Raw genomic sequence first — 115343 nt, 5'->3', positions numbered from 1 at the left:
AGAGGGTAATGCCCTGTTCCATATCGTAAGCCAGCGTACGCAGTAGCGCCTGCCATTGACTGCTGGGATGCTGTTCAGCAAGCAGAGCTAGCCCTGTTGAGAGCGTTAACCCTGCTTTTAGCAACGTCGCCAACTGGTGTATGGTTTCGGCGCTTTTTTCACGACTCCAGTGCGAGGTTTTGACACGCATACGTTTAATGCGCAGCGGCGTAATCTGTTGTTCCTCAAGAGCCAGCATCAATGACGGTCGGGTATCGGCCCATAGCGTTCCTTCCCGCGATTTACCTTCGTTGTTAATGCCTTGCCAGCGCCAAAGCTGTTTAGCGGACATGTGGCATGCCCAGTACACGAATCAGCTCTTCAAATGTCGTTAATCCTTGCTCGACGGCCTGACAGCCATTCTCGAAAAGCGTTCTCATTCCTGATTGCTGGGCATCAGATTCCACTTCGTCTACGGATGTGCCACTGGCAATACTCTGACGTAATGCCGGAGTAACAGGGAGTACTTCAAACAATGCCGTACGGCCATAAAATCCGTGATAACAATGTTTGCAGCCAGGGGCCTGCCAATTCGGTAGTGGTGTAGGCCAGACCGTTTTCGGGAGCGTGATAGGCGTACTCTGACGTTGTCGGCAATGGGGGCACAACTTTCTGACCAACCGCTGTGCAATGACGAGCGTCAGCGCGGAGGCAATCATCCAGCGTGCGACCCCCATTTGTTGCAGGCGTACCAGCGTTTCACTGGTGGAATTGGTATGCAGCGTAGAAAGAACCAGATGACCGGTTTGTGCGGCTTTAAGGGCTATTTCTGCCGTTTCGCCATCGCGGATTTCACCCACCATGATAATGTCGGGATCCTGGCGCAACAGAGCACGTAAGACTCCCTGAAAAGTCAAACCGGCGCGTGGGTGAATTTGCGTCTGGTTGAGGCCTGCGATCGGGATCTCTACCGGATCTTCCACGCTACAAAGATTCACATCCGGGGTGTTTCGGGTTTGCAGCGCACTGTACAGCGTGACCGTTTTACCGCTTCCGGTAGGTCCGGTAACCAGAATTAGCCCCTGAGGCTGCTGCAAAGCTTGCGCAAATGCGGCCAGTTGCGCGTCTTGCATTCCCAGCGCGGCGATCTCCAGAGTTTGATCGACCTGATGCAGTAGTCGCAACACGACTTTTTCGCCGTAGCGACAAGGCAGGGTGGCGATGCGAAATGAGACAGGTTCTCCTGAAATCTCAACGGTAAATTGTCCGTCTTGTGGAAGCCGATGCTCGGCGATATCCAGGCTGCCTAATACTTTTAACCTTGCGGTGATGGCAATGCCCATCTCGGTCGTTACTTCCGGTAAAGCGTGGAGTACGCCATCCACGCGTAATCTGATCCGATAGTGATTTTCCGCTGGCTCAAAATGAATATCAGAAGCCCGCTGCGCCAGAGCGGAATGAAACGTCTGATTCAGCAAGTCTGCCGCGCTGGCGCTGCTTTTCGTGACTATAGCCGGGAGCATTTTCTGCGGTGTATGCGTGTGGCCTTCCATTTGCTGACGTGTCCAGCAGACAATGTCGATGCGCCGGGTGGTGGCAAAATGCAGTGCATCCAGCAGTTCGTGTGATGGAGCGTCTACGACGGCGATATGCACCACTTCATTGTCTGCATCCAGTAATATTCCCTGATAACGTTGGCATAGCGCCGTAAGCTGGGTGGTATTCATCTCTGTTCCTTAGTGGTTATCAAAGCGGAAAACGTCTTCACAGGCCTGTTGCAGTGCGCTGTCATTCTGGATGACGCAGTTACGGCTCCAACCGGTAATGCCGTTGGCATTGTCCCAGCCTGGCGTCATGGTGATGCTTAACCCGTTCAGGCTTTCCTGCCCACTAAGACTGACAACTCCGTTTTCAACGCTCATGGCTGAGACGTAACGGGTGGTCGTTGGAGAGGGAATACCATTCGTTCCAGCATCGCAGGTAGCTGTTCCGCCATGCTCCAGTGCACAGAGCTCAACCGCCGTACGATAGGGGACAAAGGTTTGCAGCATGTCTGTCAGCGCAGCTTTGCGCAGATAGTTTTGATAGGCCGGAATGCCGATGGCGCTAAGAATGGCAATAATGCCAATCACCACCATGAGTTCGATAAGCGTAAAGCCTCGTTGCTTGTTCATCGTTCGCTCCTTGAGTTTGCTGGCGCTACTTTGGCAAACCGACGGTGGGACGGCGAGTGACAAAAAACAAAACGGGAAAGCGGGTTCAGAGGATTTTTACGAGATTACAGAGTCAGACAATGTATTTGCGAAGGGGCTCGAAGAAACTGCTGGATGGCGGCGTAAATGCCGTATCCGGCTGGGGGGGGAGAGGCCCGATAAGCGAAGCGCCATCGGGCAATACAATCAGCAATTAGCGAAATCGCATGGAGAGATCGAGTGCGCGAACATGTTTGGTCAGCGCGCCAACGGAGATAAAGTCCACACCGGTTTCGGCAAATTCGCGCAGCGTTTCATAGGTGACGTTGCCCGACACTTCCAGACGCGCCTGGCCGTTGGTGCGATTTACCGCTTCACGCATTTGGTCAGTTTCGAAGTTATCGAGCATGATGATATCGGCTCCGGCTTTCAGCGCGTCGTCCAGCTCATCCAGGCTTTCAACTTCGACTTCAACCGGCACATCCGGGTGCAACCAGAAGGCTTTTTCGACGGCCTGACGTACCGAGCCGGAAGCAATAATGTGGTTTTCTTTAATCAGGAAAGCGTCGGACAGCCCCAGACGATGATTCGCGCCGCCGCCGCACAATACGGCGTATTTTAGCGCGGTACGCAGTCCCGGTAGGGTTTTGCGCGTATCCAGCAGTTGGGTATTGGTTCCCGCCAGCAGGTCGACGTATTTACGCACCTCGCTCGCCACGCCCGATAGTGTCTGCACAAAATTCAGCGCAGTACGTTCACCGGTCAGTAACACGCGGGAAGGGCCGTCCAGTTCAAACAGCGGCTGGTTGGCCTTAATGCTGTCGCCATCTTCGACATGCCAGGTGATGTTAACATCATCGCCAGCAAGCTGAATAAAGACCTCTTCCACCCAACGTTTTCCACAAAAAACGCCATCTTCGCGGGTGATTACGGTGGCATGGGAGCGCATGTCTTCGGGTAAAAGCTGTGCGGTGATATCGTTATTGGCATCAACTTCTCCGCCTAAATCTTCACGCAGCGCCTGAGCTACAGCGGCAGGGATATCCAGATTTATGCGTTCCAACAGCGCGTCACGTCGGTAGTCAGGGTTATAGCGGCGAGGCGGCATGATAAAACTCCAAATTGCTAACGAATCATAAGGTGGAAACATGCTACCCTGAACCCGATATGAGCACCACCAATAAGGAGATTCTGCATGTTGTTAGACGAGGGCTGGCTGGCAGAGGCGCGACGCGTTCCCTCTCCGCATTACGATTGCCGCCCGGATGACGAAAAACCTTCTCTGCTGGTGGTGCATAATATCAGCCTGCCGCCCGGCGAGTTTGGCGGCCCGTGGATAGACGCGCTGTTTACGGGCACGATTGATCCCAACGCCCATCCTTATTTTGCCGGGATCGCCCATCTGCGTGTTTCGGCCCATTGTTTGATTCGCCGTGACGGTGAAATCGTGCAATATGTGCCTTTTGATAAACGCGCCTGGCATGCGGGTGTGTCGAGCTATCAAGGGCGCGAACGCTGTAATGATTTTTCAATTGGTATTGAGTTGGAAGGGACGGATACGCTGGCCTATACCGATGCGCAGTATCAACAACTGGCTGCCGTGACGAATACCCTGATTACACGTTATCCGGCCATTGCTAACAACATGACAGGACATTGCAATATTGCGCCCGAGCGTAAGACCGAGCCCGGGCCGTCCTTTGACTGGGCAAGGTTCCGCGCCCTGGTCACCCCCTCGTCGCACAAGGAGATGACATGACGCTGTTTACAACATTATTGGTGTTGATTGTTGAACGCCTGTTTAAGTTGGGTGAGCACTGGCAGCTTGATCACCGTGTTGAAGCTTTTTTCCGCCGGATTAAGCATTTCTCGATGATGCGTACGGTAGGCATGACTCTTATTGCGATGGGAGTTACGTTTCTGCTACTGCGCGCACTTCATGGGCTGTTGTTTAACGTTCCGTTGCTGGTGGCGTGGATCTTAATTGGCTTGCTGTGCATCGGCGCAGGTAAGGCGCGCCTTCACTATCACGCTTACCTGAACGCGGCTGCTCGCGATGATGCTCACGCCCGTGATGCGATGGCCAGCGAGCTGACGCTTATCCATGGGGTTCCGCCGGACTGCGATGAGCGTGAATTTTTGCGCGAGCTGCAGAACGCGCTGTTATGGAACAACTTCCGCTTTTATCTGGCGCCGTTATTTTGGCTGATTATCGGTGGTCCGTGGGGGCCCGTAACGCTGGTAGGTTATGCTTTTTTACGCGCCTGGCAGTCCTGGCTGGCGCGCTATCAGACACCGCACCAGCGTCTGCAATCAGGTATTGATGCGATCCTGCATGTGCTGGATTGGATCCCGGTGCGTCTGGCGGGCGTGGTTTATGCGCTGCTGGGACACGGCGAGAAAGCGCTGCCGGCCTGGTTTGCCTCGCTTGCTGATCTGCACACGTCGCAATATCAGGTGCTTACGCGTCTGGCGCAGTTCTCGCTGGCGCGCGAACCGCACACCGATAAAGTCGAAACGCCAAAAGCCGCCGTTTCGCTGGCGAAGAAGACCTCGTTTGTGGTGGTGGTGGTCATTGCGCTGCTCACCATTTATGGGGCATTAGTGTAGCGTTGTGCCGGATGGCACTAACGCTTATCCGGCCTACAATGGAAAAACGTGTAGGCCCGGTAAGCGTTAGCGCCACCGGGCAGTACAACGGCCTAGTTTGTATCAGCAGGCGGCACGCCAAAATCAGGCATGCCGTTTTCGTCCCAGCGCACGAGCTTCAGACGAGTGTGGCGGTTTGGGTCGTACAGCGGATCGCCCTCGATTTCAGTGTAGTTTCTCGCGTGATACACCAGCACATCTTCACCTTCCGGCGTTTGTGTAAAGCTGTTGTGTCCTGGCCCAAACTGGCGGTTTTCATAACTGGTGGTAAAGACCGGGCGCGGTGATTTGTGCCAGTTCTGCGGGTTGAGCGGATCGGCGTTGAGGTCAATCCACAATAATCCCATACAGTAGTTCTCATCGGTGGCGCTGGCGGAATAGCTGATAAAAAGCTTGTCGCCGTGAACCATGACGGCAGGACCTTCGTTGACCCAAAAGCCCCGGCATTCCCAGTCATATTCAGGGTGGCTTAGCATGACCGGCTCGCCTTTAATCGTCCATGGATTTTCCAGCTCTGCGAGATAGATATTGGAGTTTCCGGCGATATCGGGCGACTTCTGCGCCCAGAGATACCACTGTTTTCCCTGATGGTTAAAGGTGGTGGCATCAAGCGCAAAAGTATCAAACTGCGTTTTAATCTGACCTTTCTCCGTCCACTTTCCGGTCAGCGGATCGGCGTCGGTACATTCGAGCGCAAACATGCGATGCTGGAACATCCCCAGCTTGTCGAGCGACTGTGTGTGGGTGGCGGCAAAATAGATGTACCACTTGCCTGCCAGATGATGGATTTCGGGCGCCCAGATGAGTTGGCTCATGGGGCCGCTTTCTGGTTTGCGCCAGATGACAACCGGGGCGGCGGTGCGCAACCCTTCCAGCGAGTCGGCCCGGCGAATCTCCAGCCGGTCATATTCAGGTACTGAAGCAATGAAATAGTAGTGGCTACCGTCACGTAAGATAAACGGGTCGGCACGCTGTTCAATAAAGGGATTTGGCCACTGATTCATTAGGCTTTCCTTACTGTTTCAGTCGTTTTTATATCGTGGTATTCATTCAGTTCACGGTAATTGGCGCGGCGCTTTTCTAAATCTGTCTGGATTTGCTGCATAAACTCGCGGTCAACTTTCAGCAGACGAACTACGCCAGCAGTAATCAGATAGCCTACGCCCGGTATGATGGTAAACAGCAGCATAATACCGTTAATGGCGGAGTCGCTTTGCGCTTTCGCCCCAGCGTCGTAGCCGTACCAGGAGAGCAGGAAGCCGACCATCGCTCCGGCAATCGCCAGGCCCAGTTTCAGGAAGAACAGGTTACCGGAGAAGCTGATTCCGGTGATGCGTTTACCGGTTTTCCACTCGCCATAGTCATCGACATCCGCCATCAGCGACCAGTGCAGCGGAGAAGGGATTTGGTGCAGGATGTTGAGCAGGAAGTAGAGCACCATAATCATCATGGTGGCTTTCGGATCGAAGAAATAAAACGCGGCAGAGAAAATCGCTAGGATAATATTGGTCCAGAAGAAGACTTTCAGTTTGCACCAACGATCGGTTAATACCTTCGCCAGCATACTGCCGATCATCATGCCGACCACACCAAGACTGATAAACAGCGTTGCGAACTGCGTGCTTTGCTGCATAACCCAGGTCACGTAGTACATGGTGGCAGCCATGCGAATAAAGCCCGGACAGACGTTGCACAGCGTTAACAGCAGAATTTTTACCCACTGATCGTTCTTCCACACGTCTTTCAGATCGGCTTTTAAATCGTCATTGGTCTGGACAGCTGGGCGTACGCGTTCACGGACCGTAGCGAAGCAAAACAGGAACATACACATGCCGATGAAGGCCAGAACCGCCATCGCCATCTGATACCCTTTGGCTTTGTCTTCCCCGCCGAACCAGTCAGCCATTGGCAGCAAGGTGAGGGACAGCAGCAGAGTTGCAATGCCTACCAACACAAATCGATATGACTGGCAGGCGACGCGTTCCTTCGGATCATTGGTGATGACGCTGCCGAGCGAGCAGTAGGGAATGTTGATCGCTGTATAGGTGATAGAGAGCAGGAAGTAGGTAACGAACGCATAGATAACTTTGCTGTTATAGGTCCACTCTGGGGTGGTAAACATAAGTACGCTGAATAATGCGTACGGGAAAGCCATCCACAAAAGCCATGGACGAAATCGACCATATTTACTACGGGTGCGGTCGGCCATCGCGCCCATTATAGGGTCGGTAACGGCATCGATAACGCGTACTGAGAGCAGTAATACGCCGACCAGGGCAGGCGCCAGACCAAAAATATCTGTATAAAAATAGTTAACAAACAACATGATGGCGCCAAAGATGATGTTGCATCCGGCGTCGCCCATTCCATAGCCGATCTTTTCTTTCACCGTGAGCTTACTGGTTTCCATCAACTGCACTCCATTAATGAGATATGGAGAGAATTATTGTCTGGCACCGGTGTTTTTGCGTTGCAGGATAACGCCGCTGATATGGACTAAACAGTCGTGAGTGGGAAAGTGTGAGGCAGGTAACAACCCCCACCTGGTGCAGGTGGGGGAGGGGGGATTAATGCGCTTTAACCGCGCCGGCCGTTTTCTGTTTGCACAGGTAGCCGATGCCAAGAATGGCAATCCATACAGGGATTAAGTACACCGAGATCGCCATGCCCGGCGTCATCAGCATAATCACCAGTACTGCAGCCATGAAAATCAGGCACACCCAGTTACCCAGCGGATAGAGCAGCGCCGGGAAGCGGGTGGTAACACCCTGCTGCTGTTTGGCTTTGCGGAATTTCATGTGCGCCAGGCTAATCATTGCCCAGTTGATCACCAGTGCGGAAACTACCAGCGCCATCAGCAGGCCAAAGGCGGATTCCGGTGCCAGGTAGTTGATCAGCACACACAGCGCCGTCACCAGTGCGGAAACCAGAATGGTGTTCACCGGCACGCCGCGTTTATCGACATTCATCAGCGCTTTTGGCGCGTTGCCCTGCTGTGCCAGACCGAACAGCATACGGCTGTTGCAGTACACGCAGCTGTTATAGACAGAAAGGGCGGCAGTCAGCACCACGATGTTCAGGGCATTAGCAACAAACGTGTCGCCCAGTTCGTGGAAAATAAGGACAAACGGGCTGGTATCCGCCGTAACGCGCGTCCACGGCATCAGGGAAAGCAGAACTGCCAGTGAACCCACATAGAAAATCAGGATACGGTAGATAACCTGGTTGGTCGCTTTGGGAATGCTTTGCTCCGGGTTATCCGCTTCTGCTGCGGTGATCCCGACCAGCTCCAGTCCACCGAAAGAGAACATGATAATAGCCATCATCATCACCAAACCGGTGAAGCCGTGCGGCAGGAAGCCACCCTGGTCCCACAGGTTACTGACGCTGGCCTGCGGGCCGCCGTTACCGCTAAACAGTAACCAGCCACCGAACAGGATCATCGCTACAACGGCAATGACTTTAATAATGGCAAACCAGAACTCCATCTCACCAAACACTTTCACGTTGGTCAGGTTGATGGCGTTGATCAGCACAAAGAAGGCAGCCGCAGACACCCATGTTGGGATCTCCGGATACCAGAACTGGATGTATTTACCCACGGCAGTTAGCTCAGCCATGGCAACCAGCACGTACAGCACCCAATAGTTCCAGCCGGAAGAGAACCCCGCAAAACCGCCCCAGTATTTATAGGCAAAGTGACTAAATGAGCCTGCAACGGGCTCTTCAACCACCATTTCACCTAACTGACGCATAATCAAAAAGGCGATAAAGCCGGCAATAGCGTAACCCAGAATAATACCCGGTCCTGCAGACTGGATAACGGATGCGCTACCGAGGAATAACCCGGTACCAATCGCGCCACCCAGTGCGATTAGCTGTATATGGCGGTTCTTAAGGCCGCGCTTGAGCTGATCGCCATGCTGTTGACTTTCCATCATGAAACCTCGTGTGTGGTTTTACTCTTCATATTTCGAGTGCTTATTTTTTGAACTACGCAGCAATGCGTGTGTAAGTTTGCAATTCCGTTTGTTGTATTAATTTGTTTACAGATGCTATTGATGAAATGTTGCCTTAATACTTTTGTCTTGATCAGAATAATGATATGCGAGCGCGAATGCACCTGCTTTATGCGGGGAAGATGACGAGTTGAATAAAAAGAAACCATTTGTAAATGCGAGTTTATCTACCACAAAATTTCCATTTTGAATTTCTATTCATTAATAGTGGTTTATATATCGATATATAAGCAGGTGAATCGGTTCAGATGAGATAATTTTTCGTTTCAATTCCGTTAAAACTACCCCGAGGTGGGTAAATTTAACATTTGTGCATAGTTACATGTTTGAAACGTTATTTCTGTAATGTTGTTAAAATATGCCTCCTTTACTGATTTCAATCAAAACCTGTATGGACAGAAGGTGAATACTTTGTTACTTTAGCGTCAAGAACATGAAATTGGTAAGACCAATTGACTCCGGGCAAATGGCTTAAGACAGGAAATCATGGCCTACAGCAAAATCCGCCAACCAAAACTCTCCGATGTGATTGAGCAGCAGCTGGAGTTTTTAATTCTTGAGGGGACACTTCGCCCCGGAGAAAAACTCCCACCGGAACGCGAGCTGGCAAAACAGTTCGACGTCTCCCGCCCCTCCTTACGCGAGGCGATCCAACGCCTTGAAGCGAAGGGGTTACTGCTTCGTCGTCAGGGCGGTGGCACTTTTGTTCAGAGCAGCCTGTGGCAGAGCTTTAGCGACCCACTGGTAGAGCTGCTCTCCGACCATCCTGAATCCCAGTTTGACCTGCTTGAGACGCGCCATGCGCTGGAAGGTATTGCAGCTTATTACGCTGCACTGCGCAGCACGGATGAAGACAAAACGCGTATCCGTGAACTCCACCATGCGATCGAGCTTGCTCAACAGTCCGGCGATCTTGACGGCGAATCTGATGCAGTACTCCAGTATCAAATTGCTGTCACCGAAGCGGCACACAATGTGGTGCTGCTCCATTTGCTAAGGTGTATGGAGCCGATGCTGGCCCAGAACGTTCGGCAAAACTTCGAATTGCTGTATGCGCGTCGTGAAATGCTGCCACTGGTTAGCAGTCACCGTACCCGTATTTTTGAAGCAATTATTGCCGGGAAGCCGGAAGAGGCGCGTGAAGCGTCCCACCGTCACCTGGCGTTTATCGAAGAGATTCTGCTGGACAGAAGCCGTGAGGAAAGCCGTCGTGAACGCGCCTTACGCCGTCTGGAGCAACGAAAGAATTAGTGATTTTTCTGGCAGAACGTTAACCAGAAGATGTTGTAAATCAAGCGCCATATAAAGTGCGCGGCAACTAAACGCAGAACCTGTCTTATTGCGTTCTCTGGCGAGAACGCAATGGGACAGGTTCCAGATAACTCAACGTATTAGATAGATAAGGAATACCCCCATGTCAGAACGTTTCCCAAATGACGTGGATCCGATCGAAACTCGCGACTGGCTACAGGCGATCGAATCGGTCATCCGTGAAGAAGGTGTTGAGCGCGCTCAGTATCTGATCGACCAACTGCTTTCAGAAGCCCGCAAAGGCGGCGTGAAAGTAGCGGCAGGTGCAGGGGCCAGCAATTATGTAAACACTATTGCCGTTGAAGATGAACCGGAATACCCGGGCAATCTGGAGCTGGAACGTCGTATTCGTTCTGCTATCCGTTGGAACGCCATCATGACCGTATTGCGCGCGTCTAAAAAGGACCTCGAGCTGGGTGGCCACATGGCATCCTTCCAGTCCTCCGCGACGGTATATGATGTTTGCTTCAACCACTTCTTCCGTGCACGCAATGAGCAAGATGGCGGCGATCTGGTGTACTTCCAGGGCCACATCTCTCCGGGCATCTACGCACGCGCATTCCTGGAAGGTCGTCTGACTGAAGAGCAGATGAACAACTTCCGTCAGGAAGTACATGGCAAAGGCCTGTCTTCCTACCCGCACCCGAAACTGATGCCAGAATTCTGGCAGTTCCCGACCGTATCTATGGGTCTGGGCCCAATCGGTGCTATCTACCAGGCTAAGTTCCTGAAATATCTGGAACACCGTGGTCTGAAAGATACCTCTAAACAAACCGTTTACGCCTTCCTGGGCGACGGCGAGATGGATGAGCCAGAATCAAAAGGTGCGATCACCATCGCGACCCGTGAAAAACTGGACAACCTGGTCTTTGTTATCAACTGTAACCTGCAGCGTCTTGACGGTCCGGTAACCGGTAACGGCAAGATTGTTAACGAACTGGAAGGCATCTTCGCGGGCGCTGGCTGGAACGTTATCAAAGTCATGTGGGGCGGTCGTTGGGATGAACTGCTGCGTAAAGATACCAGTGGTAAACTGATCCAGCTGATGAACGAAACCGTTGACGGCGACTACCAGACCTTCAAATCCAAAGATGGCGCATACGTACGTGAGCACTTCTTCGGTAAATACCCGGAAACCGCAGCCCTGGTTGCTGACTGGACTGACGAGCAGATTTGGGCTCTGAACCGTGGTGGTCACGATCCGAAGAAAGTCTACGCTGCACTGAAAAAAGCGCAGGAAACCAAAGGCAGAGCAACTGTAATCCTGGCCCATACCATCAAAGGTTACGGCATGGGTGACACCGCTGAAGGTAAAAACATCGCTCACCAGGTTAAGAAAATGAACATGGACGGCGTGCGTTATATCCGCGACCGTTTCAACGTTCCTGTGACCGATGAGCAGGTTGAAAACCTGTCTTACATCACCTTCCCGGAAGGTTCTGAAGAGCACACTTATCTGCACGCTCAGCGTCAGAAACTGCATGGCTACCTGCCAGCTCGTCAGCCGAACTTCACCGAGAAGCTGGAACTGCCAGCTCTGGAAGACTTCGGTGCGCTGCTGGAAGAGCAGAACAAAGAAATCTCCACCACTATCGCTTTCGTTCGTGCCCTGAACGTGATGCTGAAGAACAAGTCGATCAAAGATCGTCTGGTGCCGATCATCGCTGACGAAGCGCGTACTTTCGGTATGGAAGGTCTGTTCCGTCAGATCGGTATCTACAGCCCGAACGGTCAGCAGTACACCCCGCAGGACCGTGAGCAGGTTGCTTACTATAAAGAAGACGAAAAAGGTCAGATCCTGCAGGAAGGTATCAACGAACTGGGTGCTGGCGCATCCTGGCTGGCTGCTGCGACCTCTTACAGCACCAACGATCTGCCGATGATCCCGTTCTACATCTACTACTCAATGTTCGGGTTCCAGCGTATCGGTGACCTGTGCTGGCAGGCAGGCGACCAACAGGCTCGTGGCTTCCTGATTGGTGGTACTTCCGGTCGTACGACGCTGAACGGTGAAGGTCTGCAGCACGAAGATGGTCACAGCCATATTCAGTCTCTGACTATCCCGAACTGTATCTCTTACGATCCGTCTTACGCGTACGAAGTTGCGGTCATCATGCACGATGGTCTGGAGCGTATGTACGGTGAGAAACAAGAGAACGTTTACTACTACATCACTACGCTGAACGAAAACTACCACATGCCGGCAATGCCAGCAGGTGCCGAGGAAGGTATCCGTAAAGGTATCTACAAACTCGAAACCCTCGAAGGTAAGAAAGGTAAAGTTCAGCTGCTGGGCTCCGGTTCTATCCTGCGTCACGTGCGTGAAGCAGCACAGATCCTGGCGAACGACTACGGTGTAGGTTCTGACGTTTACAGCGTAACCTCCTTCACTGAACTGGCGCGTGATGGCCAGGATTGTGAGCGCTGGAACATGCTGCACCCGATGGAAACTCCGCGCGTTCCGTACATCGCTCAGGTGATGAACGACGCTCCGGCAGTAGCATCTACTGACTATATGAAACTGTTTGCCGAACAGGTTCGTACTTATGTACCGGCTGATGATTATCGCGTACTGGGTACTGACGGTTTCGGTCGCTCTGACAGCCGTGAAAACCTGCGTCACCACTTCGAAGTTGATGCTTCCTACGTGGTTGTAGCGGCCCTGGGCGAACTGGCTAAACGTGGCGAAATCGATAAGAAAGTGGTTGCAGACGCAATCATCAAATTCAACATCGATGCAGATAAAGTTAACCCGCGTCTGGCGTAAGAGGTAAAAGAATAATGGCTATCGAAATCAATGTACCGGACATCGGGGCTGATGAAGTTGAAATCACCGAGATCCTGGTCAAAGTGGGCGACAAAGTTGAAGCTGAACAGTCGCTGATCACCGTAGAAGGCGACAAAGCCTCTATGGAAGTTCCGTCTCCTCAGGCTGGTATCGTTAAAGAGATCAAAGTCTCTGTTGGCGACAAAACTGAGACCGGCAAACTGATCATGATTTTCGATTCCGCCGATGGTGCAGCAGCCGCTGCACCTGCTCCGGCAGAAGAGAAGAAAGAAGCGGCTCCGGCAGCAGCACCTGCTGCCTCTGCAGCGAAAGAAGTACACGTACCGGACATCGGTGGTGACGAAGTTGAAGTTACCGAGGTCATGGTTAAAGTGGGCGACACCGTTGCGGCTGAACAGTCTCTGATCACCGTTGAAGGTGACAAAGCCTCTATGGAAGTTCCGGCACCGTTCGCGGGTACCGTTAAAGAGATCAAAATCAACACGGGTGACAAAGTGTCTACCGGTTCCCTGATTATGGTCTTCGAAGTGGCGGGTGCAGCGCCTGCTGCTGCACCGGCTCAGGCGGCTGCTCCAGCAGCAGCGGCGGCTCCGGCAGCTTCTGGCTCGAAAGAAGTTAACGTACCGGATATCGGTGGTGACGAAGTTGAAGTCACTGAAGTGATGGTTAAAGTGGGCGATAAAATTGCCGCTGAACAGTCACTGATCACCGTTGAAGGCGATAAAGCGTCGATGGAAGTTCCGGCACCGTTCGCGGGTACCGTGAAAGAAATCAAAATCAGCACCGGCGACAAAGTTAAAACCGGTTCTCTGATTATGGTCTTCGAAGTCGAAGGCGCAGCACCTGCAGCCGCTCCTGCGCAAGCAGCTGCTCCGGCTCCGGCCGCTGCACCAGCACCTGCGCAAGCCGCAGCTCCGGCAGCGAAAGCGGAAGGCAAATCTGAGTTTGCTGAGAACGACGCTTACGTTCATGCAACGCCGCTGATTCGTCGCCTGGCGCGCGAATTCGGTGTGAACCTGGCGAAAGTGAAAGGTTCTGGCCGTAAAGGTCGTATCCTGCGTGAAGACGTTCAGGCTTACGTGAAAGACGCTATCAAGCGTGCTGAAGCGGCTCCGGCTGCTGCTGCAGGCGGCGGTATCCCGGGCATGCTGCCTTGGCCGAAAGTGGACTTCAGCAAGTTTGGTGAAATCGAAGAAGTGGAACTGGGCCGTATCCAGAAAATCTCTGGTGCTAACCTGAGCCGTAACTGGGTGATGATCCCGCACGTTACGCACTTCGATAAGACCGATATCACCGATCTGGAAGCGTTCCGTAAACAGCAGAACGCCGAAGCTGAAAAACGTAAACTGGACGTGAAATTCACCCCAGTAGTCTTCATCATGAAAGCCGTTGCCGCAGCTCTGGAACAGATGCCGCGCTTCAATAGCTCCCTGTCTGAAGACGGTCAGCGCCTGACCCTGAAGAAATACATCAACATCGGTGTAGCGGTTGATACTCCGAATGGTCTGGTTGTTCCGGTCTTCAAAGACGTGAACAAGAAGAGCATTACCGAGCTGTCTCGTGAACTGACCGTGATCTCCAAGAAAGCGCGTGATGGTAAGCTGACCGCTGGCGAAATGCAGGGCGGTTGCTTCACCATCTCCAGCATCGGTGGCCTGGGTACTACCCACTTCGCGCCGATTGTGAACGCGCCGGAAGTGGCTATCCTCGGTGTCTCCAAGTCCTCTATGGAGCCAGTGTGGAACGGTAAAGAGTTTGTGCCGCGTCTGATGATGCCGATTTCGCTCTCCTTCGACCACCGTGTAATTGACGGTGCGGATGGTGCGCGCTTTATCACCATCATCAACAACATGCTGTCTGACATTCGCCGCCTGGTGATGTAAGCGAAAAAGCCGGCCCGACGGCCGGCTTTTTTCTGGTAATCTCATGAAGTCAGTGAGGTTATTGTGCGAAAGACAAATCGGTTGCCGTTTGTTGTTTCAAAATTGTTAACAATTTTGTAAAATACGGGCGGATAGAACGACCCGCTGGACGACGGGTATAAATTAAGAGGTCATGATGAGCACTGAAATCAAAACTCAGGTCGTGGTACTTGGGGCAGGCCCTGCAGGTTACTCTGCTGCCTTCCGTTGCGCAGATTTAGGTCTGGAGACCGTCATCGTAGAACGTTACAGCACCCTTGGCGGTGTTTGTCTGAACGTCGGCTGTATCCCTTCTAAAGCGCTGCTGCACGTAGCAAAAGTTATCGAAGAAGCCAAAGCACTGGCTGAACACGGTATCGTTTTTGGCGAGCCGAAAACCGATATCGACAAGATTCGTACCTGGAAAGAAAAAGTTATCACTCAACTGACCGGCGGTCTGGCGGGTATGGCCAAAGGCCGTAAAGTGAAAGTGGTTAACGGTCTGGGTAAATTTACCGGGGCAAACACCCTGGAAGTTGAAGGCGAAAACGGCAAAACCGTAATCAACTTCGACAACGCAATCATCGCGGCGGGTTCCCGTCCGATCGAACTGCCGTTTATTCCGCATGAAGATCCGCGCGTGTGGGATTCCACCGATGCACTGGAACTGAAAACTGTTCCTAAGCGCCTGCTGGTAATGGGCGGCGGTATCATCGGTCTGGAAATGGGTACTGTGTACCATGCGCTGGGTTCAGAGATCGACGTGGTTGAAATGTTCGACCAGGTTATCCCGGCTGCCGATAAAGACGTGGTTAAAGTCTTCACCAAGCGCATCAGCAAGAAATTCAACCTGATGCTGGAAACCAAAGTGACCGCCGTTGAAGCGAAAGAAGACGGTATCTACGTTTCCATGGAAGGCAAAAAAGCCCCTGCCGAAGCTCAGCGTTACGATGCTGTGCTGGTCGCTATCGGTCGTGTACCGAACGGTAAAAACCTCGACGCGGGCAAAGCTGGCGTGGAAGTTGACGACCGTGGCTTCATCCGTGTCGACAAACAGCTGCGTACCAACGTGCCGCACATCTTTGCTATCGGCGATATCGTCGGTCAGCCGATGCTGGCACACAAAGGTGTTCATGAAGGTCACGTTGCCGCTGAAGTTATCGCCGGTAAGAAACACTACTTCGATCCGAAAGTTATCCCATCCATTGCATACACTGAACCAGAAGTTGCATGGGTTGGTCTGACCGAGAAAGAAGCGAAAGAAAAAGGCATCAGCTACGAAACCGCCACCTTCCCGTGGGCTGCTTCTGGCCGTGCTATCGCTTCCGATTGCGCGGACGGTATGACCAAACTGATTTTCGACAAAGAATCTCACCGTGTTATCGGTGGTGCGATTGTCGGTACCAACGGCGGCGAGCTGCTGGGCGAAATCGGTCTGGCAATCGAAATGGGTTGTGACGCTGAAGATATCGCGCTGACTATCCACGCGCACCCGACTCTGCACGAGTCAGTGGGCCTGGCGGCAGAAATCTTTGAAGGTAGCATTACCGACCTGCCAAACCCGAAAGCGAAGAAGAAGTAATCTTCTCCCTTTTGTGAAAACGCCTCTTCGGAGGCGTTTTTTTTGCCTGAAGCAACCCGTTATTTCAGGCAACATGCCGGGTGGCGCTAGCGCTAACCAGGCCTAAGGCTTAACCTCGCTTTACGGTGCTACGGGCTGCCAGATTTTATCCGGATGGAATGTGGTTAACGCCTGTGCTTTTTGCTGAGAATCAACGCCGAGATCGGCCTGGTAGACTTTATCTTCACCGTTAATCATAAAACTCATCACGCCGGTGTGATCGTAGCTAACAGGCCACGCTATCATGGCAAAACCGCTGGTTTTATCGGAAAGGATCCGGAAGCGATAGCCGTGATAGCCCGTGCCGGGTTCCTGTGGACTAAAGGCCGGGCCAAGCGGACTTGGCGCTTCGCCGGGTGAAACAGGCCAGTACAGACCGTCTTTTTTCCCTTCAGAACTGACAATCTTTTGCGCGTACTTTTGGTTCATCGCAAAATAGCTCTGCTGGGCATCAACATAAGCGTGTAACGCCTCGATAGCCGCGAGTTCGTTGCGTCCAATCTCACGGGTCAGGATCTCTTCGGCTGCTTCCTTGATATCAAATTGCCAGCCTGAAGCGTTTTTGACGACTGGGATTGGCAGTTGCCAGTCGCTGTCCCCGACCACCAGGTGCGCGATATTGCCGTCGACAACGGTGTTATGGCGAACCTTCCAGTCGCGCAGGAAGCGATCAACCGCATCAGGATCGACGCCTTCTGGCGGTAGAAAATCACGCCAGTTTTCCCCGAGCAGATTGCTCATTGCACTTTCATTTTGCTCACTGATAGCGTTTGCCAGCGCATCGGTCGCCTGGTCTGGTGTGCTGAAGGATTGCTGTGCCATCGCGGTAGCCGAAACCATGAACAACACCATTCCACTGAGTAGTTTATTTTTCATGTTGGTTCCCTTAACGATGACGGAATTCACGGTGTTCAGCACGCCCGCCAGAAGGCTGGCGCGATGGCTGATTACGGGCGACCTGTCGGCTCTGGGCCCCTCGCTGTTGCTGTGCCTGCCAGTTGGCGGAGCGACTGTCGTTACCGCTCAGCGCATTGGCGCGTGGCTGACTGGTCCGTTGTTGAAGATTACGCTGTTGCACATTGTGTTGTTGCGCTGGTTGCGTGACCCGTTTCTCCTGTCGCTGTGCGACTGCCTGACGATTCTCTCGTTGCTGTGTGCTTGTCCGTTTCGCGGTTTGCGGCTTGGTATCGTAACCGCGGTAGTTGTTACGCTGTGAAATTTGCTTCAGCTGTTGGCTGGACGCCTGACGCTGGGCGTCTTTCGTGCCAGTGCGTGCCGTCTGCGGGAATGTTTTCCCCGTTGATTTTTCCATTTGGCTCATCGCAGCCTGGCGTTGGCTATCACGGTTGACCGGTCTTTGCTGGGTTGAACTTAAGCCCGTAGCCGTGTTCGTGGAGTGGAAGCGGTTATTAAGCTGGTTATTAGGGTATGGCACACCCTCACGATAGGCCGGGTTGTGTTGCCAGGTACGGTTGGCATCTGTCAGCCGTTGCCCACTGATTTTATTGAAGTTATCAACGTTAATGTTGATGTTGTTATCACCATTACGGTTATAGCCGCCATGGTTATCCCAGTCATCATTATGATGGTGATCGTCGTCGTCATCCCAGTCGATGTTGCTGAAGATGGCATAAGTTGTGGCAACACCGAGGCTGAAGCCTAAACCGTTAACGAAGCTGTTGCCAAACTGCTCGCCGGGCGTAGGCGGCAGATAAGTTGGCGGATAAGCGGTATTCGGCCAGGTACCGTAAACCGTATTCGGGTTATAGGTAGGAATGTACACCACCTGCGGATCGGCGGATTCAATCTTGATAACCGTTGGGCTTGTTGAGGTGGTCGTGGCTGTTGTGGTCGCTGAACTGGTCGTCGACTCGCTGGTGACGGTTTTAGCTGGCGCCGCTTTGGTCACGGTAGTGACGGTCTGTTGCGGTGTTGATTGCAACGCACCGGTCTGTTGCGCCAGCGCGCGCAGACGTTGAACGGAATCCATGACATCTTTCGGTTGTGCGAGGAAAGCATCGCCCAGGCTTTGTACCCACGGCGGATTTTCACCCATCAGCGACATCAACTGAGGAAAGGCGACCAGCGATTTCACGCTGGGATCCCAGGGCTGGCTGGCAACGGCCTGAATGGCGGCATCGCCCTGCATTTTGGGATTGTCTTTTGACCACTGTGCGGCCTGGATAACGTTAGCCGGATAGGTTGAGGCCATCAAAATTTGCGACAGCAGCGAGTCTGGATAGAGCGCGATAGGCGCAACCCACTGATCTATTTGTGCTGCTGAGTACGTAGGTGCCACGGCGGGCGCTGTTTGGTCGGCCGGAGCAGGGGCCGCTACGGGAGCTGGAGCTGGTGCTGACGGTTGCTGTGCAACGGGAGCCGGAGCTGCAGGTTCCGTTGTGCGACTTTTAACGAACATCACGCCAGAGGCGGCAAACAGCCCGGCACTGCACAAAAGGACAAGCAGATGTGGCTTAAGGGGCAACTTCATAAAATGACTCCAACGAGACAAGCGCTGTGCCGTGAGGCGTTCCTGTTGCCGCGAGTATTATTCACCCGTGTTAGACAGTTTTGACTTTTATTGGGGATTCGCCCGGTAAGTCCGGAAAAAGAGTGTGAAGATTTATTACACAATTATATCTGATGGCGCGAAAATCGTTGGAATATTCAGCCGATCGCGCTTAAAAATCAACCGTTTCAGGGCGGTTTCAGGCAGCCTAAATTGCGTTGCGCCTTGTCGCTATACCATTCTTAACGATTCAGCCAATTTTTTATGTTGCTTTTTTGTAAACGGATTAACACTTAGTGAAAATCCTGTTATTGTGCCTTATGCGGTACCGGGCATTTACCCTACTAACTACTGTCTCACAGGAGCGTGAAGAGAATCGCCCATCTACAAAAGCGCCGCATTATGACAATGAGAGCGAGGAGATATCGTCGTGCTAGAAGAATACCGTAAGCACGTAGCTGAGCGTGCTGCCCAGGGGATTGTGCCAAAACCTTTAGACGCAACCCAAATGGCTGCACTTGTCGAGCTGCTGAAGACCCCGCCTGTGGGCGAAGAAGAATTCCTGTTAGACCTGTTGATCAACCGCGTTCCTCCTGGCGTAGATGAAGCCGCTTATGTTAAAGCTGGTTTTCTCGCCGCTGTCGCGAAAGGCGACACCACCTCCCCGCTGGTTACACCAGAAAAAGCCATTGAACTGCTGGGCACTATGCAGGGTGGTTACAACATTCATCCGCTGATCGACGCGCTGGACGACGCAAAACTGGCGCCAATTGCCGCTAAAGCGCTCTCTTCAACACTGCTGATGTTCGATAACTTCTACGACGTAGAAGAAAAAGCCAAAGCGGGCAACGAATATGCGAAGCAGGTAATGCAATCCTGGGCTGATGCCGAATGGTTCCTGAACCGTCCTGCCCTGGCTGAAAAAATCACCGTTACCGTCTTCAAAGTGACGGGTGAAACCAACACCGATGACCTTTCTCCGGCGCCGGATGCATGGTCTCGTCCGGATATCCCTCTGCACGCGCTGGCGATGCTGAAAAACGCCCGTGAAGGTATCGAACCGGATCAACCGGGCGTGGTTGGCCCGATCAAACAGATCGAAGAATTGCAGAAAAAAGGTTACCCGCTGGCTTATGTGGGTGATGTTGTTGGTACCGGTTCTTCGCGTAAATCCGCGACCAACTCCGTGCTGTGGTTTATGGGTGACGACATTCCTCATGTACCGAACAAGCGCGGCGGCGGGCTGTGCCTCGGCGGCAAAATTGCACCTATTTTCTTCAACACCATGGAAGATGCGGGCGCATTGCCGATTGAAGTGGACGTATCGAACATGAACATGGGCGACGTGATTGACGTTTACCCGTTCAAAGGCGAAGTACGCAACCACGAAACCGGCGAACTGCTGGCTAGCTTTGAGCTGAAAACCGAAGTCCTGATCGACGAAGTGCGCGCCGGTGGCCGTATTCCGCTGATCATCGGTCGTGGCCTGACCACCAAGGCGCGCGAAGCGCTGGGTCTGCCGCACTCAGACGTCTTCCGTCAGGCGAAAGACGTGGCGGAAAGCAGCCGTGGCTTCTCCCTGGCACAGAAAATGGTTGGCCGCGCATGCGGCGTGAAAGGTATCCGTCCGGGCGCGTACTGCGAACCGAAGATGACCTCCGTCGGTTCTCAGGATACCACCGGCCCAATGACCCGTGACGAACTGAAAGATCTGGCGTGCCTGGGCTTCTCTGCTGACCTGGTGATGCAGTCCTTCTGCCACACTGCGGCCTACCCGAAGCCGGTGGACGTCAATACGCATCATACGCTGCCAGACTTCATCATGAACCGTGGTGGTGTCTCCCTGCGTCCGGGTGATGGCGTTATTCACTCATGGCTGAACCGTATGCTGCTGCCGGATACCGTAGGTACCGGTGGTGACTCCCATACCCGTTTCCCTATCGGGATCTCCTTCCCGGCAGGTTCTGGCCTGGTAGCATTTGCTGCGGCGACAGGCGTGATGCCGCTGGATATGCCGGAATCCGTTCTGGTGCGTTTCAAAGGCAAAATGCAACCGGGTATCACCCTGCGCGATCTGGTACACGCCATCCCGCTGTACGCGATCAAACAGGGTCTGCTGACCGTTGAGAAGAAAGGTAAGAAGAACATCTTCTCTGGCCGCATTCTTGAAATCGAAGGTCTGCCGGATCTCAAAGTGGAGCAGGCGTTCGAACTGACCGATGCCTCCGCTGAACGTTCTGCTGCCGGTTGTACCATCAAGCTGAATAAAGAGCCGATCGTTGAGTACCTGAGCTCTAACATCGTTCTGCTGAAGTGGATGATCGCAGAAGGCTACGGCGATCGTCGTACGCTGGAACGTCGTGTGCAGGGCATGGAAAAATGGCTGGCGGATCCGCAGCTGCTGGAAGCTGACGCTGACGCAGAATACGCAGCGGTGATTGACATCGATCTGGCGGATATCAAAGAGCCAATCCTGTGTGCACCGAACGATCCGGACGATGCGCGTCTGCTGTCTGACGTACAGGGCGAGAAGATCGACGAAGTGTTCATCGGCTCCTGCATGACCAACATCGGCCACTTCCGTGCCGCTGGTAAGCTGCTGGATGCGCACAAAGGCCAACTGCCAACGCGTCTGTGGGTGGCTCCGCCAACCCGTATGGACGCCGCTCAGCTGACTGAAGAAGGCTACTACAGCGTATTCGGTAAGAGCGGTGCGCGTATCGAAATTCCAGGCTGCTCTCTGTGCATGGGTAACCAGGCGCGTGTGGCTGATGGCGCAACGGTGGTCTCGACCTCTACCCGTAACTTCCCGAACCGTTTAGGTACCGGGGCAAACGTCTACCTGGCTTCTGCGGAGCTGGCGGCGGTTGCGGCGCTGATCGGCAAACTGCCAACCGCGGAAGAGTACCAGACCTATGTGGCGCAGGTAGATAAAACGGCCGTAGATACTTACCGTTATCTGAACTTCGACCAGCTGTCTCAGTACACCGAGAAAGCCGATGGTGTGATTTTCCAGACCGCGGTGTAATGCGCTAAAGCATTTTGTGTAAAAACGCATCAATGCCCGGAGAAGTCTGCTTCTCCGGGCATTTTTATTTCTATTCCTTATACCCGCTACGCTTTTTTTCTGCCGCGCTGCTGCGATAATTACAGCAAGGCGCAATGCGGTATTGGCGCATTGCCGGGAGCAGAGGAAGACATTATGGATTACGAATTTCTGCGCGATATTACCGGAGTGGTAAAAGTGCGTATGTCCATGGGCCACGAGGTGGTGGGGCACTGGTTTAACGAAGAAGTGAAAGAAAACCTGGCCTTACTTGATGAAGTGGAACAGGCGGCGCGTGCGGTTAAGGGCAGTGAGCGCTCCTGGCAGAGAGCAGGGCATGAATACACGCTCTGGCTGGATGGCGAAGAAGTGATGGTTCGCGCTAATCAGCTGGAGTTCTCTGGAGATGAAATGGAAGAGGGGATGAGCTACTACGACGAAGAAAGTTTTTCGCTCTGTGGTGTAGAGGACTTTCTTCAGGTTGTGGCGGCATACCGCGAATTTGTGAATCAATCCTGAAATATTTCAGATATCAATGAAGCCGGGTGAGATTAACCCGGCTTTTTTTCACCTGAATGATTATTTGATTTTAATTAATCATTTTAAAACTGTGATCTGCCGCGTTTGCGATCTTGTTTTGATTGAATATAATCGTTATGATTTTTTTTAATCACAACATGACAACAGGCGGGAAGACCATGAACATCAAGAAGGCAATAGAACGCGTACCCGGCGGCATGATGGTTGTGCCGTTGGTTATCGGTGCCATTATCAACACTTTTGCCCCGCAGGCGTTGCAGATCGGTGGATTCACCACTGCTTTATTTAAAAATGGCGCGGCTCCCTTGATTGGCGCGTTCCTGCTCTGTATGGGCGCGGGAATTAGCGTAAAGGCGGCGCCGCAAGCTTTGCTACAAGGCGGCACGATTACGCTGACCAAGTTACTGGTCGCGATTGCGATTGGTCTCGGGGTTGAACACCTGTTTGGCGCGGAAGGCATCTTTGGCTTAAGTGGCGTCGCTATTATTGCGGCAATGAGTAACTCCAATGGCGGGCTTTACGCGGCGCTGGTTGGCGAGTTTGGCAATGAACGTGATGTCGGCGCGATCTCCATTTTGTCTCTGAATGACGGACCTTTCTTTACCATGATCGCGCTGGGCGCAGCGGGTATGGCAAACATTCCTGTCATGGCGCTGGTGGCGGTTCTGGTACCGTTAGCGGTTGGCATGATCCTCGGTAACCTTGATGCCAATATGCGTGACTTCCTGACCAAAGGCGGTCCACTGCTTATTCCTTTCTTTGCGTTCGCACTTGGAGCCGGTATTAACCTGGAAATGCTGCTACAAGGCGGTCTGGCGGGCATTCTGCTGGGCGTGCTGACCACCTTTGTGGGCGGCTTCTTTAACATTCGTGCCGATCGTCTGGTAGGCGGGAGTGGTATTGCTGGTGCTGCGGCATCCAGTACGGCGGGGAACGCCGTCGCGACGCCACTGGCTATAGCACAGGCCGATCCCTCGCTGGCAGAGGTTGCCGCTGCGGCAGCGCCGCTGATCGCTGCGTCAGTCATTACAACCGCCATTCTGACGCCAATTCTTACGTCGTGGGTCGCGAAAAGACAGGCTCGTCAGACCGTGCAGGAGAAGAAAGCATGAAAATGATCGTTATCGCCGATGACTTTACGGGCTCTAACGATACCGGCGTACAGCTGGCGAAAAAAGGGGCGCGTACCGAAGTAATGCTGACCCCAGCGCAGAAACCGTCGCGCCGCGCCGATGTTCTGGTCATCAATACAGAAAGCCGTGCGATGCCGGCAACGCAGGCTGCTACAGCTGTACAACAAGCGTTAGCGCCATTGTGTGAGGGCGTAACAACACCGCTGGTATACAAAAAAATTGACTCGACATTCCGTGGCAATGTGGGGGCTGAAGTCACCGCAGCCATGCGTACAGCCGGTCGGGCGTTGGCTGTGATTGCTGCGGCGATTCCTGCTGCCGGGCGCACCACGCAGGATGGCTTGTGCCTGGTCCATGGTGTGCCGCTGCTGGAAACGGAATTCGCCAGCGATCCAAAAACGCCTATTCACTCTTCGCGTATTGCTGAACTGGTCGCGCTGCAAAGCGAAATCCCTGTACATGAGGTATCGCTGGCGGATGTGCGCCGGGGAAGCTTGAGTGCGCTGCTGAGTGCTTTTGCAAAAGCAGGCGAATGTATGGTGGTGGTGGATGCAGTGGAAGAGCGAGATCTCGCGTTGATTGCTCAGGCTGTCTGTGAGCAAAAACAGATGCCGCTACTGGTCGGGGCGGCGGGGCTTGCCAATGCGCTACCGGCCGGAACGTTTATGCAAGAGAAACAGGAATTACCGGTGTTGGTTGTGGCTGGCTCAATGAGTGAAGCAACGCGACGCCAGGTGGAAAAAGCAGTGTGTCAGGGCCGGGCAAAAGTCGTTGATATCGATGCCTCGCGGTTGGTTGCATCGTCATTTGCACAGGAAATGGACTCTGTTATTGAACAGGCTTGCGCGCAACTGAGCCAGCAGCAGCACACGATCTTACGCACCAGTCGGTGTGCAGAAGACCGGGACATGATCGACACGCTGTGTTTCAACGTGGGGATGAGTCGCCAGCAGTTGGGAGAGTTGCTGAGTCAGCGTCTTGGGGAGATAACGCTACGCATTATTGAACAAGCACGTATCGGCGGTTTGTTCCTGACCGGAGGCGATATTGCCACGGCTGTCGCCAGTGCGTTGGGTGCCGAAGGGTATCGCATCCACAGTGAGGTCGCCCCCTGTATTCCGTGCGGAACGTTTGTGAATAGTGAGATTGACGACTTGCCGGTAATTACCAAAGCGGGCGGATTCGGTTCTGATACGACCCTTTGCGATGCGCTGTATTTTATTGAGGAGATGTACCGTGGTAACTAAAACAATTGCGATTACGATGGGAGATCCGGCGGGGATTGGTCCGGAAATTATTGTTAAAGCACTACGCGAAGATGAACTTAATGGTGCACCGCTGGTGGTGGTTGGGTGCCTAAAAACGCTGCAGCGGTTACAGGCTCAGGGGCTGGCTGACGGAGTAACATTTCGCGCTATCGAACAGGTCGCCGATGCCAGATTCACGCCAGATACGATTCATGTGATTGATGAACCGCTGGCGAAACCTGACGAACTGGTCCCGGGTACAGTGCAGGCGCAGGCGGGCGATCTGGCCTATCGCTGTGTGAAGCGGGCGACTGAACTAGCGATGAAGGGGGATGTGCATGCCATCGCGACCGCGCCGTTGAACAAAGAAGCGCTGCATCTTGGTGGACACAATTATCCCGGGCATACCGAACTGCTGGCAACGCTGACGGAAAGTCGTGATTACGCGATGGTGCTGTACACCGATAAGCTGAAAGTTATCCATGTTTCGACGCATATCGCTCTGCGCAAATTCCTTGATACGCTCAATGGGCAACGTGTCGAAACGGTGATTGGTATCGCGGATACCTTCCTGAAGCGCGTAGGCTTTGCACATCCGCGTATTGCCGTTGCGGGGGTGAATCCACATGCCGGAGAGAATGGCCTGTTTGGCGATGAGGAAATTCGTATTGTCGGACCCGCGATTGAGAATATGAAAGCGAAGGGGATGGATGTTTACGGTCCGTGCCCGCCGGATACCGTGTTTTTACAGGCTTATGAAGGTCAGTATGACATGGTGGTGGCGATGTACCACGATCAGGGGCATATCCCGCTGAAATTGCTGGGTTTCTATGATGGTGTAAATATCACAGCAGGTTTACCGTTTATTCGTACCTCTGCCGATCACGGTACAGCATTTGATATCGCCTGGACGGGAAAAGCAAAATCTGAGAGCATGGCCGTATCGATCAAACTGGCAATGCAACTGGCGTAATTTACTGTTATGAAAGGGCAACACCGTCTGGATAAGATTGTGGCGTATTTGAAAAATCATACGCTGGTAACCGTGGAACAGTTGGTTGACGCGGTTGACGCCTCCCCTGCAACGATCAGACGCGATCTCATCAAGCTGGATGAACAGGGGGTGATCAGCCGCAGCCACGGCGGTGTTGCGTTACGACGCTTTGAAGCGGCGCAGCCAACCACAAACGAAAAGCAACTGCGATCGCCTGCTGAGAAACGGGCGATTGCGCGTTTTGCCGCCTCAATGGTGCGTGCGGGCGATGCCGTAGTGCTTGATGCCGGTACCACAATGCTGGAGCTGGCAAAATGTCTGACGCATTTACCGCTGCGAGTGATTACCGTTGATCTGCACATTGCCCTGTTTTTGTCAGAATTCCGTCAGATAGAGGTGACGATTGTCGGTGGGCGTATCGATGACAGCAGCCAGTCCTGTATTGGTGAGTTTGGCCGGAAAATGTTGCGTAGCGTCTATCCCGATATCGCTTTTATGAGTTGTAACACCTGGAGTATGGAAAAGGGTGTAACCACGCCAACGGAAGACAAAGCGGGATTAAAGCAGGAGATTATTGCTAATGCTCAACGGAAGGTATTGCTGGCGGATAGCAGTAAGTACGGTGCACATTCATTGTTTAATGTCGCGCCGCTCAGTCGCTTTACCGATGTTGTTACCGATGTGAATCTACCGCCAAACGCGCAGACTGAATTAAAAGCGCAATCCGTTGCCCTGACGCTGGTACAGCCAGAGTAACGGAAATATCAACCGTGGTTGTGCCGGAGATTATTTAACGTAGGCCAACAGGCTCAGGGAGTCACGCGCCAGTGCTTTGCATTTCTTTGCTGTTGGGATGCCGATACCGCTGAGATCGCGGTAGCTGTCTTCACCCAGCGCTTTCATATTGAAGGTGTCGTAATTACTCAGGTCCCACTGGTTTTGCTGGGCAAAAAAGACCAGCGCACGACGAATCTGCCCATTAGGCAAATTCTGGTATCCACAGTCATTTTTCAGAAAAACAAAAACTGCCGTTAAATCGGCCATATCTTCGGCTTCGGACTCACTAAGCGCGTAGCTGTTTGCGCATACGGCCATCAGGCTGCCGAACAAAACTGTTCTGAAAAACGTCTTCATTGCTTCTACCACTGCATCACGGAATTTAAACGTTAGCATACTGCGAGCGAAGCGACGACCTTTATTATTAGCCGTTCACTTGACCTTCCCGTAAGGGGAAGGCTTATGCTTAAAAGATAGCCTGCTTAAGCTGCTGAATATAAGGAAGTGATTATGCAACGTCGTGACTTTTTAAAGTACTCCGTGGCGCTGGGCGTCGCGTCAGCGTTACCTCTGTGGAGCCGGAGCGTATTTGCCGCAGACCGCCCTGCATTGCCCATTCCAGACCTGTTAACCGCGGATGCATCTAATCGCATGCAGTTGGTGGTGCAAGCCGGACAGTCGAGCTTTGCTGGTAAAACAGCGACGACCTGGGGATATAACGGCAATTTACTCGGACCTGCGGTCAAGCTGAATAAAGGGCAATCAGTGACCGTGGATATCCACAACCAGCTTGCCGAAGAAACGACGTTGCACTGGCACGGACTGGAAATCCCCGGTGAAGTAGACGGTGGACCGCAAGGCATTATCCCGGCGGGCGGGAAACGTTCAGTGACCTTCACGCCGGATCAGCGCGCGGCAACCTGCTGGTTCCACCCGCATCAGCATGGGAAGACTGGTCGTCAGGTGGCGATGGGACTGGCCGGGCTGGTGCTGATTGAAGATGAAGAGATTCGCAAGCTGCTGCTGCCTAAGCAGTGGGGTATTGATGATGTACCGGTAATTATTCAGGACAAACAGTTCTCTGCTGATGGGCAGGTTGATTATCAACTGGACATCATGACCGCCGCTGTTGGCTGGTTTGGCGATACGCTGCTGACCAACGGGGCGATTTATCCTCAGCATGCCGCACCGCGTGGCTGGCTGCGCCTGCGTCTGCTGAATGGTTGTAACGCACGCTCCCTGAACATTGCGGCCAGCGATAATCGTCCTTTGTACGTCATTGCCAGCGACGGTGGACTGTTGGCGGAACCGGTAAAAGTGACCGAGCTTCCTATGCTGATGGGCGAGCGCTTTGAAGTGCTGGTGGATGTCAGTGACGGCAAAGCTTTTGATCTGGTCACTCTTCCAGTCAGCCAGATGGGGATGGCGATTGCGCCATTTGATAAGCCGCACCCGGTGATGCGCGTTCAGCCGCTGCTGATTACCGCTTCCGGCACGCTGCCAGATTCTCTGACATCCATGCCATCGTTGCCGTCACTGGAAGGTCTGACGGTGCGCAAGCTGCAGCTGTCGATGGATCCGATGCTCGATATGATGGGCATGCAAATGCTGATGAAGAAATACGGCGCTCAGGCCATGGCGGGGATGGATCATGGGAAGATGATGGGCCATATGAATAATGACAATATGGGCCACGGCAATATGAATCATGGCAATATGAACCACGGTGAGATGGGGAATATGCAGCATGGTGATATGGGCAATATGAAGCATGGATCATTCGACTTCCATAACGCCAACCGGATTAATGGTCAGGCGTTTGATATGAATAAACCGATGTTTGCCGCGGCGAAAGGGCAGCACGAACGCTGGGTGATTTCCGGTCAGGGCGACATGATGCTGCATCCGTTCCACATTCACGGCACGCAGTTCCGCATTCTGTCTGAGAACGGCAAAGCGCCAGCCGCACACCGCGCGGGATGGAAGGACACGGTGCGGGTAGAAGGCGGCGTGAGCGAGGTATTGGTGAAGTTTGACCACGACGCGCCAAAAGAGCATGCCTATATGGCGCACTGCCACCTGTTAGAGCATGAAGATACCGGAATGATGCTCGGCTTCACCGTCTAAATAAATCGCGCTGTGCTTATCCGGCCTGCAGAAATCCCTCGTAGGCCGGATAAGACACAGTCTCTTTCCAGCGTTTCACCGCACGACTCCCTCCTCCTGCAAATTCTGCTATTGCACATAAAGTAATCGCCTTTGAAGCCGATAATTATTGGGTACCCAATGTGAGTTCAATGGATGAAATACTATGATTAAAAATGTGCGCGTAATTACCGGTATTCTTCTGGTTCTCGCCATTTTCTGTTTGCTACAGGTCGTGACAGGAAGCTTTTTTTATTCTGCGGTAAACAATGATCGCCATAATTTCCAGAACTCAGGCACCCTGAATGCCCAACAGGAAAATCTGAGTGATAGTGTCAATACGCTGATTAAAACCCGGGTAACAGTAACCCGCGTAGCAATTCGTTTCTTAAAGAATCAACGCGATCCGGCCTCACTGGCGGCAATTGATACTTTGCTAAAAACGGCGAGTGAGTCGATGAAAAAGGCTGAGGGATACTTCGCGCATTATCAGTCATTGCCGCAGGTGTCGGGGCAGAATCCACAAATTGCATCTGAAATGGAAAAACAGTATCGGCAGATGCACGACGTGATGGCGTTATCGATAGAGTATCTGCGCGCGAATAATTATCAGGCCTATGGCGATCTTGATGCTCAGAAGGCGCAGGATGAGATGGAAGCCAGCTATGACCAGTGGCGTAACGAAAATAACGCGCTGCTGCAGCACGCGGCGGCGGAGAATCAGCACAGCTTTACCCGCATGCAATGGACGTTAGGGGCAATTGTCGTCGCTGTGCTCATCGTTCTGGGCATGATCTGGAGTGGGTTGCAGCTTATGCTGCTTAAACCCCTGGCGCAGATCATGGAGCATATCCGCATTATTACCCGTGGTGATCTGACCCATCAACTCGACGTCCAGGGACGTAATGAAATGGGGCGTTTGGCGACGGGCTTAGATGAAATGCGACAGTCGCTGATTTCGACAGTCACGTCGGTGCGTAACAGCTCAGAATCGATTCATAGCGGCGCAGCGGAAATCTCATCAGGTAATAACGATCTGTCTTCGCGTACTGAGCAGCAAGCTGCTTCACTTGAAGAGACAGCCGCCAGCATGGAACAGCTTACTGCGACCGTGAAGCAAAATACGGACAATGCGAAACAGGCGACTCAACTGGCTAAGAATGCGTCTGATACTGCCGCGCGTGGTGGACGGGTTGTTGATACAGTCGTGCACACAATGAGTGAAATTGCCGGTAGTTCACAGCAAATTGCGCAGATCACCAGCGTCATCGACAGTATTGCTTTCCAGACCAATATCCTGGCGCTCAACGCGGCGGTTGAGGCAGCCAGAGCAGGGGAGCAGGGACGCGGATTTGCTGTTGTGGCGGGTGAAGTCCGTACCCTGGCAAGTCGTAGCGCTCAGGCAGCCAAAGAGATCAAAGCGTTGATTGATAACTCAACTCACAGCGTGGGGATGGGATCTCAGCAGGTGTCGGACGCGGGTAAAACGATGAAAGAAATTGTCGCTGCGGTCACCCGCGTGACGGACATCATGGGGGAAATCGCCTCAGCCTCGGAGGAGCAGAGTCGGGGGATTGAGCAGGTGAGCCTCGCTGTCTCGCAGATGGACAGTGTCACACAACAAAACGCCGCGCTGGTAGAAGAGTCTGCTGCCGCCGCCGCTTCGTTGGAACAACAAGCTGAACAGTTACGCCTGGCCGTGGCAGCATTTCGTATCACTCGCGATGCCTCCAACAGTGAGCATCGAAACCCACCTAAGGATGCCCCACGAGCGACTTCTGCGGGGAGTACGCCACAAGACCCGCATTGGGAAACGTTTTAGTTACAGGCTGCCGGCGCCCCTGGTTTTTCTTAATATGCGCACAAAAAACGCTGCAAACGGGTTCTCCTGTGAACTATCAGAGGAACCCGCTCTCTTTACTGGTATACTTCATCAACTGAATTGTTTGTATGCTGTCGCAAGTTTTGTGGTTAGAGCGGGTCGCCGTCTGTCAGTCGGTGTATCAACGTAAGCGCTTTCTTTCGATCTGCATGATGTGTCAACTGATAAAAATCAGTGAGTTATAGGGTTTATGAAACATACTGTTGAAGTGATGATCCCGGAAGCGGAGATCAAAGCGCGTATTGCTGAACTGGGGCGCCAGATTAACGAACGTTACAAGGACAGCGGCAGCGATATGGTGCTGGTTGGTCTGTTACGTGGCTCATTTATGTTTATGGCGGACTTGTGCCGTGAAGTGCATGTCTCTCACGAAGTCGATTTCATGACGGCATCCAGCTACGGTAGCGGAATGTCTACCACGCGTGATGTTAAAATCCTGAAAGACCTGGATGAAGACATCCGTGGCAAGGACGTGCTGATTGTCGAAGACATCATCGACTCCGGCAACACGCTATCTAAAGTGCGTGAAATTCTGAGCCTGCGCGAGCCGAAATCCCTGGCTATTTGTACGCTGCTGGATAAACCTTCTCGTCGTGAAGTGAATGTTCCGGTCGAGTTTATCGGCTTCTCTATTCCAGATGAGTTTGTGGTCGGTTACGGCATTGACTATGCCCAGCGTTATCGCCATCTGCCGTATGTCGGCAAAGTGGTGCTGCTGGACGAGTAATCCCGCAGGCGTCTGATGGCGCAGGTTTGTAGGCCGGGTAAGGCGTAGCCGCCTCCCGGCAATGTCACATCATTTATGGTTGCTGTGTTTTTGACTCAGGTTAGACAACCCCTGACGATAGCGCTGCTCCAGCGTTTCACGACTGGTGGCGGTGACGTCCAGATCGCGCAGCAGACCGTCATGAATACCGTAAGCCCAGCCGTGAATAGTGACTTTCTGACCACGCTTCCAGGCTGAACGCATAATGGTTGAGTGGCCCAGGTTATAGACCTGTTCCATGACATTCAGTTCGCACAGGGTGTCCATACGACGTTCCTGCGGCATTTCGCCCAGCAGTGAGCTGTGTTTGAACCAGATATCGCGGATGTGCAGTAACCAGTTATCAATCAGCCCCTGTTCTTTATTTTCAATCGCCGCCTGGACGCCGCCGCATCCATAGTGGCCGCATATAATAATATGTTCCACTTCCAGCACATCCACCGCATACTGAACCACTGAGAGACAGTTCAGGTCGGTGTGAATAACCAGATTAGCAACATTACGGTGAACAAATAATTCACCCGGTTCAAGACCGGTTAAACGTTCAGCGGGAACGCGGCTATCGGAACATCCAATCCATAGAAAACGCGGATTCTGGGCATGCGTCAGCGTTTCAAAAAATCCGGGATCCTCTTCTACCAGCATCTTTGACCATAGTGCATTGTTGCTGATGAGTGTATCTATGTCTTTCATGGAGTTGTACGACCCGAAGCCAGATAAATTCGATGGGCTAATATAGGGTAACTCCAGCATTAATTAAACTATATATAAAATGTCAGAACGTAAGGTAAGTAAAAAACCATGACCATTGCTCTGGAACTTCAACAACTTAAAAAAACCTATCCCGGTGGCGTTCAGGCGTTACGCGGCATAGATTTGCAAGTCGAAGCGGGTGATTTTTATGCGCTTTTGGGACCGAATGGCGCAGGAAAATCCACCACCATTGGGATAATCAGCTCGCTGGTGAATAAAACCTCCGGGCGGGTGAGCGTCTTCGGATACGATCTCGAAAAAGATACGGTTAACGCTAAACGCCAGCTTGGTCTGGTACCGCAGGAGTTTAACTTTAACCCGTTTGAAACCGTGCAGCAGATCGTGGTCAACCAGGCGGGTTACTACGGTGTTGAGCATAAAGAGGCGGTCAAACGCAGCGAATTATATTTAAAGCAGCTCGATTTATGGGAAAAACGTAACGAGCGTGCGCGCATGCTTTCCGGCGGGATGAAACGGCGTCTGATGATTGCCCGTGCGCTGATGCACGAGCCAAAATTACTCATCCTGGATGAACCAACGGCGGGCGTCGACATTGAGCTGCGTCGTTCAATGTGGGGCTTTTTAAAGGATTTAAACGATAAAGGCACCACCATTATTCTGACCACCCACTATCTCGAAGAAGCGGAAATGCTGTGTCGCAATATCGGCATTATTCAGCACGGCGAGCTGGTGGAAAATACCTCGATGAAGAGTCTGCTCTCCAAGCTGAAATCCGAGACCTTTATCCTCGATTTGGCACCAAAAAGTCCGCTGCCGAAACTGGAAGGTTATCAGTACCGACTGGTTGACACTTCCACGCTGGAAGTGGAGGTTCTGCGTGAACAAGGGGTCAACAGCGTCTTCTCTCAGCTGAGCGCCCAGGGGGTTCAGGTATTGAGTATGCGTAACAAAGCGAACCGACTGGAAGAACTGTTTGTTTCTCTGGTTCATGAAAAACAAGGAGATCGCGCATGATGCAGCTTTACTGGGTTGCGCTGAAAAGCATCTGGGCGAAAGAGATCCACCGCTTTATGCGGATCTGGATCCAGACGCTGGTTCCTCCCGTCATTACGATGACGCTCTATTTTATTATCTTTGGTAACCTGATCGGCTCGCGTATCGGCGAAATGCATGGTTTTAGCTACATGCAATTTATTGTGCCGGGGCTGATTATGATGGCGGTGATCACCAACTCGTACGCGAACGTGGCATCGTCATTCTTTAGCGCCAAGTTTCAGCGCAATATCGAAGAGCTGCTGGTTGCCCCGGTGCCGACGCACGTGATTATCGCCGGTTTCGTCGGCGGCGGCGTGGCGCGTGGCCTGTGCGTAGGCATTCTGGTCACGGCTATTTCACTGTTCTTCGTACCGTTCCAGGTGCATTCCTGGGTCTTTGTGGCGCTCACGCTGGTGTTAACGTCGGTGCTGTTTTCGCTGGCTGGCCTGCTGAACGCGGTTTTCGCCAAAACCTTTGACGATATCAGCCTGATCCCAACTTTCGTGCTGACGCCGCTGACCTATCTGGGCGGCGTGTTCTATTCGTTAACGCTGCTGCCACCGTTCTGGCAGGGACTGTCGCATCTGAACCCAATTGTCTACATGATTAGCGGCTTCCGCTACGGCTTCCTGGGGATTCATGATGTTCCGCTGGTTACCACATTTGGCGTGCTGGTGGTGTTTATCGCGGCGTTTTACTTGCTGTGCTGGTATCTGATTCAGCGTGGACGCGGTCTGCGTAGCTAATTCTTTCTTCCTCTCCCTGGCTGGGAGAGGAAGACTTTTGATGCTTATCACCATTACCGATTTATCACCCTGATAAACTACTTGCCTGCTAAGGAGGTAGGCAATGTTAGGTTGGGTAATTACCTGTCATGACGATAAGGCACAGGATATGCTATATCGTCTGGAGAAAAAGTACGGCCCGTTGGTCCAATGCCAGTCGGTAAATTTTTGGCGTGGGCTCAGCGCGAATATGCTCAGTCGCATGATGTGCCATGCCCTGCATGCTACAGACTCAGGCGAGGGCGTGATCTTCCTGACGGATATGGCCGGGGCCGCGCCTTACCGTGTAGCGTCGTTAATGAGCCATAAACATCCCAAGTGTGAAGTGATTTCAGGTATCAGCTATCCTTTGCTTGAGCGAATGCTTTCGTCGCGGGAATCGATGAGCAGCTCTGCGTTTCGTGATTGCATCGTCGCGCTTGGCGGCCCCGAAGTCACCAGCCTCTGGCATCAACAACAAAAAAATCCCCCCTTCGTGTTGAAGCATGATTTGTATGAGTATTAATCATTGGTATTGATGATGCTTTTGCTACAATAGCCGGGGTTTCTCGCCTCGGTTATCTCAGATGGTTATACGCGTTCTGCTTGTTTTGTTGCTCCTTTTCTCTGGCAGCGTGGCTGCGGCTTTGCCTGCTCGCTATATGCAAACCACCGAAGCAGCCGCTGTGTGGGCGCAGATTGGTAACAAGATGGTGACGGTCGGGAATATTCGCGCCGGGCAGATCCTTGCCGTTGAGCCAATTGCGGCAGACTATTATGAATTCACCTTTGGTTTTGGGACCGGGTTTATTGATAAGGGGCATCTGGAGCCTGTTCAGGGGCGGCAGAAAGTCGACGATGGCCTGGGCGATCTCAATAAACCGCTTAGCAATCAAAGCCTGGTAACCTGGAAAGATACGCCGGTTTATAACGCTCCAGACGTCGGTAGCGCGCCGTTTGGTGTGCTGGCGGATAATCTGCGCTATCCGGTTATCAGCAAGCTTAAAGACCGCCTCAACCAGACCTGGTACCAGATTCGCATCGGCGGCCGGTTGGCTTATGTCAGCGCGCTGGATGCGCAGGAAGACAACGGCATCCCGGTGTTAACCTATCACCATATTCTGCGCGATGAAGAGAACACCCGCTTTCGCCATACCTCTACGACGACCTCCGTACGCGCCTTTAGTAACCAGATGGCCTGGCTCCAGGACCGTGGCTATACCACGTTGACGATGTACCAACTGGAAGGCTATATCCGTAACAACATGAATCTCCCGGCGCGGGCGGTGGTGCTGACTTTTGATGATGGGCTGAAGTCGGTAAGTCGTTATGCTTACCCGATTCTGAAGCAGTACGGTATGAAGGCCACGGCGTTTATCATCTCCTCACGCATCAAGCGTCACCCGCAGAAGTGGGATCCGAAATCACTGCAGTTTATGAGCCTCTCTGAACTGAACGAGATAAGGGACGTGTTCGACTTCCAGTCGCACACCCATTTTTTACATCGGGTTGATGCCAATCACCGACCGATCCTGCTGAGCCGCAGCTATCACAATATTCTGTTTGATTTCGCCCGTTCGCGCCGGGCGTTGTCCCAGTTCAATCCTCACGTCCTGTATCTGTCTTACCCGTTTGGCGGCTATAACGCCACGGCGGTAAAAGCGGCGGGCGACGCGGGATTCCACATGGCGGTCACCACGGTGAGAGGGAAGGTTAAGCCGGGGGATAATCCTTTCTTATTGAAACGTTTGTACATCTTAAGAACGGATTCGCTGGAGACTATGTCGCGGCTGATCAGCAATCAGCCGCAGGGGTAGCTTACTCGTAGGTGACCTGGAAAGTGACGGTACTTCCGAAAACGCCAGAAGTGACGGCTTCGCTTCCGGTTCTTACCAGTTTAGCCTTATAGGTGGCGTTGACAGTATCGACGGGGGCTCCTGCAATAACCCCTGTAGCAATAGCTTCAGGAGCGCCATCAGCATATAGCTGAGGGTAGGCGGGAGAGCTAATTTTAACCGCGACGCCTTTTGCTGCGGTGATGCCACTGTTGCTCTTAATGGCGTTGGTGAACAACCCTTTATCCGCCGTTGTATTTGCTGATTTTGCCACGACGGAAACTTTAACCGTTCCTACGCAAGAGCCAGCGATCTGAAACGGGACTTCTGTCGTTTTGTCATTCTCCACATCGCCTCTGAACCAGTCGCCTAAATCAACGGTAGTTGGTGCCGTCAGGATACAGCTGGGTTCAACAATCGGAATGTTGAACAGCATATCTGAAATCGTAATCAGCGGACGCGGATGGTCTTCTTCGGTGGTGCCAATAGTTCTACCGACGGAAACATGGCCAATGGGGCCGCCCACTGAGCTGATAAATGAAATACCAGCAGGAACCTTAGTAAAACCTGGCATTTGATAAATATCCATTCGCGCATGCCATGTTTTCTCATTCAACATACCTTCGTTATCATGGCTATTTCCGGTCAGGTAATAGGCTCCCGCATCTACAGGAAACCAACCGATGACGCCTTGCCCTGTTGGATACATAGCAATAGCGTATTCAATACCTGGAATATTGGTTCTGAACAGCGCCTTTCCATCGGCGGTATAACCCGTCAGCAACGCGTTATCCGTCATTTGCCAGATGTTTTCACCATCATCTCCTACTGTGCAGTGAGTGGTCATTTGCGGGGTCAGTTCCATCATAATGGAGCTGGCAATAATGGTTGGCTCGGAGACGGGAGGGCGGAGCGTGATGACCGGCTGGGTGCCTGGCGACATAATTTCTCGGGTGTCGCCGTTATAAAATTTACATTCTTTTCCCGCATGAGCCGCACCCGATGCGGCCCACAAAAGTAATACGGTCCATAGCGGAGATAACTTCATGATAAATCCTTTTATTCATAACTCACATCAAGCAATACTTTGCTGGTTACTGTGCCCGCTGTAACGGCCCCGGTATTTTGGTAACGTGCGTAAAACTGATAGTCCGTCAGATAATTGCTACTTTTCTGACCGTCAACGTTATAAATCACTTTGGAACTGCCATCGTTGTTTAACACGTTCGTCTTATAGGCATCAGAAAATATGACGATGCCAACATTTTGTGCCGCGCCAGAGAGAGCATCGTTTTTGAACACCTGCTTCTGGTTATCGACAAAACCGGATTGTGGCGAAAAACGAAATTGCAGCTGTTTTATGCTTGTGCCATCGTCACAATTATCTACATGAATCTTAAATGGCGTGCCGCCCGCTTCATCGGTAGGTGAGTAGCGGTCACTGTTATCACTATTATAAAACCAACTGCGCATTACCGTTGGCAGATAGATTTCCCCACCGTTTTCTACGGTTAATGTACAGGTACTGTTAACAATATTTGCCGTCAAATTGACATTCACGCCTGCAGCCTGGCTTGCGCCGGGCTGCAGTCCACCAGCCAACCCCATAAGCAACACAAGACCGGGCTGGCGTAGAGAAAACGGTAATTGTTGCATCGACATAGCCTGCCTTACGGGTAGGTAACGGTAAAGGTCACGGGGGCCAGGGCTGAACCCGTTCCCACATTGGCAATGGTTCTGTCTTTAGCAACGACAAGGCGTGAATTCATCGGGAATTCACCCGCGCCACTGGTAATTGTGACTTCTTGAGCGGAAGGAGGGGTTTTACAGCTCAACATGACACCGGTATCAACGGAACCAGACCACACTTCAAATCCTGTTGCGAGCCCCGCTGAATAAGAGTCTCCATCCGAGTTAGGACCGGAACAACCACCTCCTGCACCTGGTTTAGCGCTGACGGTTGCCTTGGTCACACCAGAGCAGTTGCTGAATTTAATTTTCAGTGGTTCTACTCGTGTTTTATTTGCAATGTCGGATTTATACACATCGCCAAAGCCAATCTCTGCTGTTTCAGTTCCAGCTCCGTTGACTAATTTAGCGGTGCAGGTTCCTGAAACAACATTAGTCAGGAAAGTCATTTCGACACTGTTGGTACCGGTAATTGCTGCGTTAGCCATTCCTGAAAATAAAGCAGCAGAGACGGAAAGGGCAATAATTTTTGAGTTAAGGTTCATGGTCATGCTCCGTATTCTGCGCATATTATTCATAAGTGAATTCAAACGTTGCAATAGCTTTAAAGCTACCAATAGTCATCTTGTCGGTTTGGGTTTCACGTATTGTGGCAATAAGCGGAACTTCTTTATTGCTAATCTCAGTCGAAGACCATACCAGGCGTTCTGCATCCGTAGTTGAGTTAATGGTGAAAGGCGCTGTCGGTGATGATGCACGGGCTATTTCTATGGCGGAAAAATCACTTCCACCACTCGCTTTATCAATAAGGTTCTTTAATCCTGTTGCAAGATAACCAGATGCAGAACCTTTTACCGTCGTTTTTAATGATTGCAATGATTCCGGACATTCGATAACCGCAATTTTAAACGTTGCTGAAGCGTTACCTGATTTCACATCATCAAAACGAACCTGGCCATTCCCATCACCTATGGTTAATGTTTGCTGAGTATCTGAACCCGTACCACCCACCAATTTCATATCACACGTAGTTTCACGAATGTTCGCAGTAAAGTTAACGTCAAGATTAGTCCCTGCCGCATTTGCGACCCCTGACATTCCCATTGCCAGTACAGTGGCAATGGAGAGGTGGAGAAAAGTTTTCTTCATATAAACTCTCATTGGTTTTTCCCTAAACGGAATAATTACATTTGGCACAACTGATTACTTAAAATAGGCGTCAGACCTGCTTTTGTAGTTGTTTGAGTTAATTGGTAATGAACCGAACAAGAACTGTCTTTACCATTACCCCAAACAATATGTAATACACCCTGATCTTCTACACCGCGAACGTACGCTTGCCCTGCCTGGCCAACCGCTCCTACAGGTTCGTTTTTCTCATTGAACACATCTGCACCCAGAGGAATAAAGCCTTTATCGCTGCGCTGAAGTTCCAGAATAAGCGAGCGGCCTTCATCGGTTTCAAAGTTCACCAGAACAATAGATCCGCTACGTGGCACGGTCACTTCGCTGGTGTTTTTAACCTCAACATCATTTTCGAGCGTGCTGATATCCAGCGAGACGCGGTTTTCTCGGTAGGCCGACATATACGGCAGAATGCCGTAACCGGAGCTATCGATTTCGCTGTTGCCATAGCCGAGACGGGCGCCTTTGGCACCACTGGCTTTTACCAAAGCCAGAGAGTCGTTATCGCCAATACTGCCAGGTGCAAAAGCCAAACCGCCGGAATGCAATACCATTCCACCACTGTAGGTTGCGGAATATTGTTTGCTGTTATCGTCGCCGAACGATGCCGAAATACCCAGCGGGCCATATTCACTATTCCATGAGCTGTAGCCGCTGACCTGGTTAAGATTACCGTAGTTGCCCCCGCTGGAGGCCGCGCTGACGGAATAGCTCACCTTATTGTCCTGTGTATTTCCGCTTGCGGATGAGTTAAAGCTGGTCCCACCCTTCAGATCTGAGCGCAGGCCCATGTTGATATTTGAGAAACCACCAGAACGAGTATCTTTATTTGAGAAAACACTTAACGGAATACTCAGGCTTAAATAAACGCTATCGTCTTTCGCTCCCGTTTGATCATAGGTGCGTTGTACCGACAGGCTGTAACTGCCATAGGCAAAACTGTTGTTATAACCAATGTTGTAGTTCGATGATGAACTTGCACCGTTCCAATAGTCTTGCCATGTGCCGCTGACGAATAACGAACCGTATTGTGCGCCGTTTGATTCCAGCGGTTGGTTAAGGCTAATTTGAACCTGGTTCTTGGTTCGCTGGTAATCATCGTAAAGGCTGGTGCTTGAGTCATAGCTACGGTTGGCATACTTTTGGTACTTGATGCTGTTCTCAAGAGATGCCGCGTCGTTCAGACTCAGATAATCTTCGGTTGAAAAACGATAAGCCGCCACGTTAAATGACGTGTTGGTCGCAGCGATCATTTTGCTATACGTTAAACGATAGCTTTGTCCACTGAGCGTGCCGAGCCCGTCAATTTCCGCGTGTGATTGGGTAACATCAAATGCAAATGCCCCAATTTCGGTATTCATTGCCAGACCGACTAATCCGGCATAAAAATCCATGTCGCTATATTGCGCACCCACATATCCCGTGAATGTATTGTTCAGGCCATAATAAAATGTGCCGTAACCGACTTTTGGTTTTTCGGATAGTGAATCATCATTAAGTTCCCCTACGCCCATATCCCAACGTGTGGCGCCTGGACGCAGCATTTGCGTCACAGAGGAGAACGGAACGGTAAATGAACGTTTACTGCCGTCCGCTTCTTCAATCGTCACCAGAAGATCGTTACCGTAGCCGGTAGTGCTCAGGTCGTTGATTTCAAATGCGCCAGGTGGGACGGTTGTCTCGTAAATCTTATTTCCGCTCTGAGAGACGCTGACTTTTGCGTTACTGTTCGCCACTCCACGGATTACCGGTGCGTAACCTGTGGACCCCATTGGCAACATGCGATCGTCGCTATACATCCTTGCCCCGCGCAGGCTGACGGAATCAAAAGCTTCACCACGGGTGTATGAATCACCAAACACCATTTGCGCGCTAAGGCGCGTTATATCGCGCTGGAGATAGATATCCTGGCTTCTGTACGTTATGCCGTTATCTTGATCCCAGTTGACGTTTCCGCGCGAACGCAGACGCCACGGCCCCATATTTAAGCCATAGCGAAGGCCAGCATAGCCGGTGTCAGATTCGGTTCCATTGCTTTCGCTATGCCAGGCATTCATGTCATAAGAAAGCAATGCAGCAGGGATACCATTTTCCCAGAGTGACGGGTCAACATACCCTGCAGGGAGTTTCAGAACATAGATCTGCGGAAAACTGAGATCCATTGCCTGCTTACTGCTGTCGAAATTAGCCGATGAACCTGGGTAGAATTTTTTAGTATCGACGCATGTCGTATTATCTTCATCCGCAATATCATCATCCAGCATATGGGTATCAACGCCAGACTGTGCCAGCAGGAGTTTGGTTATGCACGGCGCAGCACGAGGCGTACCATTATCCTTGAATGTGATTTCGGACGTTGATTTCAAAGTACCATTCAGATTTACTTTGGCGCGGTAGGTTCCCGGTAAAATAGGGTTGCCGTGCGCAAAACGGCTGACATCAATATTGCCGCCACTATTCAATAAAAACTGATCGTTAAATTCAACAGCATCATCACTCTCCGGCATTTGCTCAACCGGGGATTTGTCAGCGGCGCAAACGCATAAAGGTAAAGCGGTAGTGACCGCGAGGCATAATAACGAGCGTCGAAACAACATGGCACATCCATTTGTCAATGCGGGTAATCTTTACCCGCAGCGTTAAAACAGTCAGGGGAGTGTTAAATAAGTGCCAGTTTATTTGACGATAGCTTCACGGTTATCATTACCGCCATTGTCATTTATCGTAATAAACTGAACGGTGCCGCTTGTGGGATTTGTCAATCCATTCACAGCCATTGTGGCATTGCTAAATGGCAGAGCAGATTGACTCGTCACGTCAAACGTTCTTGCGGCTGTTTTAAATTTCACCGCAGAAATAGAAACGTTGTATGGAGAATTGTTATGCGCCACAAGTGAGACACTATTTCCGTCTTTCTTTTGCGACCATGAAATATTTGTCGCTGCATCTCCTGGCGTACCTTTCAGTCCATCCGGGCGATAGAATAATTTTATGCGCGTACGAAATGCCAGTTGGAGCTGGTTCAGACTTTCTCCCTCTTTCGCTTTTGCTTTAGGTGGGATTTCAAGTACGTTAAACCAAAATAAAGATTCACGATCCTGGGGTAATGCTCCTCCCAGGTAGGTGATTCGCACAGATTGACCTTTCTGTGGATCAATACGTGATACAGGCGGAGTGATAACAAAAGGTAGCTTAAGTTCCTGAGGATTAGTACCGTCACGGCCATCGTCCAGCCAGGATTGTACCAGCAACGGTTTGTTGCCCCGGTTATCCAGATTAACAATCACATCCTTAGATGACTGAGGATATACGATACGTGTTCCTGATATCACGATATCTGCGCTAGCCTGAAATGCCGTTAGAAATGCCGCAGCGAGACAGGTGACTTTTAATCCTTTAAACAACGAAGCACGAAGCATTTCCACTTCCTTTTGGCGTGATAAACAATAATCCCCCAACAGGCGCTGGGGGATAATTACAGTGATGAAAACGAAATTGATTATTCGTAAATCATAGTGAAGGCAACCTGTGCCTGCACGGTACCCGCAGATACTGGGCTGCTTGCTGCATCCCAACCCTGACCCTGGGTGTAGGCTACGCGGTAGTACAGGTTACCTGTACCGGTTGCATCAACAGTTGCTGTTTGGGTGTTGTTGGTCTGATCGATTTTGATTTGATCGGTTGCAGAGTTACCATCGTTAGACAGTACCAGGTTTACATTTTTAGCTGCGCCCTGAGTGTTTGCCGGCGGAACCAGCAGGCCTTTATCAGTAGAAGAAGAACCGGCCCAGGAATCAAACTGTGCAGATGCTTGCTTCACGGTTAATGGATCACAACCCGTCAGGGACAGAGAGAATTTCTTCTCACCCAGGGTGCTGGCGGTGCCCAGCGCATTGGCAAAATCTTTCACAAATACGGTATCCAGGTTAACGTCGAAATCGTTACCGTTCTGATCGATTTTTTGATCCAAAGAGATTTTACAGGTGTTATTAGAAACCAGACCGTGGAAAGTAATGGTGCCTGTATCAGAAGGAATTGGATCTGCCGCCATAGCGGAACCCGCGCTTAATGCCATAACAATAGCTGCTGCCAAACCATATTTTTTAAAAGACATTTCTCATATCCATATATAGAGATTTAATTATAAATAATATACATTTCGCCATGTGAAATTGAGTATATTATTTGTTGAAATATTTAATTTCGCAGAGCAGTGTATAGGGAGCGTTGTAATAAATAAATGGAGATTAAATTAGAAATTCTTTAGTTACTTTTAAGTGAAATTTCTTTTGCTTAATAAACAAGAGATTAAGTGAGGGTGCTATTTATTGATAATATAATATATTAGCAATGAATAAATAATGAATTAATTAAAATAAACAATTCATCCGCTAAATATTTATTTAGTGGATGAATTGTTATTGTATTACTAATTATGCAACCTGAACCGGAATGGCTTTCGCGGTGCGTTTCATTTCGTTGTCGCCTTCAAAATAAGCCACTTTCGGACGCCAGGTACGGGCTTCTTCATCCGACATGGTGACGAAGCTGGCGATAATTACAATATCGCCAACATCAGCGCAATGGGCCGCTGCACCATTCACCGAGATGATTCTGGATCCGCGTTCAGCCGCAATCGCATAGGTTGAGAAACGTTTACCGTTGGTCACGTTCCAGATATCAATAGCTTCGTTTTCCAGAATACCTGAGGCATCGAGGAAATCCTGGTCGATGGCGCAGGAGCCTTCGTAGTGCAGGTCCGCCTGCGTGACTTTTACACGGTGGAGCTTGCCTTGCAGCATAGTGCGAATCATAACTTCTATACCCTGTCGTTTACCCTAGCTAAGCAGGCATTTGTGGCCTGCTTTGAGAAATTATCAGGCAGTATTGCCTGATTTTTAACCCCTGTCTACTGGGCTAATGTAACGCTTTGATTATCGATCAGACGCGCCTGACCCAGCCAGGCGGCGGCCAGAATTACCGCACGTTTACTGGTTTCCGTCAGCTCCAGCAGCGTGTCGGCATCACGGATTTGAATATCATCGGCGCGGAAGCCTTTTTCATTCAGTTCCTGTTCGGCAATGGCAATAATCTCTTGCAGCTCACGATTACCCGCAATCAGCTTTTCAGCGATGCTATTCATCACTTTGTGCAGACCCGGCGCGATTTTGCGCTGCTCAGCGGTCAGATAACCGTTACGCGAGCTGAGAGCCAGACCGTCTTTGGCGCGAATAATCGGCACACCGACGATCTCAATGTCATAACTCATGTCCGCGACCATTTTGCGGATTAGCGCCAGTTGCTGGAAATCTTTCTCACCAAAGCAAGCGATGTCTGGCTGAATCAGGTTGAACAGCTTGCTGACGATTGTGGAAACGCCGCGGAAATGACCCGGACGACTGGCGCCTTCCAGCATGGTGGAAAGACCGGGAACGTCAACGAAAGTCTGGCCTTCCAGGCCCTGCGGGTAGATTTCTTCTACGGCTGGCGCAAAAACATAATCGACTTTGCGCTTGTTCAGCTTTTCACAATCTTCCTGCAGCGTGCGTGGATAACGTACCAGATCGTCCGGTCGATCAAACTGCATCGGGTTGACGAAAATGCTGACGATTACCACATCGGCCCGGGCTTTTGCCTCGTCGACCAGCTTCATATGGCCGTCGTGCAGGTTGCCCATAGTGGGAACCAGTGCGACGCGTTTACCTTCCTGACGCAGACGACGAATATGCTGGCGCAGCAGCGGCAGGGTTTCAATGATTAGCACAACAAGACTCCTTGAGTTGCCTGATGAACCGTAGGCCGGATAATAAACGTAGCGTTGTCATCCGGCACAGTCAGAAAAATTAGTGGAAACTGTGTTCTTCACCCGGGTAAACGCCGGACTCCACTTCAGCCCTATACTGCCGCACCGCGGCACGCATGTCGCCTGCTTCATTGAGGAAATTCTTCGCAAATTTTGGGATATGGCCGCCGGTAATGCCAAACGCATCATGCATAACGAGAATTTGCCCGTCGGTGACGTTACCGGCACCAATACCAATCACCGGAATCGACAGCGCTTCCGTGACACGCTTCGCCAGCTCAACCGGTACGCACTCCAGCACCAGCAACTGAGCGCCAGCGGCTTCTAAGGCCAGCGCGTCATCCAGCAGCACTTGTCCGGCATCGCCGCGGCCCTGAATTTTATAGCCACCGAAGATATTCACCGACTGGGGCGTTAATCCCAGATGACCACAAACCGGCACGGCGCGTTCAGTGAGCATTTTCACCGTATCGACCAGCCAGGCGCCGCCTTCAATTTTGACCATATTGGCGCCCGCACGCATGACCACCGCGGCGTTTTCAAACGCCTGTTCTGGGGTGGCGTAAGCCATAAACGGCAGGTCGGAGAGCAGTAGACAGTTGGGTGCGCCACGACGCACGGCACGAGTGTGGTAAGCGATATCTTCAACGGTCACGGGCAGAGTGGAATCATGTCCCTGAATCGTCATGCCCAGCGAGTCGCCAACCAGCATCACATTGATACCTTCGTCGGCAAATAACTTAGCGAAGCTGTAGTCGTAGGCGGTAATTGTCGCGAAGCGTTTTTTCTCTTGCTTGCATTTCTGCAGCAGTGAAATGGTGGTGGGTTTCATAACATTTCCTGATAATGAAAGTCATATTTATCGGCATTCTAACAGTCACATTCAGGGGGGCAATTGTTTTAAGCAATCGTTTGGCGCTAAAGCAGTAAACGCTAAAGGGGAGGAGATGCTTTACCAGTGTGCAGGTTTTGCTGCACCAAGATGGGTAAGGTGCTGATGCAGGCTGATACCATCCGGAAAGATAAGCTCAGGAGCAATTTCGAATAACGGCCACAGCATAAAACCACGGTTTTTCATGTCGTAGTGAGGCACGGTCAGACGTTCGGTGTTAATCACTTCATCGCCAAACAGCATAATGTCGAGGTCCAGCGTTCGCGGTCCCCAGCGTTCAGCTTTGCGCACCCGGCCCTGCTGTAACTCAATGCGTTGGGTGTGATTGAGCAATTCTTCCGGTGCGAGGGTGGTTTCCAGCGCGACGGCGGCGTTCAGGTAATCGGGTTGATCCTGTGGGCCTAATGGCGGCGTACGGTAGAACGAGGAGACAGCCACGATTCGGCTGTCAGGGATTTCACCTATCGCTTTCACGGCAGCATTAACCTGCTCCAGAGGGGAGGCTAAATTACTGCCGAGGGCGATATATACCCGTCGTTTTTCAAGCTGCATCTGTGTCACCACCTTGATGCGACTCGAAATTTGTTGGATATACGTGATGGGTCATGCGGAGCCTTCACGGCGTGGCGCGCGTTTACGCGGGCGACGATGGCGCCGACGTGCGTCTGGCTCTTCATCCAGCTCGTTCAGCATACCTTTTTGTTCCGGCGGCGCAGAAACCTGGAATTCACCCCACCATTTCGCCAGTCGCTGCAATTCCGCATTGTGTTCGACTTCGGCACGCAGCGCTAACAGGTCGTAAGCGGCGCGGAACTTTGGATGTTCCATCAGCTTCCAGGCGCGTTTACCCTGGCGACGGGACATCCGTAACTGTAGCTGCCAGATATCGCGGGTCAGCGAGGTCAGACGTTTCGGGATCGCCAGTGAGCGGCAGGCTTCGTCCAGCACGTCGTTCATTGCCAGCGCGAAAGCGTCGTAGTAGGCCAGACCGCTTTCTTGCGCAATTTTCTGTGCGGCTTCCAGTAGCGGATACCAGAACATTGCCGCGAACAAGAAGGCCGGGTTAACGCGCATATCATTGTGAATGCGGTTGTCGGTATTCTTCAATACCTGGGCAATGATGCGTTCCATCGGGCTGTCACCGTCTTCGGTGAAATAGCGCGTAATGGTTGGGAACAGCGGCTGGAACAGGCTGTACTCACGCAGTTTTTTATAGGTTTCGTATCCATAGCCCGCCTGTAATAGTTTTAGTGCTTCTTCAAACAGGCGTGCGGGAGGAATATCGTTAAGCAGCGTTGCCAGACGCGGGATAGGCTCCGCGGTTTCCGGGCTGATACGCATGTCGAGCTTGGCGGCAAAGCGTACGGCGCGCAGCATGCGAACGGGATCTTCGCGATAGCGCGTTTCCGGATTACCGATCAGGCGAATGATGCCCTCTTCGAGATCCTGCATTCCCCCGACGTAATCACGTACGGTGAAATCGGCCACGCTGTAGTACAGGCTGTTAATCGTGAAGTCGCGACGCTGGGCATCTTCTTCGATAGAGCCGAAGATGTTGTCGCGCAGCAGCATACCGTTCTGCCCACGCTGTGAGGTTGTGCGATCGGATTCGCTGCCTTCATGATGACCGCGGAAAGTTGCCACTTCGATAATTTCCGGGCCAAACATGACATGGGCCAGACGGAAACGGCGACCTACCAGGCGGCAGTTACGAAACAGTTTTCGCACCTGATCCGGCGTTGCGTTAGTGGTGACATCAAAATCTTTCGGCTTTTTGCCCAGCAAAAGATCGCGCACACCACCGCCAACCAGCCATGCCTCGTATCCGGCCTTATTGAGCCTGTACATTACCTTCAGGGCATTTTCACTGATATCTTTGCGGGAGATAGAGTGCTGCTCACGCGGAATTACCGTCATATGTGGACGGGCGACGGCGAGCTCAGCCTCGCGCTCCTCGCGGCTTAGCACCTTGCGGCAAAAATTAGCGACTCGGGTAAAAATAGTGCACCTCGGTAGTGTCAAACTTCAATCAGAACAAGTGTTGCTGTGTAAAAATAGCGGCTAATCATAGCTCAGCATGATGCATTTGAGAATGCCGGATTTAAGATCGCCGATTCAGGCACTGTTGTCAGGCGCCAGTTCTCAACGGCAAACGCCAGGATCTGGTCCACACGCATCTCCTGCCACGGGATATCGGCACGCTGGCCGAGAAAGCGTAGCGCGGCAATAATCACCGGACGCGGATCGCCTTGCGGCAGCGCAGGTGCATGATTTTGTTTTGAAAGTTTAGCGCCTTGCTCGTTGAGCGCCAGTGGAAGATGAATATAGTCAGGCGCTTGCCAGCCAAACTGCTGATACAAAGAGATTTGCCGCACCGTGGGTTCGATAAGATCGGCGCCGCGTACAATCTCCGTTACGCCCTGAAAGTGGTCATCAACCACCACGGCGAGGTTATAGGCAAACAGCCCGTCGCGTCGGTGGATAATAAAATCTTCCCTCGCAAGCTGCGGGTCAGCCTGAATCTCACCGCGTAGTTGGTCCGTAAACTGCATTACCGGATGGCGTTGCTTAATGCGCACTGCCGCCTTTTCCGGCCCGTGGCGTAACTCGCGGCAGTGGCCGTCGTAAATGCCGCCGACGCTTTGAATACGCGCGCGCGTACAGGTGCAGTAATAGCTCAGATCCTGCTGGTGCAGCCAGGCGAGCGCCTCGCGGTAGGCATCATGACGTTGGGATTGCCATAAAATATCGCCATCCCAGTGCAGTCCGTAATGTTCCAGCTGACGCAGTATCGTGTCTGCAGCACCGGGAACTTCACGAGGGGGGTCAATATCTTCAATGCGTACTCGCCAGATTCCTCGACGGGCGCGGGCCTGCAAGTAACTCCCGAGGGCGGCAATCAGTGAACCGAAATGCAGTTCGCCAGAAGGGGAAGGGGCGAAGCGGCCTATATAGTGTGAATCGCTCATTTTGCGGACTAACAAATAATAAGGCGGGAGAAGCTCCCGCCTGTAGTAAACGTGGTAAAAATGACCGGAATTAACCTGCCATTTGTTTTTCGCGGATTTCTGCCAGCGTTTTACAGTCGATGCACAGATCGGCTGTCGGACGCGCTTCCAGACGGCGAATACCAATTTCTACGCCGCATGATTCGCAGTAGCCGAAATCTTCGTCTTCTACTTTCTTCAGCGTCTTCTCGATCTTTTTGATCAGTTTGCGCTCACGGTCACGGTTACGCAGCTCAAGGCTGAATTCTTCTTCCTGCGCGGCGCGGTCCACCGGATCAGGGAAGTTAGCCGCTTCGTCTTGCATATGAGTTACGGTGCGATCGACTTCATCCCTAAGTTGATTACGCCATGCCTCAAGAATACGCCTGAAGTGCGACAGCTGGGCTTCGTTCATATACTCTTCGCCCGGTTTCTCCTGGTACGGCTCCACCCCAGCGATGGCGAGAATACTCAGGGACGATGTTTTACGGTTTTGCCCTTCTTGCATGTTGCTTCTCCTTAACACGCACTATCGATCCCCATGTTCGGGGGAAAAATCAGGTCGCTATAAATAGCAGATGCTTTTCCGGATAGCAATTATCTAAACGTAACACTTGACAACCCTGTGAGGAAAAGCGTATTTGCCCACGCGCCCGGAATACTAATTGACCAGATATTTACACCATTACAAGGTAATGGGCAACGGCTCTTTAAGAGTCATACCGTGGGCAGAAAGTTCCGCTTTATAAACCAGAATTTCTACCCCCTTAAGCTGTGCTTCAACTAATAATTGCGCATATTTCGCATCGATATGGTGCGCGGGTGAAAACCGTGTAATGGCTGAATGTAGCACGGCGAAAAATATCACTGCCCGCTTGCCTTCAGCCGCTACGCTCATCAATTCCCGAAGATGCTTCTGACCTCGTTCAGTGATGGCATCGGGAAAATAACCCTGCTCTTTTTCCGCCAACGTGACTGATTTCACTTCAATATAGCAGTCAGGTCGGGAATCTGCCTGTAACAAAAAGTCGATGCGGCTCCCTTCGGCGCCGTATTTTACTTCACTTTTCAAAGTGCTATAGCCTGAAACTTCTGAAATTAACGCCTGTTGAATCGCCTCTTTCGTTAATCTGTTGGCCCACAGCGTGTTAACACAAATAAATTCACCGGATTGAGTTTGCGTTAATTCCCAGGTATGTGGATATTTGCGTTTAGTATTTTCTGATGTCGAATACCAAACGGTGTCACCTGGCGTTGCGCATCCGGTCATCGCACCGGTATTTGGGCAGTGTAGCGTTAACTCTGTGCCATCTGGTGTGATCACATCCGCTAAAAAGCGCTTATAGCGCTGAATGAGCGTTGCTGGTTGTAAAGGTGGAGAAAATTGCATAAACAGTCCCTTTGATTATTCAGTCAGCGTCCAGCGTTGCAACTGCGTGTAACGCGTGCGTCCTCGCGCAAATGAGGAGGAATAAAGCGCAAATTCCGTGACTGGAAACGACCAGCCAAAGCCCGGTGGTGGGATTGACACCGCGTGACCGGCATCGCGCAGCAGCGTGATATGTGGATGAAACGGCTGCGGGCTTTGGTAGCACCCGCTGCGTGCGGCCTGTGCCCGCAGCATATTCGCCAGTTGCAGCAGTCCGCGCGGCGGCTGACGCATTCCCAGCCACACGACCCGGGATCGCAACCATTGCCCGGCATCATCGAATTTGAGCGTAAAACCCGGCTGGCGAATACGTCCCGCTAACTGTGACAGCGCCTGCTGCTTCTCGTCGCTGACGTCGCCTAAAAAGGCCAGTGTCAGATGCAAATTATCAGACGCGACGGGACGACCCGCTTCCGGGGGGAACTGCGCGGCTCGCCAGTGGATTAGCTGCTCCCGAACCTCGCCTGGCAATTCAATCGCAAAGAACAGCCTTTTTGGCTCAGACATGATGGATACTCGGTTATGAATTAACGCGATGCTACAATGCAGCGCGAAGAATGTTAACCCTCTGGAGTCATTTGTGACGTCGTTGCCCGTTGCCGCCGTAGTGCCTGAACTGCTTACCGCTCTTGATACCTCGTCGCAGGTTTTGCTGACGGCGCCGACCGGTGCCGGGAAATCGACCTGGCTGCCGTTACGACTTCTTGAGCATCGCGGTATCAAGGGACGGATTATTTTGCTGGAGCCGCGTCGCCTGGCAGCGCGTAACGTGGCGCAGCGGTTAGCGGAATTGCTGAATGAAAAGCCTGGCGAGACCGTGGGTTATCGCATGCGCGCGCAAAGCTGCGTAGGGCCGCAGACCCGACTGGAGGTGGTAACAGAGGGCGTCCTGACGCGGATGATCCAACGCGATCCCGAACTGACGGGCGTCGGGTTAGTGATCCTCGATGAATTTCACGAACGGAGTTTACAGGCCGACCTGGCGCTGGCGCTGTTGCTGGATGTGCAGCAAGGGCTGCGTGACGATCTGAAACTGTTGATCATGTCCGCCACTCTGGATAACGGGCGTTTGCAGCAGATGTTGCCCGATGCGCCGACGATTGTCTCGCAAGGCCGTGCATTTCCCGTTGAGCGGCGGTATCAGCCGTTGGCGGCGCATCTGCGTTTTGATGAAGCGGTGGCGATAGCCACGGCGGAGCTATTGCGCCATGAAAGTGGATCGCTGCTGCTGTTTTTACCGGGTGTGGGCGAAATCCTGCGCGTACAGGAGCAGTTGGCTACGCGTGTGGGCAGCGATGCTGTGCTGTGTCCACTGTATGGCGCATTAACGCTTTCCGAGCAGCGTCAGGCGATTGTGCCCGCGCCACAAGGCAAACGCAAAGTGGTGCTGGCGACTAATATTGCCGAAACCAGCTTAACGATTGAAGGCATCCGGCTGGTGGTGGACTGCGCTCAGGAGCGCGTGGCGCGCTATGACGTGCGTACCGGTTTGACACGACTGATTACCCAGCGCATCAGCCAGGCTTCGATGACTCAGCGCGCGGGGCGCGCAGGACGTCTGGAACCCGGTATTTGTTTGCATCTGCTAGCCAAAGAGCAGGCGGAAAGGGCGGCGGCACAGGGAGAAGCGGAGATATTACAGAGCGACCTGTCCGGGCTGCTGATGGAGTTGCTGCAATGGGGATGTACCGACCCTGAGCAACTGAATTGGCTGGATACACCGCCTGCCGTCAATCTGCAGGCGGCAAAACGGCTGTTGCAGATGCTGGGCGCGCTTGAAGGCGACAGGCTTAGCGCCACGGGGCAGAAAATGGCGGCGTTGGGTAACGATCCCCGTTTAGCGGCTATGCTGGTTAGCGCCACAAATGAGAATGAAGCGGCAACGGCGGCAAAACTGGCTGCGATTCTGGAAGAGCCGCCGCGCGGTGGCAGTACCGATCTGTCTGTAGCGTTTTCACGAAATCACCCCGCCTGGCAGCAGCGCAGTCAACAGTTGCTGAAACGGCTTAACGTTCGCAGCGGACAGCCGGACAGCACGCTACTCCCCTCGTTGCTGGCGCGGGCGTTTGCCGATCGGATCGCGCGTCGACGCGGGCAGGAAGGGCGCTATCAACTGGCGAATGGTATGGGCGCAATGCTGGATGCTGATGACGCTTCAGGACGCCATGAATGGCTGATAGCACCACTTTTGTTGCAGGGCAGCGCTTCGCCAGACGCGCGTATTTTGCTGGCTCTGCCGCTGGATATTGAGGCGCTGATGCAGGCATGTCCTGAGCTGCTGCAACAATCCGACACCATCGAATGGGATGAAACCCAGGGAACATTAAAAGCATGGCGTCGGTCGCGCATTGGTCAGCTCACGGTAAAAGTACAGCCATTGGCCAAACCCTCAGAAGAGGAGTTGCATCAGGCTATGTTGAACGGCATTCGCGATAAAGGGCTAAGTGTGCTCAACTGGACGCCGGAAGCCGAGCAGTTTCGACTGCGTCTGCAATGTGCGGCAAACTGGTTGCCAGAATACGACTGGCCCGCGGTAGATGAGGAGTCTCTGCTGGCGACGCTGGAGAGCTGGCTGCTGCCGCACATGAGCGGTGTACACTCGTTACGTGCATTAAAAGCGCTAAATGTGGCTCAGGCGTTGCGCGGTTTGCTGGACTGGTCAATGCTGCAACGTCTGGATAGTGAACTGCCGGCGCATTACACTGTGCCGACAGGAAGCCGGATTGCCATTCGCTATCATGAGGATAATCCTCCGGTATTAGCAGTTCGGATGCAGGAAATGTTTGGTGAAGCGAAGACACCAACCATCGCCCAGGGACGCGTGCCGCTGGTGCTGGAGCTGCTGTCTCCGGCCCAAAGACCGCTACAGGTGACGAGCGATCTGAGCGCGTTCTGGCAGGGATCGTACCGTGAGGTGCAAAAAGAGATGAAAGGGCGTTATCCCAAACATGTCTGGCCGGACGATCCGGCGAATACCGCGCCAACGCGGCGCACCAAAAAGTATTCGTAATGAAACGGTAGGCTGGATAAGGCGTTATGCCGCATCCGGCGAAAGAGCGGTAATAATTGAGAGATTTCTTCTTCTGTCGCAGGACGGAAGAACAGAGAATCGGGCCCTTGCGCCTGAATGTTGCGGAGAAAAAGCATGGCGGGGAATGACCGCGAGCCAATTGGACGTAAAGGGAAACCCTCGCGTCCGGTGAAACAAAAGGTGAGTCGTCGTCAACTCAGAGATGAAGAGTATGACGACGATTATGATGATGATGACTATGAGGATGAAGAACCGATGCCGCGTAAGGGTAAAGGCAAAGGGCGTAAGCCTCGTGGTAAGCGCGGCTGGTTCTGGCTGCTGGTAAAACTGTCGATTGTCTTTTTGGTGCTGATCGCCATTTATGGTGTTTATCTGGACCAAAAAATTCGTAGCCGTATTGATGGCAAAGTCTGGCAGCTTCCTGCGGCAGTATATGGCCGTATGGTTAACCTTGAGCCAGAAATGCCTATCGGCAAGAACGAGATGGTGAAGCTGCTGGAGGCCACGCAGTACCGTCAGGTGACGAAGATGACGCGTCCGGGCGAATTTACCGTGCAGGCGAAGAGCATCGAGATGATTCGTCGTCCGTTTGACTTCCCGGACAGCAAAGAAGGGCAGGTGCGCGCGCGTCTGACCTTTGACGGCGATCATCTGGACACCATCGAGAATATGGATAACAACCGCCAGTTCGGTTTCTTCCGTCTCGATCCGCGTTTGATCACCATGCTCTCTTCACCTAACGGTGAGCAGCGCCTGTTTGTTCCGCGTAGCGGCTTCCCGGATCTGCTGGTGGATACGCTGCTGGCGACCGAAGACCGTCACTTCTATGAGCATGACGGTATCAGCCTCTATTCCATTGGTCGCGCGGTGCTGGCGAACCTGACGGCTGGTCGTACAGTTCAGGGGGCCAGTACGCTGACTCAGCAGCTGGTGAAAAACCTGTTCCTGTCCAGCGAGCGTTCCTACTGGCGTAAGGCCAACGAAGCCTATATGGCGCTGATCATGGATGCGCGTTACAGCAAAGACCGCATTCTTGAGCTGTACATGAACGAAGTCTATCTCGGTCAAAGCGGCGATAACGAGATTCGTGGTTTCCCGCTGGCGAGCCTCTATTATTTCGGCCGTCCGGTAGAAGAGCTGAGCCTCGACCAGCAGGCGCTGCTGGTGGGGATGGTTAAAGGGGCGTCGATCTACAACCCGTGGCGTAACCCGAAACTGGCGCTGGAGCGTCGTAATCTGGTTCTGCGTTTGCTGCAGCAGCAGCAAATTATCGACCAGGATCTGTATGACATGCTGAGTGCGCGTCCGTTAGGCGTACAGCCGCGTGGTGGGGTTATCTCCCCGCAGCCTGCATTTATGCAGATGGTGCGTCAGGAGCTACAGGCGAAGCTGGGCGATAAAGTTAAAGATCTCTCCGGCGTGAAGATTTTCACCACCTTTGATTCCGTGGCGCAGGACGCTGCAGAAAAAGCGGCGGTGGAAGGCATTCCGGTACTGAAGAAACAGCGTAAGCTGAGCGATTTGGAAACCGCGATTGTGGTCGTTGACCGCTTTAGCGGTGAAGTCCGCGCTATGGTCGGTGGAGCCGAACCGCAGTTTGCGGGCTATAACCGTGCGATGCAGGCGCGTCGTTCGATTGGTTCTCTGGCCAAGCCTGCGACTTATCTGACCGCACTCAGCCAGCCGAAGTTGTACCGCCTGAATACCTGGATTGCCGATGCCCCAATTGCGCTGCGTCAGCCGAACGGGCAGGTGTGGTCGCCGCAGAACGATGACCGTCGCTATAGCGAAAGCGGGAAAGTGATGCTGGTGGATGCGTTAACGCGTTCAATGAACGTGCCAACGGTAAATCTGGGGATGGCGCTGGGTCTGCCTGCGGTAACCGATACCTGGTTGAAGCTGGGCGCGCCTAAAGATCAGCTTAACCCGGTTCCGGCCATGCTGCTGGGGGCGTTGAACCTGACGCCAATCGAAGTTGCACAGGCGTTCCAGACTATCGCCAGCGGCGGGAACCGTGCGCCACTGTCGGCGCTGCGTTCGGTGATTGCCGAAGATGGTACCGTGCTGTACCAGAGCTTCCCGCAGGCTGAGCGCGCTGTTCCGGCGCAGGCGGCGTATATGACGCTGTGGACCATGCAACAGGTGGTTCAGCGTGGTACAGGTCGTCAGCTTGGCGCGAAATATCCTGGCTTGCATCTGGCAGGGAAAACCGGGACCACCAACAACAACGTGGATACCTGGTTTGCCGGGATCGACGGCAGCCAGGTGACCATCACCTGGGTGGGCCGCGATAACAACCAGCCAACCAAGCTGTACGGTGCCAGCGGCGCGATGTCGATTTATCAGCGTTATCTGGCCAACCAGACGCCCACACCGCTGGTGCTGACTCCACCGGAGGATGTGGTGGATATGGGCGTAGACTACGACGGTAACTTCGTTTGTAGCGGCGGGATGCGCACGCTTCCGGTATGGACCACCGATCCGGATTCACTGTGTCAGCAAGGTGAGATGTTGCAGCAATCGGGTAATCCGTTCGATCAATCTTCACAACAGCCTCAGCAACAGCAGCCTCAACAGCAGCAACCAGCGCAGCAGGAGAAGAAGGACGGTGACGGGGTAGCCGGTTGGATTAAAGAGATGTTTGGCGGTAACTAATTTAACAATTAACTCAGTACAAACACCCGCTATTGGCGGGTGTTTTTTTTCAAAGATGAAAAGTATTCTCATATTTATATATTATATTTATCGATTTAATTTTAATTAAAAATGAATTAAGTAAAATAACTTATTATGAAAATCATTGAAAATTAGATAGTTAACATTGTTTGTCTGTTGTTAGATTTCGCACACTATGGACAGTATATTTGTATTTTTGATTTAATGTTTAGAGGGACACTATACACGATGTATTGATTTGGTGAAGAGAACTCAGTAAGGCCATGTTCTTTGTACACCGTTATTCTTTTTTCTCCGTGCTCACCCTAAATATTCCTGTCCAGTAATTTATTATTACTGGTGATGGATTTTTGCTATTCAATAACTTTGATTAAGGGATTCTAATGAATAAAAAGCTTCTTACTGTGCTGATGGCTGGAAGCCTGATTGCCGCTGTAAATACCTCTGCATACGCAGAAGATACGGGTACGGTAGAGTTTTCTGGTCGTATTGTCGCGGACACTTGCGTTATTGATGTCGATGGTTCTGGCGCAAATACCTCTGTAGTTAGTTTTGCTGATGCTTATCCGGATAATTTTGGCACTGATGGTTCAATTGGTCCGACAAAAGATTTCCAGATTTCTCTCGCTAAATGCGACCCAGCTGTAGCAAACCTGAACCTGATGTTCAGCGGTGACACAACTGATGGTGCAAACTTGCGTCTGAAAAATGACCTTGTGGATGCCAGTGCTGCAAAAAATGTGGGGATTACTGTAACCAATAATAATGGTGGCACCAGTGATGTTATTTTTGATGGCTCTGTCCCTGCGTCGACCACTGATGTAGCTAATACTGGTGATGAAGCAACACCTTCTATTTTCAAATACACCGCGAAAGTGATTCAGATTGGTGATGCAAAACCGACTGCGGGTAAATATCACGCTTCTGCTAATTTTACCGTGTTCTATCGTTAAGTATGACAGGCAGCCCTTTAGGGGCTGCCTGACCAGGGAGTATTGCGGGTGAAATTATATGCGCGCGTTTTATTTGCCATCATTGGGCTTATTGCTATAAATGTACAGGCCAGCATTGTCTTGGGGGGGACTAGAATCATTTACCCTGAGAATAAAAAAGAAGTACAGATATCTATTAAGAATAAAGAAGATGCCAATAAATATCTGATACAAAGCTGGGTAACAAAAACGGATAACACTAAAGCCCCTTTTATTATCACTCCGCCGATTTATAAAATGGACGCTGACGGCCAGGCGTTATTGCATATCGTCTTTATTGGTGATAAAGGGACGCTACCGCAAGACCGCGAGTCGATGTTTGTTGCTAACTTTAAATCTGTTTCGGCAATGCCTGATGAGTTAAAAGATAAAAATACGCTGCAGTTTGCGATCAAGACACAGCTGAAACTTTTTTGGCGGCCGGTGAGTCTTAAAGAATCAGCAGCGGCCGGGGCGTGGGAACGCTTGCAGTTTAGTCGTCAGGGTTCTCAGTTAATCGCAAAGAATCCAACGCCATTTCATATTTCGCTATTAGAACTCTCTGTTGGTGGAAAACCGGTAAAACCCCTCGCAGACAGTTCTGTTCCTGAGTCATTGTCAATGACGATTCCTCCCTTTGGGGAACAAATCTTTTCAATATCTGCAGCTGCGGTTGGGGATGTGTCATGGGCCGCAGTGAATGATTATGGTGCTGCAACGGTGAAAAAGCGCCAACCGTTATAAATACAATAACGTGTATGGGTAATAATTAAAGGGATTTTATTACATGCAGCCTTATCCTTTGCGATCTTGCCGATTCTTTATACTCAACAGCATCACACTGGCATTATGCTCTTTTTTGCACCCAGCGAATGCTGACGATGAATTTAATGTGCATATTCTGGAACTCGGTACACCCTTAGAGAATACGTCAACACTGGAAACTTTTCTGCAAAATAATGGGTTACAGCCAGGGACTTATTTGACTGAAGTTGTATGGGATTATGACCGTATTGATAAGCGAAATATTACTTATGTGCTGTCGCAGGATAAGACGCAGTTACTCCCGCAGTTCAGCAAAGGGGATCTCAGAGAGTTGGGGGTGAAGGTCGATAGCCTTCCCGGGCTAAAATCATTGGCTGATACTGCTCCAGTAGGCGACATCGCCCAGTACATATCCGGAGCAAAATATGATTTTCAACTCGATAGCCAAACGCTTTTTTTGCGGATCCCGCAAATATATCGCGACCAGAAAGTTGCTGGCGCTATTCCTGTTAAAGACTGGGATGATGGCATTCCTGCGGCATGGAGCAGCTATTACATCAGCGGCAGCCGCCAGCAAGTGAATGGCGAAAATGATAACTCTAACTGGGCAAGCCTTAATTCCGGTCTAAATCTTGGTGCCTGGCGGCTTCGTAATTCAAGTACCTACAGCAATTCGGATGGCTGGGATGCGATCAGCACTACGCTGGAGCGGGATATTAAATTTCTGCAAAGTCAGCTTGAGATTGGTCAGACATTTACTAACGGCGAACTGTTTGACAGCGTACAGATGACCGGTGTGAAGCTGGAAACGGATACCAGCATGTTACCCAATAGCCTACAAGGGTTTGCGCCTGTTGTACGAGGAATTGCCAATAGCGATGCAAAAGTAATGATTAAGCAAAATGGCTACACAATCTATCAGACTTATGTCTCCAGCGGTCCCTTTGAAATCAAAGATCTCAGCCAGGTAACCGCAGGTTCAGATTTACAAGTTACCGTTAAAGAGGCTGATGGAAGCGAGCATTCGTTTATTCAGGCGAGTGCCTCGGTGCCCATCTTGCAGCGTGAAGGTGCGCTGAAATATAGCTTTGCTGGAGGTAAATACCGCGATAGCGATAACGGCGAGGAGCCTGGATTTGGGCAAGCGACGGTAATCTATGGTATGCCTCATGGCATTACGCTGTATGGCGGAGCGCTCGACGCATCAATTTATCGTGCTGGTTTGGTAGGCGCGGGGGCAGATCTCGGTGAGCTTGGTTCCGTGTCTGTAGATGTTACTGCGGCCAGAACTCAGTTTGACGATGGGCGTGGTAATGCCAATGGTCTATCTTGGCGTGCGCAATACTCCAAAGACTTTTCTGCAACAGATACAACGGTAACGCTGGCAAGTTACCGTTATTCCACTTCTGGTTTTTATACCTTCCAGGAAGCGCTCGATCAGCGGGATAGTGACGTAGATGATGGAATTTATAATTACCGTAAAACAAATAATCGTCGTAGTCGTTTACAACTGAGTATGTCGCAATCGTTAGGTACTGTCGGTTCAGTGTATATCAATGGCTATCAACAAGATTATTGGGATATGAGTGGGCATGAACGCAGTGTCAGTATGGGATTCAGTTCCAGTTGGCAGGATATTACCTGGTCAGTGAATTATAGCCTGACAAAAACACCAAACAGTGATGATGATCAGCAGGTTGCATTCTCTGTTAATGTTCCGTTGTCTCGTTGGCTGTCAAACAGTTGGGCGACCTATAACCTCAATAGCTCTAAAAATGGCAATACTGTGCATCAGGTTGGGATTGGTGGGACTGCACTGGAAGACAACAATTTAAGTTATAACCTACAGCAAAGCTATACCGATCACGATACTGGATATGGCGCGAGTATGACGGGTCGTTACCGCGGCTCTTACGGTGAAGTTGGAGCAAACTACAGCTATGCCAAAGATAGTAAACAGTGGAACTACAGCGCGCAAGGAACGGTAGTCGCACATCCTTATGGTATTACGTTGGGGCAATCTGTCCAGGATGCTTTTGCAATTGTCCATATTGATGAGGGGGCTGATGTTAAGGTCCAGAACATGCAAGGTATTTACACTGACTACTGGGGAAATGCAGTCGTACCATATCTTACTGATTATCGGCGTAATACCATCACAGTGAACAGTGGAGAGCGAGATGATCTGGATATTGAAAAACCCGCTAAAGACGTTGTACCTACAAAAGGGGCTGTTGTCGCAGCTAATTTCTCTGCCCGCCAGGGTATTCGCGCTCTGTTGACGCTTCGTCATGGTAGTGGTGTTGTTCCGTTTGGCGCAGTGCTGTCAATGGCCGATGGCTCAGGAATTGTCGGAGATGATGGTGAAGTTTATCTGACGGGGCTAAAAGGCAATGTGCCCTTCAAGGTGCAGTGGGGAAGTGCTGCTGGTCAACGTTGCGAAGGCAGTATCCAGCTCCCGGATGAGACAACATCTGTCGTCTACCAGGCAACGGTTGAATGCCGATAATAACAAGGAAGTAATATGAAGAGGAAAGGTGACTTAGTTTACTTAATTGTGTTGGGGGCTCTGTATTGGTTTGCGAGTTTTAGCTGCTATGCTTCTGCCGAGTGTGGGTTTAACAGTGGAGATATATCTACAACAACATTTAACATTCCTACATTAATGGTAAACGAAGATGCGCAGCCGGGAACGATTCTTTATTCGCAAACGGTAATCGGATCGAGCATGGTCATTCGTTGTCATGGTGATGGTAGCATCATGCAAGGGTACACAGTATTGACCAGTAGCGATGCACGCAAAGATAATCCGGTGGCAAATGTATATCAGACCAATGTTCCCGGCATAGGTATTGAAGCTGAGTGGGCAAATCAACCGAGTAGCTCTCTGGGCGCAGGTTTTGCCATTACACCAATGCATCTCGGATCATCGCGAACGGCAAACACAACCTATTCGCTAGCCATAAAAACGCGCGTGCAAATTGTCGTTACGGGGCCAGTGAGTTCTGGTGTCGTTGATACTTCCCGCCTGCAGGCTGACTGGATATATGACGATCTAACTATAGGGCAGCTACGTTTTTCCCCGATAACCGTCAATGTTACCGCTAATACCTGTAATTTAGTCGAAAAAAATATCACTGTGCCACTAAAGAAAATAATGGTTAGTGATATTGTGGATGGCTATTCCAATGTTGTATCTGATGATCGTTTCAAAATTCAGCTAATGCAATGTGCCGCTGGCATCAAGGTTGATTATAAATTCACCACCGCGGGTTCAACCGGCGTAAGCGGCAATAGCGATATTCTGGCGATTGCCAGCGGCAATGGTGCGGCAGAAGGGGTTGGATTACAAATACTCGACAGTAACAATAACGTGTTGAAATTTGATAATGAATATAACGTGGTGGCGCAAACAACCGATGGTCAGTCTGTCAGTATCCCTTTGAAAGCGCGGTATGTGCAAACAGGCCCAGTAAAGGCGGGAAAAGTTGACTCTGTAGCAACATTTGATGTTTTTTACCGCTAGCCAAAAAAAAGCCTGTCTCCCTGCAGGCTTTTCTTTTCAACATTTCAGCCTAATTTATTAACCCTTTCTTTTCATCTGGTTATTTCTTAACCCCTCAGTTTTAGTAGGGACGCGTATTGCTTGCTATCTCGCCAGAGTTTCGAATATTATGCTGCCGTTATAATAATAATTCTCGTTTACGTTATCATTCACTTTCATTAGAGAAATACCAATGGCGCGTCTTAAAACTGCTCAGCCAAGTTCATCACTGCGTAAAATCGCAGTAGTGGTAGCCACAGCGGTTAGCGGCATGTCTGTCTATGCACAGGCGGCGGTTGACCCGAAAGAAGAAACCATCACCGTAACTGCTGCACCTGCTCCGCAGGAAAGCGCATGGGGGCCAGCGGCAACCATCGCTGCACGACAGTCTGCTACGGCGACCAAAACAGATACTCCTATTCAGAAAGTTCCGCAGTCTATTTCAGTGGTCACCGCCGAAGAGATGGCGTTGCATCAGCCGAAATCGGTTAAAGAAGCACTCAGCTACACCCCGGGCGTTGCCGTGGGCACGCGTGGTGCTTCTAATACCTATGACTACCTGATTATTCGCGGATTTGCCGCCGACGGCCAAAGCCAGAATAACTATCTGAATGGCCTGAAGATGCAGGGCAACTTCTACAATGATGCGGTCATTGACCCTTATATGCTGGAACGCGCTGAAGTGATGCGTGGTCCGGTTTCCGTTCTGTACGGAAAGAGCAACCCGGGTGGGTTGTTGAACATGGTCAGCAAGCGCCCGACAACGGAGCCGCTGAAAGAAATTCAGTTCAAAATGGGCACAGACAGTCTGTTCCAGACCGGTTTTGACTTCAGCGATGCGCTGGATGACGATGGTGTGTACTCATACCGCCTGACCGGCCTGGCGCGTTCCGCGAATGCGCAGCAGCAGGGTGCAGAAGAACAACGTTATGCCATCGCGCCATCTTTCACATGGCGTCCAGATGATAAGACGAATTTTACCTTCCTCTCCTACTTCCAGAACGAGCCGGAAACTGGTTATTACGGCTGGTTGCCGAAAGAGGGGACCGTGTCTAAGCTGCCAAATGGTTCACGTCTGCCGACTGATTTCAACGAAGGTGCGGACAACAATACCTACTCTCGTAACGAGAAGATGGTGGGCTACAGCTTCGACCACGAATTTAACGACACCTTCACCGTGCGTCAGAACCTGCGTTATGCGCAAAACAAAGTGTCGCAGAAAAGCGTGTACGGCTACGGCATGTGCTCCGATCCGCTGTATACCAAGGATCCGGCTAACAGTCCTTGCGCCAGCATCCCTCAGTCAGATTGGGATCACACGCTGACTCGTCAGTACGTTGACGATAATGAAAAATTGCAGAATTTCTCTGTTGATACCCAGCTGCAGAGCAAATTCGCCACCGGTTCCCTGGATCACACATTGCTGACCGGCGTTGACTATATGCGTATGCGTAACGATATCAACTCCTGGTTCGGTTGGGCTGGTTCGGTAGCGCCGTCTGATATCTATAATCTTGACCGTAGCGATTTTGACTTTGGCTCGCACCCTGGACCAGGCGCACCTTATCGTGTTCTGAATAAACAGGAACAAACTGGCCTGTACGCTCAGGATCAGATGCAGTGGGATAAGGTGCTGGTCACTCTGGGCGGCCGTTACGACTGGGCTAAGCAGGACTCATTGAACCGCGTTTCTGGCGTGCTGGATTCCCGTGATGACCGACAGTTCACCTGGCGTGGCGGTGTTAACTACCTGTTCGACAACGGTGTGACCCCGTATTTCAGCTACAGCGAATCGTTTGAACCTACTTCTCAGGTGGGAGAAAGCGGCAATATCTTTGCGCCATCTAAAGGTAAGCAGTACGAAGCGGGCGTGAAATACGTGCCGAGCGATCGTCCGATCGTGTTGACCGGTGCCGTTTACCAGTTGACCAAAACCAACAACCTGATGGCCGATCCGAATGGATCGGTCTGGTCAGTTGAAGGCGGTGAAATTCGTTCACGCGGTGTGGAAATCGAAGCGAAAGCGGCGCTGTCTGCCAGCGTTAACGTGGTGGGTTCTTATACCTACACTGATGCGGAATACACCACCGACACCAACTACAAAGGCAACACGCCTGCTCAGGTGCCAAAACATATGGCATCACTGTGGGGAGATTACACCCTCTATGATGGCGCGCTTTCCGGGCTGACGTTGGGTACGGGTGTTCGTTATACTAGTTCCAGCTATGGCGATCCGGCAAACTCCTTCAAAGTGGGAAGCTACACGCTGGTCGATGCGTTAGTACGTTACGATCTGGCGCGTGTTGGTATGGCTGGCTCCAACGTGGCGCTGCATGTGAACAACCTGTTTGACCGTGAATACGTCGCCAGCTGCTTCAATACCTATGGCTGCTTCTGGGGCGCAGAACGTCAGGTCGTTGCAACTGCAACCTTCCGTTTCTAAATTCTCTTTGGGCACGCTTTGCGTGCCCGTTTTACAAGTTGGCTGCTATGCAGGAAAACAGATCCCATCCCGACACCACTTTTGCGTTGCGTAATGTCTCCTTTCGTGTGCCTGGCCGCACGCTATTGCATCCTCTCTCATTAACTTTTCCTGTGGGGAAAGTGACTGGTCTTATCGGCCACAACGGTTCCGGTAAATCGACGTTATTGAAAATGCTGGGACGTCATCAGCCGCCGTCAGAAGGTGAAATCCTGCTCGATGAACAGCCGCTGGAGAGCTGGAGCAGCAAAGCGTTTGCCCGCAAGGTCGCCTATCTGCCGCAGCAGTTGCCGCAGGCGGAAGGGATGACGGTGCGTGAACTGGTGGCGATTGGTCGTTATCCGTGGCACGGGGCGCTGGGGCGTTTTGGCGTAGCCGACAGAGAGAAAGTGGAAGAAGCGATTTCGTTGGTCGGTTTAAAACCGCTGGCGCATCGTCTGGTCGATAGCCTGTCCGGTGGTGAACGCCAACGCGCGTGGATTGCCATGCTGGTGGCACAGGACAGCCGCTGTCTGCTGCTTGATGAACCGACTTCCGCGCTGGATATTGCCCATCAGGTTGACGTGCTGGCGCTGGTGCACCGCTTAAGCCAGCAGCGCGGGCTGACGGTGGTTGCGGTGCTGCATGATATCAATATGGCGGCCCGCTACTGCGATTACCTCGTTGCGCTGCGCGGCGGTGAGATGATTTCTCAAGGAACGCCAGCTGAACTGATGCGCAGTGAAACTCTGGAACAAATTTACGGTATCCCGATGGGCATTTTGCCGCATCCGGCCGGTGCCGCACCCGTGAGTTTTGTCTATTAATGATCGGATTACATCATATTACCCGTCGGCGGCTGCTTACGGCGATGGCGCTGTCGCCTCTGCTGTGGCGGATGAATACGGCGCACGCCGCGGCGGTTGATCCGCAGCGTATTGTGGCGCTGGAATGGCTGCCGGTTGAGCTGTTGCTGGCGCTGGGGATTACGCCGTACGGCATCGCAGATATCCCTAACTACAAGCTGTGGGTCAGTGAGCCCCCGCTGCCGGACTCAGTGATTGACGTCGGGCTACGCACTGAGCCTAATCTCGAACTGCTGACCGAAATGAAACCCTCGTTTCTGCTCTGGTCGGCAGGTTATGGTCCTTCACCTGAAAAACTGGCGCGGATTGCGCCTGGTCGGGGATTTAATTTCAGCGACGGCAAAAAGCCGCTGGCGGTTGCGCGACAATCGCTGCAGGAAATGGCGCAATTGTTCAATTTGCAAGCCTCTGCTGAACGCCATCTTGCCGAGTATGATCGTTTTATCGCCAGCCTGAAACCGCGCTTCATTCAACGCGGCGCGCGCCCTGTACTTCTTACTTCCCTGCTTGATTCGCGACATATGCTGGTGTTTGGTCCAAACAGCCTGTTCCAGGACGTGCTGGACGATTATGGGATCCCCAATGCCTGGCAGGGCGAAACCAACTTTTGGGGCAGCACTGCCGTGAGTATTGACCGTCTGGCCGCTTATAAGGATGTCGATGTGCTGTGCTTTGATCACGGCAACGATAAAGAGATGGCTGCGCTGATGTCTACGCCATTATGGCAGGCGATGCCGTTTGTCCGTGGTGGACGTTTTCAACGTGCACCTGCCGTTTGGTTCTATGGCGCAACGCTATCGGCCATGCATTTTGCCCGTATTCTGGATAATGCGTTGGGAGGCAAAGCGTGAATAAACGTATTGCGCTGTTCCCAACTCTTCTGCTGGTTGTTCTGTTTGTTGCTGCCTGCTGGCTGACATGGGTTAACTTCTCCGTTGCGCTACCGCGCAGCCAGTGGCAACAGGCTATCTGGTCACCGGATATCGACATCATTGAGCAGATGGTTTTTCACTATAGCCTGCTGCCGAGGCTGGCGATTTCGCTGCTGGTCGGCGCCGGGCTGGGCCTGGTTGGCGTCTTGTTTCAGCAGGTGTTGCGTAACCCGCTGGCGGAGCCAACCACGCTGGGTGTAGCGACCGGGGCGCAGTTGGGCATTACGGTTACCATGCTGTGGGCTATTCCAGGTGCGCTGACCACGCAATTTGCGGCGCTGGTGGGAGCATGTGTCGTTGGGGCGCTGGTGTTTGGCGTTGCCTGGGGCAAACGTCTTTCTCCAGTGACGTTAATCCTTGCCGGGCTGGTGGTCAGCCTGTACTGCGGGGCGATTAATCAGTTGATGGTTATCTTCCATCACGATCAGCTGCAAAGCATGTTTTTATGGAGCAGCGGCACGCTAACGCAAACCGACTGGAGCGGCGTACAACGTCTGTGGCCGCAGCTGCTGGGCGGCGTGATGCTGACTCTGTTGTTATTACGCCCAATGACGCTGATGGGACTGGATGACGGCGTGGCGCGTAACCTCGGTCTGGCGCTGTCGCTGGCACGTCTGGCGGCGTTATCGCTGGCCATTGTTATCAGCGCCTTGCTGGTTAACGCAGTTGGGATTATCGGCTTTATTGGCCTGTTTGCACCGCTGCTGGCGAAAATGCTCGGTGCGCGTCGTTTGCTGGCTCGTCTGGTGCTGGCTCCGCTGATTGGTGCGTTGATCCTCTGGCTATCCGACCAAATCATTCTGTGGCTGACCCGCGTGTGGATGGAAGTCTCTACCGGTTCGGTGACGGCGCTGATTGGCGCGCCATTGCTGCTGTGGTTGTTACCGCGCTTAAGGAGTATGAGAGCCCCGGATATGAATGTCAGTAATCGCATCGCCGCTGAGCGTCAGAATGTGCTGATGTTTGCGCTGGCAGGTGGTGCAATCTTGTTGTTGACTCTGGTGGTGGCGCTGTCGTTTGGCCGCGATGCACATGGCTGGACTTGGGCCAGCGGCGCGATGCTGGATGAGCTGATGCCCTGGCGCTGGCCTCGCATTCTGGCGGCCCTGATTGCCGGGGTGATGCTGGCGGTAGCGGGCTGTATTATTCAGCGTCTGACTGGCAACCCGATGGCCAGTCCGGAAGTGCTGGGCATTAGCTCCGGTGCGGCATTTGGCGTAGTGCTCATGTTATTTTTGGTCCCTGGAAACGCCTTTGGCTGGCTGCTGCCCGCTGGAAGTCTTGGGGCTGCGGTCACTCTGCTTATCATTATGATTGCTGCCGGGCGCGGTGGGTTTTCGCCGCACCGCATGCTGCTGGCGGGGATGGCGCTCAGTACGGCGTTTACTATGCTGCTGATGATGCTGCAGGCCAGCGGCGATCCGCGCATGGCGGGCGTGCTGACCTGGATCTCCGGCTCAACCTATAACGCGAGCGGAGAGCAGGTACTGCATACCGGGATTGTTATGGTGATTCTGCTGGCGATGACGCCGCTGTGCCGCCGTTGGCTGACAATTTTACCGCTCGGTGGCGATACGGCGCGAGCTGTCGGCATGGCTATCACGCCATCACGCGTGGGGTTACTGCTGCTGGCGGCAGGGCTGACGGCGGCAGCCACCATGACCATTGGACCGTTGAGCTTTGTCGGGCTGATGGCGCCGCATATTGCCCGTATGATGGGTTTTCGTCGGGCGATGCCGCATATGCTGATTTCGGCGCTGGCGGGTGGCGTGTTGCTGGTCTTTGCTGACTGGTGCGGCAGGATGGTGCTGTTTCCGTATCAGATCCCCGCGGGGTTATTGTCGACGTTTATTGGCGCGCCGTACTTTATCTATCTGTTGAGAAAGCAGAGCCGCTGAGGCTGACCCCTTTCATGTACGCCGGATAAGACGCTTTGCGTCGACATCCGGCAATAAAAAAGCCGGGTGGCGGCTTCGCCTTACCCGGCCTACATATCTGCACGTTCTCTTTTTTACAATTTCGCAAACACCCGGCGCGCGGCGTCGATGGTGTTATTGATATCTTCTTCACTGTGCGCCACGGACATAAAGCCAGCTTCGAACGCGGACGGTGCCAGATAAATTCCTTCATCCAGCATCATGTGGAAGAAACGCTTGAAGCGTTCAACGTCACATGCCATCACATCCTGATAGCAGGTTACGGTTTCTGCATCGGTGAAGAAAATCCCGAACATCCCGCCCACATGGTTAACCACCAGCGGAATATTCGCTTCTTCAGCAGCTTCCAGCAGACCTTCCGCCAGACGCGTCGTCAGTTCGTTCAGCGTTTCATGAATACCCGGTTGGGCTACTTCGGTCAGACAGGCATAACCTGCCGCCATCGCGATTGGGTTACCGGAAAGCGTCCCCGCCTGGTAAACCGGACCGGTCGGCGCCAGTGCGTCCATCACATCGCGGCGGCCACCGAATGCGCCAACGGGCATCCCACCACCGATGATTTTACCGAGGCAGGTCAGATCCGGCACGACGCCGTAATAATCCTGCGCTCCGGCCAGCGCCACGCGGAAACCGGTCATTACTTCATCAATGATCAACAGTGCGCCAAACTCATCGCACAGCGCACGCAGGCCCGGCAGGAATTCCGGCAGCGGCGGGATGCAGTTCATGTTACCGGCGACCGGCTCAACGATGATGCAGGCGATCTCCTGCGGGTACTGTTCAAATGCTGCACGTACTGAAGCGAGATCGTTATAGGTGCAGGTCAGGGTGTGTTTCGCGAAATCGGCCGGAACGCCTGGGGAGTTCGGCTGGCCCAGCGTTAATGCGCCCGAACCGGCCTTAACCAGCAGGCAATCGGCGTGGCCGTGGTAGCAGCCTTCAAATTTGATGATTTTATCGCGACCGGTGAAACCGCGTGCCAGACGGATTGCGCTCATTGTCGCTTCCGTACCGGAGTTCACCATGCGCACCATGTCCATGGTCGGCACGAGTTCAGTGACCAGCTCCGCCATTTTCACTTCCATCTCGGTCGGTGCGCCGAAGCTTAAACCGCGCTCCGCAGCTTCAATCACCGCATTACGGATTGCCGGGTGGTTGTGACCCAGTACCATCGGTCCCCAGGAACCGACGTAATCGACATAGGCTTTACCATCGACATCGTACAGATACGCGCCGTCGGCTTTTTCGATAAACAGCGGAGTACCACCCACGCCAGTAAAGGCGCGAACGGGGGAGTTAACGCCGCCTGGGATAAGTTCGCGTGCTGCGCTGTAGAGATTTTCAGACTTACTCATGGATGGGGTCCTGGTTCGTAGAAAAAGTAAATGCCCGCTATTCTAGTTATTCAGAGAAGGTTATGAAAGTTTTACGCATTTGAAACAATGCGATTTGCAGGGGATTTTCGCGAAATGTGCGAGTAGAATGCCGATTCCGTATTTGTATTACCAATTAATGATCATCTGATGAAGACAGACACTCCCTCTTTTGAAGCACAGCAAATTGTGCGTTTACGCCGCAGGGATCAAATTCGTCGTCTCCTGGAACGAGACAAAACGCCGTTGGCGATCCTGTTGATGGCTGCCGTAGTAGGTACTGTGACAGGGCTTGTTGGCGTGGCATTTGAGAAAGCGGTGACCTGGGTGCAGAATCAGCGCATTGGCGCGCTGGCTCAGGTTGCGGACCATGCCATTCTGCTGTGGCCGCTGGCGTTTATTCTTTCCGCGTTGCTGGCGATGGTCGGCTATTTCCTGGTGCGTAAGTTTGCGCCGGAAGCTGGTGGTTCAGGGATCCCAGAGATTGAAGGTGCGCTGGAAGAGCTGCGACCTGTGCGCTGGTGGCGTGTCCTGCCGGTGAAATTTATTGGCGGCATGGGTACGCTGGGTGCTGGCATGGTGCTTGGGCGAGAAGGACCGACCGTGCAGATTGGCGGTAACCTCGGGCGCATGGTGCTGGATATTTTCCGCATGCGTAGCGCCGAAGCGCGGCATACCTTATTGGCTACCGGTGCGGCAGCGGGCCTTTCGGCGGCGTTTAACGCTCCGCTGGCGGGGATCCTGTTCATTATTGAAGAGATGCGCCCGCAGTTTCGCTATAACCTCGTGTCGATCAAAGCCGTGTTTACCGGCGTTATAATGTCGAGCATCGTGTTTCGTGTTTTCAACGGCGAAGCCCCGATTATTGAAGTCGGAAAGCTGTCTAATGCGCCGGTAAATACGCTGTGGCTGTATCTTGTACTCGGACTTATTTTTGGCTGTGTCGGGCCCTTGTTCAACACTATGGTGTTGCGTACCCAGGATATGTTCCAGCGCTTTCACGGCGGTGAAATTAAAAAATGGGTGCTGATGGGCGGCGCGATCGGTGGCCTGTGCGGGATCCTGGGATTAATTCAACCTGAAGCGGCAGGCGGTGGTTTTAACCTGATCCCGATTGCCGCAGCAGGCAATTTTAGCGTCGGTCTGCTGCTGTTTATATTTATCACCCGGGTGATCACCACGCTGCTGTGCTTCTCATCCGGCGCGCCCGGTGGGATCTTTGCTCCGATGCTGGCGTTGGGCACGTTACTTGGTACGGCGTTCGGTATGGCTGCAGCGGCCTCATTTCCGCAGTATCACCTGGAGGCCGGAACCTTTGCCATTGCCGGAATGGGGGCTTTGTTGGCGGCTTCTGTGCGTGCGCCGCTAACGGGTATTGTTCTGGTGCTGGAGATGACCGATAACTATCAGCTCATTTTGCCAATGATTATTACCTGTCTTGGCGCAACACTATTAGCCCAATTTATGGGCGGAAAGCCGCTATACTCGACTATCCTGGCTCGTACGCTGGCAAAACAGGAAGCGGAGCAGGCGGCAAAAAGCCAGGGTACTGCCGCTGGCGAGAATACTTGAACGAAATACCAGGGTATTAGATAATGGCCCAAAATATTGGGTTGAAATTTACCCAATTGCCGATGTCGTTTGGAGCAAAATATGAGTGATGACGTAGCGCTGCCACTGCAATTTACTGAAGCAGCAGCCAATAAAGTAAAAAGCCTGATCGCTGACGAAGATAACCCGAATCTGAAATTACGCGTATATATCACTGGCGGTGGTTGCAGCGGTTTCCAGTACGGTTTCACCTTTGATGATCAGGTCAATGAAGGTGATATGACCATTGAGAAACAAGGTGTTGGTCTGGTCGTTGATCCGATGAGTCTGCAATATCTGGTGGGCGGCGCGGTTGACTATACCGAAGGTCTGGAAGGTTCCCGCTTCGTTGTGACTAACCCGAATGCGAAAAGCACCTGCGGGTGTGGTTCTTCTTTCAGCATCTGATTGCTGTTCGTTATGCCGGATAGTGACGCTAGTGTCTTATCCGGCCTACAGGAAAGATGTTCCAGGCCCGATAAGCGTAGCGCCATCGGGCAAAACAATATCAACGCCCGTTATCATCCAGTGCAAACGTCGGCAATTTCAGATGCCAGCGAATGGCGGCAAGCCGAATCAGCAGGGTGACAATCATCCCCATCATACTGGCGTTTTCCAGTGAAACATCAAAGGTATAAAACGCCGTCGCATGCACGATCCCGCCGATAATACACGCCGTGGCGTAGATCTCGGTGCGCAAAATCATCGGGACTTCACGCGCTAACACATCGCGAATGATCCCACCGCCAACGCCGGTAATCACCCCCATACAAATCGCCACCAACGGCCCTGTTCCTGCGAGAAATGCCTTGTTGACGCCAATACCCACGAACACCGCCAGGCCAACGGCATCCAGCACCGGAAGGATCCATTTCGGTATGCGTCTTGGTTGACGTACCAACAGGATCGTCAGCATGCTGGTGATCATCGCCACCACCAGATCGGTTGGATCCTTAACCCAAAAAACCGGTCCATTATCCAGCGCCATATCGCGGATCGTGCCACCACCAACGGCGGTAACCACGCCGAGGACCAGGACGCCAAACGGATCCATACGTAATTTTCCGGCCAGTAATACGCCAGAGATTGCAAATACCGCGGTGCCGACAATATCAAGCCAATAGACGAGCATTTTTAAATCCTCACAACAGACCTGGTGGGGGCAGGCGCTAATTTATCTGTGAAAGCGCATTACAGAGTTGTTTTGCGGCGAGGATAATACGCGGGCTCGCGCGTTCGAACCAGTCACTATTAAGTGTAATAACGGGTATTTTTAGCTGGTTTCCCCAGTATTGCTCAATTTTCAGAGTTTCGCCCGGACCGCCGGTTGCAACGATAGCCTGGGGGGCTCGTGCCAGGACCTGCTCACGGCTAACCTGCGGCCAGGGAACCCGACTACCGGCAAAGATGTTTTCTCCGCCGCATACCTCAAGAACTTCGTGCTGAATAGAACCTTTTCCACTGGTAAACAGAGGATTGGCACCAAACTGGAGAAACACGCGTTTTTTCGGTTTGTTGGCATACTGAGATTTAAGTAAAGCATAGTCATCAAGCATGGTTTGCGCCGCCTGTTTAGCTTGTTCAGGCTTGGGGCTCCATGCCGCCAACTGGCGTAGCGCATCGGCAACCTGCTCAATGGTAACGGCATCCACCCAGATGACCTTAATTCCCAGAGAGGTCAGTTGATTCACCTGCCGCTCAGCATTTCCCCCGCGCCAGGCGACGACCAAATCAGGTTTCAGCGCCACAATACGTTCAAGATTCATCCCTTGCCAGGTTGAGACTTCCTCAATATTTTTGGCTTCTGGCGGGTAGTTTGAATAACTGCTGACGCCAACGGGAGTAATGCCTGCGGCAAAAGCGAGTTCGGTATTGGCAGGAGAAAGCGTCACAACACGAGGTGCGGCGTAAAGGAACGCCGGGAGAGTGAAAAGCAGGGCGACCAGCGCCCTGGAGAGTAATTTAGCCATGCGCCAGTTTCTGTACCAGCGTTTCAACCATCAGACTTGACTGCTTCGCGGCAACCACCAGAAATTCGTCAAAGCAGAGATGGGACTGCTGATCGGCAACGTCAGAGATAGCGCGAACCACGACGAATGGCACGTTAAAGTTGTGGCAAACGTGCGCAATTGCGGTCGCTTCCATCTCAACGGCAATCGCCTGCGGGAAGTTGTGCTGAATTTTCGCCAGCCCCACGGAACCGTTAATGAATGCGTCGCCGCTGACGATAAGTCCGCGAACGGCGTTCAGATTGAGTTCGGCGATGCAAGATTCTGCGGCAGCAATCAACGCAGGATCGGCTTTAAAACCAGCCGGGCAGCCCGGTAGCTGACCAAATTCATAGCCAAAGGCAGTGACGTCGGCGTCGTGATAGCGCGCTTCGTCAGAAACTACGATATCCCCGACTTTCAGCGTAGAAGCCAGGCCACCCGCAGAACCGGTATTAATGATGGCGTCCGGCTTGCAACGTTCAAGCAGCAGCGTAGCACCCAGTGCCGCAGCCACTTTACCGATACCCGATTTCAGCAGCGCAACCTCTGTACCGTTCAGCTGGCCGGTGTAAATTTCACAACCGCCGAGCGCGATGGTCTGACGGTTTTCGATTTTGTCACGCAGCAGCGTAACTTCTTCTTCCATTGCACCAATGATGCCGATTTTCATAGATTTACTCGCGATAAGCCAGATTTGAGGGCATAGTCTATCATGCGCTTAAGGGGTAGCGCATTTCTCAGGCGGGAGAGGACATGGCACAGATCGATTTCCGAAAAAAAATAAACTGGCATCGTCGTTACCGTTCGCCGCAGGGCGTGAAGACTGAGCATGAGATCCTGCGTATTTTCGAAAGCGATCGCGGACGTATTATCAATTCTCCGGCCATTCGCCGACTGCAACAAAAAACGCAGGTCTTTCCGCTGGAGCGCAATGCGGCGGTCCGTACGCGCCTGACGCACTCGATGGAAGTTCAGCAGGTTGGGCGCTATATCGCGAAAGAGATCCTCAGCCGACTGAAAGAACTAAAGCTGCTGGAGCAGTATGGTCTGGATGAACTGACGGGACCCTTTGAGAGTATTGTCGAAATGTCCTGCCTGATGCATGACATTGGTAATCCGCCGTTTGGCCATTTCGGGGAGGCGGCAATTAATGACTGGTTCCGCCAGCGGCTGTATCCCGCAGACGCGGAAAGTCAGCCCTTGAGTGATGACCGCTGCCAGGTGACGGCATTACGATTGCGTGAAGGCGAGGAGTCGCTGAATGATATTCGCCGCAAGGTGCGCCAGGACCTGTGCCATTTTGAAGGCAATGCGCAGGGAATTCGCCTTGTGCATACGTTGATGCGTATGAACCTTACCTGGGCGCAGGTTGGCGGTATTTTAAAATATACCCGTCCGGCGTGGTGGCGCGGTAGTGCACCCGAGACGCACAACTATTTAATGAAGAAGCCGGGTTATTACCTTTCTGAAGAACCGTATATTGAGCGGTTGCGTAAAGAATTATCATTAGCGCCTTACAGTCGTTTTCCATTAACCTGGATTATGGAGGCTGCCGATGATATCTCTTATTGCGTAGCGGATCTGGAAGATGCCGTTGAGAAAAGAATCTTTAGCGTCGAGCAACTTTATCACCACCTGTATGAGGCGTGGGGGCACCATGAAAAAGGTTCCCTGTTTAGCCAGGTTGTTGAGAACGCCTGGGAGAAATCACGTTCAAATACATTAAGTCGGAGTACCGAAGATCAGTTCTTTATGTATTTACGCGTCAATACGCTGAATAAACTGGTGCCGTATGCGGCCCAGAGGTTTATTGATAATTTGCCGCAGATTTATGAAGGCAGCTTTAATCATGCGCTGTTAGAAGATGCCAGCAGCTTCAGCCAGCTACTGGGTGTTTATAAAAATGTGGCGGTGAAACATGTATTTAGTCATCCGGATGTTGAACAGCTGGAATTACAGGGCTATCGGGTGATCAGCGGGTTGCTGGAGATCTATCAACCGTTATTGAAAATGTCTCAGTCAGATTTTTCTGAACTGGTCGACAATGAAAGAGTAAAACGTTTTCCTATCGAGTCCCGTTTATTTCAGAAGTTGTCTACCCGCCATCGTCTTGCGTATGTTGAGGCGGTTAGTAAAATATCGGTGGGGTGCGCAGAGTATTCGGTTCTGGAATATTATTATCGCTGCCGGTTGATCCAGGATTATATCAGCGGGATGACAGATTTGTATGCCTGGGATGAATATCGTCGCTTGATGGCCGTAGAACAATAAACACTCATTTGTAAAGACGGACAATAAAATTTTACTTTTTCCTTAAACTTGATTCTGGAACTTAGCGCTATAAAACGACTCTGACGTATACAGCAATTTTGCGTTACCTGTTAATCGAGAACGAAACACATGAAAAAAACCACATTAGCAATGAGTGCACTGGCTCTGAGTTTAGGTTTGGCGTTGTCCCCCCTGTCTGCCACAGCGGCTGAGACGTCGTCTTCAGCAATGACCGCCCAACAGATGCCAAGCCTGGCCCCGATGCTCGAAAAAGTGATGCCATCGGTGGTAAGTATTAACGTCGAGGGGAGCACGACGGTAAATACGCCGCGCATGCCGCGTAATTTCCAGCAGTTCTTCGGTGATAATTCACCGTTCTGTCAGGACGGTTCTCCGTTCCAGAGTTCACCGTTCTGTCAGGGCGGCGCACCGGGCGCTGGTAATGGCGGCGGCCAGCAGCAGAAATTTATGGCGCTCGGTTCCGGCGTAATTATTGATGCTGCGAAAGGGTATGTCGTGACCAATAACCACGTGGTGGATAACGCCACGGTGATTAAAGTTCAGTTGAGCGATGGTCGTAAATTTGATGCGAAGATCGTGGGTAAAGATCCGCGCTCCGATATCGCGCTGATCCAAATTCAGGATCCGAAAAACCTGACGGCGATTAAGCTGGCAGATTCCGACGCGCTGCGCGTGGGTGATTACACCGTGGCAATCGGTAACCCGTTTGGCCTCGGTGAAACGGTGACTTCCGGTATCGTTTCTGCGCTGGGTCGTAGCGGCCTGAATGCGGAAAACTACGAGAACTTTATCCAGACGGATGCAGCGATCAACCGGGGTAACTCCGGTGGTGCACTGGTCAACCTGAACGGTGAACTGATCGGTATTAACACCGCGATCCTCGCGCCGGACGGCGGTAACATCGGTATCGGTTTTGCAATCCCGAGCAACATGGTGAAAAACCTGACTTCGCAGATGGTTGAGTTCGGCCAGGTTAAACGCGGTGAGCTGGGTATTATGGGGACCGAACTGAGCTCTGAGCTGGCGAAAGCGATGAAAGTTGACGCCCAGCGTGGCGCATTCGTCAGCCAGGTAATGCCGAACTCTTCCGCAGCGAAAGCCGGTATTAAAGCCGGGGACGTGATTACCTCGCTGAACGGTAAACCTATCAGCAGCTTCGCCGCCCTGCGTGCGCAGGTGGGTACGATGCCGGTCGGCAGCAAGATCACCCTGGGTCTGCTGCGAGACGGTAAGCCGGTCACCGTGAACCTGGAATTGCAGCAGAGCAGCCAGACTCAGGTTGACTCCAGCTCTATCTTTAAAGGCATTGAAGGTGCCGATATGAGCAACAAAGGCCAGGACAAAGGGGTCGTGGTAAGCGACGTGAAACCGAGTTCTCCGGCTGCACAGATTGGCCTGAAGAAAGGGGATGTGATTATCGGTGCGAACCAGCAGCCGGTGAAAAACATCGCTGAACTGCGCAAAATTCTCGACAGCAAACCGGCTGTACTGGCGCTGAACATTCAGCGCGGTGACAGCTCAATCTATCTGTTGATGCAGTAATCTCCCTCAACCCCTTCCTGCACAGGAAGGGGTTTCTTTTTGTGATACTTCCCACAACTCCATACTTCTCTCTTCCGCTTTGTGCATCTGCACAATGTCGCCGCTTATTATCTTCCTTATGCTTGAGCTCTGCTCACAGGAGGGGTTTATGGCTGGCTGGCATCTTGATACCAAAATGGCGCAGGATATCGTGGCGCGCACCATGCGCATCATTGATACCAATATCAACGTAATGGATGCCCGTGGGCGGATAATCGGCAGCGGCGATCGCGAACGTATTGGTGAATTGCACGAAGGGGCGTTGCTGGTACTTTCGCAGGGTCGGGTGGTCGATATTGACGATGCGGTGGCCCGGCATTTACACGGTGTGCGTCAGGGGATAAACCTGCCGCTGCGTCTGGAAGGCGAAATCGTTGGCGTTATCGGCCTTACCGGCGAACCGGAACATCTGCGCAAATACGGCGAGTTAGTGTGTATGACCGCCGAAATGATGCTGGAACAGTCGCGCTTGATGCATCTGTTAGCGCAGGATAGCCGTCTGCGTGAAGAGCTGGTGATGAACCTGATTCAGGCGGAAGAGAATACGCCAGCGTTGATGGAATGGGCCCAGCGTTTAGGCATTGATTTGAACCAGCCGCGCGTGGTGGCGGTAGTGGAGGTCGACAGCGGTCAGCTTGGTGTTGACAGTGCGATGGCGGAACTACAGCAATTGCAGAATGCGTTGACCACGCCCGAACGCAATAATCTGATTGCGATTGTTTCTCTGACCGAGATGGTGGTGCTGAAACCGGCGCTTAATCAGTTTGGACGCTGGGACGCTGAAGATCATCGCAAGCGCGTTGAGCAGCTTATTGCCCGTATGAAAGAGAACGGACAGCTGCGTTTTCGCGTGTCGCTGGGCAACTATTTTACCGGGCCTGGTAGCATTGCCCGTTCGTATCGTACGGCGCGCACTACCATGATGGTCGGTAAACAGCGGATGCCGGAAAGCCGTAGCTATTTCTATCAGGATTTGATGTTGCCAGTGCTGCTGGACAGCCTGCGCGGCGGCTGGCAGGCCAATGAGCTGGCGCGTCCGTTGGTGAGGCTGAAGGCGATGGATAACAACGGATTGCTGCGTCGGACATTGGCGGCATGGTTTCGTCATAACGTCCAGCCGCTGGCGACCTCAAAGGCACTGTTTATTCATCGTAATACGCTGGAATATCGCCTGAATCGTATTTCAGAACTGACCGGGCTGGATCTGGGGAACTTCGACGACAGACTGCTGCTGTATGTGGCGTTACAACTGGATGAGCAGCATTGATTAATTGCCTGATGGGCGTTGCGCTATCAGGAAAAATGCCGGGTGGCAACTTCGCCTTACCCGGCCTACGAATACATTCACTCGCGGTTATTTACGCGTCAGTTTTTCCAGATCGGCTTCAATTTCGCTGATCTTGTTGGTCACGACGCTTTCCAGATGACGTAAATCATCAAGGATCTTGCGTTTAAGATCGACTTCGCTGCGATCGCGCTGGCAGATCTGATCCAGTTCGTCGATCACATAGCGCAGGTTGGGACTGATCTCCTGCACTTCTTTGTAACCCTGGCCGACGCCATCGGCGACAACCGTTTTACGCTGACGGGGATATTTGAACTTCACGCTCTTGGCAAAAAACTCGCCTTTATCCTTCTGGAAATAGATTTTCAGGATATCGTTGTTGGCTTCTTGCCGCAGGCTGTAACGATCGATCTCTTCAGGATTAGTAATGCCCAGACTTTTCAGATTGTCATACATAGCGGTACCCTTAAGCTCACTATAACCATTGAATAATTAACGAAAAGCCTTGTTTATGCCACTCGCAGATGTAAAAAAAGCGGGCTAAGCCCGCTTTTTCAAATCGCTGTTAGTCGATGGTGCGTAACAGTTCGTTGATTCCCACTTTGCCACGCGTTTTGGCATCGACTTTCTTCACAATCACCGCGCAGTACAGGCTGTATTTGCCATCTTTCGACGGCAGGTTGCCGGAGACAACTACGGAGCCTGCCGGAACGCGGCCATAATGCACTTCGCCAGTTTCGCGATCGTAAATACGGGTGCTCTGACCGATGTACACGCCCATGGAGATAACAGAACCTTCTTCGACGATCACGCCTTCAACCACTTCAGAGCGCGCGCCGATGAAGCAGTTGTCTTCGATGATGGTCGGGTTAGCCTGTAACGGCTCCAGTACGCCGCCGATGCCAACGCCGCCGGACAGGTGTACGTTTTTACCGATTTGCGCACAGGAACCGACTGTTGCCCAGGTATCAACCATCGTACCTTCATCAACATAAGCGCCGATGTTTACGTAAGATGGCATCAGCACGGTGTTACGGGCGATAAACGCACCCTGACGCACGGCCGCAGGCGGAACTACGCGGAAACCTTCCTTCTGGAAGCGCGCTTCGTCGTAGTTGGCGAATTTCATCGGTACTTTATCGAAGTAACGGCTTTCCGCACCTTCGATGACCTGATTATCGTTAATACGGAAAGAGAGCAGGACCGCCTTTTTCAGCCACTGATGCGTGACCCACTGACCCTCAATCTTCTCTGCGACGCGCAGTGCACCGGAATCCAGTAAAGAAATAACCTGATTCACCGCTTCGCGGGTTACGGTATCCACATTTGCCGGAGTAATGTCGGCACGGCGCTCGAAAGCGGACTCAATAACGTTCTGTAACTGCTGCATTGTTAAACTCTTTCCATAATAAATAAAAACATTACCCTTTATCGTTTGGATTGAGGGCCTCTGTCAACCGTTGATGCACTTCCTGCTGCAGCTCATTATTAAGGGCGCGCCGGTCGGCGGTGGCGATTATGAATAAATCTTCTACTCGCTCGCCAATGGTTGTAATTCGGGCGCCATGCAGCGAAATTCCCAGATCGGCAAAAATCTGCCCGACCCGCGCCAGCAGGCCGGGCTGGTCGAGAGCGATAAGCTCCAGGAACGATTTTCGGTCGGTATGGGTCGGCAAAAAGGTAACTTCAGTATCGACGGTAAAGTGGCGTAATTTTGCCGGTTGGCGACGCGGTTGCGGTGGCTGCCAGCTGCGCTGTGTGATGGCCTGTTCCAGTCCAAAACGGATCGCTTCGTGTCGGTCAGAAGACAGCGGGCTGCCGTCCGGCTCCAGCACGATGAACGTATCCATCGCCATTCCATCGCGGGTAGTGAAAATCTGCGCATCGTGGACGCTAAGATTACGCCTGTCCAGTTCGGCGCAGACGGCGGCAAACAGGTAAGGGCGGTCAGGGCTCCAGATGAAAATTTCTGTCCCGCCACGCGTGGCCTGTGGGCTGAGCAGGATCAACGGCTTGCTGAGATCGTGTTGCAGCAGATGACGCGCATGCCAGGCCAGCTGATTTGGGCTGTGACGCACGAAGTAGTTGGCGCGACAGCGCGACCAGATGTGGTGCAGCGCTTCTTCATCAATGTTGTCCATGCGTAGTAGCGCCAGCGCCTGAAGCTGATGATGGCGTACGCGCTCGCGCATATCCGGCGTATTTTGCATGCCACGACGCAGTTGTTTTTCCGTCGCGAAGTACAGCTCGCGCAGCAGGCTTTGCTTCCAGCTATTCCACAGCGTTTCGTTGGTGGCGCAAATATCCGCGACGGTCAGACACACCAAAAAGCGCAGACGGTGTTCCGTTTGTACCTCTTCGGCGAATTGCTTGATCACTTCGGGATCCTGAATATCGCGGCGCTGAGCGGTTACCGACATCAACAAATGCTGGCGCACCAGCCACACGATCAGCTGCGTTTCGCGGGAATTCAGGCCGTGCAGTTCGGCGAACTTGAGCACGTCCTGAGCGCCGAGCACCGAGTGATCACCGCCGCGGCCTTTGGCGATATCGTGGAACAGCGCGGCAATTAGAATCAGCTCCGGCTGTCGCAGACGCGGCCATAGATCCACACACAGCGGATGGCGCTGGCGGGTCTCTTCGTTGGCAAAACTTTCCAGCTTGAGCATTACGCGGATGGTGTGTTCATCCACTGTGTAGGCATGAAACAGGTCAAACTGCATTTGGCCGACAATATGCGACCATTGCGGCATATAGGCCCACAACACGCTGTGGCGATGCATCGGCAGCAGACCGCGGCTCACCGCGCCCGGATGGCGCAACATACTGAGAAAAAGGGATCGCGCTTCCGGGATGTAGCACAACGGCTGCGTTAAATGACGGCGGGCATGACGCAGATGGCGCAGCGTGGTGGAGTAAATCCCGCTGATCGCGCTGTTACGCACCATGATGTAAAACATCCGCAGTATCGCTTCGGGTTTGCGGATAAACAGATCGTCATCGCGCAGATCGATCAACGTGCCGCGCAGTTGAAAGTCGTCATCAATCGGGCGCGGTTTTTCATCGGCGGGCATGGCGAGGATCGCCTCGTCGAATAGCTGCAACAGCATGTGATTCAGTTCGCTGACCCGTCGGGTGACGCGGAAATAGTCTTTCATCATCCGCTCGATAGGCTCGTTGCCTTCACCGCCGTAGTTTAGCCGTTGCGCCACGCTGAGCTGGCGATCAAACAGCAGGCGGTTGTCGTAACGACTAACGACCAGATGCAGGGCGAAGCGAATCCGCCACAGGATATGCAAACATTCATTCAGTTCGGCGCGTTCAGCCAGCGTCAAAAAGCCGAAGCCGACCATTTCATCCAGAGACGTGGCGCCAAAATGACGGCGGGCGACCCATTGCAGAGTATGGATATCGCGCAGGCCGCCGGGACTGCTTTTGATATCCGGCTCCAGGTTGTAGCTGGTGCCGTGATAACGCTGGTGGCGCTGATTCTGCTCTTCCACTTTGGCAGCGTAAAACTTATCGGATGGCCAGAAACCTTCGCTAAAAATATGCTTTTGCAGCTCAAGAAACAGCGCCACATCGCCGATCAGCAGGCGTGTTTCAATCAGGTTAGTGGCGACGGTTAAATCTGATAATCCTTCCAGCAGACACTCTTCCAGCGTACGCACGCTGTGCCCAACCTCCAGCCTCACGTCCCATAGCAGCGTTAACAGCTCACCAACTTTTTCGGCCTGCGCGTCAGGTAGCTTTTTTCGACTCAGGATCAGCAGGTCAATATCGGAAAGCGGATGCAGTTCGCCGCGCCCGTAGCCGCCAACGGCAACCAGCGCCAGATCGGCTATTTGCCCGAACCCAGCTTCTATCCACAAACGCTGTAGCAGTTGGTCAATAAATTCAGTGCGGGCCTCAATGAGCTGCTCTGCAGAAATTCCACTGTCAAACGCTTCGCCTAGCCAGCTCTGGAAGGTGTCGATATGCGCTTTAATGCCGGAGCAGTTGAGATCTTGCTGTGGCCATGTCCCAGGGTTTTGCGGTTGGCCAGGCAGGGTGGGGAGGGCAGTATTTGCGTGCTGTTCAGGAAGAGTATTCATTATGCGCCACCCATTAAAAAGCCGGATGATGGCGTGAACGCCTTACCCGGCCTACTAAGTAGTACAATTTGTAGGCCTGATAAGCGACAGCGCCATCAGGCAAAACATTATTCGCCGTGTGTGATGATCGCCGGGATGGTGTCATCCTTGCGTAACGTCAGAATTTCACAGCCGTTTTCCGTCACTACAATAGTATGCTCGTACTGTGCAGACAAGCTCCGGTCTTTGGTCTTCACCGTCCAACCGTCTTTCATGGTGCGGATGCGGTAATCACCGGCATTCAGCATCGGTTCTACGGTGAACGTCATACCCGGCTGCAGTACCACACCGCCGTCGTCTGCATCGTAGTGCAGAACCTGCGGCTCTTCATGGAAGCCGCGACCGATACCGTGACCGCAGTATTCACGAACGACAGAGAAACCTTCACCTTCCGCGTATTTCTGAATTGCAGCGCCCAGCGTGCGCAGGCGAATGCCCGGTTTCACCATCCGCAGCGCCAGATACAGGCTTTCCTGCGTGACGCGGCACAGACGCTCGCCCAGAATAGTAGGTTTGCCGACGATAAACATTTTCGAGGTGTCACCGTGGTACTCGTCTTTAATCACGGTTACGTCGATGTTGACGATATCGCCGTCTTTCAGAAGTTTGGCGTCGTCCGGGATCCCGTGGCACACCACTTCATTAATAGAGATACACACGGATTTCGGATAGCCGTGGTAACCCAGGCAAGCGGAAATGGCCTGCTGCTCATTCACGATATAGTCATTACAGATGCGATCCAGCTCGCCGGTGCTGACGCCCGGTTTAACAAACGGTTCGATCATTTCCAGTACATCAGCGGCCAGGCGGCCAGCGACGCGCATTTTTTCGATTTCTTCAGGGGTCTTGATTGAGATAGCCATGAATTCTGTCCATCAGTGCCGATGATATCGGCAATAATTGTTTAAGTGTTGCCAATGGTATCAGTCTGGGGTGTACCCTGCCAAATTGAGAATCATTCTGAACTTCGCCTTTCGTGCCACAGATGCGTTGGCTACATTTTTTCACCCCAGTCACTTACTGGCCGTAAGCTCCCGGGGATTCAAAAATTTGCCGCCTGTCTGTAACACGAAATTCATTGTTCAATACAGCACAGACCGCCAACAATTATTGGTGTCGGTGGCGTATTTGTGGTATAAAGCGCGCCGGACTTCCGATCCATTCGAAGACTACACACGATGGACGGGAGCGACAAATCTCACTTTGTGTAACAACACACACGTATCGGCACATATTCCGGGGTGCCCTTTGGGGTCGGTAATATGGGATGCGTGGAGGCTTAACCCCAACTTTTATATATAGAGGTTTTAATCATGGCAACTGTTTCCATGCGCGACATGCTCAAGGCTGGTGTTCACTTTGGTCACCAGACCCGTTACTGGAACCCGAAAATGAAGCCGTTCATCTTCGGTGCGCGTAACAAAGTTCACATCATCAACCTTGAGAAAACTGTACCGATGTTCAACGAAGCTCTGGCTGAACTGAACAAGATCTCTGCTCGTAAAGGTAAAATCCTTTTCGTTGGTACTAAACGCGCTGCAAGCGAAGCGGTGAAAGAAGCTGCTAACAACTGCGACCAGTTCTTCGTGAACCATCGCTGGTTGGGCGGTATGCTGACTAACTGGAAAACCGTTCGTCAGTCCATCAAACGTCTGAAAGATCTGGAAACTCAGTCTCAGGACGGTACTTTCGAAAAGCTGACCAAGAAAGAAGCGCTGATGCGTACTCGTGAGCTTGAGAAACTGGAAAACAGCCTGGGCGGTATCAAAGACATGGGCGGTCTGCCGGACGCTCTGTTCGTAATCGATGCTGACCACGAGCACATTGCTATCAAAGAAGCAAACAACCTGGGTATCCCAGTATTTGCTATCGTTGATACCAACTCTGATCCGGACGGTGTTGATTTCGTTATCCCGGGTAACGACGACGCAATCCGTGCTGTGACCCTGTACCTGGGCGCTGTAGCTACTACCGTTCGTGAAGGCCGTTCTCAGGATCTGGCTTCCCAGGCGGAAGAAAGCTTCGTAGAAGCTGAATAATAAGGCACGCTCGTTAGAGCCCTTATAGACCAGGTAGTATCACGTTTGGTTAGGGGGCCTGTATATGGCCCCCTTTTTCACTTTTAAATCTGTGCGGTTTCATGCCGGGCAGATCAAATCTTCCGAGGATTTTAGAATGGCTGAAATTACCGCATCCCTGGTAAAAGAGCTGCGTGAGCGTACTGGCGCAGGCATGATGGATTGCAAAAAAGCACTGACTGAAGCTAATGGCGACATCGAGCTGGCAATCGAAAACATGCGTAAGTCCGGTGCAATCAAAGCAGCGAAAAAAGCAGGCAACGTTGCTGCTGACGGCGTAATCAAAACCAAAATCGACGGCAACATCGCTTTCATTCTGGAAGTTAACTGCCAGACTGACTTCGTTGCTAAAGATGCTGGTTTCCAGGCATTTGCTGACAAAGTACTGGACGCTGCCGTTGCTGGCAAAATCACTGACGTTGAAGTTCTGAAAGCACAGTTCGAAGAAGAACGTGTTGCTCTGGTTGCTAAAATCGGTGAGAACATCAACATCCGTCGCGTTGCTTCCCTGGAAGGCGAAGTTCTGGGTAACTACCAGCACGGTGCTCGTATCGGTGTTCTGGTTGCTGCAACTGGTGCTGACGAAGAACTGGTTAAACAGCTGGCAATGCACGTTGCTGCAAGCAAACCAGAATTCGTTAAGCCGGAAGACGTTTCCGCTGAAGTGGTAGAAAAAGAATACCAGGTTCAGCTGGACATCGCTATGCAGTCTGGCAAGCCGAAAGAAATCGCAGAGAAAATGGTTGAAGGCCGCATGAAGAAATTCACCGGCGAAGTTTCTCTGACCGGTCAGCCTTTCGTCATGGAACCGAGCAAATCTGTTGGTCAGCTGCTGAAAGAGCATAACGCTGACGTAACAGGCTTCATCCGCTTTGAAGTGGGTGAAGGCATCGAGAAAGTTGAGACTGACTTTGCAGCAGAAGTTGCTGCGATGTCCAAGCAGTCTTAATTTTTAAAGGAGCCGCCTGAGGGCGGCTTCTTTTTGTGTCTGGCTTGTAAATTCAGCGAACCGCTATAGTGGTCATGCTGAAAAGCGACATACAATGTCGCCGGAATTAACTCATCTCATTCGTTGACAGTCTCAGGAAAGAAACATGGCTACCAATGCAAAACCCGTCTACAAACGTATTCTGCTTAAGTTAAGTGGCGAAGCTCTGCAAGGTTCAGAAGGCTTCGGTATTGATGCAAGCATCCTTGACCGCATGGCTCAGGAAATTAAAGAGCTGGTTGAGCTGGGTATTCAGGTTGGCGTAGTGATTGGTGGTGGTAACCTGTTCCGTGGCGCTGGTCTGGCGAAAGCAGGGATGAACCGCGTTGTGGGCGACCACATGGGCATGTTAGCCACCGTAATGAACGGTCTGGCGATGCGCGATGCGCTTCACCGCGCCTATGTGAACGCTCGCTTGATGTCCGCAATTCCTCTGAACGGCGTGTGTGATAACTACAGCTGGGCTGAAGCTATCAGCCTGCTGCGTAACAACCGCGTTGTTATTTTGTCTGCGGGTACCGGCAATCCGTTCTTCACCACCGACTCTGCAGCCTGCCTGCGCGGTATTGAAATTGAAGCGGATGTGGTTCTGAAAGCCACCAAAGTCGATGGCGTATTTACTGCCGACCCGGCTAAAGATCCAACGGCGACCATGTACGAACAGTTGACCTACACTGAAGTGCTGGATAAAGAGCTGAAAGTCATGGATCTTGCCGCGTTCACGCTGGCTCGTGACCACAAATTACCGATTCGTGTCTTTAACATGAACAAACCAGGTGCACTGCGCCGTGTTGTTATGGGTGAAAAAGAAGGCACGTTAATCACGGAATAATTCCCGTTGCGGCTAAATGCAGGTAATATTCCGCTTTAATGTCGCGGGATACGTCCCTCAAAATTAATCAAGACTATACTTGTCACATCTTGCGTGGCGGGTATGGTCTGACTGAAACAAGCTTTCAAGGATTCGTAACGTGATCAACGATATCAGAAAAGATGCTGAAGTACGCATGGACAAATGCGTCGAAGCGTTCAAAAACCAAATCAGCAAAATTCGCACGGGCCGTGCTTCTCCTAGCCTGCTGGATGGTATTGTCGTGGAATATTACGGCACACCGACTCCGCTGCGCCAGCTGGCAAGCGTAACGGTTGAAGATTCCCGTACCCTGAAAATCAACGTGTTTGACCGTTCTATGGGTCCAGCCGTTGAGAAAGCAATCATGGCTTCCGACCTCGGTCTGAATCCAAGCTCTGCGGGCTCTGACATCCGCGTTCCGCTGCCGCCGCTGACTGAAGAACGTCGTAAAGATCTGACCAAGATCGTGCGTGGCGAAGCTGAAGGCGCGCGTGTTGCCGTACGTAACGTACGCCGCGATGCAAACGACAAAGTGAAAGCGTTGTTGAAAGAAAAAGAGATCAGCGAAGATGACGATCGCCGTTCTCAGGACGACGTACAGAAACTGACTGATGCTGCAATCAAGAAAGTTGATGCGGCGCTTGCAGAGAAAGAAGCGGAACTGATGCAGTTCTGATTCGCCTGTACGCTAAAAACGCCGCTTAGAAGGCCTGAGAAGGCTGGATGGCGGCGTTTTGCTTTTTTCTGTCTACATACTCTAAATAATTCAAGTTGCAGGAAGGCGGCGACGCCAAAGGCCGAGTAAAGCCAACGTACATGCAACTTGAAGTATGACGAGTAAAATTCTTCTGGATGTCCGATGAAGCAATTAACCATCCTGGGATCAACCGGTTCCATTGGTTGCAGTACGCTGGATGTAGTACGCCATAACCCGGAAAAATTTCGTGTTGCTGCGTTGGTGGCGGGTAAAAATGTTGCCCGTATGGTAGAGCAATGCCTGGAGTTTGCGCCTCGCTATGCGGTAATGGACGATGAAAAAAGCGCGGCACAGGTAAAAGCTGCTCTTTTGGCACAGGGTAGCCGTACCGAGGTTATGAGCGGGCAGCAGGCGGCCTGTGATATGGCTGCGCTGGATGATGTTGATCAGGTCATGGCGGCGATTGTCGGCGCAGCGGGCTTGCTGCCGACGCTGGCGGCAATTCGTGCCAGCAAAAGCATTTTGCTGGCAAATAAAGAATCTCTGGTGACCTGCGGTCGTCTGTTTATGGACGACGTGAAACGCCACAAAGCGCAGCTTTTGCCGGTAGATAGCGAGCATAACGCGATTTTTCAGAGTTTACCGCAACCTATCCAACACAATCTGGGATACGCTGACCTTGAGCAAAACGGCGTCATGTCAGTTCTGCTTACCGGGTCTGGTGGCCCATTCCGTGAGACGCCATTGCGCGATCTGGTCTCTATGACCCCCGATCAGGCATGTCGTCATCCTAATTGGTCGATGGGACGAAAAATCTCTGTCGATTCCGCCACCATGATGAACAAAGGTCTGGAATACATTGAAGCGCGTTGGTTATTTAATGCCAGTGCAAGCCAGATGGAAGTGCTGATTCACCCGCAGTCGGTTATTCATTCGATGGTTCGTTATCAGGATGGTAGTGTTCTGGCACAGTTGGGTGAACCTGACATGCGTACACCTATTGCCCATACCATGGCATGGCCAGAACGAGTGACGTCCGGTGTTAAGCCTGTCGACTTTTGCAAACTCAGTGCGTTGACGTTTTCCGCACCTGATTACCAGCGTTATCCATGCCTGAAACTGGCGATGGACGCGTTTGAGCAAGGGCAGGCGGCAACGACCGCACTCAATGCCGCGAATGAAATTACCGTTGCCGCATTCCTGGCGCAGCAGATCCGATTTACCGATATTGCTGACCTGAATTTATCCGTGCTGGATAAGATGGATTTACAGGAGCCGCAGAGCGTTGATGACGTGCTGAAGGTTGATGCTCTCGCGCGGGAGGTCGCCAGAAAAGAAGTGATGCGACTCTCAAGCTGATGATAATCCCTCTACGGAGAATCGTGCTATTTGTTAGCGTTGGGCTTCGGTGATATAGTCTGCGCCACTCGATCGCGGGTATTTGCTTTTTTTCGGTCGGGTAAGCCGTGGTTTGACACGGCTTTTTTGTGGATGGGCTTCAGTATTCCTGAGTACCGTAAATCCTTTCAGGGACTAATAACGCGTTATGTTGTCTGCAACTAAACCATTAAGCGAAAATTTGCCAGCACATGGTTGTCGCCATGTCGCAATTATCATGGATGGCAATGGCCGCTGGGCGAAAAAGCAAGGGAAGATTCGCGCCTTTGGGCATAAGGCCGGAGCAAAATCCGTCCGCCGGGCTGTCTCCTTTGCTGCCAATAACGGTATTGATGCGTTAACGCTGTATGCCTTTAGCAGTGAGAACTGGAACCGACCTGCGCAGGAAGTAAGTGCGTTAATGGAACTGTTTGTGTGGGCACTTGATAGCGAAGTGAAAAACCTACATCGCCATAACGTACGTCTGCGTATTATCGGGGATATCAGTCGATTTAACTCACGTTTGCAAGAACGGATTCGCAAATCAGAAGCGATTACCGCCCAGAATACCGGGTTGACGCTGAATATTGCAGCGAATTACGGTGGACGGTGGGATATTGTCCAGGGAGTCAGGCAACTGGCACAACAGGTGCGGGACGGTGTGCTGCATCCTGAGCAAATCGATGAAGAGATGCTCGGACAGCAAATTTGTATGCATGAACTGGCTCCTGTGGATTTAGTGATAAGGACTGGGGGAGAGCACCGAATTAGTAATTTTCTGTTGTGGCAAATTGCCTATGCCGAACTTTACTTTACCGATGTTCTCTGGCCCGATTTCGATGAACAAGACTTTGAAGGTGCGCTGCATGCCTTTGCTAATCGTGAGCGTCGTTTCGGCGGCACCGAGCCCGGTGATGAAAAAGCCTGATGGGGGTCGCTTTTGCTGAAGTATCGCCTGATTTCTGCTTTTGTTTTAATACCCGTTGTCATCGCGGCGCTGTTTTTGCTGCCGCCGGTGGGGTTCGCCATTGTTACGTTGGTCGTCTGTATGTTGGCCGCCTGGGAATGGGGACAGTTAAGCGGTTTTACCACGCGTACGCAGCGAGTCTGGCTGGCGGTTTTGTGCGGGCTATTGCTGGCACTGATGCTATTTTTGCTGCCAGAATACCATCGCAATATCCATCAACCGCTGGTTGAAGTATCGCTGTGGGCGTCGCTGGGCTGGTGGATCGTGGCGCTGTTACTGGTATTGTTTTATCCAGGTTCTGCGTCGGTCTGGCGTAATTCCAAAACATTACGCATAATTTTCGGCGTGTTAACCATTGTCCCGTTCTTTTGGGGAATGCTGGCGCTACGTGCATGGCATTATGATGAGAATCATTATAGTGGCGCGCTATGGCTGCTGTATGTCATGATCCTCGTTTGGGGAGCGGATTCTGGTGCGTATATGTTTGGTAAGCTGTTTGGCAAACATAAGCTGGCACCGAAGGTTTCTCCTGGTAAAACCTGGCAGGGTTTTATTGGCGGACTCGCCACTGCGGCCGTGATCTCATGGGGTTATGGCATGTGGGCGAATCTTGAAGTTGCGCCTGTCACCTTGCTCATTTGCTCCATCGTTGCAGCCCTGGCCTCCGTGCTGGGTGACCTGACCGAGAGTATGTTTAAGCGTGAAGCAGGTATTAAGGACAGTGGTCACTTAATTCCAGGACACGGCGGTATTCTGGATCGTATTGATAGCCTGACGGCTGCGGTACCGGTCTTTGCCTGCCTGTTGTTACTGGTATTCAGGACGCTCTAACGGATGGTCTTATGCTGAGTATTCTCTGGAATTTGGCTGCATTCATCATCGCACTTGGTGTGCTTATCACCGTGCATGAATTTGGTCATTTCTGGGTTGCACGGCGCTGCGGAGTCCGCGTCGAACGCTTTTCCATTGGCTTTGGAAAAGCGCTTTGGCGGCGTACCGATAAATCGGGTACGGAATACGTCATCGCCCTGATTCCCCTCGGCGGTTACGTCAAAATGCTGGATGAGCGAGCTGAACCGGTCGCACCGGAATTGCGCCATTACGCCTTCAACAATAAAACGGTTGGACAACGCGCAGCCATCATTGCCGCAGGTCCGATTGCAAACTTCCTTTTTGCTATTTTCGCTTACTGGTTGGTGTTTATCATCGGTGTCCCTGGCGTTCGTCCGGTTGTTGGTGAAATAACACCCAACTCGATTGCCGCACAGGCGCAAATTCAGCCGGGTACGGAACTAAAAGCGGTTGATGGCATCGAAACCCCTGATTGGGATGCCGTGCGATTGCAGCTGGTATCCAAAATTGGCGATGAGCATACGATCCTCAGCGTGGCGCAGTTTGGTAGCAATCAGCGGCAGGACAAAACGCTGGATTTACGCCATTGGGCATTTGAACCAGACAAAGAGGATCCTGTCTCTAGTTTGGGCATGCGTCCGCGCGGTCCGCAGATTGAACCGGTGCTGTCAGAAGTGCAGGTTAACTCCGCTGCAAGTAAGGCAGGTTTGCAAGCTGGCGACAGGATCGTTAAAGTCAATGGTCAGTCGCTGACGCAATGGATGACGTTCGTGACGCTGGTGCGCGATAATCCGGATAAGCCGTTAGCGCTAGATATTGAAAGGCAAGGAAGTTCCTTGTCTTTAACGTTAACCCCAGATTCAAAACAGGTTAACGGGAAGGCAGAAGGTTTTGCGGGCGTGGTGCCTAAAGTTATTCCTCTGCCTGATGAGTATAAGACTGTACGCCAGTATGGGCCATTCAGCGCCATCCTCGAAGCCTCGGATAAAACGTGGCAGTTGATGAAGCTGACGGTCAGTATGCTGGGAAAATTGATTACCGGTGATGTAAAACTGAACAACCTCAGTGGGCCGATTTCTATCGCCCAGGGGGCTGGGATGTCAGCGGAGTTCGGGATTATTTATTACCTGATGTTCCTTGCGCTTATCAGCGTGAACTTAGGGATAATCAACCTGTTTCCGTTGCCCGTTCTTGACGGGGGGCATCTGCTGTTCCTGGCGATTGAAAAGCTGAAGGGCGGTCCGGTATCCGAGCGGGTTCAAGACTTTAGTTATCGCATTGGCTCTATCTTGCTGGTGTTGTTAATGGGGCTTGCACTTTTCAATGATTTCTCTCGGTTGTAAGAGAGTGTTAGGAAGAACGCATAATAACGATGGCGATGAAAAAGTTGCTCATAGCGTCGCTGCTGTTTAGCAGCGCCACCGTATACGGTGCTGAAGGGTTCGTAGTGAAGGACATTCATTTCGAAGGCCTACAGCGAGTCGCCGTTGGTGCGGCTCTCCTCAGTATGCCGGTGCGCACAGGCGACACGGTTAATGATGAAGACATCAGTAATACCATTCGTGCTCTGTTCGCCACCGGTAACTTTGAGGATGTCCGCGTCCTGCGCGATGGTGATACCCTTCTGGTTCAGGTAAAAGAACGTCCGACGATTGCCAGCATCACTTTCTCCGGTAATAAATCGGTGAAAGATGACATGCTTAAGCAAAACCTCGAGGCGTCTGGCGTACGTGTTGGCGAGTCTCTGGATCGCACAACGCTTGCCGATATCGAAAAGGGCCTGGAAGATTTCTACTATAGCGTCGGTAAGTACAGCGCCAGTGTGAAAGCGGTGGTGACGCCGTTGCCGCGTAACCGCGTTGACCTCAAGCTGGTCTTCCAGGAAGGTGTTTCGGCGAAGATCCAACAGATCAATATCGTCGGCAACCATGCCTTCTCGACTGACGAACTTATCTCTCACTTCCAGTTGCGTGACGAAGTACCGTGGTGGAACGTGGTGGGCGATCGTAAATACCAGAAACAGAAACTGGCGGGCGACCTTGAAACCCTGCGCAGCTACTATCTGGATCGCGGTTATGCTCGCTTCAATATTGATTCCACTCAGGTCAGCCTGACGCCGGATAAAAAGGGTATCTACATCACCGTTAACATCACTGAAGGCGAGCAGTACAAGCTTTCTGGGGTTCAGGTGAGCGGTAACCTGGCCGGGCACTCCGCCGAAATTGAGACCCTGACGAAGATCGAGCCAGGTGAACTCTATAACGGCACCAAAGTGACCAAAATGGAAGATGACATCAAGAAGCTTCTGGGTCGCTATGGCTATGCCTATCCGCGCGTTCAGTCGCAGCCTGAAATCAACGACGCTGACAAAACCGTTAAATTGCGTGTAAACGTGGATGCGGGTAACCGTTTCTATGTGCGTAAGATCCGTTTTGAAGGTAACGACACTTCTAAAGACTCCGTTCTGCGTCGCGAAATGCGTCAGATGGAAGGCGCATGGTTGGGCAGCGATCTTGTCGACCAGGGTAAAGAGCGTCTGAACCGTCTGGGTTACTTTGAAACCGTTGATACTGATACTCAGCGTGTTCCGGGCCGCCCGGATCAGGTTGATGTAGTCTACAAGGTTAAAGAGCGTAACACCGGTAGCTTTAACTTCGGCGTCGGTTACGGTACCGAGAGCGGCGTGAGCTTCCAGGCTGGCGTTCAGCAAGATAACTGGTTAGGTACCGGTTATTCTGTCGGGATTAACGGCACCAAAAACGATTACCAGACCTATACTGAGTTGTCTGTCACTAACCCGTACTTCACCGTTGATGGTGTGAGCCTTGGTGGCCGCGTCTTCTATAACGACTTTGAAGCGGATGATGCAGACCTGTCCGACTATACCAACAAAAGTTATGGTACAGACGTGACGCTGGGCTTCCCGGTCAACGAATACAACACGTTGCGCGCGGGCCTGGGTTATGTACATAACAAACTGTCCAATATGCAGCCGCAGATCGCAATGGATCGTTATCTTGAGTCGATGGGACAATCCGCTGATACCAGCAGTTTTGCCGCTGATGATTTCACCTTTAACTACGGTTGGACATACAACAAGTTAGACCGTGGTTATTTCCCGACAGACGGTTCGCGTGTCAACCTGAACGGTAAAGTCACCATTCCGGGTTCTGACAACGAATACTACAAACTGTCGATGGATACCGCGACCTATATGCCGATCGATGACGACCACAAGTGGGTTGTTCTGGGTCGTACCAAGGTAGGTTATGGGGATGGCATTGGCAGCAAAGAGATGCCGTTCTACGAGAACTTCTACGCCGGTGGTTCCAGTACCGTGCGTGGCTTCCAGTCCAACACCATTGGTCCGAAAGCGGTCTATAAAAAGGGTGCTAGCACAGACTGGAATGACGGCGATAACGAAGAATGTACTCAGGATTCAGGCTGTAAATCAGATGATGCGGTAGGTGGTAACGCCATGGCTGTCGCCAGCCTGGAATTTATTACCCCGACGCCGTTTATCAGCGATAAGTATGCTAACTCGGTCCGTACTTCCTTCTTCTGGGATATGGGTACCGTTTGGGATACTAACTGGGATCCGTCATCTGCGCCGTCGGATGTGCCGGACTATAGTGATCCGAGCAATATCCGTATGTCAGCGGGTATCGCGTTACAATGGATGTCCCCATTGGGGCCGTTGGTTTTCTCCTACGCCCAGCCGTTCAAGAAGTACGATGGAGACAAAGCGGAACAGTTCCAGTTTAACATTGGTAAAACCTGGTAACTGTTCTTCGCAAAGGAATGTAGTGGTAGTGTAGCGATGACTTTAGGCGATCTTGCATGGGATCGCCTGGCCACGCAAAGAACTGCACCTTCGGGTGCAAATGGGATGGTAAGGAGTTAATTGTGAAAAAGTGGTTATTAGCTGCAGGTCTCGGTTTAGCGATGGCAACGTCCGCACAGGCTGCTGACAAAATTGCAATCGTCAATATGGGTAGCCTGTTCCAACAGGTTGCACAGAAGACGGGTGTTTCTGCTACGCTGGAAAACGAGTTCAAAGGCCGTGCCAGCGAACTGCAGCGTATGGAATCCGATCTGCAATCTAAAATGCAGCGTCTGCAATCAATGAAAGCGGGTAGCGATCGTACCAAGCTGGAAAAAGACGTTATGGCTCAGCGCCAGACTTTCTCTCAGAAAGCTCAGGCTTTCGAGCAGGATCGTGCACGTCGTTCCAACGAAGAACGTGGCAAACTGGTTACTCGTATCCAGACAGCTGTGAAATCTGTCGCCAGCAGCCAGAGCATTGATCTGGTCGTTGACGCAAACACCGTTGCATACAACAGCAGCGATGTAAAAGACATCACCGCTGACGTACTGAAACAGGTTAAATAAGTAATGCCTTCAATTCGACTGGCTGATTTAGCAGAGCAGTTGGATGCAGAATTACACGGTGATGGCGATATCGTCATCACCGGCGTAGCGTCCATGCAATCTGCGCAAACTGGCAATATCACGTTCATGGTGAATCCTAAGTACCGTGAACATTTAGGCGTATGCCAGGCTTCTGCCGTAGTAATGACGCAGGACGATCTTCCTTTTGCTAAGAGTGCAGCGCTGGTAGTGAAGAATCCCTACCTGACTTATGCACGTATGGCGCAAATTTTAGATACCACGCCTCAGCCTGCACAGAACATTGCACCGAGTGCAGTGATCGATGCAACGGCGAAGCTGGGTAGTAATGTCTCTGTGGGCGCAAATGCGGTCATTGAGTCTGGCGTAGAACTGGGTGATAACGTCGTTATCGGCGCAGGCTGCTTCGTCGGGAAAAATACCAAAATCGGTGCAGGTTCACGCTTGTGGGCGAATGTGACGATTTACCACGACATCCAGATCGGCGAAAATTGCCTGATCCAGTCAAGCACTGTCGTTGGATCTGATGGATTTGGTTACGCGAACGATCGCGGTAACTGGGTGAAGATCCCGCAGCTTGGTCGCGTGATTATCGGCGATCGCGTCGAGATCGGCGCTTGTACCACCATTGACCGTGGTGCTCTGGACGATACTGTGATCGGTAATGGTGTTATCATTGATAACCAGTGCCAGATTGCGCATAACGTTGTGATTGGCGACAATACGGCGGTAGCCGGTGGCGTCATTATGGCGGGTAGCCTGAAGATTGGCCGTTACTGCATGATTGGCGGCGCCAGCGTGATCAATGGGCATATGGAAATATGCGACAAAGTCACGGTGACTGGCATGGGTATGGTGATGCGTCCTATCACCGAACCTGGCGTCTATTCCTCAGGCATTCCGCTACAACCCAATAAGGTATGGCGTAAAACAGCTGCACTGGTGATGAATATTGATGATATGAGCAAGCGCCTCAAAGCGATTGAGCGCAAGGTTAATCAACAAGACTAAAGCACCGTTTTTGCATGTCTGACTTTTCGGCCTGTCCCATTCATACGATTGCGACAGGCCGTGTTATTATTGCCTTTTAGTATATTTTGACAGGAAGAGTATTTTGACTACTAACACTCATACTCTGCATATTGAAGAGATTTTAGAACTTCTGCCGCACCGTTTTCCGTTTCTGCTGGTTGACCGCGTGCTGGATTTTGAAGAAGGTCGTTTTCTACGCGCAGTGAAAAATGTATCCGTTAACGAGCCTTTCTTTCAGGGCCATTTCCCGGGTAAACCTATTTTCCCTGGCGTATTGATTCTGGAAGCGATGGCACAGGCTACCGGTATCCTCGCGTTTAAAAGCGTAGGAAAACTGGAACCAGGCGAACTGTATTATTTCGCGGGTATTGACGAAGCACGCTTTAAGCGTCCTGTCGTGCCTGGCGATCAGATGATCATGGAAGTGACTTTCGAAAAAACGCGCCGTGGCCTGACCCGTTTTAAAGGGGTTGCGCTGGTCGACGGTAAAGTTGTGTGCGAAGCAACGATGATGTGTGCCCGTAGCCGGGAGGCCTGATACGTGATTGATAAATCCGCCTTTATTCACCCGACCGCCATTGTAGAAGAGGGCGCCAGCATTGGTGCCAATGCCCACATTGGCCCATTTTGTATTGTTGGACCCCATGTTGAAATTGGTGAGGGTACCGTACTGAAGTCTCATGTTGTCGTGAATGGCCATACAAAAATTGGTCGCGATAACGAGATCTATCAGTTTGCCTCCATCGGTGAAGTTAACCAGGACCTTAAATATGCTGGCGAACCGACCCGTGTGGAAATTGGCGATCGCAACCGCATCCGCGAAAGCGTCACCATTCATCGTGGCACAGTGCAGGGCGGTGGAGTGACGAAGGTGGGCAGCGATAACTTACTGATGATTAATGCGCACGTCGCGCATGATTGTACGGTAGGCAACCGCTGTATTCTGGCGAATAACGCCACGCTTGCCGGACATGTTTCGCTTGATGATTTTGTTATCATCGGCGGCATGACTGCGGTGCATCAGTTCTGCATCATCGGTGCTCATGTGATGGTTGGCGGCTGTTCTGGTGTAGCCCAGGACGTGCCTCCGTATGTTATCGCCCAGGGCAACCACGCGACGCCGTTTGGCGTCAATATCGAAGGTCTGAAGCGTCGTGGATTCACCCGCGAAGCGATTACCGCGATTCGTAACGCCTACAAAGCGTTGTACCGTAGTGGTAAAACGCTGGAAGAAGTGAAACCAGAAATCGCGGAGCTGGCGAAACAGTATCCCGAAGTTCAGGCTTTCAGCGACTTCTTTGAGCGCTCAACGCGTGGCCTGATTCGTTAATGACTGAACAGCGTCCTTTAACGATTGCCCTCGTCGCCGGAGAAACCTCCGGCGATATTCTTGGTGCAGGGTTAATCCGTGCACTCAAGGCTCGCGTTCCCAATGCGCGTTTTGTTGGCGTGGCGGGTCCGCTGATGCAGGCCGAAGGCTGTGAAGCCTGGTATGAAATGGAAGAGCTGGCGGTCATGGGCATTGTTGAAGTGCTCGGACGCCTGCGCCGTTTACTGCATATTCGTGCCGACCTCACTCGCCGATTCACCGACTTAAAGCCGGATGTTTTCGTCGGCATTGATGCACCTGATTTCAACATTACCCTCGAAGGGAACTTGAAAAAACAGGGCATTAAAACCATTCATTATGTCAGTCCGTCCGTCTGGGCGTGGCGACAGAAACGCGTTTTCAAAATAGGCAGATCCACCAACATGGTGCTGGCCTTTCTGCCTTTCGAAAAAGCGTTTTATGACAAATTTAACGTCCCGTGCCGCTTTATCGGTCATACCATGGCAGATGCCATGCCGTTGGACCCGGATAAAAATGCGGCACGTGATGTTCTGGGCATTCCCCATGACGCTCACTGCCTGGCGCTGCTGCCAGGAAGCCGTGGTGCCGAAGTGGAGATGCTCAGTGCCGATTTTCTGAAAACGGCGCAGCTATTACGCCAGCATTATCCGGATCTCGAAGTGGTGGTGCCGTTGGTGAATGCCAAACGTCGCGAGCAGTTTGAGCGAATCAAAGCTGAAGTTGCACCGGAGCTTTCTGTTCATCTGCTCAATGGGATGGGACGTGAAGCAATGGTGGCCAGCGATGCCGCACTGCTGGCTTCAGGTACCGCCGCGCTGGAATGTATGCTGGCAAAATGCCCGATGGTGGTTGGCTACCGTATGAAACCCTTCACCTTTTGGCTGGCGAAGCGCCTGGTGAAAACGGATTACGTTTCGCTACCTAACCTGCTGGCGGGAAGAGAACTGGTTAAAGAGCTGTTGCAGGAAGAGTGTGAACCGCAGGCGCTGTCGCAAGCGCTGTTGCCGTTGCTGGCGAATGGTAAAACCAGCCATGCGATGCACGACACATTCCGTGAACTGCACCAGCAGATCCGTTGCAATGCCGATGAGCAGGCGGCGGATGCGGTCCTGGAGTTAGCGCAATGATTGAATTTGTGTATCCGCATACGCATTTAGTGGCGGGTGTGGATGAAGTCGGGCGCGGCCCTTTGGTTGGCGCAGTCGTCACTGCTGCCGTCATTCTGGATCCGGCTCGCCCTATTATCGGTCTTAACGACTCAAAAAAACTGTCAGAAAAACGTCGCCTGGCGCTGTTTGATGAAATTAAAGAAAAAGCGTTAAGCTGGAGCCTTGGTCGGGCGGAACCGCATGAAATCGACGAGCTGAACATTTTGCATGCCACCATGCTGGCCATGCAGCGTGCTGTTGCGGGTCTGCATATTGTGCCCGAATACGTGTTGATTGACGGCAATCGTTGCCCGGCATTACCGATGCCATCAATGGCGGTGGTCAAAGGTGATAGCCGCGTGGCGGAGATTAGCGCCGCATCGATTCTGGCAAAAGTGACCCGTGACGCTGAAATGGCGGCGCTGGATACGATTTTTCCACAGTATGGTTTTGCACAGCACAAAGGTTATCCAACCGCATTTCATCTGGAAAAATTGGCACTGCATGGTGCGACTGAGCACCATCGCCGCAGCTTTGGCCCCGTCAAACGCGCACTGGGACTCTCGTCCTGATTCTTGTGTCGAAGGAATCTGAAGATGTCTGAACCACGTTTCGTCCACCTACGGGTGCACAGCGACTACTCTATGATCGATGGGCTGGCGAAAACCGGACCGCTGGTGAAAAAGGCGGCCGCGTTAGGCATGCCTGCGCTGGCGATCACCGATTTTACCAACCTGTGTGGTCTGGTGAAGTTTTACGGAGCGGGTCACGGTGCGGGTATTAAGCCGATAGTTGGCGCAGATTTTCATGTCCGCAGTGAGCTGTTGGGCGATGAACTCGCGCAGCTCACCGTGCTGGCCGCAAATAATACCGGCTATCAGAACCTGACGTTGTTGATTTCGAAAGCCTATCAGCGCGGTTATGGCGCAGAAGGACCGGTTATCGACCGGGATTGGTTGGTCGAGCTAAAAGACGGTTTGATTTTGCTCTCCGGCGGTCGCATGGGCGATGTCGGACGCAGCCTGCTGCGCGGTAATAGCGCACTGGTTGACGAGTGCGTGGCGTTTTACGAAGAACATTTTCCCAATTGCTATTTCCTCGAACTGATTCGCACCGGCAGGCAAGATGAAGAAAATTATCTGCACGCTGCCGTAGCACTGGCCGAAACGCGTGGTCTACCGGTGGTGGCGACTAACGATGTCCGCTTCCTTGAAACCGGAGATTTCGATGCGCATGAAATCCGCGTAGCGATCCACGACGGGTTCACCCTTGATGACCCGAAACGCCCGCGTAACTATTCGCCGCAGCAGTATATGCGTAGCGAAGATGAGATGTGCGAGCTGTTCTCCGATATTCCGGAAGCACTGCAAAACACCGTCGAGATAGCCAAACGCTGCAACGTAACGGTGCGTCTGGGCGAATACTTCCTGCCGCAGTTCCCGACCGGCGATATGACCACCGAGGATTTTCTCGTGGCGAAATCACGCGAAGGGCTGGAAGAACGTCTCGAATTTTTGTTCCCTGACCCTGAAGTTCGTGCGCAGAAGCGCCCGCCTTACGATGAACGTCTGGAAGTTGAACTTAAAGTTATCAACCAGATGGGATTCCCTGGCTACTTCCTGATCGTTATGGAATTTATCCAGTGGTCGAAAGATAACGGCGTACCGGTAGGCCCGGGACGTGGTTCCGGCGCAGGCTCACTTGTCGCCTATGCGCTGAAAATTACCGATCTCGACCCGCTGGAATTTGACCTGCTGTTCGAACGTTTCCTTAACCCGGAACGTGTCTCAATGCCCGACTTCGACGTTGACTTCTGTATGGAGAAACGCGACCAGGTCATCGAACACGTGGCGGAAATGTACGGTCGTGATGCGGTTTCGCAGATTATTACCTTCGGTACGATGGCAGCAAAAGCGGTTATCCGCGATGTGGGCCGTGTGCTGGGGCATCCGTATGGTTTCGTTGACCGTATTTCGAAACTGGTGCCGCCCGATCCGGGCATGACGCTGGCCAAAGCCTTTGAAGCCGAACCCCAACTGCCGGAAATCTATGAGGCAGATGAAGAGGTTAAAGCGCTGATCGATATGGCGCGTAAGCTGGAAGGCGTCACGCGTAACGCCGGTAAGCACGCCGGTGGTGTGGTTATCGCACCGACAAAAATTACTGATTTTGCCCCGCTGTACTGCGATGAACAGGGGCTCCACCCGGTTACTCAGTTTGATAAGAACGACGTGGAATATGCCGGTCTTGTGAAGTTCGACTTCCTCGGCCTGCGTACGCTCACCATCATCAACTGGGCGCTGGAAATGATCAACGCGCGCCGTGAAAAGAACGGTGAGCCACCGCTGGATATTGCGGCTATCCCGCTGGATGACAAGAAAAGCTTCGATATGCTGCAACGCTCGGAGACCACGGCGGTCTTCCAGCTTGAATCACGTGGCATGAAAGACCTGATCAAACGTCTGCAGCCTGACTGCTTCGAAGATATGATCGCACTGGTGGCTCTGTTCCGCCCAGGCCCGCTACAGTCGGGGATGGTAGATAACTTTATCGACCGTAAGCATGGTCGCGAAGAGATTTCCTACCCGGACGTACAATGGCAGCATGAGTGTCTGAAACCGGTACTGGAGCCGACCTACGGCATTATCCTGTATCAGGAACAGGTTATGCAGATTGCCCAGGAGCTGTCCGGATACACCCTTGGCGGCGCGGATATGCTGCGTCGTGCGATGGGTAAGAAAAAGCCGGAAGAGATGGCTAAGCAGCGCGGCACCTTTGAAGAAGGGGCGAAAAAGCGCGGCGTCGATGGCGAACTGGCAATGAAAATCTTTGACCTGGTGGAGAAATTCGCCGGTTATGGATTTAACAAATCGCACTCCGCTGCCTATGCGCTGGTCTCTTACCAGACGCTGTGGCTGAAGGCGCATTATCCTGCTGAGTTTATGGCGGCGGTAATGACTGCCGATATGGATAACACTGAGAAAGTGGTTGGGCTAGTCGATGAATGCTGGCGTATGGGGCTCAAAATCCTGCCGCCGGATATCAACTCCGGGCTTTATCATTTTCACGTGAATGATGATGGCGAGATTGTTTATGGCATCGGCGCGATAAAAGGCGTGGGTGAAGGGCCAATTGAAGCTATTATTGAGGCGCGTAACGAAGGCGGTTACTTCCGCGAGCTATTTGATCTCTGTGCACGCACGGATATCAAAAAACTTAACCGCCGGGTGCTGGAAAAGCTAATCATGTCCGGGGCGTTTGATCGCCTTGGCCCGCATCGCGCGGCGTTGATGAATTCGCTCAACGACGCGCTAAAAGCCGCCGATCAGCATGCAAAAGCCGAAGCTATTGGTCAGGCCGATATGTTTGGCGTGCTGGCGGAAGAACCGGAGCAAATTGAACAATCCTATGCCAGCTGCCAACCGTGGCCGGAGCAGGTGGTATTAGACGGTGAGCGTGAAACGTTGGGGCTTTACCTGACGGGACACCCCATCAACCAGTATTTAAAAGAAATTGAGCGCTATGTCGGAGGCTACAGGCTGAAAGACATGCATCCGACAGAACGTGGTAAAGTCACCACGGCTGCGGGGCTCGTCATTGCTGCGCGGGTAATGGTCACCAAGCGCGGCAATCGTATCGGCATCTGTACACTGGATGACCGTTCCGGACGTCTGGAAGTTATGCTGTTTACCGATGCTCTGGATAAATACCAGCAATTGCTGGAAAAAGACCGCATACTTATCGTCAGCGGACAGGTCAGCTTTGATGACTTCAGTGGTGGGCTTAAAATGATGGCCCGTGAAGTCATGGATATTGACGAAGCCCGGGAAAAATATGCTCGCGGGCTTGCTATCTCGCTGACGGACAGGCAAATTGATGACCAGCTTTTAAACCGACTCCGTCAGTCTCTGGAACCCCACCGCTCGGGGACAATTCCAGTACATCTCTACTATCAGAGGGCGGATGCACGTGCGCGGTTGCGTTTTGGCGCGACGTGGCGTGTCTCTCCGAGCGATCGTTTGCTAAACGATCTCCGTGGCCTTATTGGTTCGGAGCAGGTGGAACTGGAGTTTGACTAATACAGGAATACTATGAGTCTGAATTTCCTTGATTTTGAACAGCCGATTGCAGAGCTGGAAGCAAAAATCGATTCTTTGACTGCGGTTAGCCGTCAGGATGAGAAACTGGATATTAACATCGATGAAGAAGTGCATCGCCTGCGTGAAAAAAGCGTAGAACTGACGCGTAAAATCTTCGCCGATCTTGGCGCATGGCAGGTAGCCCAACTGGCGCGCCATCCACAGCGTCCGTACACCCTGGATTATGTCCGCCTGGCGTTTGATGAATTTGATGAGCTGGCGGGCGATCGTGCCTATGCGGATGATAAAGCTATTGTCGGCGGCATCGCGCGTCTGGATGGCCGTCCGGTGATGATCATTGGTCATCAGAAAGGCCGTGAGACTAAAGAAAAGATTCGCCGTAATTTCGGCATGCCGGCGCCGGAAGGCTATCGCAAAGCGCTGCGCCTGATGGAAATGGCCGAGCGTTTCAACATGCCGATCATTACCTTCATCGATACCCCAGGGGCTTACCCGGGCGTGGGCGCGGAAGAGCGTGGTCAGTCTGAAGCGATCGCGCGCAACCTGCGTGAAATGTCGCGTCTGAGCGTACCGGTAATCTGCACCGTTATCGGTGAAGGTGGTTCCGGCGGCGCGCTGGCGATCGGCGTAGGCGATAAAGTGAATATGCTGCAATACAGCACCTATTCCGTTATCTCCCCGGAAGGTTGTGCCTCTATTCTGTGGAAAAGCGCCGACAAAGCGCCGCTGGCCGCAGAAGCGATGGGAATTGTTGCCCCGCGTCTGAAAGAGCTGAAGCTTATCGACTCTATCATCCCGGAACCGCTGGGCGGCGCGCACCGCAACCCGGAAGTGATGGCTGCGTCCCTGAAGGCACAATTGCTGGCCGATCTCGCCGATCTCGACGTGTTAAGCAAAGAAGATTTGAAAAACCGTCGTTACCAGCGTCTGATGAGCTACGGTTACGCGTAAACTGCATTAATTCTGAAAAGGGCCACAATGCTGTGGCCCTTTTTTTTACCTGCGGTTTGGCCAGGCTATGATTAACTAAGGTTTTTCCAGGAGGAACGCATGAATATCATTGCCATCATGGGACCGCATGGCGTCTTTTATAAAGATGAGCCCATCAAGGAACTTGAGCGTGCGCTGCAACAGCAGGGGTTTCAGATTATCTGGCCGCAGAATAGCGTCGACCTGCTGAAGTTTATCGAACACAACCCGCGAATTTGCGGCGTCATTTTTGACTGGGATGAATACAGTCTGGAGCTGTGCAGTGACATCAACCAGCTCAACGAGTATCTCCCGCTCTACGCCTTTATTAATACCCATTCGACGATGGATGTCAGCGCACACGACCTGCGTATGGCGCTGTGGTTTTTTGAGTATGCGCTGGGTCAGTCTGAAGACATTGCCACCCGCATTCGCCAGTACACCAGCGAATACCTCGATAACATCACGCCCCCTTTCACCAAAGCGCTGTTTACCTATGTGAAGGAAGGGAAGTATACCTTCTGTACGCCAGGACATATGGCGGGAACGGCGTACCAGAAAAGTCCGGTCGGCTGCCTGTTTTATGATTTCTTTGGCGGCAATACGCTGAAGGCCGACGTGTCCATTTCCGTGACCGAGCTTGGCTCATTGCTTGATCATACCGGTCCGCACCTGGAAGCGGAGGAGTATATCGCGCGTACTTTTGGTTCAGAGCAGAGCTATATGGTGACCAACGGCACCTCGACGTCGAACAAGATTGTCGGTATGTATGCTGCGCCTGCAGGCAGTACGCTACTGATTGACCGCAACTGCCATAAGTCACTGGCGCATTTGCTGATGATGAGCGATGTGGTGCCAATCTGGCTGAAGCCTACGCGTAACGCGCTGGGGATCCTCGGCGGTATACCCCGTCGGGAATTTACCCGCGCAAGTATTGAACGCAAGGTAGAAGAGACGACTCAGGCACAATGGCCGGTACACGCGGTGATCACCAACTCCACCTATGACGGGCTGCTGTATAACACCAACTGGATCAAGCAAACCCTGGATGTGCCCTCCATCCATTTTGATTCAGCCTGGGTGCCGTATACCCATTTTCATCCGATCTATCAGGGGAAAAGTGGGATGAGCGGCGAACGGGTACCGGGAAAAGTGATTTTTGAAACCCAGTCCACCCACAAGATGCTGGCGGCGTTGTCACAGGCTTCGCTGATCCACATTAAGGGCGACTATGACGAAGACACGTTCAACGAAGCCTTTATGATGCACACCTCCACGTCTCCGAGCTATCCGATTGTGGCGTCGATAGAAACGGCGGCGGCAATGCTGCGAGGCAATTCCGGCAAGCGGTTAATCAATCGTTCGGTGGAGCGGGCGCTGCATTTCCGGAAAGAAGTGCAGCGTCTGCGTGAAGAGTCGGATGGCTGGTTCTTTGATATCTGGCAACCGAAAAAAGTCGATGAAGCAGAATGTTGGCCGGTAGCGCCAGGTGAAGACTGGCACGGATTTGTTGATGCTGATGCCGATCACATGTTCCTCGACCCGGTTAAGGTCACTATTCTGACGCCGGGGATGGATGAACAGGGAAATATGAGCGAAGAGGGGATCCCTGCGGCGCTGGTGGCGAAATTCCTTGATGAACGCGGCGTCGTAGTCGAGAAAACGGGACCGTATAACCTGTTGTTCCTGTTCAGCATTGGCATTGATAAAACCCGGGCGATGGGGCTGCTGCGTGGCCTGACGGAATTTAAACGCTCGTACGATCTGAATTTACGGGTGAAAAATATGCTGCCGGATCTGTATGCCGAAGATCCTGATTTCTATCGTAATATGCGTATTCAGGATCTGGCGCAGGGGATCCATAAGCTGATCCTCCAGCACGATCTCTCCGGACTGATGCTGCGAGCGTTTGATACCTTGCCGGAAATGAAAATGACACCGCACCAGGCCTGGCAACGGCAGATCAAAGGTGAGGTGGAAACAGTAGCGCTTGATCAACTGGTAGGACGCGTGTCCGCCAATATGATCTTGCCTTATCCTCCCGGCGTGCCGCTCTTGATGCCCGGGGAAATGATCACTGCCAAAAGCCGGGCTGTCCTCGATTTTCTTCTGATGCTGTGTTCAGTGGGACAGCGCTACCCGGGATTTGAAACCGATATCCATGGCGCTAAACTGGGCGAGGATGGCGTGTATCGCGTGAGAGTCTTAAAAATGGCATAACGACTTGCCTGACCCTAAGACGTACGAGTAACGTTCTGACAGAAAAAATGAAAGAGGCGATGACGCTATGCTGGGATTAAAACAGGTTCACCATATTGCCATTATTGCAACGGACTACGCGGCGAGTAAGGCATTTTACTGCGATGTGCTTGGCTTTACGCTGATGAGCGAAGCCTATCGGGAAGAGCGTGACTCGTGGAAAGGTGATTTGGCATTGAACGGCCAGTATGTGATTGAGCTTTTTTCTTTCCCGTTTCCACCTTGCCGCCCGAGCCGACCAGAAGCCTGCGGTTTGCGCCATCTGGCGTTCAGCGTGGAGGATGTGGAAAAGTCGATCGCGCATCTGGAAGCACACCACGTGAAGTGTGAATCCATACGTATCGATCCATTTACCGGTAAACGCTTTACGTTTTTCAACGATCCGGACGGATTGCCCCTCGAACTGTACGAGCTGTAAGGCTTGTCATTGTGGCGTTAGCCCGGTAACGTGCCGGGCAATGCCATTGTAAGTAACCATCATGACAACACTCACGCTGAACACTTCACTGCTGAATTCTCAATCGATTCTGGTCGCCTTTAGCGGCGGGCTGGATTCCACCGTATTGCTGCATCAGTTGGTGCTGTGGCGAGCGCTGCATCCTGATGTCGCTTTACGCGCAATCCACATTCATCACGGATTAAGCCCACACGCAGACAGTTGGGTGCAGCACTGTGAGTCGGTATGTGCGCAGTGGCAGGTGCCGCTGGTGGTTGAACGAGTCCATCTTGAGGATGATGGTCTGGGCATCGAAGCTCAGGCACGACGCGCGCGCTATCAGGCGTTTGCGCAGACCTTACTACCGGGCGAGGTCCTGATGACCGCCCAGCATCTCGATGACCAGTGCGAAACCTTTCTGCTGGCGCTTAAGCGCGGCAGCGGTCCTGCCGGACTTTCCGCCATGGGCGAAAACTCACCTTTCGCCGGAACCCGGCTGATTCGACCGCTGCTGGCGCAAACGCGAGAGGCGCTTGAAGCATGGGCGCGGCAACATGAATTATGCTGGATTGAAGATGAAAGCAATCAGGATGATACCTACGATCGCAATTTCCTCAGATTGCGTGTTAACCCGTTGATCCAACAGCGCTGGCCGCACTTCGCGCAAGCCGTAGCCCGCAGCGCCGCGCTGTGCGCTGAGCAGGAGAGTTTACTGGATGAACTGCTGGCCAGCGACTTAGCCGATTGCATCACAGCCCACGGCACACTATTAGTGGCGCCATTAATGATGATGAGTGGTGTGCGTCGTGCCGCGCTGCTTCGTCGCTGGCTGGCGGGGGTAAATGCGCCGATGCCTTCCCGTAATGGGCTGGAGCGTATCTGGCAGGAAGTGGCGCTGGCGCGGGAAGATGCCTCACCCTGTTTTCGCCTCGGGGAGTGCGAGGTCCGTCGTTATCAGTCACAGCTGTGGTGGGTGAAGTCGGTCGACGGGCAAAGTGAAACCGTTATCCCGTGGTTAGAGTGGAAAACACCGTTGGCGCTGCCTGCCGGATTGGGTTCAGTTCAGTTAATCTCTGCGGGTGAATTGCGTATGCCGCAAGCGGATGAAGCCGTCAGCATCCGTTTTAAAGCGCCCGGAGTATTGCATATTGTCGGGCGTAACGGTGGACGGAAACTAAAGAAAATCTGGCAGGAGCAGGGGATCCCGCCCTGGCGACGAGATACCACACCGCTGCTGTTTTATGGCGAAACGTTGATTGCTGCTGCGGGTGTTTTCGTCACGCGTGAGGGTATAGCGGAAGATGGGGCTGGTGTGAGTCTGGTATGGCGTGCCTGATGGCGCTGCGCTTATCAGGCCTACGCATCACATGGAAAGTAGGCCGGATAAGGTGCAAGAAAGATTAAGATTCGCTGACCACCACGGTGCCGATTTGCGGGTGGCTGAAGCTGGCAATTTTGTCGAGACGAAGCTCCCGGGTTTCACCCGCGACATCTGCGACCAGATATTCCACGTTTTTACGCGAAACCAGGTCGTTCGCTTTCGCCTGCAAAACTTCGCCATCTTTTAGCGCCAGCGTCAGTAACAAATGGTGCTGGCAGGCGAGTTCAAGATTGTCGTAATCATCGCAGTTGATGGGTTGATACGTTTCATTCATTGACATAATCGCTCACCAGTAAGTTCGCGGCAGCATACGCCGCTTTTTCCCTGACCGACTCTGGAAGGGCGCTGTCTGCCGCCACTTCATTAAGCACCTTCAATACGCAACCCAGCGCATCCGGGATATACCCTAAGTCTCCGCTGGCGATTTCCGCGTACCGCTTGCGTATTAACTCACAATATTTTTCCACATGCCCTCCTGTCAGCACTCTGACTTAACCGTGGATGCAAGTCTAAGCCTACGAAGATAAACTCTGTTTAGCAAGGTGACTATACCATACTCATTCAAGCAATATCAGCGCCTTGATAGAGGAGCAGTTAGCAGCCTTTTGCCGCAGTTTTCGCTACAATGTGCGCCTGATTCGAAAGGAGTTCTCTCATGGCGCTTAAAGCGACAATTTATAAAGCCGTCGTCAACGTAGCGGATCTTGACCGCAACCAGTTTCTTGACGCGGCCTTGACGCTGGCGCGTCACCCCTCTGAAACCCAGGAGCGCATGATGCTGCGTCTGCTGGCCTGGATTAAATATGCCGACGAGCGGCTGCAGTTCACGCGTGGCTTGAGCGCGGAAGACGAGCCTGAAGCATGGCTGCGTAACGATCATCTGGGCATCGATCTTTGGATTGAGCTGGGTCTGCCGGATGAGCGCCGTATTAAAAAAGCCTGTACCCAGTCTGGCGAGGTTGCTCTGTTTGCCTACAACAGCCGTGCGGCTCAGATCTGGTGGCAGCAAAACCAGAACAAATGTGCGCAGTTTAAAAATCTCACCGTGTGGTATCTGGATGATGAACAGCTGGCGCAACTGAGTGATTTTGCTGGTCGTACAATGGCGCTGCAGGCAACTATCCAGGACGGTGCTATCTGGCTGTCCGACTCTCAGAACAATCTGGAAATTCATCTGACCGCGTGGCAGCCGCGTTGATGATTGTTATCTCCCGAAACGTCTCTATCCCTGACAATGAGCTGGAAATCACGGCGATCCGGGCACAGGGCGCGGGCGGTCAGCACGTTAACAAGACCTCGACGGCTATCCATTTGCGCTTTGACATTCGGGCCTCTGGCCTGCCAGAGTATTACAAGGAACGTCTGCTGGCTGCCAGCCATCATCTGATTAGCGGTGATGGCGTGATCATCATTAAGGCGCAGGAATACCGTAGCCAGGAACTCAATCGGGAAGCGGCAATCTCCCGGCTGGTGGCGGTGATAAAAGAATTAACCGCAGTGCAAAAAAGCCGACAGGCAACTCGCCCTACGCGCGCCTCGAAAGAGCGCAGGTTGTCATCGAAGGCGCAAAAATCCACAGTGAAAGCACTGCGCGGGAGAGTTCGTCGAACGCAAGACTGACGAGCGGGAATAAAAATTAATAAGGAATTGATAGTGAAAACAGCAATATTGTCCGTGGTCGCTGCATGCACGCTTTTTTCCTTGATCGGCTGTAATAACCGTACTGAAGTTGAAGTACTACAGCCGACGCGGGCGGCAGAATTAAAACCGATGCAGCAAAGCTGGCGTGGCATCTTACCTTGCGCGGACTGCGAAGGGATTGAAACCTCGCTGTTTCTGGAAAAAGACGGTACATGGGTGATGAACGAACGCTATCAGGGCGTGCGGGATGAACCGTCTTCGTTTGCCTCTTATGGCACATGGGCGCGTACAGCCGACAAACTGGTGCTGACCGACAGCAAAGGTGAAAAGTCGTACTACCGGGCTAAAGGCGAGGCGCTGGAAATGCTCGATCGTGAAGGTAACCCGATTGAGTCACAGTTTAACTACACGCTCCAGCCGGTTTCCGCCAGCTTACCGGTGACGCCAATGCCGATGCGAGGCATGTATTTCTATATGGCAGACGCGGCAATCTTTACCGACTGCGCAACGGGTAAACGGATGCCGGTGGCGAATAACGCTCAGCTTGAACGTGACTATTTAGCCGCGCGTGCCGAAAACGGACAGTCCGTACTGCTTACGCTTGAGGCGCATTTCACGCTGGAGTCAAACCCGGATACGGGTGAGAAAGTGAAAACGTTGATGGCGGATAAAGATGCGAAATTTATCCCCGGTAAAGCATGTAATTAATCGATAGAAAAAAGGCCCTGATAATCAGGGCCTTTTTGTTGGTATTAACCTTTAATGGCTTTGACCAGGAAGTCGACGATGTCGCCGGTTTTAATTAGCTCTTTCTCGCCGTTACGACGGTATTTGTATTCGATATCGTCGTTATCGAGGTTACGGTCGCCCAGCACGATGGTGTGCGGAATACCGATCAGTTCCATATCGGCAAACATCACGCCCGGACGTTCTTTACGGTCGTCCATCAGTACTTCAATGCCCTGCGCGCGCAGCTCAGCGTACAGCTTCTCAGCCAGCTCCTGCACACGGTAGGATTTGTGCATGTTCATTGGCAGAATGGCAACCTGGAACGGGGCAATGGCATCTGGCCATACGATGCCACGATCGTCGTAGTTCTGTTCAATAGCGGCGGCAACCACGCGAGTGACCCCGATACCGTAGCAGCCCATAGTCAGCGTTTGGTTACGGCCATCTTCGCCCTGAACGGCGGCTTTCATCGCTTCAGAGTACTTGGTACCCAACTGGAAGATGTGACCCACTTCGATACCACGTTTGATCATCAGCGTACCTTTGCCGTCCGGGCTAGGGTCGCCGGCGACCACGTTACGGATGTCAGCAACTTCCGGGGTGGCCACGTCGCGATCCCAGTTGATACCGAAATAGTGTTTACCGTCGATGTTGGCACCAGCAGCGAAATCGCTCATTACTGCAACGGTACGGTCGATAACCACCGGAATTGGCATATTGACCGGACCAAGCGAGCCAGGACCTGCTTTCACCAGCGCACGAATTTCTTCTTCGGTGGCAAAGGTCAGCGGGCTGGCAACCTGTGGCAGTTTTTCCGCTTTGACTTCGTTCAGCTCGTGATCGCCGCGAACCAGCAGTGCAACCAGCGGGTAGCTGCTGCCTTCAACCGCTTTCACCAGCAGGGTTTTCACGGTTTTCTCGATAGGCAGGTTGAACTGCTCAACCAGTTCGGCGATGGTTTTAGCGTTCGGCGTATCTACCAGCGTCATTTCCTGGGTTGCTGCCGCGCGCGGCTCTTTCGGCGCAACGGCTTCGGCAAATTCGATGTTCGCCGCATAGTCAGAGGAGTCGGAGAAGATCACATCGTCTTCGCCGCTCTGCGCCAGCACCTGGAATTCGTGAGAGGCGCTACCGCCGATAGAACCGGTATCCGCTTGTACTGCACGGAAATCCAGCCCCATACGGCTGAAGATTTTGCTGTACGCAGCGTACATCGCGTCGTAGGTTTCCTGCAGGGATTCCTGAGAGGTGTGGAAAGAGTAGGCATCTTTCATCAGGAATTCGCGGGAGCGCATTACGCCGAAGCGCGGACGGACTTCGTCACGGAATTTGGTCTGGATCTGATAGAAGTTCAGCGGCAGCTGTTTGTAAGAGCTCAGCTCGTTACGGATCAGGTCGGTGATCACTTCTTCATGCGTTGGGCCGAGGACGAACGAACGATCGCCACGGTCAGCAATACGCAGTAGTTCAGGGCCGTATTGTTCCCAACGGCCGCTCTCTTCCCACAGTTCAGAAGGCTGAACGACCGGCATCAACACCTCGATCGCACCGGCGTTGTTCATCTCTTCACGCACGATGTTTTCGACTTTTTTCAGGACGCGCACGCCGGTCGGCAGCCAGGTATATAACCCGGAGGCCAGCTTGCGGATCATCCCGGCGCGCAGCATCAGCTGGTGGCTGATGACTTCGGCGTCGGCAGGTGTCTCCTTCAGAGTGGAGAGCAGATATTGGCTAGTACGCATGTTGTTACGGTTCCAGTTGAACGATCGAACAGGCTCAAAACGAGCCTGGCACAAAACAAAAGTGGTTTAGTTTACCAGCGAGAAAGGGATGTCAAAAGAGTACGCGATGCAATTTAGCGGGCTTCCAGAGCAAAGACCTCAAATCCTGACGGCGTGACGCGCCAGCGGACGTTAAAGTCCAGCAGCCAGACGGCGTAGGTTTTGCCTTCTTCCTCATTTTTACGATAGGCAGGACGCGGATCCTGCGCCAGCACTTCGGCAATAAACTGACGAAGATGCGGGTAACGTTGTTCGAGCTTCGGTAGCTGCTCCGCGAGATCTTCACTGAACGTCACCTCGACGCTGGCCTGCGGCGCGTCCTGGGCATAGCTGGCGCGAGCGTCAGGCAGCGATTCGGCAAACGGCAGATACGGCTTAATATCCACTACTGGCGTTCCGTCAACAAGGTCCAGTCCGCCGAGTTCGAGGATTACGTGCTCTTTATGGCAGCGGATGCCCCGCAGCTCAACCAACGACATGCCAACAGGGTTAGGTCGAAACGTTGAACGCGTGGCGAAGACACCCATTCTGGCGTTGCCGCCAAGACGGGGAGGGCGCACGGTCGGACGCCATCCACCTTCCATTGTCTGGTGAAAAACAAAAATCACCCACAAATGACTGAAGGCTTCCAGGCCGCGAACGGCATCGGCCTGGTTATAAGGTGCGAGCAAATGCAGTTCACCGCTGGCGCTTTTAACCAGACCTGGCTGGCGTGGAACGGCGAACTTTTCTTTATAAGGTGAGCGGATAACGCCTATTTGCTCGAACTGAAAATGGCTCATTTCGCCGAAATGTTCAGTGCAGAACCGATGCAAACTGCCTGACGATAGCAACCCGGCGTTCCGCTGGTCACTTCGCAACTGTGCAGCAATACCGCATTAGCTTTCATTTTTGATGCGTTAATCTGCATGCGTTTGCGCGCGGTTGGAATGCTCGGAGGGGAATCCTGGTTTGAAGCCTGGCAGGATTCACCGCTGACTTCACCGAGATCGCGGAACGGTTTGCCTACTAAATCTTCAGCGTTAGTAATGATTCTTACCGGCGTCGCGCGCGGTGCTTTCGGTTTTTCCGGCTCCGCTTTCGGCGGGGTTGCGGTGCTTTGAACGGGTTCAACAGGGGATCTGCTTAACATAGAACAGCCGCTCAGCAAGAGTGCTACTAAACAGATCGGTAAAGCACGCATAATATTTCCTCAATGAATGATCTAAACGTCAGATATTGAATCAGGTGCTTGCATAAATGACAAGACGGGCAAGCGCCCGTCCTGATGATATTACAGATTCTGTAAACAGCCTAAAATTACCAGCCCTTAACAGCACCGCCGTTGAAGACTTTGTTTGCTGCTTCGTACACTTCGTCAGACTGGTATGCTTCAACGAATTTCTTCACGTTCTCAGCATCTTTATTGTCTTCACGAGTCACAATCAGGTTTACGTACGGGGAATCTTTATCTTCAACAAAGATACCGTCTTTTGCCGGAGTCAGGCCGATCTGGCTGGCGTAGGTGGTGTTGATGACCGCCAGCGCGATTTGTGCATCGTCCAGGGAACGCGGCAGCTGCGGCGCTTCCAGCTCAACCAGCTTCAGGTTTTTCGGGTTTTCAATTACGTCCAGCGCGGTCGGCAGCAGGCCAACACCGTCTTTCAGTTTGATTAAGCCCACTTTTTGCAGCAGCAGCAAGGAACGGCCAAGGTTAGTCGGGTCGTTTGGAATCGCGACCTGTGAACCGTCCTGCAGCTCATCCAGTGATTTGATTTTTTTGGAATAGCCCGCAATCGGGTAAACAAAAGTATTACCTGCGGCAACCAGCTTGTAACCGCGATCTTTGATCTGCTGGTCCAGGTATGGTTTGTGCTGGAAGGCGTTAGCATCGATGTCGCCTTTGCTCAGCGCTTCGTTAGGCAGGACGTAATCGTTGAAAGTGACCAGCTCAACGTCCAGACCGTATTTTTCTTTTGCCACTTTCTGCGCGACTTCTGCAACCTGCTGCTCTGCGCCAACAATAACGCCCACTTTGATGTGATTAGGATCTTTTTCATCCTGACCGCAACCCACAAGTGCCAGAGAACCGATCAGGGCTCCAACTGCCGCAAAGGTTTTGAATTTGAACGCCATGCTTATTTCCTTTTCTTAATGAGTTTTTAGTGTTGTGTGCAACGTTATTTGTGCGTGACAGCCCGGACGATGCGATCGCCGGATAACTGAATTAAATAAACCAGAACGACGAGCAATACCAGTACTGTATTCATTACTGTAGCGTTGTAACCAATATAGCCGTACTGATAACCAATCTGCCCAAGACCACCGGCACCGACGGCACCGCCCATCGCGGAGTAACCAACCAGCGTGATAAGGGTGATGGTGGCCGCATTAACCAGTCCTGGCAGCGCTTCTGGCAGTAATACCTTACGTACAATCTGCAGCGGCGTGGCGCCCATCGCACGAGAGGCTTCTATCAGTCCGGTCGGGATTTCGAGCAGCGCGTTTTCCACCATACGGGCGATAAACGGCGCGGCTCCGACGGTCAGCGGAACGATAGCTGCCTGCAGTCCGATAGAGGTGCCTACGATCATGCGGGTGAACGGAATCATCCACACCAGTAAGATAATGAACGGGATGGAACGGAAAATGTTCACCAGCGCAGAGAGCGTACGGTAGAGCTTCGCGTTCTCAATGATTTGCCCCGGACGCGTTACGTACAGCAACACGCCAACCGGCAGACCAATCACAAAGCCAAAAAAACCGGACACAAAGGTCATTGCCAGCGTTTCCCATACGCCGCGAACCAGCAGCCACATCATCGGCTCAGACATAACCCAGTACCTCTACTTTTACATGGTGTTCCTGCAACCAGCTGATGGCTGCTTGTGTATCTTCCTGTGTGCCGTGCATTTCAGTCAGCATGATGCCGAACTTCACGCCGCCGGCGTAATCCATCTGCGCGCTAATAATGTTGTTATTCACATTGAAGCGACGGGCCGTCTCAGAGAGCAATGGCGCATCGACCGAATGACCGGTGAATTCCATACGCAGCATCGGTACGCTGTCGGCTTCCGGCTCCGTTTTTAAACGTTCCAGATAATCTTCCGGAATATCCAGGTGCAGCGTGGACTGGATAAATTTCTGTGCCAGCGGCGTTTTCGGATGAGAGAAAACTTCGCTGACGGTGTCTTGCTCAATCAGTTCACCATTACTGATGACCGCCACGCAGTCACAAATACGTTTTACAACGTCCATCTCGTGAGTAATCAGCAGAATGGTGAGTCCCAGACGACGGTTAATGTCTTTCAATAATTCCAGAATCGAGCGGGTCGTTGCCGGATCGAGTGCGCTGGTGGCTTCATCGCACAGCAACACTTTGGGATTACTTGCCAGCGCTCGGGCGATCGCCACACGCTGTTTTTGTCCACCAGAAAGGTTGGCTGGGTAGCTATCGTGCTTGTCGCCAAGACCAACCAAATCCAACAGTTCTGTTACGCGGCGTTTGATCTCTTCTTTTGGCGTGTTATCCAGTTCCAGCGGTAGCGCGACGTTGCCGAACACCGTACGGGAAGAGAGCAGGTTAAAGTGCTGAAAAATCATGCCGATTTGACGGCGAGCTTTAGTCAGTTCTGACTCAGAAAGCGTCGTCAGCTCCTGACCGCCGACCTGAACGCTGCCTTCAGTAGGGCGTTCAAGTAAGTTAACGCAGCGGATGAGCGTACTTTTACCGGCACCGGAGGCGCCAATAACGCCATAAATCTGCCCGGCAGGAACATGCAGGCTGACATTATTTAGCGCCTGAATGGTGCGAGTCCCCTGCTGGAACACTTTGGTGATATTCGAAAGTTTAATCATTGGTTATTTATTATCGTAATTAAGTTAGCCGTGGCATTTTCGTCTGTCAGGTACGGTCGAAGCCGTCAACAAGATGGATGTTAAGGCATCCAGACGTCTAAATCAATCGGGCTTTGCACGATGAGCACTTTCTTGCCCGCTGAAACATGCGATACTAGAGCCACATGCCTTATTCAGGAGCTATAAAAGGTGGCAAAGTCTGTACCCGCAATTTTTCTCGACCGTGACGGTACCATTAATGTGGACCACGGTTATGTACATGAGATCGACGAGTTTGAGTTTATCGACGGCGTTATTGATGCCATGCGTGAACTTAAAAAGATGGGTTACGCGCTCATTATCGTGACGAACCAGTCTGGTATCGCGCGTGGTAAATTTACTGAGGCACAGTTTGAAACGTTGACCGAATGGATGGACTGGTCGCTGGCCGATCGCGACGTTGAGCTGGATGGTATCTACTACTGCCCGCATCACCCGCAGGGTACTGTAGAAGAGTATCGTCAGGTCTGCGACTGTCGTAAACCGCATCCAGGCATGTTTATCTCCGCCCGGGACTTCTTGCACATCGATATGGCCGCTTCTTATATGGTAGGCGACAAAATTGAAGATATGCAGGCGGCGGCAGCAGCGAATGTTGGCACGAAGGTATTGGTGCGCACGGGCAAACCCGTCACGCCAGAAGCAGAAAATGCGGCAGATTTGGTCATAAATAGTCTGGCAGACCTGCCAATGGCGATAAAAAAGCAGCAAAAGTAAGCGTTGTGGATAAAAGGTGAGCGGTTGAAACAAAATTGCATTTTTCCGCTTGTCTTCCTGAGTCGACTCCCTATAATGCGCCTCCATCGACACGGCGGATGTGAATCACTTCACACAAACAGCCGGTTCGGTTGAAGAGAAAAACCTGAAAATGAGGGTTGACTCTGAAAGAGGAAAGCGTAATATACGCCACCTCGCGACAGAGCGCTAAAGCGCGTCGCAACTGCTCTTTAACAATTTATCAGACAATCTGTGTGGGCACTCGAAGATACGGATTCTTAACGTCGCAAGACGAAAAATGAATACCAAGTCTCTGAGTGAACATACGTAATTCATTACGAAGTTTAATTCACGAGCATCAAACTTAAATTGAAGAGTTTGATCATGGCTCAGATTGAACGCTGGCGGCAGGCCTAACACATGCAAGTCGAACGGTAGCAC

Annotated in this window: 102 protein-coding genes and 1 rRNA gene (1 of these 103 running past the window's edge); 60 read left to right on the top strand and 43 right to left on the bottom strand. The window is 52.3% G+C overall.

The window, feature by feature from the left end; genetic code table 11:
- From hofC to nadC, 4 genes are all read right to left on the bottom strand, one after another.
- Positions 1-331, bottom strand: the 5' end (the start) of a protein-coding gene (gene hofC / locus BZK41_RS02590; RefSeq protein WP_079937078.1) for a protein transport protein HofC. It extends 872 nt beyond the left edge of the window; the window shows 331 of its 1203 coding nt (coding positions 1-331); the start codon lies at positions 329-331; its stop codon lies beyond the left edge, outside the window.
- Positions 321-1706 carry a type II secretion system protein GspE gene (gene gspE, locus BZK41_RS02585; RefSeq protein ID WP_079937077.1) on the bottom strand — a complete coding sequence of 462 codons (1386 nt, stop codon included), beginning with the start codon at positions 1704-1706 and terminating at the stop codon, positions 321-323. Before gspE ends, hofC begins: the two co-directional genes overlap by 11 nt.
- A 9-nt stretch (positions 1707-1715) precedes the next feature.
- Positions 1716-2153 (bottom strand): prepilin peptidase-dependent pilin, encoded by a 438-nt coding sequence (gene ppdD, locus BZK41_RS02580; protein ID WP_079937076.1) that lies wholly within the window; start codon positions 2151-2153, stop codon positions 1716-1718.
- A gap of 232 nt (positions 2154-2385) precedes the next feature.
- On the bottom strand, positions 2386-3279 hold the full coding sequence (gene nadC, locus BZK41_RS02570; protein ID WP_079937266.1) for a carboxylating nicotinate-nucleotide diphosphorylase: 894 nt from the start codon (positions 3277-3279) through the stop codon (positions 2386-2388).
- 87 nt (positions 3280-3366) lie between these two features.
- Here nadC and ampD point away from each other — a divergent pair, with 87 nt between their 5' ends.
- Positions 3367-3930, top strand: coding sequence for a 1,6-anhydro-N-acetylmuramyl-L-alanine amidase AmpD (ampD, locus tag BZK41_RS02565; protein WP_079937075.1), 564 nt, complete (start codon positions 3367-3369; stop codon positions 3928-3930).
- Entirely contained in the window at positions 3927-4781 is an 855-nt protein-coding gene (ampE, locus tag BZK41_RS02560; RefSeq protein ID WP_079937074.1) for a beta-lactamase regulator AmpE, read from the top strand. The genes ampD and ampE overlap by 4 nt, the downstream gene beginning before the upstream one ends.
- 92 nt (positions 4782-4873) lie before the next feature.
- Here ampE and BZK41_RS02555 read toward each other — a convergent pair whose 3' ends face one another.
- The 3 genes from BZK41_RS02555 to aroP form a co-directional block, all read right to left on the bottom strand.
- Positions 4874-5824, bottom strand: coding sequence for a family 43 glycosylhydrolase (locus BZK41_RS02555; RefSeq protein WP_079937073.1), 951 nt, complete (start codon positions 5822-5824; stop codon positions 4874-4876).
- A complete protein-coding gene (locus tag BZK41_RS02550) occupies positions 5824-7230 on the bottom strand; it encodes an MFS transporter (protein ID WP_003829494.1) in 1407 nt (468 codons plus the stop codon). The genes BZK41_RS02555 and BZK41_RS02550 overlap by 1 nt, the downstream gene beginning before the upstream one ends.
- 157 nt (positions 7231-7387) lie before the next feature.
- Positions 7388-8761: an aromatic amino acid transporter AroP gene (gene aroP / locus BZK41_RS02545; RefSeq protein ID WP_008786209.1), complete on the bottom strand. Its 1374-nt coding sequence runs from the start codon at positions 8759-8761 to the stop codon at positions 7388-7390.
- A 564-nt stretch (positions 8762-9325) separates the two neighbouring features.
- On the opposite strand from aroP, the gene pdhR reads away from it, so the two are divergent.
- The 4 genes from pdhR (at position 9326) to lpdA (ending at position 16421) form a co-directional block, all read left to right on the top strand.
- A complete protein-coding gene (pdhR, locus tag BZK41_RS02540) occupies positions 9326-10090 on the top strand; it encodes a pyruvate dehydrogenase complex transcriptional repressor PdhR (RefSeq protein WP_003018699.1) in 765 nt (254 codons plus the stop codon).
- A gap of 163 nt (positions 10091-10253) precedes the next feature.
- The gene (gene aceE / locus BZK41_RS02535; protein WP_048214932.1) at positions 10254-12917 is read left to right on the top strand and encodes a pyruvate dehydrogenase (acetyl-transferring), homodimeric type; all 2664 of its coding nucleotides are present in this window, start codon (positions 10254-10256) and stop codon (positions 12915-12917) included.
- A 14-nt stretch (positions 12918-12931) separates the two neighbouring features.
- Complete coding sequence (gene aceF / locus BZK41_RS02530; protein WP_079937072.1) at positions 12932-14821, top strand: pyruvate dehydrogenase complex dihydrolipoyllysine-residue acetyltransferase; 1890 nt, start codon at positions 12932-12934, stop codon at positions 14819-14821.
- A gap of 175 nt (positions 14822-14996) precedes the next feature.
- Positions 14997-16421: a dihydrolipoyl dehydrogenase gene (gene lpdA / locus BZK41_RS02525; protein ID WP_003829486.1), complete on the top strand. Its 1425-nt coding sequence runs from the start codon at positions 14997-14999 to the stop codon at positions 16419-16421.
- A 120-nt stretch (positions 16422-16541) separates the two neighbouring features.
- Here the strand turns inward: lpdA and BZK41_RS02520 are convergent, their stop codons facing one another.
- Positions 16542-17336: a DUF2950 family protein gene (locus BZK41_RS02520; protein WP_079937071.1), complete on the bottom strand. Its 795-nt coding sequence runs from the start codon at positions 17334-17336 to the stop codon at positions 16542-16544.
- 10 nt (positions 17337-17346) lie between these two features.
- Complete coding sequence (locus tag BZK41_RS02515; RefSeq protein WP_079937070.1) at positions 17347-18951, bottom strand: DUF3300 domain-containing protein; 1605 nt, start codon at positions 18949-18951, stop codon at positions 17347-17349.
- Between the two features lie 448 nt (positions 18952-19399).
- On the opposite strand from BZK41_RS02515, the gene acnB reads away from it, so the two are divergent.
- The 6 genes from acnB to BZK41_RS02480 all read left to right on the top strand — a co-directional run bounded on the left by acnB (position 19400) and on the right by BZK41_RS02480 (position 26685).
- Positions 19400-21997 (top strand): bifunctional aconitate hydratase 2/2-methylisocitrate dehydratase, encoded by a 2598-nt coding sequence (gene acnB, locus BZK41_RS02505; RefSeq protein WP_057067418.1) that lies wholly within the window; start codon positions 19400-19402, stop codon positions 21995-21997.
- A 174-nt stretch (positions 21998-22171) separates the two neighbouring features.
- Positions 22172-22534 carry a protein YacL gene (yacL, locus tag BZK41_RS02500; protein ID WP_079937069.1) on the top strand — a complete coding sequence of 121 codons (363 nt, stop codon included), beginning with the start codon at positions 22172-22174 and terminating at the stop codon, positions 22532-22534.
- A gap of 179 nt (positions 22535-22713) precedes the next feature.
- Positions 22714-23667, top strand: a complete 954-nt coding sequence (locus BZK41_RS02495; RefSeq protein ID WP_079937068.1) for a 2-keto-3-deoxygluconate permease 1 — start codon at positions 22714-22716, stop codon at positions 23665-23667.
- A complete protein-coding gene (locus BZK41_RS02490; protein ID WP_079937067.1) occupies positions 23664-24935 on the top strand; it encodes a D-threonate kinase in 1272 nt (423 codons plus the stop codon). The genes BZK41_RS02495 and BZK41_RS02490 overlap by 4 nt, the downstream gene beginning before the upstream one ends.
- A complete protein-coding gene (locus tag BZK41_RS02485) occupies positions 24925-25908 on the top strand; it encodes a D-threonate 4-phosphate dehydrogenase (protein WP_008786220.1) in 984 nt (327 codons plus the stop codon). Before BZK41_RS02490 ends, BZK41_RS02485 begins: the two co-directional genes overlap by 11 nt.
- A 9-nt stretch (positions 25909-25917) precedes the next feature.
- Positions 25918-26685: a DeoR/GlpR family DNA-binding transcription regulator gene (locus tag BZK41_RS02480; protein WP_048227081.1), complete on the top strand. Its 768-nt coding sequence runs from the start codon at positions 25918-25920 to the stop codon at positions 26683-26685.
- Positions 26686-26715: 30 nt separating this feature from the next.
- Here BZK41_RS02480 and BZK41_RS02475 read toward each other — a convergent pair whose 3' ends face one another.
- The gene (locus BZK41_RS02475) at positions 26716-27063 is read right to left on the bottom strand and encodes a YacC family pilotin-like protein (protein ID WP_003018667.1); all 348 of its coding nucleotides are present in this window, start codon (positions 27061-27063) and stop codon (positions 26716-26718) included.
- 153 nt (positions 27064-27216) lie between these two features.
- Between BZK41_RS02475 and cueO the strand changes: the two genes are divergently transcribed.
- From cueO to hpt, 3 genes are all read left to right on the top strand, one after another.
- Complete coding sequence (cueO, locus tag BZK41_RS02470) at positions 27217-28833, top strand: multicopper oxidase CueO (protein WP_079937066.1); 1617 nt, start codon at positions 27217-27219, stop codon at positions 28831-28833.
- Positions 28834-29017: 184 nt separating this feature from the next.
- Positions 29018-30673, top strand: a complete 1656-nt coding sequence (locus tag BZK41_RS02465; RefSeq protein ID WP_079937065.1) for a methyl-accepting chemotaxis protein — start codon at positions 29018-29020, stop codon at positions 30671-30673.
- 250 nt (positions 30674-30923) lie between these two features.
- Positions 30924-31460, top strand: coding sequence for a hypoxanthine phosphoribosyltransferase (hpt, locus tag BZK41_RS02460; RefSeq protein ID WP_003018658.1), 537 nt, complete (start codon positions 30924-30926; stop codon positions 31458-31460).
- Between the two features lie 69 nt (positions 31461-31529).
- Here the strand turns inward: hpt and can are convergent, their stop codons facing one another.
- A complete protein-coding gene (gene can / locus BZK41_RS02455; RefSeq protein WP_003018654.1) occupies positions 31530-32192 on the bottom strand; it encodes a carbonate dehydratase in 663 nt (220 codons plus the stop codon).
- A gap of 108 nt (positions 32193-32300) precedes the next feature.
- Between can and BZK41_RS02450 the strand changes: the two genes are divergently transcribed.
- The 4 genes from BZK41_RS02450 (at position 32301) to BZK41_RS02435 (ending at position 35829) form a co-directional block, all read left to right on the top strand.
- Entirely contained in the window at positions 32301-33227 is a 927-nt protein-coding gene (locus tag BZK41_RS02450; RefSeq protein WP_079937064.1) for an ABC transporter ATP-binding protein, read from the top strand.
- Positions 33224-33994, top strand: coding sequence for an ABC transporter permease (locus BZK41_RS02445; RefSeq protein WP_079937063.1), 771 nt, complete (start codon positions 33224-33226; stop codon positions 33992-33994). The genes BZK41_RS02450 and BZK41_RS02445 overlap by 4 nt, the downstream gene beginning before the upstream one ends.
- Positions 33995-34097: 103 nt before the next feature.
- Positions 34098-34538 carry a PTS sugar transporter subunit IIA gene (locus BZK41_RS02440; protein ID WP_079937062.1) on the top strand — a complete coding sequence of 147 codons (441 nt, stop codon included), beginning with the start codon at positions 34098-34100 and terminating at the stop codon, positions 34536-34538.
- A 61-nt stretch (positions 34539-34599) separates the two neighbouring features.
- The gene (locus tag BZK41_RS02435; RefSeq protein WP_079937061.1) at positions 34600-35829 is read left to right on the top strand and encodes a polysaccharide deacetylase family protein; all 1230 of its coding nucleotides are present in this window, start codon (positions 34600-34602) and stop codon (positions 35827-35829) included.
- 1 nt (position 35830) lies between these two features.
- On the opposite strand, the gene BZK41_RS02430 is transcribed toward BZK41_RS02435, so the two are convergent.
- The 16 genes from BZK41_RS02430 to thpR all read right to left on the bottom strand — a co-directional run bounded on the left by BZK41_RS02430 (position 35831) and on the right by thpR (position 50339).
- A complete protein-coding gene (locus BZK41_RS02430) occupies positions 35831-36895 on the bottom strand; it encodes a fimbrial protein StkG (protein ID WP_079937060.1) in 1065 nt (354 codons plus the stop codon).
- A gap of 11 nt (positions 36896-36906) precedes the next feature.
- Complete coding sequence (locus tag BZK41_RS02425; protein WP_079937059.1) at positions 36907-37503, bottom strand: fimbrial-like protein; 597 nt, start codon at positions 37501-37503, stop codon at positions 36907-36909.
- A gap of 14 nt (positions 37504-37517) precedes the next feature.
- Positions 37518-38081, bottom strand: coding sequence for a fimbrial protein (locus BZK41_RS02420; protein WP_079937264.1), 564 nt, complete (start codon positions 38079-38081; stop codon positions 37518-37520).
- A gap of 25 nt (positions 38082-38106) precedes the next feature.
- Positions 38107-38685: a fimbrial protein gene (locus BZK41_RS02415; protein WP_079937058.1), complete on the bottom strand. Its 579-nt coding sequence runs from the start codon at positions 38683-38685 to the stop codon at positions 38107-38109.
- Between the two features lie 35 nt (positions 38686-38720).
- A complete protein-coding gene (locus tag BZK41_RS02410; protein WP_079937057.1) occupies positions 38721-41318 on the bottom strand; it encodes an outer membrane usher protein in 2598 nt (865 codons plus the stop codon).
- Between the two features lie 78 nt (positions 41319-41396).
- Complete coding sequence (locus BZK41_RS02405) at positions 41397-42140, bottom strand: fimbrial chaperone (RefSeq protein ID WP_079937056.1); 744 nt, start codon at positions 42138-42140, stop codon at positions 41397-41399.
- 80 nt (positions 42141-42220) lie between these two features.
- Positions 42221-42835 carry a fimbrial protein gene (locus BZK41_RS02400; protein WP_079937055.1) on the bottom strand — a complete coding sequence of 205 codons (615 nt, stop codon included), beginning with the start codon at positions 42833-42835 and terminating at the stop codon, positions 42221-42223.
- Between the two features lie 319 nt (positions 42836-43154).
- Positions 43155-43535, bottom strand: a complete 381-nt coding sequence (panD, locus tag BZK41_RS02395; RefSeq protein WP_003018640.1) for an aspartate 1-decarboxylase — start codon at positions 43533-43535, stop codon at positions 43155-43157.
- Between the two features lie 95 nt (positions 43536-43630).
- A complete protein-coding gene (gene panC, locus BZK41_RS02385; RefSeq protein ID WP_079937054.1) occupies positions 43631-44485 on the bottom strand; it encodes a pantoate--beta-alanine ligase in 855 nt (284 codons plus the stop codon).
- A 79-nt stretch (positions 44486-44564) separates the two neighbouring features.
- Positions 44565-45356, bottom strand: a complete 792-nt coding sequence (gene panB / locus BZK41_RS02380) for a 3-methyl-2-oxobutanoate hydroxymethyltransferase (RefSeq protein WP_079937053.1) — start codon at positions 45354-45356, stop codon at positions 44565-44567.
- Positions 45357-45476: 120 nt separating this feature from the next.
- Positions 45477-45968, bottom strand: coding sequence for a 2-amino-4-hydroxy-6-hydroxymethyldihydropteridine diphosphokinase (gene folK, locus BZK41_RS02375; protein ID WP_003829228.1), 492 nt, complete (start codon positions 45966-45968; stop codon positions 45477-45479).
- A gap of 51 nt (positions 45969-46019) precedes the next feature.
- Positions 46020-47417 carry a polynucleotide adenylyltransferase PcnB gene (gene pcnB / locus BZK41_RS02370; RefSeq protein ID WP_204192014.1) on the bottom strand — a complete coding sequence of 466 codons (1398 nt, stop codon included), beginning with the start codon at positions 47415-47417 and terminating at the stop codon, positions 46020-46022.
- 71 nt (positions 47418-47488) lie between these two features.
- The gene (gluQRS, locus tag BZK41_RS02365; protein ID WP_079937052.1) at positions 47489-48385 is read right to left on the bottom strand and encodes a tRNA glutamyl-Q(34) synthetase GluQRS; all 897 of its coding nucleotides are present in this window, start codon (positions 48383-48385) and stop codon (positions 47489-47491) included.
- A gap of 70 nt (positions 48386-48455) precedes the next feature.
- Positions 48456-48911 carry an RNA polymerase-binding protein DksA gene (gene dksA, locus BZK41_RS02360; RefSeq protein WP_003829221.1) on the bottom strand — a complete coding sequence of 152 codons (456 nt, stop codon included), beginning with the start codon at positions 48909-48911 and terminating at the stop codon, positions 48456-48458.
- A 177-nt stretch (positions 48912-49088) separates the two neighbouring features.
- On the bottom strand, positions 49089-49793 hold the full coding sequence (gene sfsA, locus BZK41_RS02355) for a DNA/RNA nuclease SfsA (RefSeq protein ID WP_079937051.1): 705 nt from the start codon (positions 49791-49793) through the stop codon (positions 49089-49091).
- Positions 49794-49808: 15 nt separating this feature from the next.
- Complete coding sequence (gene thpR / locus BZK41_RS02350; RefSeq protein ID WP_079937050.1) at positions 49809-50339, bottom strand: RNA 2',3'-cyclic phosphodiesterase; 531 nt, start codon at positions 50337-50339, stop codon at positions 49809-49811.
- Positions 50340-50412: 73 nt separating this feature from the next.
- Here thpR and hrpB point away from each other — a divergent pair, with 73 nt between their 5' ends.
- The 10 genes from hrpB to fhuB all read left to right on the top strand — a co-directional run bounded on the left by hrpB (position 50413) and on the right by fhuB (position 66976).
- A complete protein-coding gene (gene hrpB, locus BZK41_RS02345; protein WP_172313049.1) occupies positions 50413-52842 on the top strand; it encodes an ATP-dependent helicase HrpB in 2430 nt (809 codons plus the stop codon).
- 135 nt (positions 52843-52977) lie between these two features.
- Positions 52978-55518, top strand: a complete 2541-nt coding sequence (gene mrcB / locus BZK41_RS02340; protein WP_079937048.1) for a bifunctional glycosyl transferase/transpeptidase — start codon at positions 52978-52980, stop codon at positions 55516-55518.
- Positions 55519-55922: 404 nt separating this feature from the next.
- Positions 55923-56492 (top strand): fimbrial protein, encoded by a 570-nt coding sequence (locus BZK41_RS02335; protein ID WP_079937047.1) that lies wholly within the window; start codon positions 55923-55925, stop codon positions 56490-56492.
- 48 nt (positions 56493-56540) lie between these two features.
- Positions 56541-57254: a molecular chaperone gene (locus BZK41_RS02330; RefSeq protein WP_079937046.1), complete on the top strand. Its 714-nt coding sequence runs from the start codon at positions 56541-56543 to the stop codon at positions 57252-57254.
- Positions 57255-57297: 43 nt separating this feature from the next.
- Entirely contained in the window at positions 57298-59784 is a 2487-nt protein-coding gene (locus BZK41_RS02325) for a fimbria/pilus outer membrane usher protein (protein ID WP_079937045.1), read from the top strand.
- 15 nt (positions 59785-59799) lie between these two features.
- Positions 59800-60801, top strand: coding sequence for a fimbrial protein (locus BZK41_RS02320; protein WP_079937044.1), 1002 nt, complete (start codon positions 59800-59802; stop codon positions 60799-60801).
- Positions 60802-61012: 211 nt separating this feature from the next.
- Positions 61013-63262 (top strand): ferrichrome porin FhuA, encoded by a 2250-nt coding sequence (gene fhuA / locus BZK41_RS02315; protein ID WP_079937043.1) that lies wholly within the window; start codon positions 61013-61015, stop codon positions 63260-63262.
- Between the two features lie 47 nt (positions 63263-63309).
- On the top strand, positions 63310-64107 hold the full coding sequence (gene fhuC / locus BZK41_RS02310) for a Fe3+-hydroxamate ABC transporter ATP-binding protein FhuC (RefSeq protein WP_003829206.1): 798 nt from the start codon (positions 63310-63312) through the stop codon (positions 64105-64107).
- Positions 64107-64997, top strand: a complete 891-nt coding sequence (gene fhuD, locus BZK41_RS02305; protein ID WP_079937042.1) for a Fe(3+)-hydroxamate ABC transporter substrate-binding protein FhuD — start codon at positions 64107-64109, stop codon at positions 64995-64997. Before fhuC ends, fhuD begins: the two co-directional genes overlap by 1 nt.
- Positions 64994-66976, top strand: coding sequence for a Fe(3+)-hydroxamate ABC transporter permease FhuB (gene fhuB, locus BZK41_RS02300; RefSeq protein ID WP_079937041.1), 1983 nt, complete (start codon positions 64994-64996; stop codon positions 66974-66976). Before fhuD ends, fhuB begins: the two co-directional genes overlap by 4 nt.
- Positions 66977-67089: 113 nt before the next feature.
- Here the strand turns inward: fhuB and hemL are convergent, their stop codons facing one another.
- A complete protein-coding gene (gene hemL, locus BZK41_RS02295; RefSeq protein WP_003837523.1) occupies positions 67090-68370 on the bottom strand; it encodes a glutamate-1-semialdehyde 2,1-aminomutase in 1281 nt (426 codons plus the stop codon).
- Positions 68371-68538: 168 nt separating this feature from the next.
- On the opposite strand from hemL, the gene clcA reads away from it, so the two are divergent.
- Genes clcA through erpA form a run of 3 tightly spaced genes read left to right on the top strand, consistent with a single transcriptional unit; the run spans position 68539 to position 70386 of the window.
- Positions 68539-69960 (top strand): H(+)/Cl(-) exchange transporter ClcA, encoded by a 1422-nt coding sequence (gene clcA, locus BZK41_RS02290; RefSeq protein WP_079937040.1) that lies wholly within the window; start codon positions 68539-68541, stop codon positions 69958-69960.
- 23 nt (positions 69961-69983) lie between these two features.
- The gene (gene yadW, locus BZK41_RS26815; protein ID WP_122973801.1) at positions 69984-70049 is read left to right on the top strand and encodes a small protein YadW; all 66 of its coding nucleotides are present in this window, start codon (positions 69984-69986) and stop codon (positions 70047-70049) included.
- Positions 70042-70386, top strand: a complete 345-nt coding sequence (gene erpA / locus BZK41_RS02285) for an iron-sulfur cluster insertion protein ErpA (protein WP_008786260.1) — start codon at positions 70042-70044, stop codon at positions 70384-70386. The genes yadW and erpA overlap by 8 nt, the downstream gene beginning before the upstream one ends.
- A gap of 100 nt (positions 70387-70486) precedes the next feature.
- Here erpA and BZK41_RS02280 read toward each other — a convergent pair whose 3' ends face one another.
- The 3 genes from BZK41_RS02280 to mtnN are packed head-to-tail and all read right to left on the bottom strand — an operon-like array spanning position 70487 to position 72639.
- On the bottom strand, positions 70487-71110 hold the full coding sequence (locus tag BZK41_RS02280) for a TRIC cation channel family protein (RefSeq protein ID WP_003829199.1): 624 nt from the start codon (positions 71108-71110) through the stop codon (positions 70487-70489).
- 37 nt (positions 71111-71147) lie between these two features.
- Positions 71148-71948: a vitamin B12 ABC transporter substrate-binding protein BtuF gene (gene btuF, locus BZK41_RS02275; protein ID WP_079937039.1), complete on the bottom strand. Its 801-nt coding sequence runs from the start codon at positions 71946-71948 to the stop codon at positions 71148-71150.
- On the bottom strand, positions 71941-72639 hold the full coding sequence (gene mtnN, locus BZK41_RS02270; protein ID WP_079937038.1) for a 5'-methylthioadenosine/S-adenosylhomocysteine nucleosidase: 699 nt from the start codon (positions 72637-72639) through the stop codon (positions 71941-71943). The genes btuF and mtnN overlap by 8 nt, the downstream gene beginning before the upstream one ends.
- An 83-nt stretch (positions 72640-72722) precedes the next feature.
- On the opposite strand from mtnN, the gene dgt reads away from it, so the two are divergent.
- The 3 genes from dgt (at position 72723) to cdaR (ending at position 77109) form a co-directional block, all read left to right on the top strand.
- Positions 72723-74240 (top strand): dGTPase, encoded by a 1518-nt coding sequence (gene dgt / locus BZK41_RS02265; protein ID WP_079937037.1) that lies wholly within the window; start codon positions 72723-72725, stop codon positions 74238-74240.
- 129 nt (positions 74241-74369) lie between these two features.
- Positions 74370-75803: a serine endoprotease DegP gene (degP, locus tag BZK41_RS02255; RefSeq protein ID WP_079937036.1), complete on the top strand. Its 1434-nt coding sequence runs from the start codon at positions 74370-74372 to the stop codon at positions 75801-75803.
- A gap of 148 nt (positions 75804-75951) precedes the next feature.
- Positions 75952-77109, top strand: a complete 1158-nt coding sequence (gene cdaR / locus BZK41_RS02250; protein WP_003018564.1) for a DNA-binding transcriptional regulator CdaR — start codon at positions 75952-75954, stop codon at positions 77107-77109.
- Between the two features lie 87 nt (positions 77110-77196).
- Here the strand turns inward: cdaR and BZK41_RS02245 are convergent, their stop codons facing one another.
- From BZK41_RS02245 to map, 4 genes are all read right to left on the bottom strand, one after another.
- A complete protein-coding gene (locus tag BZK41_RS02245) occupies positions 77197-77583 on the bottom strand; it encodes a DUF3461 family protein (RefSeq protein WP_003018562.1) in 387 nt (128 codons plus the stop codon).
- A gap of 109 nt (positions 77584-77692) precedes the next feature.
- Positions 77693-78517 (bottom strand): 2,3,4,5-tetrahydropyridine-2,6-dicarboxylate N-succinyltransferase, encoded by an 825-nt coding sequence (gene dapD / locus BZK41_RS02240; protein ID WP_003829186.1) that lies wholly within the window; start codon positions 78515-78517, stop codon positions 77693-77695.
- Positions 78518-78548: 31 nt separating this feature from the next.
- The gene (gene glnD, locus BZK41_RS02235) at positions 78549-81221 is read right to left on the bottom strand and encodes a bifunctional uridylyltransferase/uridylyl-removing protein GlnD (protein ID WP_079937035.1); all 2673 of its coding nucleotides are present in this window, start codon (positions 81219-81221) and stop codon (positions 78549-78551) included.
- Between the two features lie 107 nt (positions 81222-81328).
- On the bottom strand, positions 81329-82123 hold the full coding sequence (gene map / locus BZK41_RS02230; RefSeq protein ID WP_003018555.1) for a type I methionyl aminopeptidase: 795 nt from the start codon (positions 82121-82123) through the stop codon (positions 81329-81331).
- A 450-nt stretch (positions 82124-82573) separates the two neighbouring features.
- Between map and rpsB the strand changes: the two genes are divergently transcribed.
- The 20 genes from rpsB (at position 82574) to tilS (ending at position 106113) form a co-directional block, all read left to right on the top strand.
- Entirely contained in the window at positions 82574-83299 is a 726-nt protein-coding gene (gene rpsB, locus BZK41_RS02220; protein WP_016151758.1) for a 30S ribosomal protein S2, read from the top strand.
- Positions 83300-83435: 136 nt separating this feature from the next.
- Complete coding sequence (gene tsf, locus BZK41_RS02215; protein WP_003018551.1) at positions 83436-84287, top strand: translation elongation factor Ts; 852 nt, start codon at positions 83436-83438, stop codon at positions 84285-84287.
- Positions 84288-84432: 145 nt separating this feature from the next.
- Positions 84433-85158, top strand: coding sequence for a UMP kinase (gene pyrH, locus BZK41_RS02210; RefSeq protein WP_003018549.1), 726 nt, complete (start codon positions 84433-84435; stop codon positions 85156-85158).
- A gap of 139 nt (positions 85159-85297) precedes the next feature.
- Positions 85298-85855, top strand: coding sequence for a ribosome recycling factor (gene frr / locus BZK41_RS02205; protein WP_003018547.1), 558 nt, complete (start codon positions 85298-85300; stop codon positions 85853-85855).
- Between the two features lie 183 nt (positions 85856-86038).
- Entirely contained in the window at positions 86039-87235 is a 1197-nt protein-coding gene (gene ispC / locus BZK41_RS02200; RefSeq protein ID WP_079937034.1) for a 1-deoxy-D-xylulose-5-phosphate reductoisomerase, read from the top strand.
- Between the two features lie 187 nt (positions 87236-87422).
- Positions 87423-88181, top strand: a complete 759-nt coding sequence (ispU, locus tag BZK41_RS02195) for a (2E,6E)-farnesyl-diphosphate-specific ditrans,polycis-undecaprenyl-diphosphate synthase (protein ID WP_079937033.1) — start codon at positions 87423-87425, stop codon at positions 88179-88181.
- A 12-nt stretch (positions 88182-88193) separates the two neighbouring features.
- The gene (cdsA, locus tag BZK41_RS02190; protein WP_038637406.1) at positions 88194-89051 is read left to right on the top strand and encodes a phosphatidate cytidylyltransferase; all 858 of its coding nucleotides are present in this window, start codon (positions 88194-88196) and stop codon (positions 89049-89051) included.
- 11 nt (positions 89052-89062) lie between these two features.
- Positions 89063-90415, top strand: coding sequence for a sigma E protease regulator RseP (rseP, locus tag BZK41_RS02185; protein WP_079937032.1), 1353 nt, complete (start codon positions 89063-89065; stop codon positions 90413-90415).
- Positions 90416-90444: 29 nt separating this feature from the next.
- A complete protein-coding gene (bamA, locus tag BZK41_RS02180) occupies positions 90445-92856 on the top strand; it encodes an outer membrane protein assembly factor BamA (RefSeq protein WP_003829172.1) in 2412 nt (803 codons plus the stop codon).
- A gap of 122 nt (positions 92857-92978) precedes the next feature.
- Positions 92979-93464, top strand: coding sequence for a molecular chaperone Skp (gene skp, locus BZK41_RS02175; protein WP_003018533.1), 486 nt, complete (start codon positions 92979-92981; stop codon positions 93462-93464).
- Positions 93465-93467: 3 nt separating this feature from the next.
- The gene (gene lpxD / locus BZK41_RS02170; protein WP_016149581.1) at positions 93468-94493 is read left to right on the top strand and encodes a UDP-3-O-(3-hydroxymyristoyl)glucosamine N-acyltransferase; all 1026 of its coding nucleotides are present in this window, start codon (positions 93468-93470) and stop codon (positions 94491-94493) included.
- Positions 94494-94596: 103 nt separating this feature from the next.
- Positions 94597-95052 (top strand): 3-hydroxyacyl-ACP dehydratase FabZ, encoded by a 456-nt coding sequence (gene fabZ, locus BZK41_RS02165; RefSeq protein ID WP_003018528.1) that lies wholly within the window; start codon positions 94597-94599, stop codon positions 95050-95052.
- A gap of 3 nt (positions 95053-95055) precedes the next feature.
- Positions 95056-95844, top strand: a complete 789-nt coding sequence (lpxA, locus tag BZK41_RS02160) for an acyl-ACP--UDP-N-acetylglucosamine O-acyltransferase (RefSeq protein ID WP_003018525.1) — start codon at positions 95056-95058, stop codon at positions 95842-95844.
- Positions 95844-96992 carry a lipid-A-disaccharide synthase gene (lpxB, locus tag BZK41_RS02155; RefSeq protein ID WP_003829168.1) on the top strand — a complete coding sequence of 383 codons (1149 nt, stop codon included), beginning with the start codon at positions 95844-95846 and terminating at the stop codon, positions 96990-96992. The genes lpxA and lpxB overlap by 1 nt, the downstream gene beginning before the upstream one ends.
- On the top strand, positions 96989-97585 hold the full coding sequence (gene rnhB / locus BZK41_RS02150; protein ID WP_079937031.1) for a ribonuclease HII: 597 nt from the start codon (positions 96989-96991) through the stop codon (positions 97583-97585). Before lpxB ends, rnhB begins: the two co-directional genes overlap by 4 nt.
- A gap of 24 nt (positions 97586-97609) precedes the next feature.
- On the top strand, positions 97610-101092 hold the full coding sequence (dnaE, locus tag BZK41_RS02145) for a DNA polymerase III subunit alpha (protein ID WP_079937030.1): 3483 nt from the start codon (positions 97610-97612) through the stop codon (positions 101090-101092).
- A 12-nt stretch (positions 101093-101104) separates the two neighbouring features.
- A complete protein-coding gene (accA, locus tag BZK41_RS02140) occupies positions 101105-102064 on the top strand; it encodes an acetyl-CoA carboxylase carboxyl transferase subunit alpha (protein WP_079937029.1) in 960 nt (319 codons plus the stop codon).
- Between the two features lie 99 nt (positions 102065-102163).
- Positions 102164-104302 carry a lysine decarboxylase LdcC gene (gene ldcC, locus BZK41_RS02135; RefSeq protein ID WP_079937028.1) on the top strand — a complete coding sequence of 713 codons (2139 nt, stop codon included), beginning with the start codon at positions 102164-102166 and terminating at the stop codon, positions 104300-104302.
- A gap of 67 nt (positions 104303-104369) precedes the next feature.
- Positions 104370-104759 (top strand): VOC family protein, encoded by a 390-nt coding sequence (locus BZK41_RS02130; protein WP_003829160.1) that lies wholly within the window; start codon positions 104370-104372, stop codon positions 104757-104759.
- 61 nt (positions 104760-104820) lie between these two features.
- On the top strand, positions 104821-106113 hold the full coding sequence (tilS, locus tag BZK41_RS02125) for a tRNA lysidine(34) synthetase TilS (protein WP_079937027.1): 1293 nt from the start codon (positions 104821-104823) through the stop codon (positions 106111-106113).
- 64 nt (positions 106114-106177) lie between these two features.
- Here tilS and rof read toward each other — a convergent pair whose 3' ends face one another.
- Positions 106178-106438: a Rho-binding antiterminator gene (gene rof, locus BZK41_RS02120; protein WP_003018503.1), complete on the bottom strand. Its 261-nt coding sequence runs from the start codon at positions 106436-106438 to the stop codon at positions 106178-106180.
- Complete coding sequence (locus BZK41_RS02115) at positions 106425-106625, bottom strand: YaeP family protein (RefSeq protein ID WP_003018499.1); 201 nt, start codon at positions 106623-106625, stop codon at positions 106425-106427. The genes rof and BZK41_RS02115 overlap by 14 nt, the downstream gene beginning before the upstream one ends.
- Before the next feature lie 188 nt (positions 106626-106813).
- Between BZK41_RS02115 and BZK41_RS02110 the strand changes: the two genes are divergently transcribed.
- From BZK41_RS02110 to nlpE, 3 genes are read left to right on the top strand one after another with little or no spacing between them, the layout of a single operon-like run.
- Positions 106814-107356 carry a YaeQ family protein gene (locus tag BZK41_RS02110; RefSeq protein WP_079937026.1) on the top strand — a complete coding sequence of 181 codons (543 nt, stop codon included), beginning with the start codon at positions 106814-106816 and terminating at the stop codon, positions 107354-107356.
- The gene (gene arfB / locus BZK41_RS02105; RefSeq protein WP_003018489.1) at positions 107356-107778 is read left to right on the top strand and encodes an alternative ribosome rescue aminoacyl-tRNA hydrolase ArfB; all 423 of its coding nucleotides are present in this window, start codon (positions 107356-107358) and stop codon (positions 107776-107778) included. The genes BZK41_RS02110 and arfB overlap by 1 nt, the downstream gene beginning before the upstream one ends.
- A 30-nt stretch (positions 107779-107808) precedes the next feature.
- Entirely contained in the window at positions 107809-108507 is a 699-nt protein-coding gene (nlpE, locus tag BZK41_RS02100) for an envelope stress response activation lipoprotein NlpE (protein WP_085951559.1), read from the top strand.
- Positions 108508-108551: 44 nt separating this feature from the next.
- Here the strand turns inward: nlpE and proS are convergent, their stop codons facing one another.
- From proS to metN, 6 genes are all read right to left on the bottom strand, one after another.
- The gene (gene proS, locus BZK41_RS02095) at positions 108552-110270 is read right to left on the bottom strand and encodes a proline--tRNA ligase (RefSeq protein WP_079937025.1); all 1719 of its coding nucleotides are present in this window, start codon (positions 110268-110270) and stop codon (positions 108552-108554) included.
- 113 nt (positions 110271-110383) lie between these two features.
- Positions 110384-111091 carry a tRNA (N6-threonylcarbamoyladenosine(37)-N6)-methyltransferase TrmO gene (gene tsaA, locus BZK41_RS02090; protein ID WP_079937024.1) on the bottom strand — a complete coding sequence of 236 codons (708 nt, stop codon included), beginning with the start codon at positions 111089-111091 and terminating at the stop codon, positions 110384-110386.
- Positions 111088-111492: an Rcs stress response system protein RcsF gene (gene rcsF, locus BZK41_RS02085; RefSeq protein WP_003018477.1), complete on the bottom strand. Its 405-nt coding sequence runs from the start codon at positions 111490-111492 to the stop codon at positions 111088-111090. Before rcsF ends, tsaA begins: the two co-directional genes overlap by 4 nt.
- Before the next feature lie 116 nt (positions 111493-111608).
- Entirely contained in the window at positions 111609-112424 is an 816-nt protein-coding gene (gene metQ, locus BZK41_RS02080; protein WP_079937023.1) for a methionine ABC transporter substrate-binding lipoprotein MetQ, read from the bottom strand.
- 44 nt (positions 112425-112468) lie between these two features.
- A complete protein-coding gene (locus BZK41_RS02075; RefSeq protein ID WP_003018471.1) occupies positions 112469-113122 on the bottom strand; it encodes a methionine ABC transporter permease MetI in 654 nt (217 codons plus the stop codon).
- Positions 113115-114146, bottom strand: a complete 1032-nt coding sequence (metN, locus tag BZK41_RS02070) for a methionine ABC transporter ATP-binding protein MetN (RefSeq protein WP_079937022.1) — start codon at positions 114144-114146, stop codon at positions 113115-113117. Before metN ends, BZK41_RS02075 begins: the two co-directional genes overlap by 8 nt.
- A 189-nt stretch (positions 114147-114335) precedes the next feature.
- On the opposite strand from metN, the gene gmhB reads away from it, so the two are divergent.
- Together gmhB and BZK41_RS02055 are read left to right on the top strand one after the other, a co-directional pair.
- Positions 114336-114902 (top strand): D-glycero-beta-D-manno-heptose 1,7-bisphosphate 7-phosphatase, encoded by a 567-nt coding sequence (gene gmhB / locus BZK41_RS02065; RefSeq protein ID WP_003829138.1) that lies wholly within the window; start codon positions 114336-114338, stop codon positions 114900-114902.
- Between the two features lie 366 nt (positions 114903-115268).
- Positions 115269-115343 (top strand): 16S ribosomal RNA (locus tag BZK41_RS02055); the annotation flags it as partial.

The sequence above is a fragment of the Citrobacter sp. A316 genome (assembly GCF_002042945.1).
Lineage (GTDB): Bacteria > Pseudomonadota > Gammaproteobacteria > Enterobacterales > Enterobacteriaceae > Citrobacter > Citrobacter portucalensis.
This window is presented reverse-complemented; position numbering and strand designations above follow the sequence as displayed.

What these genes read in the sequence shown, in the direction of transcription:
- gspE (WP_079937077.1), bottom strand. Translation starts at nt 1,706, where the DNA reads ATGAATACCACCCAGCTTACGGCGCTATGCCAACGTTATCAGGGAATA.
- ppdD (WP_079937076.1), bottom strand. Translation starts at nt 2,153, where the DNA reads ATGAACAAGCAACGAGGCTTTACGCTTATCGAACTCATGGTGGTGATT.
- nadC (WP_079937266.1), bottom strand. Translation starts at nt 3,279, where the DNA reads ATGCCGCCTCGCCGCTATAACCCTGACTACCGACGTGACGCGCTGTTG.
- ampD (WP_079937075.1), top strand. Translation starts at nt 3,367, where the DNA reads ATGTTGTTAGACGAGGGCTGGCTGGCAGAGGCGCGACGCGTTCCCTCT.
- ampE (WP_079937074.1), top strand. Translation starts at nt 3,927, where the DNA reads ATGACGCTGTTTACAACATTATTGGTGTTGATTGTTGAACGCCTGTTT.
- BZK41_RS02555 (WP_079937073.1), bottom strand. Translation starts at nt 5,824, where the DNA reads ATGAATCAGTGGCCAAATCCCTTTATTGAACAGCGTGCCGACCCGTTT.
- BZK41_RS02550 (WP_003829494.1), bottom strand. Translation starts at nt 7,230, where the DNA reads ATGGAAACCAGTAAGCTCACGGTGAAAGAAAAGATCGGCTATGGAATG.
- aroP (WP_008786209.1), bottom strand. Translation starts at nt 8,761, where the DNA reads ATGATGGAAAGTCAACAGCATGGCGATCAGCTCAAGCGCGGCCTTAAG.
- pdhR (WP_003018699.1), top strand. Translation starts at nt 9,326, where the DNA reads ATGGCCTACAGCAAAATCCGCCAACCAAAACTCTCCGATGTGATTGAG.
- aceE (WP_048214932.1), top strand. Translation starts at nt 10,254, where the DNA reads ATGTCAGAACGTTTCCCAAATGACGTGGATCCGATCGAAACTCGCGAC.
- aceF (WP_079937072.1), top strand. Translation starts at nt 12,932, where the DNA reads ATGGCTATCGAAATCAATGTACCGGACATCGGGGCTGATGAAGTTGAA.
- lpdA (WP_003829486.1), top strand. Translation starts at nt 14,997, where the DNA reads ATGAGCACTGAAATCAAAACTCAGGTCGTGGTACTTGGGGCAGGCCCT.
- BZK41_RS02520 (WP_079937071.1), bottom strand. Translation starts at nt 17,336, where the DNA reads ATGAAAAATAAACTACTCAGTGGAATGGTGTTGTTCATGGTTTCGGCT.
- BZK41_RS02515 (WP_079937070.1), bottom strand. Translation starts at nt 18,951, where the DNA reads ATGAAGTTGCCCCTTAAGCCACATCTGCTTGTCCTTTTGTGCAGTGCC.
- yacL (WP_079937069.1), top strand. Translation starts at nt 22,172, where the DNA reads ATGGATTACGAATTTCTGCGCGATATTACCGGAGTGGTAAAAGTGCGT.
- BZK41_RS02495 (WP_079937068.1), top strand. Translation starts at nt 22,714, where the DNA reads ATGAACATCAAGAAGGCAATAGAACGCGTACCCGGCGGCATGATGGTT.
- BZK41_RS02490 (WP_079937067.1), top strand. Translation starts at nt 23,664, where the DNA reads ATGAAAATGATCGTTATCGCCGATGACTTTACGGGCTCTAACGATACC.
- BZK41_RS02480 (WP_048227081.1), top strand. Translation starts at nt 25,918, where the DNA reads ATGAAAGGGCAACACCGTCTGGATAAGATTGTGGCGTATTTGAAAAAT.
- BZK41_RS02475 (WP_003018667.1), bottom strand. Translation starts at nt 27,063, where the DNA reads ATGAAGACGTTTTTCAGAACAGTTTTGTTCGGCAGCCTGATGGCCGTA.
- cueO (WP_079937066.1), top strand. Translation starts at nt 27,217, where the DNA reads ATGCAACGTCGTGACTTTTTAAAGTACTCCGTGGCGCTGGGCGTCGCG.
- BZK41_RS02465 (WP_079937065.1), top strand. Translation starts at nt 29,018, where the DNA reads ATGATTAAAAATGTGCGCGTAATTACCGGTATTCTTCTGGTTCTCGCC.
- hpt (WP_003018658.1), top strand. Translation starts at nt 30,924, where the DNA reads ATGAAACATACTGTTGAAGTGATGATCCCGGAAGCGGAGATCAAAGCG.
- can (WP_003018654.1), bottom strand. Translation starts at nt 32,192, where the DNA reads ATGAAAGACATAGATACACTCATCAGCAACAATGCACTATGGTCAAAG.
- BZK41_RS02450 (WP_079937064.1), top strand. Translation starts at nt 32,301, where the DNA reads ATGACCATTGCTCTGGAACTTCAACAACTTAAAAAAACCTATCCCGGT.
- BZK41_RS02445 (WP_079937063.1), top strand. Translation starts at nt 33,224, where the DNA reads ATGATGCAGCTTTACTGGGTTGCGCTGAAAAGCATCTGGGCGAAAGAG.
- BZK41_RS02440 (WP_079937062.1), top strand. Translation starts at nt 34,098, where the DNA reads ATGTTAGGTTGGGTAATTACCTGTCATGACGATAAGGCACAGGATATG.
- BZK41_RS02435 (WP_079937061.1), top strand. Translation starts at nt 34,600, where the DNA reads ATGGTTATACGCGTTCTGCTTGTTTTGTTGCTCCTTTTCTCTGGCAGC.
- BZK41_RS02430 (WP_079937060.1), bottom strand. Translation starts at nt 36,895, where the DNA reads ATGAAGTTATCTCCGCTATGGACCGTATTACTTTTGTGGGCCGCATCG.
- BZK41_RS02425 (WP_079937059.1), bottom strand. Translation starts at nt 37,503, where the DNA reads ATGCAACAATTACCGTTTTCTCTACGCCAGCCCGGTCTTGTGTTGCTT.
- BZK41_RS02420 (WP_079937264.1), bottom strand. Translation starts at nt 38,081, where the DNA reads ATGAACCTTAACTCAAAAATTATTGCCCTTTCCGTCTCTGCTGCTTTA.
- BZK41_RS02415 (WP_079937058.1), bottom strand. Translation starts at nt 38,685, where the DNA reads ATGAAGAAAACTTTTCTCCACCTCTCCATTGCCACTGTACTGGCAATG.
- BZK41_RS02410 (WP_079937057.1), bottom strand. Translation starts at nt 41,318, where the DNA reads ATGTTGTTTCGACGCTCGTTATTATGCCTCGCGGTCACTACCGCTTTA.
- BZK41_RS02405 (WP_079937056.1), bottom strand. Translation starts at nt 42,140, where the DNA reads ATGCTTCGTGCTTCGTTGTTTAAAGGATTAAAAGTCACCTGTCTCGCT.
- BZK41_RS02400 (WP_079937055.1), bottom strand. Translation starts at nt 42,835, where the DNA reads ATGTCTTTTAAAAAATATGGTTTGGCAGCAGCTATTGTTATGGCATTA.
- panD (WP_003018640.1), bottom strand. Translation starts at nt 43,535, where the DNA reads ATGATTCGCACTATGCTGCAAGGCAAGCTCCACCGTGTAAAAGTCACG.
- panB (WP_079937053.1), bottom strand. Translation starts at nt 45,356, where the DNA reads ATGAAACCCACCACCATTTCACTGCTGCAGAAATGCAAGCAAGAGAAA.
- folK (WP_003829228.1), bottom strand. Translation starts at nt 45,968, where the DNA reads ATGCAGCTTGAAAAACGACGGGTATATATCGCCCTCGGCAGTAATTTA.
- gluQRS (WP_079937052.1), bottom strand. Translation starts at nt 48,385, where the DNA reads ATGAGCGATTCACACTATATAGGCCGCTTCGCCCCTTCCCCTTCTGGC.
- dksA (WP_003829221.1), bottom strand. Translation starts at nt 48,911, where the DNA reads ATGCAAGAAGGGCAAAACCGTAAAACATCGTCCCTGAGTATTCTCGCC.
- sfsA (WP_079937051.1), bottom strand. Translation starts at nt 49,793, where the DNA reads ATGCAATTTTCTCCACCTTTACAACCAGCAACGCTCATTCAGCGCTAT.
- thpR (WP_079937050.1), bottom strand. Translation starts at nt 50,339, where the DNA reads ATGTCTGAGCCAAAAAGGCTGTTCTTTGCGATTGAATTGCCAGGCGAG.
- mrcB (WP_079937048.1), top strand. Translation starts at nt 52,978, where the DNA reads ATGGCGGGGAATGACCGCGAGCCAATTGGACGTAAAGGGAAACCCTCG.
- BZK41_RS02335 (WP_079937047.1), top strand. Translation starts at nt 55,923, where the DNA reads ATGAATAAAAAGCTTCTTACTGTGCTGATGGCTGGAAGCCTGATTGCC.
- BZK41_RS02325 (WP_079937045.1), top strand. Translation starts at nt 57,298, where the DNA reads ATGCAGCCTTATCCTTTGCGATCTTGCCGATTCTTTATACTCAACAGC.
- BZK41_RS02320 (WP_079937044.1), top strand. Translation starts at nt 59,800, where the DNA reads ATGAAGAGGAAAGGTGACTTAGTTTACTTAATTGTGTTGGGGGCTCTG.
- fhuA (WP_079937043.1), top strand. Translation starts at nt 61,013, where the DNA reads ATGGCGCGTCTTAAAACTGCTCAGCCAAGTTCATCACTGCGTAAAATC.
- fhuC (WP_003829206.1), top strand. Translation starts at nt 63,310, where the DNA reads ATGCAGGAAAACAGATCCCATCCCGACACCACTTTTGCGTTGCGTAAT.
- fhuD (WP_079937042.1), top strand. Translation starts at nt 64,107, where the DNA reads ATGATCGGATTACATCATATTACCCGTCGGCGGCTGCTTACGGCGATG.
- hemL (WP_003837523.1), bottom strand. Translation starts at nt 68,370, where the DNA reads ATGAGTAAGTCTGAAAATCTCTACAGCGCAGCACGCGAACTTATCCCA.
- clcA (WP_079937040.1), top strand. Translation starts at nt 68,539, where the DNA reads ATGAAGACAGACACTCCCTCTTTTGAAGCACAGCAAATTGTGCGTTTA.
- erpA (WP_008786260.1), top strand. Translation starts at nt 70,042, where the DNA reads ATGAGTGATGACGTAGCGCTGCCACTGCAATTTACTGAAGCAGCAGCC.
- BZK41_RS02280 (WP_003829199.1), bottom strand. Translation starts at nt 71,110, where the DNA reads ATGCTCGTCTATTGGCTTGATATTGTCGGCACCGCGGTATTTGCAATC.
- btuF (WP_079937039.1), bottom strand. Translation starts at nt 71,948, where the DNA reads ATGGCTAAATTACTCTCCAGGGCGCTGGTCGCCCTGCTTTTCACTCTC.
- mtnN (WP_079937038.1), bottom strand. Translation starts at nt 72,639, where the DNA reads ATGAAAATCGGCATCATTGGTGCAATGGAAGAAGAAGTTACGCTGCTG.
- dgt (WP_079937037.1), top strand. Translation starts at nt 72,723, where the DNA reads ATGGCACAGATCGATTTCCGAAAAAAAATAAACTGGCATCGTCGTTAC.
- degP (WP_079937036.1), top strand. Translation starts at nt 74,370, where the DNA reads ATGAAAAAAACCACATTAGCAATGAGTGCACTGGCTCTGAGTTTAGGT.
- cdaR (WP_003018564.1), top strand. Translation starts at nt 75,952, where the DNA reads ATGGCTGGCTGGCATCTTGATACCAAAATGGCGCAGGATATCGTGGCG.
- BZK41_RS02245 (WP_003018562.1), bottom strand. Translation starts at nt 77,583, where the DNA reads ATGTATGACAATCTGAAAAGTCTGGGCATTACTAATCCTGAAGAGATC.
- dapD (WP_003829186.1), bottom strand. Translation starts at nt 78,517, where the DNA reads ATGCAGCAGTTACAGAACGTTATTGAGTCCGCTTTCGAGCGCCGTGCC.
- glnD (WP_079937035.1), bottom strand. Translation starts at nt 81,221, where the DNA reads ATGAATACTCTTCCTGAACAGCACGCAAATACTGCCCTCCCCACCCTG.
- map (WP_003018555.1), bottom strand. Translation starts at nt 82,123, where the DNA reads ATGGCTATCTCAATCAAGACCCCTGAAGAAATCGAAAAAATGCGCGTC.
- rpsB (WP_016151758.1), top strand. Translation starts at nt 82,574, where the DNA reads ATGGCAACTGTTTCCATGCGCGACATGCTCAAGGCTGGTGTTCACTTT.
- tsf (WP_003018551.1), top strand. Translation starts at nt 83,436, where the DNA reads ATGGCTGAAATTACCGCATCCCTGGTAAAAGAGCTGCGTGAGCGTACT.
- pyrH (WP_003018549.1), top strand. Translation starts at nt 84,433, where the DNA reads ATGGCTACCAATGCAAAACCCGTCTACAAACGTATTCTGCTTAAGTTA.
- ispC (WP_079937034.1), top strand. Translation starts at nt 86,039, where the DNA reads ATGAAGCAATTAACCATCCTGGGATCAACCGGTTCCATTGGTTGCAGT.
- ispU (WP_079937033.1), top strand. Translation starts at nt 87,423, where the DNA reads ATGTTGTCTGCAACTAAACCATTAAGCGAAAATTTGCCAGCACATGGT.
- rseP (WP_079937032.1), top strand. Translation starts at nt 89,063, where the DNA reads ATGCTGAGTATTCTCTGGAATTTGGCTGCATTCATCATCGCACTTGGT.
- bamA (WP_003829172.1), top strand. Translation starts at nt 90,445, where the DNA reads ATGGCGATGAAAAAGTTGCTCATAGCGTCGCTGCTGTTTAGCAGCGCC.
- lpxD (WP_016149581.1), top strand. Translation starts at nt 93,468, where the DNA reads ATGCCTTCAATTCGACTGGCTGATTTAGCAGAGCAGTTGGATGCAGAA.
- lpxB (WP_003829168.1), top strand. Translation starts at nt 95,844, where the DNA reads ATGACTGAACAGCGTCCTTTAACGATTGCCCTCGTCGCCGGAGAAACC.
- rnhB (WP_079937031.1), top strand. Translation starts at nt 96,989, where the DNA reads ATGATTGAATTTGTGTATCCGCATACGCATTTAGTGGCGGGTGTGGAT.
- dnaE (WP_079937030.1), top strand. Translation starts at nt 97,610, where the DNA reads ATGTCTGAACCACGTTTCGTCCACCTACGGGTGCACAGCGACTACTCT.
- accA (WP_079937029.1), top strand. Translation starts at nt 101,105, where the DNA reads ATGAGTCTGAATTTCCTTGATTTTGAACAGCCGATTGCAGAGCTGGAA.
- ldcC (WP_079937028.1), top strand. Translation starts at nt 102,164, where the DNA reads ATGAATATCATTGCCATCATGGGACCGCATGGCGTCTTTTATAAAGAT.
- BZK41_RS02130 (WP_003829160.1), top strand. Translation starts at nt 104,370, where the DNA reads ATGCTGGGATTAAAACAGGTTCACCATATTGCCATTATTGCAACGGAC.
- tilS (WP_079937027.1), top strand. Translation starts at nt 104,821, where the DNA reads ATGACAACACTCACGCTGAACACTTCACTGCTGAATTCTCAATCGATT.
- rof (WP_003018503.1), bottom strand. Translation starts at nt 106,438, where the DNA reads ATGTCAATGAATGAAACGTATCAACCCATCAACTGCGATGATTACGAC.
- BZK41_RS02110 (WP_079937026.1), top strand. Translation starts at nt 106,814, where the DNA reads ATGGCGCTTAAAGCGACAATTTATAAAGCCGTCGTCAACGTAGCGGAT.
- arfB (WP_003018489.1), top strand. Translation starts at nt 107,356, where the DNA reads ATGATTGTTATCTCCCGAAACGTCTCTATCCCTGACAATGAGCTGGAA.
- proS (WP_079937025.1), bottom strand. Translation starts at nt 110,270, where the DNA reads ATGCGTACTAGCCAATATCTGCTCTCCACTCTGAAGGAGACACCTGCC.
- tsaA (WP_079937024.1), bottom strand. Translation starts at nt 111,091, where the DNA reads ATGAGCCATTTTCAGTTCGAGCAAATAGGCGTTATCCGCTCACCTTAT.
- rcsF (WP_003018477.1), bottom strand. Translation starts at nt 111,492, where the DNA reads ATGCGTGCTTTACCGATCTGTTTAGTAGCACTCTTGCTGAGCGGCTGT.
- metQ (WP_079937023.1), bottom strand. Translation starts at nt 112,424, where the DNA reads ATGGCGTTCAAATTCAAAACCTTTGCGGCAGTTGGAGCCCTGATCGGT.
- BZK41_RS02075 (WP_003018471.1), bottom strand. Translation starts at nt 113,122, where the DNA reads ATGTCTGAGCCGATGATGTGGCTGCTGGTTCGCGGCGTATGGGAAACG.
- metN (WP_079937022.1), bottom strand. Translation starts at nt 114,146, where the DNA reads ATGATTAAACTTTCGAATATCACCAAAGTGTTCCAGCAGGGGACTCGC.